The 90,274-nt window shown below is 44.3% G+C and carries 83 protein-coding genes, 1 pseudogene, 1 riboswitch and 2 other annotated features; of the genes and pseudogenes, 48 read left to right on the forward strand and 36 right to left on the reverse strand.

Annotated elements, in window-relative coordinates; translation table 11 throughout:
• The 4 genes from MED222_RS01600 to serS all read left to right on the forward strand — a co-directional run.
• A partial coding sequence (locus MED222_RS01600; RefSeq protein WP_009848827.1) for a DNA translocase FtsK occupies window positions 1-1,146 on the forward strand: 1,146 nt, incomplete at its 5' end.
• 75 nt (window positions 1,147-1,221) lie between these two features.
• Window positions 1,222-1,818: an outer membrane lipoprotein chaperone LolA gene (gene lolA / locus MED222_RS01595; protein ID WP_009848826.1), complete on the forward strand. Its 597-nt coding sequence runs from the start codon at window positions 1,222-1,224 to the stop codon at window positions 1,816-1,818.
• Between the two features lie 64 nt (window positions 1,819-1,882).
• Complete coding sequence (locus tag MED222_RS01590; protein ID WP_032555347.1) at window positions 1,883-3,238, forward strand: replication-associated recombination protein A; 1,356 nt, start codon at window positions 1,883-1,885, stop codon at window positions 3,236-3,238.
• Between the two features lie 142 nt (window positions 3,239-3,380).
• Window positions 3,381-4,688 carry a serine--tRNA ligase gene (gene serS, locus MED222_RS01585; protein WP_009848824.1) on the forward strand — a complete coding sequence of 436 codons (1,308 nt, stop codon included), beginning with the start codon at window positions 3,381-3,383 and terminating at the stop codon, window positions 4,686-4,688.
• A 110-nt stretch (window positions 4,689-4,798) separates the two neighbouring features.
• Here serS and MED222_RS01580 read toward each other — a convergent pair whose 3' ends face one another.
• On the reverse strand, window positions 4,799-6,466 hold the full coding sequence (locus MED222_RS01580) for a response regulator (protein ID WP_009848823.1): 1,668 nt from the start codon (window positions 6,464-6,466) through the stop codon (window positions 4,799-4,801).
• Between the two features lie 457 nt (window positions 6,467-6,923).
• Entirely contained in the window at window positions 6,924-8,207 is a 1,284-nt protein-coding gene (gene bioA / locus MED222_RS01575; RefSeq protein ID WP_009848821.1) for an adenosylmethionine--8-amino-7-oxononanoate transaminase, read from the reverse strand.
• Window positions 8,208-8,366: 159 nt separating this feature from the next.
• Between bioA and bioB the strand changes: the two genes are divergently transcribed.
• Genes bioB through bioD form a run of 4 tightly spaced genes read left to right on the forward strand, consistent with a single transcriptional unit; the run spans window position 8,367 to window position 12,101 of the window.
• Window positions 8,367-9,419 carry a biotin synthase BioB gene (bioB, locus tag MED222_RS01570; RefSeq protein ID WP_009848820.1) on the forward strand — a complete coding sequence of 351 codons (1,053 nt, stop codon included), beginning with the start codon at window positions 8,367-8,369 and terminating at the stop codon, window positions 9,417-9,419.
• On the forward strand, window positions 9,406-10,617 hold the full coding sequence (gene bioF, locus MED222_RS01565; RefSeq protein WP_009848819.1) for an 8-amino-7-oxononanoate synthase: 1,212 nt from the start codon (window positions 9,406-9,408) through the stop codon (window positions 10,615-10,617). The genes bioB and bioF overlap by 14 nt, the downstream gene beginning before the upstream one ends.
• On the forward strand, window positions 10,618-11,421 hold the full coding sequence (gene bioC / locus MED222_RS01560; protein WP_009848818.1) for a malonyl-ACP O-methyltransferase BioC: 804 nt from the start codon (window positions 10,618-10,620) through the stop codon (window positions 11,419-11,421). It begins immediately after the preceding gene.
• Complete coding sequence (gene bioD, locus MED222_RS01555; protein ID WP_009848817.1) at window positions 11,418-12,101, forward strand: dethiobiotin synthase; 684 nt, start codon at window positions 11,418-11,420, stop codon at window positions 12,099-12,101. The genes bioC and bioD overlap by 4 nt, the downstream gene beginning before the upstream one ends.
• A 113-nt stretch (window positions 12,102-12,214) precedes the next feature.
• Here bioD and MED222_RS22560 read toward each other — a convergent pair whose 3' ends face one another.
• Window positions 12,215-12,382 carry a hypothetical protein gene (locus tag MED222_RS22560; protein ID WP_009848816.1) on the reverse strand — a complete coding sequence of 56 codons (168 nt, stop codon included), beginning with the start codon at window positions 12,380-12,382 and terminating at the stop codon, window positions 12,215-12,217.
• A gap of 277 nt (window positions 12,383-12,659) precedes the next feature.
• Between MED222_RS22560 and htpX the strand changes: the two genes are divergently transcribed.
• Window positions 12,660-13,523: a protease HtpX gene (gene htpX / locus MED222_RS01550; RefSeq protein WP_017098153.1), complete on the forward strand. Its 864-nt coding sequence runs from the start codon at window positions 12,660-12,662 to the stop codon at window positions 13,521-13,523.
• A gap of 308 nt (window positions 13,524-13,831) precedes the next feature.
• Here htpX and purB read toward each other — a convergent pair whose 3' ends face one another.
• The 3 genes from purB to mnmA form a co-directional block, all read right to left on the reverse strand.
• On the reverse strand, window positions 13,832-15,202 hold the full coding sequence (gene purB, locus MED222_RS01545) for an adenylosuccinate lyase (RefSeq protein ID WP_009848814.1): 1,371 nt from the start codon (window positions 15,200-15,202) through the stop codon (window positions 13,832-13,834).
• A gap of 143 nt (window positions 15,203-15,345) precedes the next feature.
• The gene (gene hflD / locus MED222_RS01540; protein ID WP_009848813.1) at window positions 15,346-15,963 is read right to left on the reverse strand and encodes a high frequency lysogenization protein HflD; all 618 of its coding nucleotides are present in this window, start codon (window positions 15,961-15,963) and stop codon (window positions 15,346-15,348) included.
• Between the two features lie 46 nt (window positions 15,964-16,009).
• Entirely contained in the window at window positions 16,010-17,146 is a 1,137-nt protein-coding gene (mnmA, locus tag MED222_RS01535; protein ID WP_009848812.1) for a tRNA 2-thiouridine(34) synthase MnmA, read from the reverse strand.
• A 203-nt stretch (window positions 17,147-17,349) separates the two neighbouring features.
• Here mnmA and MED222_RS01530 point away from each other — a divergent pair, with 203 nt between their 5' ends.
• A complete protein-coding gene (locus MED222_RS01530) occupies window positions 17,350-17,619 on the forward strand; it encodes a hypothetical protein (RefSeq protein ID WP_009848811.1) in 270 nt (89 codons plus the stop codon).
• A gap of 102 nt (window positions 17,620-17,721) precedes the next feature.
• Window positions 17,722-19,026, forward strand: coding sequence for an inosine/guanosine kinase (locus MED222_RS01525; protein WP_009848810.1), 1,305 nt, complete (start codon window positions 17,722-17,724; stop codon window positions 19,024-19,026).
• 167 nt (window positions 19,027-19,193) lie between these two features.
• Here the strand turns inward: MED222_RS01525 and MED222_RS01520 are convergent, their stop codons facing one another.
• Window positions 19,194-19,604, reverse strand: coding sequence for an H-NS family histone-like protein (locus MED222_RS01520; protein WP_012604381.1), 411 nt, complete (start codon window positions 19,602-19,604; stop codon window positions 19,194-19,196).
• A 378-nt stretch (window positions 19,605-19,982) separates the two neighbouring features.
• Window positions 19,983-20,160: riboswitch (Lysine riboswitch) on the forward strand.
• A gap of 112 nt (window positions 20,161-20,272) precedes the next feature.
• Here MED222_RS01520 and MED222_RS01515 point away from each other — a divergent pair.
• From MED222_RS01515 to hisIE, 9 genes are all read left to right on the forward strand, one after another.
• Window positions 20,273-21,865 (forward strand): Na+/H+ antiporter NhaC family protein, encoded by a 1,593-nt coding sequence (locus tag MED222_RS01515; RefSeq protein ID WP_029223134.1) that lies wholly within the window; start codon window positions 20,273-20,275, stop codon window positions 21,863-21,865.
• A gap of 189 nt (window positions 21,866-22,054) precedes the next feature.
• Window positions 22,055-22,190, forward strand: a sequence feature (His leader region).
• A gap of 53 nt (window positions 22,191-22,243) precedes the next feature.
• Window positions 22,244-23,140 carry an ATP phosphoribosyltransferase gene (gene hisG, locus MED222_RS01510; protein ID WP_009848806.1) on the forward strand — a complete coding sequence of 299 codons (897 nt, stop codon included), beginning with the start codon at window positions 22,244-22,246 and terminating at the stop codon, window positions 23,138-23,140.
• Window positions 23,140-24,459 carry a histidinol dehydrogenase gene (hisD, locus tag MED222_RS01505; RefSeq protein WP_017098157.1) on the forward strand — a complete coding sequence of 440 codons (1,320 nt, stop codon included), beginning with the start codon at window positions 23,140-23,142 and terminating at the stop codon, window positions 24,457-24,459. The genes hisG and hisD overlap by 1 nt, the downstream gene beginning before the upstream one ends.
• Window positions 24,460-24,468: 9 nt before the next feature.
• Complete coding sequence (gene hisC / locus MED222_RS01500) at window positions 24,469-25,509, forward strand: histidinol-phosphate transaminase (protein ID WP_009848804.1); 1,041 nt, start codon at window positions 24,469-24,471, stop codon at window positions 25,507-25,509.
• A 130-nt stretch (window positions 25,510-25,639) separates the two neighbouring features.
• Window positions 25,640-26,728, forward strand: coding sequence for a bifunctional histidinol-phosphatase/imidazoleglycerol-phosphate dehydratase HisB (gene hisB / locus MED222_RS01495; protein WP_009848803.1), 1,089 nt, complete (start codon window positions 25,640-25,642; stop codon window positions 26,726-26,728).
• 24 nt (window positions 26,729-26,752) lie between these two features.
• Entirely contained in the window at window positions 26,753-27,367 is a 615-nt protein-coding gene (gene hisH / locus MED222_RS01490) for an imidazole glycerol phosphate synthase subunit HisH (protein WP_009848802.1), read from the forward strand.
• A gap of 43 nt (window positions 27,368-27,410) precedes the next feature.
• Window positions 27,411-28,148 carry a 1-(5-phosphoribosyl)-5-[(5-phosphoribosylamino)methylideneamino]imidazole-4-carboxamide isomerase gene (gene hisA, locus MED222_RS01485; RefSeq protein WP_009848801.1) on the forward strand — a complete coding sequence of 246 codons (738 nt, stop codon included), beginning with the start codon at window positions 27,411-27,413 and terminating at the stop codon, window positions 28,146-28,148.
• Window positions 28,130-28,903, forward strand: a complete 774-nt coding sequence (hisF, locus tag MED222_RS01480; protein ID WP_004734577.1) for an imidazole glycerol phosphate synthase subunit HisF — start codon at window positions 28,130-28,132, stop codon at window positions 28,901-28,903. The genes hisA and hisF overlap by 19 nt, the downstream gene beginning before the upstream one ends.
• On the forward strand, window positions 28,900-29,550 hold the full coding sequence (gene hisIE / locus MED222_RS01475; protein WP_009848800.1) for a bifunctional phosphoribosyl-AMP cyclohydrolase/phosphoribosyl-ATP diphosphatase HisIE: 651 nt from the start codon (window positions 28,900-28,902) through the stop codon (window positions 29,548-29,550). Before hisF ends, hisIE begins: the two co-directional genes overlap by 4 nt.
• A 225-nt stretch (window positions 29,551-29,775) precedes the next feature.
• Here hisIE and MED222_RS01470 read toward each other — a convergent pair whose 3' ends face one another.
• From MED222_RS01470 to MED222_RS01455, 4 genes are all read right to left on the reverse strand, one after another.
• The gene (locus tag MED222_RS01470) at window positions 29,776-30,291 is read right to left on the reverse strand and encodes a YchJ family protein (protein ID WP_009848799.1); all 516 of its coding nucleotides are present in this window, start codon (window positions 30,289-30,291) and stop codon (window positions 29,776-29,778) included.
• Window positions 30,292-30,409: 118 nt separating this feature from the next.
• Window positions 30,410-31,627 carry an EAL and HDOD domain-containing protein gene (locus tag MED222_RS01465; protein WP_009848798.1) on the reverse strand — a complete coding sequence of 406 codons (1,218 nt, stop codon included), beginning with the start codon at window positions 31,625-31,627 and terminating at the stop codon, window positions 30,410-30,412.
• Between the two features lie 123 nt (window positions 31,628-31,750).
• Entirely contained in the window at window positions 31,751-32,485 is a 735-nt protein-coding gene (gene lpxH, locus MED222_RS01460; protein WP_009848797.1) for a UDP-2,3-diacylglucosamine diphosphatase, read from the reverse strand.
• 84 nt (window positions 32,486-32,569) lie between these two features.
• Window positions 32,570-33,064: a peptidylprolyl isomerase gene (locus MED222_RS01455; protein WP_004734582.1), complete on the reverse strand. Its 495-nt coding sequence runs from the start codon at window positions 33,062-33,064 to the stop codon at window positions 32,570-32,572.
• Between the two features lie 190 nt (window positions 33,065-33,254).
• Between MED222_RS01455 and cysS the strand changes: the two genes are divergently transcribed.
• Both cysS and MED222_RS01445 read left to right on the forward strand, forming a co-directional pair.
• Window positions 33,255-34,640, forward strand: coding sequence for a cysteine--tRNA ligase (gene cysS / locus MED222_RS01450; protein ID WP_009848796.1), 1,386 nt, complete (start codon window positions 33,255-33,257; stop codon window positions 34,638-34,640).
• Between the two features lie 97 nt (window positions 34,641-34,737).
• Window positions 34,738-35,316, forward strand: a complete 579-nt coding sequence (locus MED222_RS01445; protein WP_009848795.1) for a thymidine kinase — start codon at window positions 34,738-34,740, stop codon at window positions 35,314-35,316.
• Between the two features lie 143 nt (window positions 35,317-35,459).
• On the opposite strand, the gene MED222_RS01440 is transcribed toward MED222_RS01445, so the two are convergent.
• The 3 genes from MED222_RS01440 to MED222_RS01430 all read right to left on the reverse strand — a co-directional run bounded on the left by MED222_RS01440 (window position 35,460) and on the right by MED222_RS01430 (window position 37,329).
• Entirely contained in the window at window positions 35,460-36,137 is a 678-nt protein-coding gene (locus tag MED222_RS01440) for a YdcF family protein (RefSeq protein WP_009848794.1), read from the reverse strand.
• Complete coding sequence (locus MED222_RS01435; protein ID WP_009848793.1) at window positions 36,130-36,984, reverse strand: NAD(P)H-binding protein; 855 nt, start codon at window positions 36,982-36,984, stop codon at window positions 36,130-36,132. The genes MED222_RS01440 and MED222_RS01435 overlap by 8 nt, the downstream gene beginning before the upstream one ends.
• A gap of 114 nt (window positions 36,985-37,098) precedes the next feature.
• A complete protein-coding gene (locus MED222_RS01430) occupies window positions 37,099-37,329 on the reverse strand; it encodes a TIGR02647 family protein (protein ID WP_009848792.1) in 231 nt (76 codons plus the stop codon).
• A gap of 259 nt (window positions 37,330-37,588) precedes the next feature.
• On the opposite strand from MED222_RS01430, the gene MED222_RS01425 reads away from it, so the two are divergent.
• Window positions 37,589-38,893 (forward strand): hypothetical protein, encoded by a 1,305-nt coding sequence (locus MED222_RS01425; RefSeq protein WP_009848791.1) that lies wholly within the window; start codon window positions 37,589-37,591, stop codon window positions 38,891-38,893.
• A gap of 362 nt (window positions 38,894-39,255) precedes the next feature.
• Window positions 39,256-40,098, forward strand: coding sequence for a formate transporter FocA (focA, locus tag MED222_RS01420; RefSeq protein WP_009848790.1), 843 nt, complete (start codon window positions 39,256-39,258; stop codon window positions 40,096-40,098).
• A gap of 313 nt (window positions 40,099-40,411) precedes the next feature.
• On the opposite strand, the gene MED222_RS01415 is transcribed toward focA, so the two are convergent.
• A complete protein-coding gene (locus tag MED222_RS01415) occupies window positions 40,412-41,275 on the reverse strand; it encodes an ABC transporter permease (RefSeq protein WP_009848789.1) in 864 nt (287 codons plus the stop codon).
• A 436-nt stretch (window positions 41,276-41,711) separates the two neighbouring features.
• Here MED222_RS01415 and torE point away from each other — a divergent pair, with 436 nt between their 5' ends.
• The 3 genes from torE to torA are packed head-to-tail and all read left to right on the forward strand — an operon-like array spanning window position 41,712 to window position 45,613.
• Window positions 41,712-41,894: a trimethylamine N-oxide reductase system protein TorE gene (gene torE, locus MED222_RS01410; protein WP_008222628.1), complete on the forward strand. Its 183-nt coding sequence runs from the start codon at window positions 41,712-41,714 to the stop codon at window positions 41,892-41,894.
• Between the two features lie 50 nt (window positions 41,895-41,944).
• Window positions 41,945-43,126, forward strand: a complete 1,182-nt coding sequence (torC, locus tag MED222_RS01405) for a pentaheme c-type cytochrome TorC (protein ID WP_009848788.1) — start codon at window positions 41,945-41,947, stop codon at window positions 43,124-43,126.
• A 24-nt stretch (window positions 43,127-43,150) separates the two neighbouring features.
• Window positions 43,151-45,613: a trimethylamine-N-oxide reductase TorA gene (torA, locus tag MED222_RS01400; protein ID WP_009848787.1), complete on the forward strand. Its 2,463-nt coding sequence runs from the start codon at window positions 43,151-43,153 to the stop codon at window positions 45,611-45,613.
• A gap of 339 nt (window positions 45,614-45,952) precedes the next feature.
• Here the strand turns inward: torA and MED222_RS01395 are convergent, their stop codons facing one another.
• Window positions 45,953-47,167 (reverse strand): putative manganese transporter, encoded by a 1,215-nt coding sequence (locus MED222_RS01395; protein ID WP_009848786.1) that lies wholly within the window; start codon window positions 47,165-47,167, stop codon window positions 45,953-45,955.
• Window positions 47,168-47,368: 201 nt separating this feature from the next.
• Between MED222_RS01395 and MED222_RS01390 the strand changes: the two genes are divergently transcribed.
• Together MED222_RS01390 and MED222_RS01385 are read left to right on the forward strand one after the other, a co-directional pair.
• Window positions 47,369-48,274, forward strand: coding sequence for a manganese-dependent inorganic pyrophosphatase (locus MED222_RS01390; protein ID WP_009848785.1), 906 nt, complete (start codon window positions 47,369-47,371; stop codon window positions 48,272-48,274).
• A gap of 149 nt (window positions 48,275-48,423) precedes the next feature.
• Window positions 48,424-48,813, forward strand: coding sequence for a DUF2750 domain-containing protein (locus MED222_RS01385; RefSeq protein WP_009848784.1), 390 nt, complete (start codon window positions 48,424-48,426; stop codon window positions 48,811-48,813).
• Window positions 48,814-48,906: 93 nt separating this feature from the next.
• On the opposite strand, the gene MED222_RS01380 is transcribed toward MED222_RS01385, so the two are convergent.
• From MED222_RS01380 to pspF, 7 genes are all read right to left on the reverse strand, one after another.
• A complete protein-coding gene (locus tag MED222_RS01380; RefSeq protein ID WP_009848783.1) occupies window positions 48,907-49,686 on the reverse strand; it encodes a DUF2927 domain-containing protein in 780 nt (259 codons plus the stop codon).
• 36 nt (window positions 49,687-49,722) lie between these two features.
• Entirely contained in the window at window positions 49,723-50,505 is a 783-nt protein-coding gene (locus tag MED222_RS01375; protein WP_009848782.1) for a peptide ABC transporter ATP-binding protein, read from the reverse strand.
• The gene (locus MED222_RS01370; RefSeq protein WP_009848781.1) at window positions 50,502-51,503 is read right to left on the reverse strand and encodes a peptide ABC transporter ATP-binding protein; all 1,002 of its coding nucleotides are present in this window, start codon (window positions 51,501-51,503) and stop codon (window positions 50,502-50,504) included. The genes MED222_RS01375 and MED222_RS01370 overlap by 4 nt, the downstream gene beginning before the upstream one ends.
• Window positions 51,503-52,390 (reverse strand): putrescine export ABC transporter permease SapC, encoded by an 888-nt coding sequence (gene sapC / locus MED222_RS01365; RefSeq protein ID WP_009848780.1) that lies wholly within the window; start codon window positions 52,388-52,390, stop codon window positions 51,503-51,505. Before sapC ends, MED222_RS01370 begins: the two co-directional genes overlap by 1 nt.
• The gene (locus MED222_RS01360) at window positions 52,377-53,339 is read right to left on the reverse strand and encodes an ABC transporter permease (protein WP_009848779.1); all 963 of its coding nucleotides are present in this window, start codon (window positions 53,337-53,339) and stop codon (window positions 52,377-52,379) included. Before MED222_RS01360 ends, sapC begins: the two co-directional genes overlap by 14 nt.
• Entirely contained in the window at window positions 53,339-54,961 is a 1,623-nt protein-coding gene (sapA, locus tag MED222_RS01355) for an ABC transporter substrate-binding protein SapA (RefSeq protein ID WP_009848778.1), read from the reverse strand. Before sapA ends, MED222_RS01360 begins: the two co-directional genes overlap by 1 nt.
• A gap of 102 nt (window positions 54,962-55,063) precedes the next feature.
• The gene (gene pspF / locus MED222_RS01350) at window positions 55,064-56,086 is read right to left on the reverse strand and encodes a phage shock protein operon transcriptional activator (RefSeq protein WP_009848777.1); all 1,023 of its coding nucleotides are present in this window, start codon (window positions 56,084-56,086) and stop codon (window positions 55,064-55,066) included.
• 316 nt (window positions 56,087-56,402) lie between these two features.
• Between pspF and pspA the strand changes: the two genes are divergently transcribed.
• The 9 genes from pspA to MED222_RS01305 all read left to right on the forward strand — a co-directional run bounded on the left by pspA (window position 56,403) and on the right by MED222_RS01305 (window position 65,325).
• A complete protein-coding gene (pspA, locus tag MED222_RS01345; RefSeq protein WP_009848776.1) occupies window positions 56,403-57,074 on the forward strand; it encodes a phage shock protein PspA in 672 nt (223 codons plus the stop codon).
• 15 nt (window positions 57,075-57,089) lie between these two features.
• Entirely contained in the window at window positions 57,090-57,323 is a 234-nt protein-coding gene (pspB, locus tag MED222_RS01340; RefSeq protein ID WP_009848775.1) for an envelope stress response membrane protein PspB, read from the forward strand.
• On the forward strand, window positions 57,316-57,702 hold the full coding sequence (gene pspC / locus MED222_RS01335; RefSeq protein ID WP_009848774.1) for an envelope stress response membrane protein PspC: 387 nt from the start codon (window positions 57,316-57,318) through the stop codon (window positions 57,700-57,702). The genes pspB and pspC overlap by 8 nt, the downstream gene beginning before the upstream one ends.
• A 157-nt stretch (window positions 57,703-57,859) precedes the next feature.
• Complete coding sequence (locus MED222_RS01330; RefSeq protein WP_009848773.1) at window positions 57,860-58,894, forward strand: efflux RND transporter periplasmic adaptor subunit; 1,035 nt, start codon at window positions 57,860-57,862, stop codon at window positions 58,892-58,894.
• A 1-nt stretch (window position 58,895) separates the two neighbouring features.
• Complete coding sequence (locus tag MED222_RS01325; protein ID WP_009848772.1) at window positions 58,896-59,981, forward strand: efflux RND transporter periplasmic adaptor subunit; 1,086 nt, start codon at window positions 58,896-58,898, stop codon at window positions 59,979-59,981.
• Entirely contained in the window at window positions 59,974-63,084 is a 3,111-nt protein-coding gene (locus MED222_RS01320; protein WP_009848771.1) for an efflux RND transporter permease subunit, read from the forward strand. Before MED222_RS01325 ends, MED222_RS01320 begins: the two co-directional genes overlap by 8 nt.
• 78 nt (window positions 63,085-63,162) lie before the next feature.
• Window positions 63,163-63,729 carry a DNA-3-methyladenine glycosylase I gene (locus tag MED222_RS01315; protein ID WP_009848770.1) on the forward strand — a complete coding sequence of 189 codons (567 nt, stop codon included), beginning with the start codon at window positions 63,163-63,165 and terminating at the stop codon, window positions 63,727-63,729.
• A 109-nt stretch (window positions 63,730-63,838) separates the two neighbouring features.
• Window positions 63,839-64,861, forward strand: coding sequence for a winged helix-turn-helix domain-containing protein (locus tag MED222_RS01310; RefSeq protein ID WP_032555348.1), 1,023 nt, complete (start codon window positions 63,839-63,841; stop codon window positions 64,859-64,861).
• Window positions 64,852-65,325, forward strand: a complete 474-nt coding sequence (locus MED222_RS01305; protein WP_009848768.1) for a hypothetical protein — start codon at window positions 64,852-64,854, stop codon at window positions 65,323-65,325. The genes MED222_RS01310 and MED222_RS01305 overlap by 10 nt, the downstream gene beginning before the upstream one ends.
• Before the next feature lie 86 nt (window positions 65,326-65,411).
• On the opposite strand, the gene MED222_RS01300 is transcribed toward MED222_RS01305, so the two are convergent.
• Window positions 65,412-66,596: a cystathionine beta-lyase gene (locus MED222_RS01300; RefSeq protein ID WP_009848767.1), complete on the reverse strand. Its 1,185-nt coding sequence runs from the start codon at window positions 66,594-66,596 to the stop codon at window positions 65,412-65,414.
• Window positions 66,597-66,779: 183 nt separating this feature from the next.
• A complete protein-coding gene (gene cls, locus MED222_RS01295) occupies window positions 66,780-68,234 on the reverse strand; it encodes a cardiolipin synthase (protein ID WP_032555350.1) in 1,455 nt (484 codons plus the stop codon).
• 367 nt (window positions 68,235-68,601) lie between these two features.
• Here cls and MED222_RS01290 point away from each other — a divergent pair, with 367 nt between their 5' ends.
• The 4 genes from MED222_RS01290 (at window position 68,602) to MED222_RS01275 (ending at window position 73,727) form a co-directional block, all read left to right on the forward strand.
• Window positions 68,602-70,035 (forward strand): sodium-dependent transporter, encoded by a 1,434-nt coding sequence (locus MED222_RS01290; protein WP_012604350.1) that lies wholly within the window; start codon window positions 68,602-68,604, stop codon window positions 70,033-70,035.
• A 188-nt stretch (window positions 70,036-70,223) separates the two neighbouring features.
• Window positions 70,224-71,840, forward strand: a complete 1,617-nt coding sequence (locus tag MED222_RS01285; protein ID WP_009848765.1) for a methyl-accepting chemotaxis protein — start codon at window positions 70,224-70,226, stop codon at window positions 71,838-71,840.
• A gap of 226 nt (window positions 71,841-72,066) precedes the next feature.
• A complete protein-coding gene (locus tag MED222_RS01280) occupies window positions 72,067-72,765 on the forward strand; it encodes a TIGR01621 family pseudouridine synthase (protein WP_009848764.1) in 699 nt (232 codons plus the stop codon).
• Between the two features lie 8 nt (window positions 72,766-72,773).
• Entirely contained in the window at window positions 72,774-73,727 is a 954-nt protein-coding gene (locus MED222_RS01275; protein ID WP_009848763.1) for a class I SAM-dependent methyltransferase, read from the forward strand.
• 83 nt (window positions 73,728-73,810) lie between these two features.
• On the opposite strand, the gene MED222_RS01270 is transcribed toward MED222_RS01275, so the two are convergent.
• Window positions 73,811-75,130: a dicarboxylate/amino acid:cation symporter gene (locus MED222_RS01270; protein WP_012604345.1), complete on the reverse strand. Its 1,320-nt coding sequence runs from the start codon at window positions 75,128-75,130 to the stop codon at window positions 73,811-73,813.
• A gap of 410 nt (window positions 75,131-75,540) precedes the next feature.
• Here MED222_RS01270 and MED222_RS01265 point away from each other — a divergent pair, with 410 nt between their 5' ends.
• Together MED222_RS01265 and MED222_RS01260 are read left to right on the forward strand one after the other, a co-directional pair.
• Entirely contained in the window at window positions 75,541-76,947 is a 1,407-nt protein-coding gene (locus MED222_RS01265) for an NfeD family protein (protein ID WP_009848761.1), read from the forward strand.
• A gap of 69 nt (window positions 76,948-77,016) precedes the next feature.
• Window positions 77,017-77,814: a slipin family protein gene (locus MED222_RS01260; RefSeq protein ID WP_009848760.1), complete on the forward strand. Its 798-nt coding sequence runs from the start codon at window positions 77,017-77,019 to the stop codon at window positions 77,812-77,814.
• A 116-nt stretch (window positions 77,815-77,930) separates the two neighbouring features.
• On the opposite strand, the gene trpA is transcribed toward MED222_RS01260, so the two are convergent.
• The 7 genes from trpA to MED222_RS01225 form a co-directional block, all read right to left on the reverse strand.
• Complete coding sequence (trpA, locus tag MED222_RS01255) at window positions 77,931-78,737, reverse strand: tryptophan synthase subunit alpha (protein ID WP_009848759.1); 807 nt, start codon at window positions 78,735-78,737, stop codon at window positions 77,931-77,933.
• On the reverse strand, window positions 78,737-79,927 hold the full coding sequence (gene trpB, locus MED222_RS01250; RefSeq protein WP_009848758.1) for a tryptophan synthase subunit beta: 1,191 nt from the start codon (window positions 79,925-79,927) through the stop codon (window positions 78,737-78,739). Before trpB ends, trpA begins: the two co-directional genes overlap by 1 nt.
• A 130-nt stretch (window positions 79,928-80,057) precedes the next feature.
• Window positions 80,058-81,509, reverse strand: coding sequence for a bifunctional indole-3-glycerol-phosphate synthase TrpC/phosphoribosylanthranilate isomerase TrpF (trpCF, locus tag MED222_RS01245; protein WP_009848757.1), 1,452 nt, complete (start codon window positions 81,507-81,509; stop codon window positions 80,058-80,060).
• A gap of 20 nt (window positions 81,510-81,529) precedes the next feature.
• The gene (gene trpD / locus MED222_RS01240) at window positions 81,530-82,525 is read right to left on the reverse strand and encodes an anthranilate phosphoribosyltransferase (protein ID WP_009848756.1); all 996 of its coding nucleotides are present in this window, start codon (window positions 82,523-82,525) and stop codon (window positions 81,530-81,532) included.
• Window positions 82,526-82,534: 9 nt separating this feature from the next.
• Window positions 82,535-83,179 (reverse strand): aminodeoxychorismate/anthranilate synthase component II, encoded by a 645-nt coding sequence (locus MED222_RS01235; protein ID WP_009848755.1) that lies wholly within the window; start codon window positions 83,177-83,179, stop codon window positions 82,535-82,537.
• 2 nt (window positions 83,180-83,181) lie between these two features.
• Window positions 83,182-84,771 carry an anthranilate synthase component 1 gene (locus MED222_RS01230; protein WP_009848754.1) on the reverse strand — a complete coding sequence of 530 codons (1,590 nt, stop codon included), beginning with the start codon at window positions 84,769-84,771 and terminating at the stop codon, window positions 83,182-83,184.
• 125 nt (window positions 84,772-84,896) lie between these two features.
• Window positions 84,897-85,011, reverse strand: a sequence feature (Trp leader region).
• On the reverse strand, window positions 84,958-85,083 hold the full coding sequence (locus MED222_RS01225) for a trp operon leader peptide (RefSeq protein WP_009848753.1): 126 nt from the start codon (window positions 85,081-85,083) through the stop codon (window positions 84,958-84,960). (Overlaps the previous feature by 54 nt.)
• A 120-nt stretch (window positions 85,084-85,203) precedes the next feature.
• Here MED222_RS01225 and rnm point away from each other — a divergent pair, with 120 nt between their 5' ends.
• From rnm to rluB, 3 genes and pseudogenes are all read left to right on the forward strand, one after another.
• Window positions 85,204-86,058, forward strand: a complete 855-nt coding sequence (gene rnm / locus MED222_RS01220) for an RNase RNM (RefSeq protein ID WP_009848752.1) — start codon at window positions 85,204-85,206, stop codon at window positions 86,056-86,058.
• Window positions 86,059-86,120: 62 nt separating this feature from the next.
• Entirely contained in the window at window positions 86,121-86,741 is a 621-nt protein-coding gene (locus MED222_RS01215; protein WP_009848751.1) for an L-threonylcarbamoyladenylate synthase, read from the forward strand.
• Between the two features lie 159 nt (window positions 86,742-86,900).
• A pseudogene (rluB, locus tag MED222_RS01210) lies at window positions 86,901-87,928 on the forward strand (23S rRNA pseudouridine(2605) synthase RluB).
• A gap of 149 nt (window positions 87,929-88,077) precedes the next feature.
• Here rluB and MED222_RS01205 read toward each other — a convergent pair.
• The 3 genes from MED222_RS01205 to efpL all read right to left on the reverse strand — a co-directional run bounded on the left by MED222_RS01205 (window position 88,078) and on the right by efpL (window position 89,568).
• Window positions 88,078-88,569, reverse strand: a complete 492-nt coding sequence (locus tag MED222_RS01205) for an RNA methyltransferase (RefSeq protein WP_004729783.1) — start codon at window positions 88,567-88,569, stop codon at window positions 88,078-88,080.
• 89 nt (window positions 88,570-88,658) lie between these two features.
• On the reverse strand, window positions 88,659-88,988 hold the full coding sequence (locus MED222_RS01200) for an HI1450 family dsDNA-mimic protein (RefSeq protein WP_009848749.1): 330 nt from the start codon (window positions 88,986-88,988) through the stop codon (window positions 88,659-88,661).
• Window positions 88,989-88,998: 10 nt separating this feature from the next.
• The gene (efpL, locus tag MED222_RS01195; RefSeq protein WP_009848748.1) at window positions 88,999-89,568 is read right to left on the reverse strand and encodes an elongation factor P-like protein EfpL; all 570 of its coding nucleotides are present in this window, start codon (window positions 89,566-89,568) and stop codon (window positions 88,999-89,001) included.
• A 137-nt stretch (window positions 89,569-89,705) separates the two neighbouring features.
• On the opposite strand from efpL, the gene MED222_RS01190 reads away from it, so the two are divergent.
• On the forward strand, window positions 89,706-90,274 hold a 569-nt coding region (locus MED222_RS01190; RefSeq protein WP_009848747.1), incomplete at its 3' end, for a hypothetical protein.

Genomic DNA, 90,274 nt, shown 5'->3' on the forward strand with positions numbered 1-90,274 from the left:
GGTAGCCCTCAGTTCCAAGAAGCGACGTCACCAACGACCGTTGTTCTAGGACAAGATATTGCAGGTGAAGCGGTTATTGCTGATTTATCGAAGATGCCACACGTACTGGTTGCAGGTACCACCGGTTCTGGTAAGTCGGTGGGTGTGAACGTGATGATCTTGAGTATGCTTTACAAGGCATCGCCTGAAGACGTTCGTTTCATCATGATTGACCCGAAAATGTTGGAATTGTCTATCTATGAAGGTATTCCACATCTATTGTCTGAAGTCGTTACCGACATGAAAGATGCGTCTAACGCCCTTCGTTGGTGTGTTGGCGAAATGGAACGTCGTTATAAACTGATGTCGGCACTTGGTGTTCGTAACATTAAAGGCTACAACGACAAATTGAAGATGGCTGCGGAAGCGGGTCACCCAATTCATGATCCTCTGTGGAAACCGGGCGACAGCATGGACCCTGAAGCACCATTATTGGAAAAACTGCCTTACATCGTAGTTGTCGTCGATGAATTCGCCGATTTAATCATGGTAGTGGGTAAGAAAGTTGAAGAATTGATTGCTCGTTTGGCACAAAAAGCACGTGCGGCGGGTGTTCACTTGATCCTAGCGACTCAGCGCCCGTCAGTGGATGTTATTACGGGTCTTATTAAAGCCAATATCCCGACACGTGTAGCCTTTACTGTATCAACCAAAACGGACTCTCGAACGATTCTTGACCAAGGTGGTGCAGAATCATTATTGGGTATGGGTGATATGTTGTACTTGCCACCGGGTTCAAGCCACACAACTCGTGTACACGGCGCATTTGCATCTGATGATGATGTACATGCGGTCGTGAATAACTGGAAAGCACGCGGTAAGCCAAACTATATTGAAGAGATTACTAACGGCGACCAAACCCCAGAAACACTGTTACCAGGTGAGAAAATGGAAGGCGATGAAGAAGTCGATCCTCTGTTTGATCAAGTTGTCGAACACGTTGTCCATTCACGTCGTGGTTCAGTTTCTGGTGTGCAACGTCGATTTAAGATCGGCTACAACCGTGCCGCACGAATTGTTGAGCAATTAGAAGCTCAAGGTATTGTCAGTGCTCCAGGACATAACGGTAACCGAGAAGTCTTGGCGCCCGCGCCACCAAAAGATTAGTTCCAATAGGAACTCATAACTATTCAGTCGGTCAAAACCAAAACATGACCGACTTATGTTCTAACAGGATTATTGATGAAAAAAGTATTCGCACTTTTATTTATGAGCTTCTCAGTATTTGCTTCTCCGAAAGAAGAGTTGAGTAGCCGCTTGTCGCTGAATGCAGGTTTTAGCGCTGACTTTAAACAAGTTGTCACCAGCCCTGACGGTGATGTTGTGATGGAAGGCGAGGGCACAGTAGAGATTGCACGCCCTAGCTTGTTCCGTTGGGAAACGACTTTCCCTGATGAAAACCTATTGGTCTCTGATGGTCAAAGCTTGTGGTACTACAGTCCGTTCATTGAACAAGTGAGCATTTACTGGCAAGAACAAGCCACATCGCAAACGCCATTTGTATTGCTGACTCGTAACCAAGCAAGTGATTGGGATAACTACAATGTTGCGCAAACGGGTAACCAATTTACGCTAACGCCAACGGCTGTGGACTCTAATCAGGGCGATTTCCAGATTAACATCACTGAGAAAGGCATTGTTCAGGGCTTTAATGTGATTGAACAAGACGGCCAAAAAGGTGAGTTTACCTTTAACAATGTTGACTTAGGTAAACCTGCTGCAGACCGCTTTACTTTTGTGGCGCCGGAAGGTGTCGAGGTCGACGACCAAAGAAACTGATCCAAACTGGCAGATCGTTTGGTAGTAAGTCGATAGGTATTGATGCCATCAACGAATCAAGAGATTGCAATTGAGTAATTACAGCTTAGATTTTGCGGGGGACGAAGATTTTCGTCCCCTTGCTGCTCGTATGAGACCTGAAACTGTTGAACAGTATATTGGTCAGCAGCATATATTAGGTCCAGGTAAACCCCTTCGCAGAGCGTTGGAGGCGGGCCATATCCACTCCATGATTTTATGGGGGCCTCCGGGCACCGGTAAAACCACGCTGGCAGAAGTGGCAGCTAATTACGCCAATGCAGAAGTCGAGCGCGTATCTGCGGTGACTTCGGGTGTAAAAGACATTCGTATCGCCATTGAAAAAGCGCGTGAGAACAAGCAAGCAGGGCGTAGAACGATTTTATTTGTGGACGAAGTCCATCGCTTTAACAAAAGTCAGCAAGATGCTTTTCTACCTCATATCGAAGATGGCACGGTTACGTTTATTGGCGCGACGACAGAAAACCCTTCTTTTGAATTGAACAACGCTTTGTTGTCGCGTGCGCGTGTTTACAAATTGACTTCGCTCAATACAGAGGATATTTCTCTCGTCATTCGCCAAGCCATTGAAGATAAACAGCGTGGCCTAGGTGATGTGTCGGCTGATTTTGCTGATAACGTACTAGATCGCCTCGCTGAACTGGTCAACGGTGATGCACGTATGTCGCTCAACTATCTTGAGCTGCTGTATGACATGGCAGAAGACAACGACAAAGGCGAGAAAGCGATAACGTTGCAGTTGTTAGCGGAAGTGGCTGGTGAGAAGGTTGCTCGTTTCGATAATAAGGGGGATATTTGGTACGACCTAATCTCTGCCGTTCACAAATCGATTCGCGGTTCAAACCCTGATGGGGCGTTGTATTGGTCGGCGCGAATGATTGCGGCGGGTTGTGACCCTTTGTATATCGTAAGGCGTTTATTAGCGATTGCTTCTGAAGATATTGGTAATGCTGACCCAAGAGCAATGCAGGTTGCGATGTCGGCTTGGGATTGCTTCACGCGTATTGGCCCTGCAGAAGGGGAGCGTGCGATTGCTCAGGCAGTTGTCTATTTAGCGTGTGCACCAAAGAGTAACGCCGTTTACACCGCTTGGAAGCAAGCCTTAACGGATGCGCATAATCTTCCTGAATATGAAGTGCCTCATCATTTAAGAAATGCACCCACAACTTTGATGAAGGACATGGGCTACGGGCAGGAATACCGTTATGCTCATGATGAACCAGGTGCCTACGCGGCTGGCGAAAAGTATTTACCGCCTGAAATGGGCGAAACACAATACTATTTCCCAACAAAACGAGGCTTAGAGACCAAAATTGGCGAGAAGCTAGATTATCTGGCGGATTTGGACGCAAAAAGCCCACAAAAACGCTATGAAAAGTAGTCTTTTTTGGATATCGTTACCTAGTCATAAAAATTCAATTAAATCGTTACAAATTGGTCGAAATAGCACCAGTTTTAGGGGTTTAGCAGTGATTCAGTAGCAATCTACTGAATATTCAAATAACTAAAGCATAGGATTAGCAATGCTGGATTCTAAATTACTTCGAGCTGAGCTGGATGAAACAGCGGCAAAATTAGCACGTCGAGGCTTCACCCTTGATGTAGAGACAATTCGTGAACTTGAAGAAAAACGTAAGTCCCTTCAGATGAAAACTGAAGAGCTACAAGCGTTACGTAACTCTCGATCGAAGTCCATTGGTCAAGCGAAAGCAAAAGGCGACCATGAAGAAGCTGAGCGTATCCTTGCAGAAGTAGGCAACTTAGGCGCAGAACTAGACCAAGCTAAAGTAACATTGGCTGAGCTTCAATCTGAGCTAGAAGCGATCACAATGTCAATTCCTAACCTACCTGACGCAGAAGTGCCAGATGGTAAAGATGAAGACGACAACGTAGAAGTTTCTCGTTGGGGTCAACCTAAGACTTACGACTTCGAAGTGAAAGATCACGTGGATCTTGGCGAAATGTCTGGCGGTCTTGATTTTGCTAGCGCAGTTAAAATCTCTGGTTCTCGTTTTATCGTGATGAAAGGCAAATTCGCACGTCTACACCGTGCTATTGCTCAGTTCATGCTGGACCTTCACACTGATGAGCACGGCTACACAGAAATGTACGTACCGTACCTAGTGAACCACGATAGCCTATACGGTACTGGTCAACTTCCTAAGTTCGGCGAAGACTTGTTCCACACAAGCCCGCTAACTGAGCAAGTAAGTGATGTACCGCTTAAGACGTTATCGCTTATCCCTACTGCGGAAGTACCGGTAACGAACATGGTTCGTGACACGATTACTGATGAAGCTGAACTGCCACTTAAGATGACAGCTCACACTCCATGTTTCCGTTCTGAAGCGGGTTCTTACGGTCGTGACACTCGTGGTCTTATCCGTATGCACCAATTCGACAAAGTTGAATTAGTACAAATTACTAAGCCAGAAGACTCAATGGCAGCGCTTGAAGAGCTAACAGGTCATGCTGAGAAAGTACTTCAACTTCTAGAGCTTCCTTACCGTAAAGTGATTCTATGTACGGGTGACATGGGCTTCGGTTCTGCGAAAACTTACGACTTAGAAGTCTGGGTTCCAGCACAAGAGACATACCGTGAAATTTCTTCTTGTTCAAACATGTGGGATTTCCAAGCGCGTCGTATGCAAGCTCGTTTCCGTCGTAAAGGCGAGAAGAAACCTGAACTTGTACACACACTTAACGGTTCTGGTCTTGCTGTTGGTCGTACTATGGTTGCTATTCTTGAGAACAACCAAGAAGCAGATGGCCGTATTGCTATCCCAACAGTACTTCAACCATACATGGGCGGCGTAACGCACATCGGCTAATGCCAATTTTGGTTAATCAAATTTAGATTAATCTGACTTGTTAGAATATTTAAAAGGCTTTGCTGTAATGGCAAAGCCTTTTTTGTATGCGGACGTTGTTTAAATAGAAGCTACATATATGAGAAGGCAGCCTCGGAAGTATTGTTTGCTTGTTTCCAGGCCAAGTCTGCTTGCTTACATGCCAGAAGCGCCTTTCGGTAATAGTTTTGATAGTTGTTTTGTGTCAGCTCATCAATCGTATAAAGCTGTGTGATCACTTCGTCACATTGCTTGATGATGGTTAGCACTTGTTTTGCACCCATTGAATCAGGCCAAATAACAGAGAGCAATTTTATCGTATTCATACATACGTTCTTGATCATCGGACATCGTTTATGAATATCTAAGTAAGCCACAAGCACCTGTTTGTAGTCTGACTTTGCTAGTTTGATGCCGATATTCTTCTCTTTGAGCCAGTTCATTTTTGCGGTGTTGCGATGTTTCATCTCAGTGCACATCGTTATCTGACTTGAAACCACTGTCTCGCTCGCTGTTTTCACTATCAACATGCTGCAACGGTTTTCCGCAATTTTAAACTCGTTTTCACAGCTCATCCTATCCAATAACCATGCATGGTGATAAATCACAGGGAAGGCATCAAAGTCATTCTTATCGTGCAATGCGGTTAGTATAGTGACTGCTTTTTGATATTGGTTAGCTTCCATCGCGATGTGAGCTGCGATAAGTGCTAAGTCAGTTTGAAGCCCTGATCTTGCCTCGGTAGGGATCTTCGAAATTAAGTAATTGACGTGACCCAAATTCGCTTGCTTATCGATGCCATCTGAGGCGCAATAGAGCAAGAATCGTATATGACTTAGCTTCATATATAGGTTGTCTCGAAAGGTGTCCTTATTGATTTGCACATGGTTTTGGTAGTGGAATAGCGCTGTTTTAGTATCATTAACCGATAAGCATAGATTTGCGATTGCAAGCTCTCTCTCAGAGTTACCTGGTGTTAGTTTACTCGCTAACTTGAAGTGAGCAATGGCTGCCGGAACCTTATTGCTGATCAGGTTTACTTGAGCTGCTTGGTCTCGATACAAAATGCAGGTTGGCGCAGAATTGATCAAACTTTCAATCATCGACTGTGCTTCGCTAAGCTGCCCCAAATTCGCAAGGCTGTTTGCTAATCCTGCTTGAGCCCAATCAAAACTGCCTTCATCTATCGCTTTCTGATAGACATTCTTGGCTTCCTCGTAGAGCTCTAGTTTTGATAGAAAGCTCCCTCGAAATTGCTGGATTGTTGCGAAGTATTCGGGATGAAACGCGGCAAGCCCTTCGCAATGCTCTAGGCCCGCTTCATAGTTATTTTCTCTCTCAGCCTTATAAATGTCTTGTAAAATCAGCTTCTTCCTTAAGGAACTGGTGATGCGCTGTTTTAGAGTTTCGCGGTTAAACGGTTTTAACAAATAGTTGTCAGGTCGTAGTTCAAGGATAGGGCGTATCGATAGAGCTGAATTTTCACCTGTAACAAGAATAAATATTCCGTCATCTTTTAATCTGTTGGCTTGCTTCAATTCTTCAAATAGCTGTTTGCCGTTGATCGTGTTACCAAAGTTGTAATCACAAATGATGACATCAAAAGTTGTGTCATTCGTGATGGTCATTGCAACACGAGGTGATTTCGCAATGGCAATCAAACGTTCTGAAAAACCAATATGAACCAGCATGTTACGAATAGTTGATAACACTATCGTTGAGTCATCAATGATAAGTGCATTTAGTTGGGTTAATTTCATGCTTACTTTAAATTATTTACTGACGTGAATTACGTAGCTATTGCGGATTGTCTTGATGTCTTGCACGACCGACAAAACAAGAAGCGTTAGGTTTCTACGAAGTTGATATAAGCCTTCGCTAGAATTGGATTCTTTTTTTGCGAATATTTTTATCTAATAGGAGTTAAAAATATTGGCTAATTTGATTCTGAGATGAACTCGAATAAGGAAGGTCATTCATTATATTCAGTACCAAAATGGCGCGTATTTTATGACGGCTTTTTACCCGATAGGTAACACTCTTTTGCTAATTGTTTTTATGGAGAGGATTAAATTTATTTGTGAGGTTTTTCGAGTTCAAATCAAAGATAAAACAATGGCTTGGGGTGTGTTTGTTGGCTGGTTTTTCACGTGAAGGATAAGCCGCCGTTAGTATTTTATGGGCGGCTTATAGGTTTTCTAAATGATGTTTGTTAAATCAACTTGGTTTGAAGCAAGCAGATTGTTGGAGGGCTTTATCAATAGATGAAACAAGTTGTTCGATGTGCTCAGCCTTGCTAATGAAAGGAGGCATCATATAAATCAACTTCCCGAACGGACGTATCCAAACGCCTTGTTCAACAAAGTGAGCTTGGATGGTTTCCATATCGACAGGTGTGTGGGTTTCAACGACGCCAATAGCGCCCAACCAGCGAACATCTTTGACAAGAGCATGCTTGAGTAGAGGCGGTAGTAACTCAGAAAAGAGTTGTTCAATCTGATGAGTCTGATTTTGCCAATGACCTTGCTCTATGATGGACAAACTTGCCGCACCTACTGCACAAGCTAAAGGGTTGCCCATGAAGGTTGGCCCGTGCATAAAGCAGCCTGCTTCACCGCCACATACCGTGTCAGCAACTTCTTTACTCGCAAGCGTCGCTGACAATGTCATATAGCCACCAGTTAAAGCCTTGCCTACGCATAAGATGTCCGGTTTGACATCGGCATGCTCACAAGCGAACAGTTTCCCTGTGCGGCCAAATCCGGTTGCAATCTCATCCAAAATAAGTAATACGTTGAATTCATCACACAGTAGGCGAACTTGTTTTAGGAACTCAGGGTGGTAGATGCGCATGCCGCCAGCGCCTTGAACGATAGGCTCTAAGATTACGGCGGCAACCTCTTCATGATGGGCTGTGAGTTTCTCTCGAAAGCTATTGATGTCACTTGAATTCCAATCATCCCAAAAGCCGCTTTTTGGCGAATCAGCGAAAATGTGCTCAGGCAAAAAGCCTTTGTAGAGACTATGCATTGAGTTATCAGGATCGGTCACTGACATTGCCGCAAAGGTATCACCGTGATAGCCATCTCTCAGTGTGAGGAATTTTGAACGAGGTTGCCCTTTAGCGTGCCAGTATTGGAGAGCCATCTTGAGGCTAACCTCTACGGCAACGGAACCTGAGTCGGCCAAGAATACGTGCTCGAGATTATTTGGTGTTAGGTTCAAAAGTTTCTTACATAAATCGATAGCAGGCTGGTGGGTGATACCTCCAAACATAACGTGCGAAACCTTATCGATTTGGCTGTGAGCTGCAGCATTGAGCTCTGGATGATTGTAGCCGTGGATGGTTGACCACCAAGAGGACATACCATCAATAATTCGTTTTCCGCCCTCTAATTCTAGGTAAACGCCGTCTGCGTTAGTGACTGGGTAGCAGGTCAGAGGTGTCAACGTTGATGTATAAGGATGCCAGATATGCTGGCGGTCAAAGGCGAGATCCATAGTAACTTCCATTCTTGGTGTGGCTAATAAATAACCAGATGTAAACTTTTGATATTATCAATGTGTTGACAGTCTAAAGCTTGTCGGTAGACTATCCAAGCATAAATACAATCTCTATTGATAGAGATGTAACATCAAATAATAAAAAAGGATCTACACGTGGAAGTTCGTCATGACTGGACAGTTGCTGAAGTAAGAGCACTGCTTGAAAAACCGTTTATGGATTTAATGTTTGAAGCTCAAGTGGTTCATAGACAGTACCAAGAGCACAACCACGTGCAGGTGAGTACACTGTTATCGATTAAGACAGGTGCTTGTCCTGAAGATTGTAAGTACTGCCCTCAGAGTGCTCACTACCGAACGGATGTCGACAAAGAACGCTTAATGGAAGTCGAGCGTGTTTTGGATGCGGCGCAAAAAGCCAAGAATGCGGGTTCGACTCGTTTCTGTATGGGCGCGGCGTGGAAAAACCCGAAAGAACGCGATATGCCTCACCTAACTGACATGATCAAAGGTGTGAAAGGCATGGGCCTAGAAACATGTATGACACTAGGCATGTTAACGCCTGACCAAGCAGGTGAGCTAGCGGACGCAGGTTTGGATTACTACAACCATAACCTTGATACGTCTCCGGAGTTCTACGGCAGTATTATCACCACTCGTACTTACCAAGACCGTTTAGATACGCTATCTCATGTGCGTGATGCCGGTATGAAGATCTGTTCTGGTGGTATTATTGGTATGGGCGAAAGTACGAATGACCGTGCAGGCCTGCTTGTAGAGCTTGCGAACCTTCCTGTTCACCCAGAAAGTGTACCAATCAACATGCTCGTAAAAGTCAAAGGCACACCGATGGAAAACGTCGATGATGTTGAGTCTTTCGACTTCGTCAAACTGATAGCGATTGCTCGCATCATGATGCCTATGTCTGCGGTTCGTTTATCAGCAGGCCGTGAGAACATGAACGAACAGATGCAGGCGATGTGTTTCATGGCGGGTGCGAATTCTATCTTCTACGGCTGTAAGCTACTGACTACGCCAAACCCAGATGAAGACACGGACATGCAGTTGTTTAAGAAGTTAGGTATCAACAGCCAACAGGTGGCTCAGAAGCCTGACGAAATTCAAGAAAATGAACTGTTAGATCAAGTGGTGGAGCGGGTTGCTGCTCGTCCAACGAAAGATGACATGTTCTACGATGCCACTGTTTAAATCGCGCATCAAAAGTGCCCTTGCTCATCGCCGTGAGCAAGGGTTAACTCGTCAACTTAAGGTACTCGAAAACAGTAATAGCCCTTTGCTTACTAGTGAAGGTTCTAACTTCATTAATTTTTCGAGTAATGACTATTTAGGTTTGGCAAACGATCCTGAACTGGTCGATGCATGGCAAACCGGACTTTCCCAATATGGTGCCGGCAGTGCGGCATCGCCATTGGTCACGGGTTTTAGTCCTGCTCATCAAAATTTAGAGGCTCAGCTGTGTGAATGGCTTGGCTTTGAACGCGCCATTCTCTTTAACTCTGGTTTCAGCGCTAACCAAGCCTTATTGTTTTCTCTGCTCGAAAAAGACGATTTTCTACTGCAAGATAAGCTCAACCACGCCTCTTTGATGGAAGCGGGGATGCTTTCACCTGCAACCATGAAACGCTTTAAGCACAACGACACGCAACATTTAGAGTCGCTATTGAGTCAAACTCCACAATCCTTGGTCGTGACTGAAGGTGTGTTCAGCATGGATGGCGACAAAGCGCCTCTTAGCCAGATATTTAACCTGACTAATCGATACGACAGTTGGTTGGCGGTTGATGATGCCCACGGTATCGGCGTATTAGGTGATAAAGGGGCTGGGAGCTGCAGTGCGGCACAAATCTCCCCCGATATTTTGGTGGTGACCTTTGGTAAAGCATTTGGCCTTTCTGGTGCTGCGATTCTTTGTTCGTCAGAAGTGGGTGATTACTTAACTCAGTTTGCTCGGCATCATGTGTATTCGACGGCGATGCCACCTTCACAAGCGGTGGCTTTATCTCATGCGTGTCAGATGATTCAGACGCAAGAGTGGCGTCGTGAGAAGTTGACAGAACTTGGCGCCCTTTATGCTGAGCAGATGAGTGGCGTGAAAGGCTTTATTGATACTCAGACGCCGATCAAGCCATTTTTAATCGGCGAAGCCCAAGCTGCACTATCTATTGCTGAAGAGTTAAAGCGCAATCAAGTTTGGGTAACGGCAATAAGGCCACCAACGGTGCCTATTGGGACTGCTCGTTTGCGTATTACCTTAACGGCGAACCATAGTCAGGAACAGATTCTTCAGTTAACTGACTCGTTGCTTCAAGCAATAGAGCGAAGCAACGACTCTGGAAGCAAACCAAGCATAGAATCAAGCTTTGAATTAAAGAAAGAGGCTCAGTAAATGTCACAAGAAGCAGTAGTGCATAATTACGTAAGCCAAGATAAGAGTGCGATTGCTGAAGCCTTCGGCAAAGCTGCTGCAACCTATGACAAACACGCTGAGTTTCAGCGCGATGTAGGCCACCGACTATTGGATAAGCTACCGAGTGACCTCTCTGGGTTAAAGGTGCTCGATCTAGGTTGTGGTACAGGGTATTTCTCTGAACAGTTAGTTAAGCGAGGTGCTGCAGTGGTATGTGCTGACCTTTCCAATGGAATGTTGGACGAAGCAAAACAGCGCTGTGGTGTATCAGTCTCTTCATATCAACAAGCCGATGCCGAGCAATTACCGTTTGAAGACGGGCACTTTGACATCGTTTTCTCTAGCCTTGCGTTGCAATGGTGTGACGACTTGTCGTCGCCTTTGAGAGAGATGAAGCGTGTTACAGCCGTTGGTGGACGTGTTATTTTCTCAACTTTGCTTGATGGATCACTGTTTGAACTGAAAAAGTCGTGGTCCAAAATTGACGCACATCAACACGTTAACCATTTTATTACAATCAATCAGGTAAAAATTGCGTTAGCGCAATCTAGCTGTACGGCTCATCAACTAGACTTGCCCACCATCACCGTTTGGTACGACACTGCGTTTGAACTGATGCGCGACCTTAAAGGTATCGGCGCTAATCACGTAAGTGGTCGCTCACAAGGTTTAACAAGTCGCCGAATGTTGCAGCTTGTTGAGCGGGAATATAGAGAGTTTAAAAACCATCAAGGTTTCTTACCAGCAACATATCAAGTTTGTTTAGGGGTTATTCAATTATGATTGATGCATTATTCATTGCAGGTACGGATACCGAAGTGGGAAAAACTGTGGTTTCAAAAGCGATTCTTCAAGCTTTAGCCGCACAAGAGTTATCAACAATAGGCTACAAGCCAGTTGCCGCAGGGTGTGAACAATCCCCTGAGGGATTACGTAATAGTGATGCACTGCATCTTCAAGAAGCTGCGACGCAAGATATCGCCTACGAAGACGTTAACCCGTATGCGCTGTTGCTACCATCATCACCACACATTGCAGCAAAGCATGATGGTGTGGTGATTGATGAAACCGTATTATCAGCTAAGTTGGCAGAGCATAAGCAAAACTCTGACATCGTGTTAGTTGAAGGTGCTGGTGGTTGGCGTGTACCGGTTTCTGATGAAGAATATTTGTCTAGCTGGGTCAAAAAAGAGCAGCTGCCAGTGGTATTGACGGTCGGCATTAAGCTTGGCTGTTTGAGTCATGCACTGCTAACTGCAGAAGTGATTCGTGCTGATGGACTGAACCTAGTAGGTTGGGTTGCAAACCGCATTAACCCAGGTACTGAACATTACGCCGAAATTATAGCGATGCTTGAAGATAAGCTAGGTGCACCGAAGTTAGGTGAAATTCCGTATGTGCCAAGAGCAAAGTCTAAGAACATTGGTAAGTACATTGATGTGCAGCCTTTGCTCGACCTTTAAACTTCGAGTTATACGTTAAACAAGAAAAGGGCTGCGATTGCAGCCCTTTTGCTATGTTAAGCCTTTTGGCCATGAGTTTATAAACAACTGGCCTTTGAACAAGTCGCTATGGGTTAGTGTTCTTTTGTAAGTCCCATTAGTGCTTGTTGTGTCTCTGTGATTTTTGTCTGTGCCGCTTGCGGTGTTAGGATCCCAATCTGCTTTTTTGCTTCTTCTTCAGTAATCCCTAGGTGACAGCACAGTAAATCGATAGCCATTTGAGTGTTAGTACCTTCAACCATGATTCTTCCCTTTTTGTACATGGACTAGCCAATAAATCATCTGAAGCCACTGTAAACGGATTGTTATACCGACACCATACGACTTAGGTCTAATAGACTGGAGGTGATTCGAATATGGTCTCGTAATCAAATGTTGCAATTTAATGCTTAACCTTGTTTTCTTAATCTAAGACTATATGTATAAGTAAGTATAAGTCTTCAAGGTTGGAATAAATTGCTGTCTGCCTTGTCTATAATAATAAGTTTTATAAAAACAGCTTTCATGCGGAGATAAGTAATGAAGCGAGTAATGTTGTTCCTTGCAACCAACCTAGCGGTTGTATTGGTACTAAGTGTTGTTCTTAATATTGTATACGCAGTTACAGGTATGCAACCTGGTAGCCTATCAGGCTTATTGGTGATGGCTGCAGTATTTGGCTTTGGTGGCTCATTCATTTCATTGATGATGTCAAAGAAAATGGCGCTACGATCGGTAGGCGGTATGGTCATTGAAAGCCCACGTAACGAAACAGAACATTGGTTGATGGAGACGGTAAGCCGTCAATCTCAACAAGTTGGTATTGGTATGCCAACAGTGGCGATCTACGACTCGCCAGACATCAACGCATTCGCGACGGGCGCTAAGCGTAATGATTCATTAGTAGCAGTCTCTACGGGTCTGCTACACAACATGACGCGTGATGAAGCTGAAGCAGTGTTAGCGCATGAAGTGAGTCACATCGCGAACGGTGATATGGTGACCATGACGCTAATGCAGGGCGTGGTGAACACGTTCGTTATCTTCCTATCTCGTTTCATCGCCAACATTGTTGCGTCGAATGACAACGAAGAAGAGGGTGGCAGCAACATGATGGTGTACTTTGGTGTGTCTATGGTGCTGGAATTAGTATTTGGTTTCTTAGCAAGCTTCATTACGATGTGGTACAGCCGTCATCGTGAATTCCATGCCGATGCAGGTGCTGCGCACTTAGTAGGTAAAGAGAAGATGATAGCAGCGCTAGAGCGTCTTAAGGTGAGCCATGAGCCACAACTAGAAGGTTCTATGATGGCATTTGGTATCAACGGCAAGAAATCGCTTACTGAGCTTCTGATGAGCCACCCACCACTAGACAAGCGTATTGCGTCTCTACGTAACATGTAATCGCTACGTAATTCTCGTCGCTAGACGACAAGAGACCTTTGAAAGGCTTCCTTCGGGAGGCCTTTTTTGATCTTGGTATTCAAGACAGTAAGTATCCGAGGGATATGTGTCTGGTGATAGAGGGTTACTAGTGATGAAGCGTTGCAATATTTATTGGTTGATATCGCACGGACTGACATGTGTAGGGTAATTAGGAGGGGGGCTATGTTCTTTTGATAACAGCGCGTACTAAGCACACTTTCTTCCGCCCAACAAAAAGGCTTCCACATGGGAAGCCTTAGTCTATTCTGTGATTCGAAATTCGAATCTTACAGCTTGTCAGTTAGCTCGATAGCTTGACCGATGTAGTTCGCTGGAGTCATCTCTTTCAGACGAACTTTCTCGTCTGCAGGGATTTCAAGGCCGTCGATGAATGCACGCATGCCTTCGCCATCTACACGTTTACCACGAGTTAGCTCTTTTAGCTTCTCGTATGGCTTCTCGATGCCGTAACGGCGCATTACTGTTTGTACTGGTTCTGCTAGTACTTCCCAGTTCTTGTCTAGTTCAGCAAGTAGCGCTTCACGGTTAACTTCTAGCTTGCTAATACCTTTCAGAGTCGAAGTGTATGCAATGATAGCGTAGCCAACACCAACACCTAGGTTACGAAGAACCGTAGAGTCAGTAAGGTCACGCTGCCAGCGAGAAACTGGAAGCTTTTGTGCAAGGTGGCTGAATACTGCGTTTGCTAGACCAAGGTTGCCTTCAGAGTTTTCGAAGTCAATTGGGTTAACTTTATGCGGCATTGTAGAAGAACCGATTTCGCCAGCAATAGTCTTCTGCTTGAAGTGACCAAGAGCGATGTAGCCCCAAACGTCACGGTCGAAGTCCAGAAGGATTGTGTTGAAACGTGCAACTGCATCAAAAAGCTCAGCGATGTAATCGTGAGGTTCGATTTGAGTTGTGTACGGGTTCCAAGTTACGCCAAGAGATTCAGTGATGAACTCTTCGCTGAACTGGTGCCATTCAACTTCTGGGTATGCAGAAAGGTGTGCGTTGTAGTTACCTACAGCACCGTTGATTTTCGCTAGGATCTCAACGTTTTCGATTTGCTTGTATTGACGTTCCATACGGTACGCAACGTTAGCCATCTCTTTACCCATAGTAGAAGGAGAAGCCGGCTGACCGTGTGTACGAGACAGTAATGGAATGTCACGGTACTCGTTCGCAAGTGCTTTGATAGCATCAATTACGTTACGGATTTCTGGAAGAATCACTGTGTCACGAGCTTCTTTAAGCATAAGCGCGTGAGATGTGTTGTTGATGTCTTCAGAAGTACATGCAAAGTGAATAAATTCGTTTACAGCGTGAAGTTCAGGAACGCCAGCAACTTTCTCTTTCAAGAAGTACTCAACCGCTTTAACGTCGTGGTTAGTCGTGCGCTCGATCTCTTTGATACGTAGAGCATCTTCTTCACTGAAGTTAGCTGCTAGTTCATCAAGAAACTGGTTAGCTTCTGCACTGAACGCTGGTACTTCTTTGATTGCATCTGTAGCTGCAAGCTTTTGTAACCAACGAACTTCAACGATAGAGCGGTACTTTAGTAGGCCAAACTCACTAAAGATGCTGCGTAATGCAACAGTCTTGCTTCCGTAACGGCCGTCTACTGGTGAAACAGCAGTCAATGCTGACAGTTCCATGGTGTTCTCCTGAATTGAGTTTTCTAAATTTTGAGAGGTTTATACCAGTAACAATCTCAATTGTCACGCATATTGCGCAATCGTTTGCGTGAGAGTTGTGTTGGTACAAAAAACAAGCTCGCGACGAGGCGCGAGCTAATAAATTACATGCGAGCTAGCAGGATTTGAGCCTGCTCGATCATCTTCTTGCGACCGAAGATAAGGTGGCGACGTTTACCGCCAACTTGACGCCATAACACAGCGCTTCGAATTCCTGATAGCAGCAGGGCACGAACCTTATGCTGGCTCGACGTCTGTTGAAGTACAGCTGGCGTCCCAGAAACCTGAATACGCGGGCCGATAGGGCTCACAACATCAAGGTAGATACTGGCTAGGTTGCTGATCATTTGCTCGTCAAACAGATCAAAGTGTTCAGTTTGACGTTCTGCAGTTTGAATACGATCGCCAAGCTGAGACATAGAGTCGTTACGAGAAGATAGCTTACGCTCAAGTGCCATCAAGCTGATGATGTAGCGAGTAATATCGCTACCAGCGGGAGTACTATCGATACCTTTTACTAAGCACTCAAGGCCAAGCTTTAGGTTCGCTTCACGTCCAAAGACACCCACGGTGTTCGCTGGATTGGTATTTAAAATGGCACTGAGTGAAGCTTCGAAGGCATCTTTATCACAATGGCCGTCTTTCGCTACTTGTTGAACCAAAGCCACAGCTTGGCAAATTCCAGCGAAAGCAATAGTACGGTCATAAAGTGTATTAGCCACGTAGTAACTCCTAGTTGTCTTCTATTGTTTGTCGTTCGATTATTGGTTAGATGCGCTTTTCAATGATACCACCACCAAGACATACGTTGTCTAGGTAGAACACTGCTGATTGACCTGGGGTCACCGCAATTTGTGGTTCGTCAAAAATAACCTTAATGTTCTCGTCATCAATTGGGATGATTGTACAAGGAATATCGGTCTGACGGTAACGTGTTTTTACCGTGCACGTCATAACTTCAGTAATTGGTGTGCGATTAACCCAATGAAGCTGAGAAGCGATCAAACCTTCTGATTTTAAAAGAGGGTGGTCTTTACCTTGTACCGCGATCAGAACATTACGTTTAAGATCTTTTTCACCAACAAACCATGGTTCTTCATTACCGCCGCCACCTTTGGTACCACCGATATGCAGGCCTTTACGTTGGCCTAGCGTATGGTACATCAAGCCTTGGTGTTGCCCAATAACTTGGCCTTCTGGTGTCTCGATGTTTCCCGGTTGAGCGGGTAGGTATTTGCCTAAGAACTCAGTGAACTTTCGCTCACCAATAAAGCAGATGCCTGTTGAATCTTTCTTTTTCGCAGTGATCAAGTCTTGCTCTTCAGCAATACGTCGTACTTCTGGCTTCTCTAATTCACCCACAGGGAATAGGCTGCGTGCCACTTGATCTGAGCTTAGCGTATAAAGGAAATAACTTTGGTCTTTATTGCCGTCTAGGCCGCGTAGCATTTCTGGCTTCGCACCAGCGTCTAGCTCTTCTTGTGTTGGGAAAGTACGACGAACATAGTGACCCATCGCGATGTAGTCTGCGTCTAATACTTCATCCGCAAACTCTAAGAATGCTTTGAATTTGATTTCTTTGTTACAAAGGATATCTGGGTTCGGTGTACGACCCGCTTTGTATTCTTCCAGAAAGTACTCGAATACATTATCCCAGTACTCTGCTGCAAAGTTGATAGTGTGAAGGTGGATACCTAACTTGTCACATACCGCTTGAGCATCAGCAAGGTCTTCAGCTGCCGTGCAGTATTCTTCGTTATCGTCTTCTTCCCAGTTTTTCATGAAAAGGCCTTCTACCTGATAGCCTTGTTGCTGAAGAAGATACGCCGATACTGACGAATCTACACCGCCGGACATACCGACAATTACTTTCTTTTCGCTGTTTCCAGAGCTGATATCTGACATGTCTAAACACCGTTACTATTACTTGGTCGCAGATTCTAACAGAAAGAGAAACACCGTGACAGATCCGAGACCGGAATCACAGTTTCATTTGCACAAATAATGCGCTGACTTCGTTAGAGAATCGCATGAACGCGAGGAGACTCGCTAGGATGTCAGATCTATATGTGGCATAGTCGCTCAAAATCCAAGAGCTGAGATAAAAAATGTCTGAACAAAATGAGTTTATGCAAGAAGAACAGTTGATCGAGATTATCGAGAACCAACTTGAAGATGGGCAACCAGTAAAAGTTAAAGAGACGCTAATGCGTTTAATGATGACAGGTACACCTCGTGAAGAGGCAATTGTAGCGATGGCATGTGCACTGGCAATTGAAGTATTTGATGTAATGAAAAACGGCGCAGAGTTTAATCAAAAACGTTACGCCGAGCATTTGGGCATGCTGCCTGATCTTAGCTTTATGGAAGGCGAATAAAAAAATAGCCTAGCAAACGTTTGCTATAGTTTGAAAGATTGCCGCGTTAAATATAGCGCGGTAGAATCCGCCACCTATTTCCCCTTGACTTAGACTAGCCCTATGAAATTCCCTGGACAACGTAAATCAAAGCACTATTTTCCGGTTCACGCTCGTGACCCTTTAGTAAGCCAAGCTCAAACGAGCAAAAGAATGTCACGTACCCATATTATCGGTATTGACCAAACTTTGGTGGATATTGAAGCAAAGGTGAGTTCTGAGCTAATCGAAAAATATGGCTTAAGTAAGGGACACTCTTTGGTTATTGGTGATGAAGCTGCTGAATCTTTGTATCAAGAATTAAAAGAACAGTGCCTGATCACTAATGAATACGCAGGTGGCACAATTGGTAATACATTACACAACTACTCAGTATTGGCGGATGACCGTTCAACACTATTGGGTGTAATGAGCCAAGATATTAAAATTGGTAGCTACGGTTACCGCTATTTATGTAATACATCAAGCAGAATGGATCTGAACCATTTACAAGGGGTAGATGGCGCAATTGGTCGCTGCTTTGCATTAATTACAGAAGATGGTGAACGTACTTTCGCAATTAGCGAAGGACAAATGAACCAATTAAAACCAGAAAGCATTCCTGAGAAAATTTTCAAAAGTGCTTCTGCTTTAGTATTAACGGCGTATTTAGTTCGTTGTAAACCAGGTGACCCTATGCCTGAAGCAACAATGAAAGCTATTGAGTACGCGAAGAAATACGATGTACCTGTTGTTTTAACGCTTGGTACTAAATTCGTTATTCAAGATGATCCAGAGTTTTGGAAAGATTTCCTTGAACAACATGTAACCGTTGTTGCAATGAATGAAGACGAAGCTGAAGCATTAACGGGTGAAAGCGATCCTCTAGCTGCTTCAGACAAAGCACTAGATTGGGTAGACTTAGTTCTATGTACAGCAGGCCCTGTGGGCTTGTTTATGGCGGGTTACACAGAAGATGCAGTGAAGCGTGAAACATCATTACCGTTGTTACCAGGCTCGATTGCTGAATTTAACCGTTATGAGTTTAGTCGTCCCGCACATAAAGATTTATGTGAAAATCCAACGAAAATCTATTCGCATATCGCACCTTACATGGGCGGCCCAGAAAAGATTAAGAATACGAATGGTGCCGGTGATGCTGCGTTGTCTGCTCTATTACATGATATGGCCGCTAATAAGTACCATAAAGAAAATGTGCCTAACTCAAGTAAGCATCAGCATTCATTCTTGACGTATTCTTCTTTCTCACAAGTTTGTAAATATTCAAACCGCGCAAGTTATGAAGTATTAGTTCAGCACTCGCCACGATTATCTCGAGGCCTTCCTGAAAGAGAAGATAGTCTAGAAGAAGCGTACTGGGAAAGATAAGGCATTTTTTTGATTTATATTTCACTATTAGAAATATAAAAAAGGCTCCGAAAGGAGCCTTTTTTGTTTCTGAATATATTGAAGCCGTAAATAATACTTTAGTCGACTTAAATATTAATTCTATTGCTTAGTGGGTTATTGATGATTCACTTAGCAAACTCGATGCCTTAAAGAGCAAACTCTTCTAGAGATTTACCAGCATCTAGTTGTTCTTGGATAGCTGAAGGCGTACGGCCTTGACCTGTCCAAGTTTTTTCGTCGCCATTCGCGTCTACGTATTTGTATTTCGCAGGGCGAGGAGCACGTTTAGATTTTGTTGTTTTAGATTTTGCTTCACCAGAAAGTGCAGCAATAAGATCGGCAACATCGATTCCGTCTTTTGCAATTTGTTCTGCGATAGCAGAAAGCTTAGCTTCTTGCTCTGCTTTTGCTGCGCGTTCTTCAGCTTCAGACTCTTGACGTTCTTGTACAACAATAGTCAGCTTGTCTAGCGCTTCTTCAAGTTGCTCAAGAGTTAATTCACGTGAGAACGCACGAAGGCTACGGATATTTAATAGAGTTTTTGTTAATTCAGACATGATATTTCCCATCAAGGTAAACTAAATAATCCTCCTAATAATAAACAGAGCCTAAGAATAAAACAAATAGTATTTCTTCTATTAGTTATTTAAATAAGAAAATGAGACGAGTGTTTTAAGATGAAAAGATAGACTTCTAATGAACTTATAATAACTATTAAGAATATCTTAAAAAAAACAGGTGATATCTGATATGTGTTAAGTGGAGTAATCCGTAAAAGTTGACTATTCTTCTATTGATTACTTCATTAACAAAAAGCTTATTTTTCTCGGAATGATATGTTGCATTGTTGCTCTTGATGGGTACAATTGCGGCTACCTGATGCGGTGCTTTGGTTAATCTGTTGTTAAACTCTGGTTTACACGGTTAATAATGTTACCGCACGTAGAGGTGCAATTATAAAGAGTAGTTTTCGTTGGGGTGATGCCAATGAACGGGAATGAAAGGTGTAATTGCCGAAGTAAATTGTATATCTAAGCAATTTGCTGGGGTTGTGCTCAATAGGTACAACACTGCCATAGTCTTAATTTTAAACTATGGAGCGCTACTGTAGGGTTGGGTGAAGTGTTCACTTCCCTTTCGCTTAGTTCAACATGAGCTTGATAAGCCGTATCAAGTTTATCTGCAGTAGATCTCTAGCCAAATAAAAAACTGGTTTTTGAAGATCATGAATTTAATAGATTTTGCAACATCGCCTTTATCGCTGCTTCCTCCCTTGGTTGCCTTGACTCTTGCTATTGTTACCCGCCGTGTATTAGTTTCCTTGGGTGTCGGTATCGTCATGGGTGCGATTCTACTTGCTGACTACTCAGTAGGTAACGCAGCTAGCTACGTCTTTACTAAAGTATCTGGTGTTTTCATCGAAGATGGTGGTATTAACACTTGGAACATGAGCATCGTTGCTTTCCTAATTATCCTTGGAATGACAACGGCATTATTAACACTATCTGGCGGTACTCGCGCATTCGCTGAGTGGGCACAGTCTCGTGTTAAGAGCAAACGTGGTTCAAAACTACTTGCTGCATTTTTAGGTGTATTCATCTTTGTTGATGATTACTTCAACAGCTTAGCGGTAGGTGCCATCTCTCGCCCTGTAACTGACCGCTTCTACGTATCTCGCGCTAAGCTAGCTTATATCCTAGATTCAACTGCTGCTCCTATGTGTGTGATCATGCCGGCTTCTAGCTGGGGAGCTTACATCATCACTATCATTGGTGGCATCTTAGTGACACACGGTGTGACAGAGTATTCTGCACTGGGTGCTTACGTTCGCCTTATCCCAATGAACTTCTACGCTGTGTTCGCGCTATTAATGGTGTTTGCTGTTGCGTGGTTTGGTTTAGATGTTGGCAAAATGCGCGAGCATGAGATCGAAGCCTCTCAAGGCCGTGGTTTTGAAGGTGATAATGATCAAAAGCAAGCGCACGATCTAAACGAAGAGCTAGATATTCAAGAGAGCGAAAACGGTTCTGTTTCTGATCTCGTTATGCCAATCGTAGCGTTAATCGTCGCGACGGTTGCAGCAATGCTTTACACCGGTGGCCAAGCGCTTACTGCTGATGGTCAAGCATTCAACTTGCTTGGTGCATTTGAAAATACAGATGTAGGTAAGTCTCTGGTTTACGGTGGTGTTATTGGTTTACTCGTTGCGCTAGCAACGGTATTCAAACAGAAACTGCCTATGGCTGATATCACAAGAACAATGTGGATTGGTGCAAGCTCAATGTTTGGCGCTATCCTTATCCTTGTATTTGCATGGACGATTGGTTCTGTTATTGGCGACATGAAAACAGGTTCGTACCTATCCTCTCTAGCAACAGGTAACATCGATTACCACTGGCTACCGGTTATCTTGTTCCTTCTTGCTGGCCTAATGGCATTCTCGACAGGTACATCTTGGGGTACGTTCGGTATCATGTTACCGATTGCGGGTGACATGGCTGCTGCCTCTGACATCGCGCTAATTCTTCCTATGCTAAGTGCGGTTCTTGCGGGTTCTGTATTTGGTGATCACTGTTCTCCAATCTCGGATACAACGATTCTGTCTTCTACAGGTGCGCGTTGTAACCACATTGACCACGTATCGACTCAGCTCCCTTATGCGCTGTCTGTGGCGTTCGTATCGTGTATTGGTTTTATCACCCTAGGAATGACATCATCAACTGGCATTGCATTTGGCGCAGCGTCTCTAACGTTTGTTGCGGTATGTTTTGCATTGGCTTATTTCTCTCGTTGCAAGATAGCAACGTGTAAAAGCTAATCATCATTTGATTGAATAATGAGAAGGGAGGCGTTTGCCTCCCTTTTTTTGTGTTCGTTAATTTAATTTTAAATTTCGTGAAAAAAGTTCGAATAAATGGTTGAAAAAGGGTGTCAGCTTAGTTAGTGTGGAGACAAGACAGCAAACAACCTAAGAGCTGATAAGTATGCGTAAATTAGTAATGAACATTCATCACCATCATCACCCTATCTAGTCTTTCGGGGAGATTTACGTATACCCGGGAGCAAGAATTCTCCCGGAGGTTAAGTCAAAGAATTTAGATTTAAACCCTCGGGACGACAAAGTCTTCCGAGGGTTTTTTAGTTTTAGCACTTTTAAATAATCAATAAATTCAAATATTTGCACAGGGATACAGCAATGCAGACACAACGCCTAAGAATCGCAATTCAAAAGAAAGGTCGCTTAAGTAAAGAGTGCCAAGATCTACTTAAAAAATGTGGTGTGAAATTTAACATCATGGGTGAGCGCTTAGTTGTTCATTCACTAAATATGCCAATCGACTTGTTACTCGTTCGTGATGATGACATCCCAGGTCTTATCATGGATGGTGTGGTTGACCTTGGTTTCATCGGTGAAAATGAACTAGAAGAAGTTCGACTAGACCGTGTTGCTCTAAAAGAACCATCAGAGTTTCGCACACTACGTCGTTTAGACTTCGGTGGTTGCCGCCTTTCTATCGCAATCAACAAAGATGAAGTCTACAACGGCCCACAAGATCTTGCGGGCAAACGTATTGCAACAACCTACCCACAACTACTAAAAGCCTACATGGATGAGCAGGGTGTTGAATTCAGCACTTGTATGCTAACAGGTTCGGTTGAAGTTGCTCCTCGCGCAGGTCTAGCAGACGCTATTGCAGACTTAGTTTCTACAGGCGCAACGCTAGAAGCAAACGGCCTAAAAGAAGCAGAAGCTATCTTCCAATCTAAAGCAACACTGATTCAACGTGTTGGTGATTTCGATGCAGACAAAACGGCATTGATTGAAAAACTACTGACTCGTATGCAGGGTGTTCAACAAGCGAAAGAGTCGAAGTACATCATGCTTCACGCACCAACGTCTCAGCTAGAGCAAATCAAAGCTCTACTACCTGGGGCTGAAGATCCTACGGTTCTTCCTCTATCTACAGACAAAGACAAAGTTGCCGTTCACCTCGTAAGTACAGAGAACTTGTTCTGGGAAACTATGGAACAGCTGAAAGAGTTGGGTGCAAGCTCGATTCTAGTATTACCAATCGAAAAAATGATGGGGTAGTGACGATGAGAACCGTTGTTTGGCAATCTTTAAGTGAATCACAGCAAGACTCGGTATTAGAGCGTCCAGCTATTACTGAAGGTGCAAACATCACAGCGACTGTTTCTGATGTTATTGCAAAAGTACGAAATGAAGGCGATGCCGCACTTAAGGAACTGACTGAAAAGTTTGATGGTGTGACTCCAGAATCTATCCGAGTTAGTTCGGGTGAGATCGAAGAGGCATGTGCTCGTCTAACACCAGAGATGAAGCAAGCGTTGGAGCAAGCTTACAGCAACATTGCTAAGTTTCATGAAGCTCAAAAGCCACAGCCAATTAAGGTTGAAACACAGCCTGGTGTTGTGTGTGAGCAGGTGACGCGCGCGATTAATACTGTTGGACTTTATATTCCTGGGGGCAGTGCGCCACTTCCGTCAACGGTTCTTATGTTAGGTGTACCTGCTCAAATTGCGGGTTGTCGTAAGGTTGTGCTTTGCTCACCTCCGCCCATCGCGGATGAAATCTTGTATGTCGCTAATCTTTGTAAAATCGATGAGGTTTACAATGTTGGTGGTGGTCAAGCCGTTGCTGCCATGGCTTACGGGACCGAGAGCGTTGCTAAGGTTGATAAGATCTTCGGCCCAGGTAACGCTTACGTAACGGAAGCTAAACGCCAAGTAAGTAACGACTTCCGTGGCGCTGCGATTGATATGCCTGCTGGCCCGTCTGAAGTGTTAGTGATTGCAGACGAAACTGCGGATGCTGACTTCATTGCTGCTGATCTACTGAGCCAAGCTGAACACGGGCCAGATTCACAGGTTGTATTAGTAACACCATCACCAGTTATTGCCGACCAAGTAACCGATGCAGTTCAGAAGCAACTGAAAGAGCTGTCTCGTGCGAACATCGCTCAGCAAGCATTGGCTTCAAGTCTAATCATCATTGCTGAATCGATCACTCAAGCGATTGCGATTTCGAATTTCTATGGCCCGGAACACTTGATTGTTCAGACCAAGAGTCCACGTGAACTGCTGCCATTACTAGATAATGCAGGTTCAATCTTCTTGGGTGACTGGTCTCCAGAATCTGCAGGTGACTACGCATCAGGCACAAACCACGTTCTTCCGACTTACGGCTATACCAAGACTTATTCAAGCCTAGGTTTGGCGGATTTCTCTAAGCGTATGACGGTACAAGAGTTAACAGCTGATGGCTTACAAGGCCTAGCGCCAACGGTAGTCACAATGGCGGAAGCCGAAGGTTTGGACGCACACAAACGTGCGGTGACCATCCGAGTTGAAAAATTAAATCGATTTGAACAGCTAAATAAAGCGAAATAAGGGTAGGGCATGGAAAAGTTAGCAAGAAAACAAGTTCAGGCTCTAACACCTTACTTGTCTGCAAGACGCATTGGTGGCAGCGGAGATGTATGGTTGAACGCCAACGAATCTCCGTTTGATAACGAGTACACCTTAAATCTGACTCGACTTAATCGCTACAGCGAGTGTCAGCCTAAAGAGCTAATCGATGCTTACGCTCAATATGCGGGTGTTGCACCAGAGCAAACGTTGACTACTCGTGGTGCTGACGAAGGCATTGAACTACTGATTCGTGCTTTCTGTGAGCCGAACGAAGACGCTATTCTTTACTGCCCACCCACTTACGGTATGTACGCAATCAGTGCAGAGACGATTGGTGTTGAGCGTAAAGTGGTGCCTCTGACTTCTGAATGGCAATTGGATCTTCCTGCTATTGAAGCTCAACTTGACAACGTAAAAGTGGTCTTTGTTTGTAGTCCAAATAACCCAACCGGTAATTTGGTTGATCGCAAAGACATCATCAAGCTGCTTGAAATGACACAAGACAAAGCGATTGTTGTGATGGATGAAGCGTATATCGATTTCTGCCCTGAAGCATCAACGGTGGATTTGCTTGCTCAGTATCCGAATCTAGCGATTCTTCGAACTCTCTCGAAAGCATTTGCTTTAGCGGGTTTACGTTGTGGCTTTACGCTAGCGAACAAAGAGCTTATCGATGTATTGTTAAAAGTGATTGCTCCTTATCCAGTGCCAATCCCTGTTGCTGACATTGCCGTTCAAGCACTTTCAGAGCAAGGACTAGCGCGTGCTAAGTTCCAAGTTCTGGATTTAAGTGCTAACCGAGCGTATTTACAAGCCGGTTTACTAGGTATGCCTCAAGTGACGGTGTTTGATGGTTGGGGTAACTACCTACTGGTTAAATTCCCGAACGGCGATGAGTTATTTAAAGCGGCTTGGGATACGGGCATCATTTTGCGTAATTCACCAATTGAAGACTGTGTTCGTATTAGTATTGGTAATCGCGAAGAGTGCGAAAAGACACTTGGATTCATTCGTAACTTTTATCAGTAACGAAAGGCTTACCAGTAATAACATTTGCCAGTTTTAGTGGATTAATAATCGGCTGGCAAATGAAACCAATATTTTGGGTTAGCGTTGATTTTAGCTAGGCCAGCAGATTTAAAATTAAAAGGAAGTTCAAGTGAGTAAACAACAGAAAATACTTTTTATAGACCGTGACGGCACCTTAATTGTTGAGCCGCCAGTTGACTTTCAAGTAGACCGTTTAGACAAACTAAAATTCGAACCGTTAGTGATTCCTAGCCTACTTGCACTGCAAGATGCGGGTTATCGCTTAGTGATGGTGACTAACCAAGATGGTCTAGGTACAGATAGCTACCCGCAAGAAGAGTTCGATGCTCCACACAATATGATGATGGAGTTCTTTGAGTCTCAGGGCGTTAAGTTTGATGATGTTCTAATCTGCCCTCACTTTGATGAAGACAATTGCTCTTGCCGCAAGCCTAAGCTGGGTATGGTTAAAGAATACCTACAGGGCGGTAAAGTTGACTTCCAAAAGTCAGTCGTGATTGGTGATCGAATGACGGATCTTCAACTTGCTGAGAACATGGCAATTCGTGGTATCCAATACGGACCAGATGCGCAAGCTGAAGGCACGCTTAACTGGCCACAAATCGTTAAAGATCTGACGGTTAATGCGCGCATTGCTGAAGTGGTTCGTACCACTAAAGAAACGGACATCAAGGTGGCAGTAAACCTTGATGAAACCGGTGGCAACAAGATCGATACTGGCATGGGGTTCTTCGATCACATGCTTGATCAAATCGCGACACACGGCGGTTTCCAAATGAACCTGACTGTGAAGGGCGATCTACACATTGATGATCACCACACAGTAGAAGATACCGCTCTTGCTTTAGGCCAAGCATTGAAAGATGCATTAGGCGATAAACGTGGTATTGGCCGCTTTGGTTTCAGCCTACCAATGGATGAGTGTTTGGCTCAGTGTGCGCTAGACCTTTCTGGCCGTCCATACCTGAAGTTCGATGCTAAATTCAGCCGCGAGCAAGTGGGTGACCTTTCAACAGAGATGGTGGTTCACTTCTTCCGTTCTCTAACCGATACATTGGCTTGTACGCTACACCTTTCTTCTGACGGTAATAATGATCACCACATCATTGAGAGCCTATTCAAAGCGTTTGGCCGTACTCTTCGCCAAGCAATCAAAGTTGAAGGTAACGAGTTACCAAGCAGCAAAGGCGTTCTGTAAGGCTAACGTTAGCAAGGAAAAACAATGAAAGATCAAAAAGTCGTTATTATTGATACTGGTTGTGCCAATGTTTCCTCGGTGAAGTTTGCGATTGAACGTCTAGGCTACGCAGTTGAAATTTCAAAAGAACCAGAAGTTGTTCTTGCTGCGGACAAGCTGTTCCTACCGGGTGTAGGCACAGCAAGTGAGGCAATGAAGAACTTGCAAGAGCGCGACCTTGTTTCTCTTGTGAAGCAAGTAGAGAAGCCTTTGCTAGGTATTTGTTTAGGTATGCAGCTGTTAGGCAAATTGTCTCAAGAGAAAGGCCAAAAGGCTGACGAGTTAGTTGAATGCCTAGGTTTGTGTGACGGTGAAGTTCGTTTACTTCAAACGGGCGACTTGCCTTTACCACACATGGGCTGGAACACAGTAACCGCGACACCTAATCACCCTCTATTTAAAGACATTGAAGAAGGTGAATACTTCTATTTTGTTCACAGCTTCGCAATGCCGGTGGGTGACTACACAATCGCACAATGTGATTACGGTAATCCGTTCACAGCCGCAGTGCAAAGTGGCAACTATTATGGTGTTCAGTTCCACCCAGAGCGATCTTCGAAAGCTGGCTCTAAGCTGATTCAGAATTTCTTGGAATTGTAATAAGGATTAGGCAGCGGCTAACGTTGCCCTATAAGGAATGTAAATGATTATTCCCGCGTTAGATTTAATTGAAGGTCAAGTAGTTCGCTTATTCCAAGGAGACTACGGGCAAGTAACAGAATACAAAGTAGACCCAGCTGAGCAGTTTAACTTGTACCACCAAGCTGGCGCAGGTTGGCTTCACCTTGTTGACTTAACGGGTGCAAAAGACACAACGGCTCGTCAGTTAGACTTGATTGCTAAGCTCCTTGCTAGCACGCCTGCGAACATCCAGATTGGTGGTGGCGTGCGTAACGAACAAGATGTCGTTGATCTACTAGAAGCTGGCGCACAGCGCGTTGTGGTTGGTTCTACGGCAGTTAAGCAACCTGAGTTGGTTAAAGGTTGGATGGAGAAGTACGGTGCGGAAAAAATCGTGCTGGCTCTGGACATCAATATTGACGAAAGCGGCACACGTAAAGTCGCGATTTCAGGTTGGCAAGAAGATTCAGGTGTGACCATTGAAGCGCTGGTTGAAGACTACCTCACGGTTGGCCTTAAACACGTTCTGTGTACCGATATTTCACGTGATGGCACGCTAGAAGGATCAAACGTAGAGCTCTATGTTGATCTTTGTAAGCAGTACCCACAAGTACAATTCCAATCATCGGGTGGCATTGGCAGCCTAGCTGATATCGAAGCACTTAAAGGCAGCGGCGTTGCGGGTGTGATTGTTGGTCGTGCACTGCTTGATGGCAAGTTCACCACAGAGGAGGCATTTGCATGTTGGCAAAGCGAATAATCCCTTGTTTGGATGTCCGTGATGGACAAGTGGTTAAGGGCGTTCAATTCCGTAATCACGAAATTATTGGTGACATCGTTCCGCTAGCACAACGCTACGCAGAAGAGGGCGCTGATGAATTAGTATTTTATGACATCACCGCATCAAGTGATGGCCGTGTGGTCGATAAAAGCTGGGTGAAACGTGTAGCAGAAGTGATTGATATTCCTTTCTGTGTGGCTGGTGGTATTAAGTCTGCGGAAGATGCAGCACGCATTCTTGAGTTTGGTGCAGATAAAGTATCCATCAACTCGCCTGCATTGGCTAACCCACAGCTAATCACTGACCTAGCTGATAAGTTCGGCGTACAGTGTATCGTTGTCGGTATCGATTCATACTTCGATAAAGAGACGGGTAAATATCAGGTTTACCAATTCACAGGCGATGAAGCGCGTACCAAAGCAACCAAGTGGGAAACCAAAGATTGGGTGCAGGAAGTACAGAAGCGTGGCGCCGGTGAGATCGTGTTAAACATGATGAACCAAGATGGCGTTCGCAACGGCTATGATATCGACCAGTTAAATATGGTACGTTCAGTGTGTAATGTACCCCTGATTGCATCAGGTGGCGCAGGTGCGATGGAGCACTTTGCTGAAGCCTATAAAAAAACCAACGTGGACGGAGCACTTGCGGCTTCGGTATTCCACAAGCAAGTCATCAATATTGGTGAACTTAAACAGTATTTGAAACAACAAGATGTAGAGGTGCGACTATGAGTTTTGAAACCGCAAGCTTATCAAAAACAGAAGTAGGCGCATTGTCAGAGCGTATTAACTGGGAAAAAGTCGATGGCTTAGTGCCAGCTATTGTTCAAGATTACCAATCGAGCCAAGTGCTAATGATGGGATACATGAACCCTGCAGCACTTGAGAAAACGGGTGAAACTGGCAATGTGACGTTTTTCTCTCGCACCAAAGAGCGTCTTTGGACGAAAGGTGAAACGTCAGGCAACGTATTACAACTGCAAAACATCGCCTTGGACTGTGACAGCGACACCTTACTGGTTAAAGTTAATCCCATTGGCCCAACGTGCCACACAGGTACAACAACGTGTTGGGATGGAGACAAACAAGAAGAGTCTCAGATGGTGTGGCTTCATCAGCTTGAGCAGCTACTGGCTGCCCGCAAGGACGCAGACCCTGAGTCTTCTTATACTGCCAGTCTATATGCCCGTGGCACCAAGCGTATTTCGCAAAAAGTGGGCGAAGAAGGCGTTGAAGTCGCGCTTGCGGCGACGTCGGGCGATAAGGCGGAATTAGTGTGTGAATCAGCAGATTTGATTTACCACTTGATGGTTCTTCTTCAAGACCAAGGCTTGTCGATGAACGATGTGGTCAACAAGCTAAAAGAACGTCACAAGTAAGCTCTGTTTAGATTAATCGAACCACGTAGCAGATAGATAAAAGCCCCGTAAACAATTATATTTACGGGGCTTTTTAGCTTTTTAATTTTCAAGATTTCAAGATTTCAAGATTTCAAGATCTCTAAGCCCTGCGTCACTTTTTTAAACTCTGACTTTACGTCATTCCAAGGAGCCTAAGCGACATCAGGAATTTCTTTACTTAATCAAACATTTTAATTTTCTGACTTACCCGCAGCACTTTTTATATTTCTTCCCACTACCACAAATGCACGGGTCATTACGGCCGATCTTGAAGCTTTCAACCGTTTGGTTTAAGCGTGGGTCAATTTCAGGTTCTTCTTGCTCATTTCCTTGCTCGGGGAAAGTGCCATCAATGTAGTACCACAAGTCGTCTTTACGTATAAAGCGCGAGCGCTCTTGCATGCAGTATTGTGCGCCTTCTTCATTGAAGTAAGCTTTAAACTCAACAAAGCCTTCGTCTTGGTGTGAGCCTGCCTCAGTATCGATGACTTCTAGGCCTGCCCAATCACTGTCGATAGATTCGGCAATACCTTCTCTTTGCGCTTCTGCGTTGCAGCTAGGGTGGTAAGTCGCAACAACATAGTCAACCAAACCCAACACGTGCGCTGAATAACGTGAGCGCATCAACTGTTCAGGCGTTTCAACAGCACTGTGGTGAAGGTGCGCTGATTCACAGCACTGTTGGTAAGTATTTTTGCTACCGCATGGGCATAAAGACATAGTCAAATCCTGTAAAAATGGCCTCTGTTAAGAGGCCATAAATGAATGTGTTGGAGTTTATCAAGAAACGACTGCTCACCAAAGCTGAGTTTCGATTGAAGTTGCTGTGTGACGTGAACTATTTCAAAGTAGGAGACAGCAGGTCTTGGGCCCAAGAGGTTGCTTCGTCATAAGCTTGACCTAGCTCTGCTTCGTTGAGTTTGAGCAGTTTACGAATGCGCGTTGCTTCATCCCAGCGAGCTTGTTCATAAGCTATGACCATCGCCAAAATGGCACCTAATATACCCTTGCGCTCAATCAAGGCTTGTTTAATCTCATCATCGATCGGCACCGAGTCCAGTACTTTTACTAACGGCAGATCGAATAGGGAGTCGAGCAGCGAGAACATGCCAGTTAAAAAGGCTTGCCCGGGCTCAACCTTAACGTTCATTTTCTCGACCAACAGTTCACATTGGCGCGCGCGTATCACGGCTAAACCATAAAGTGAGTCTGGTTTATCTTCTTTCGCGGATGCGATAGCAACCAGTGACACTAGCTTACGTAGTTTTTGTTCACCAAGATAAACAAGCGCTTGGTGGAATGAACGAATCGGTGTTGATGAGCCACCAGCGGAGTTTACGTAAGAGAGCAGCTTATACGACATAGTCATATCAAGGGTAATCAAACGCTCTACTTCGGCAAAGTTGATAGGATCGTTGGCAATCTCTTTCAACAGTTGAACAATGGTTAAAAAAGCAGGGTTTAATGCGCGAGTTTGGATCATCTCCGGCTTACTGAAAAAGTAGCCTTGAAAGTAGTTAAACCCGGCTTGGATTGCTTCTTGGTATTCTTCGTGAGTTTCTACTTTCTCCGCTAGAAACTCGATATTCAAGTCTTTCAGAGTGTTCATGAACATCGCAGCTTTAGCGATTGAGATCAAACGTATGTCGAATTTGATAATTGATACGTAAGGTAAGAAGCGTTTCCATGCTTTGCTAGGCACAAAGTCATCTAACGCGATCGTGTAACCCGCATCATAAATTGTGATGATGGCTTCTAGCAGTTCGTCTGTTGGCTCACAGTCTTCCAGTACCTCGACAACTAAGCTCTCTTTCGGAAATAGAGTCGGGACTAGGTTAACCAAGCTTGCATATGGAAAATTAACGAATCCAAGCTTATCGCCCAATGTATTATAGTGGGTAGATAAGAAGTGGTCGGAAAGCAAACGGCTAGTAGCGAGCTCCGGCTCTACTTCAGGGAAAGTGTTCTTAGGACCATCCCTAAATAGCAACTCGTAACCTATGGTCTTCTTGTCTGCATCGAGTATTGGTTGACGCGCTACGTATGAATATTTCAACTTGGTACTGTGTTCGGTTTATTTTTGATAGACAAATAATAGCTAATTCAGGAGAAATTACCATATACAAGTGAAGAAAATCTGACCGATGATAATAATAAAAGTGAAAGTTTAAGCGTGATGCTAAAAGCGATTGCTAAACTCGCGATTCTGTAGTTCAAAACTTTGCGGAGTGAACACCAGAACTGATCCTTGGGTATACCAATCACCCAATACGATACGGGTTTTAGTGCAATTACTAGCACTATAGGAGTGTATGTTTGGACGGTGAGTATGACCGTGGATCATCAAATCGACGTTGTGTTGTTTCATCACATTTTCGACTTCTTGCTGTGTTACATCCATGATGTCGAGTGACTTTGTCTGCTTATCATCTTTGATATCAGACTGAACCTTGGAGACAATTTTCTTTTTGATAAAAAATGGAATTCTATTAAAGACCCATTGTAACCAGGGCTGATGCACTTTTTCACGAAAGGCGAGGTACTTTATATCTTCGGTACACAGAGTATCACCATGCAATACCACTGCTTTTTGTCCGTAGATATCGATAGTAGAAACTTCATCTAGAAGCTTTACGCCTGTTTGTTTCGCAAATTTTTTGCCAACTAAAAAGTCCCGATTGCCTTGTGTGAAATAGCAAGGTACGCCAGTGTTAACTAAGTCTATAAACGTTTGGCGAATTGAATTCGCGAACTCGCTTGTATCGTCGTCACCAATCCAGAATTCGAAAAGATCACCCAACACGTAGAGTGCATCCGCTTCTACGGCCTCGTTCTTCATGAAGGTTAAGAAGCAGTCTGTGATGTCTTGTCGTGACGGAGCAAGGTGTAGATCTGATATAAAATATGTTTTCATAGGTCTAAAAAAAGGGAGCGATTCGCTCCCTATATCCTGATTTTATCGGCTCATCAATTATTAATACTAACCGAAAGCAAGTGATTAAGCTTCGATTGTAGTACCAGTGATGATCACTTCTTCTAGAGGTACGTCTTGGTGCATACCCATAGAACCAGTGCTAACACCTTTGATCTTGTTTACGATGTCCATGCCTTCAACAACTTCTGCGAATACACAGTAGCCCCAACCGTCTAGGCTTTCGCTACGGAAGTTTAGGAAAGAGTTGTCGTTAACGTTGATGAAGAACTGAGAGCTCGCTGAATGCGGTTCCATAGTACGAGCCATTGCTAGCGTACCCACTTTGTTCGCTAGGCCGTTGTTTGCTTCGTTCTTGATAGTCGCGCGAGTTGTTTTTTCTTTAAGGCCAGAAGTCATGCCGCCGCCTTGAACCATGAAACCATCGATAACACGGTGGAATAGCGTGTTGTCGTAAAAACCGTCACGGCAATACTGTAGGAAGTTTGCGCTTGTTTCTGGTGCTTTTTCTTCGTTAAGTTGAACTTTGATGTCACCAAAATTTGTGTGAAGGATGATCATGATTGTTACCTTACTGTCTTTTTAATATGAAGTTCGAATTCTAGCGCATGTTGGCGGACTTTCAAATCACCAAATCATTAACTTAACTCGGATGTTTGAGGTAATTCCTGCTTTGGGGGATTACCTATTAAGGTATGACTTGTTATACTGCGATCTTATTTTTGATTAATCCATAAAATAGATAGAGATCATGCTGAAGATATATAACACGCTCACAAGACAGAAAGAGGAATTCAAACCAATTACAGCTGGCAAAGTCGGTATGTATGTCTGTGGGGTAACCATATACGATCTCTGTCATATTGGTCATGGCCGTACGTTCGTTTCATTTGACGTGGTAACTCGTTACCTGCGTTACCTTGGTTACGATTTGAATTTCGTTCGTAATATCACTGATATCGATGACAAAATCATCAAGCGCGCTAATGAAAACGGCGAGTCTTGTGACTCTCTGACTGAGCGTCTGATCGGTGAAATGCACGCGGACTTCGATGCATTGAACATGAAACGCCCAGATGTCGAGCCTCGTGCGACTGAATTCATCACAGAGATCATTGAGTTAGTAGAAAAGCTAATTCAACGTGGCTTTGCTTACGTTGCAAGCAACGGTGACGTGATGTTCGAAGTTAAGAAGTTTGACGAATACGGTAAGCTTTCTAAGCAAGATCTTGAGCAGCTTCAAGCTGGTGCCCGTGTTGACATCGATTCTGCAAAACGTAGCCCGTTAGACTTTGTTCTTTGGAAGATGTCTAAGCCTGGTGAGCCGACGTGGGAATCGCCATGGGGGCCAGGTCGTCCAGGTTGGCACATCGAATGTTCAGCAATGAACTCGTCTATTCTTGGCAATCACTTCGATATTCATGGTGGTGGTTCGGATCTACAGTTCCCGCACCACGAGAACGAAATCGCACAATCTTGCTGTGCACATGGAACCCAGTATGTGAATACTTGGATGCACAGTGGCATGGTGATGGTAGACAGAGAAAAAATGTCTAAGTCACTGGGTAACTTTTTCACTATCCGTGACGTACTTCAGCATTACGATGCAGAGACAGTTCGTTACTTCCTAATGTCTGGTCACTACCGTAGCCAACTAAACTACAGCGAAGATAACCTAAATCAGGCTCGTGCATCACTTGAACGTCTCTATACATCACTTCGTGGTCTAGACGTTACCGCAGCCCCTGCTGGTGGTGAAGAGTATGTGACTCGTTTCTCTACAGCGATGAACGATGATTTCAACACACCTGAAGCTTATTCAGTGCTGTTTGAAATGGCTCGTGAAATCAACCGTATCAAGACTGAAAGCATAGAAAAAGCAAGTGCACTAGGTGCGTTGATGCGTGAACTGGCAGACATCATCGGTATTCTTCACCAAGATCCAGAAGCTTTCTTGCAAGGCGATGCAGCAGGTAACGATGACGAAGTCGCTGAAATCGAAGGCCTAATTAAGCTACGTAATGACTCTCGCGCTTCGAAGGATTGGGCAAATGCCGATCTTGCACGTGATAAGCTGAACGAGCTAGGTATTGTTCTGGAAGATGGTCCAGAAGGTACGACTTGGCGTCGTAAGTAAATCTTATAAAAAGGGCTGATTTTCAGCCCTTTTTTCTAGCAAAAATTCTCTAATTTCACCTTTTTATCTTCAACTTTTAATTAACAGGAATATTTCTGTGGCTCAGATGTATTTTTATTACTCGGCAATGAACGCGGGTAAATCAACAACGCTTCTTCAATCTTCATTCAACTACCAAGAACGTGGTATGACACCAGTGATCTTTACGGCTGCATTAGATGATCGCTATGGTATCGGTAAAGTGAGTTCACGAATTGGTCTTCAATCTGAAGCTCAATTGTTTAAAAACGACACCAATATGTTTGAGGCAATTCAAAAACTCAACGAAGAAGAAAAGCGTCATTGTGTATTGATCGATGAGTGTCAGTTTTTGTCGAAAGAGCAGGTTTACCAACTAACAGAAGTGGTTGATAAGCTGCACATCCCTGTACTTTGTTACGGTTTGCGCACTGACTTCTTGGGTGAACTGTTTGAAGGTAGCCGCTACTTGTTGTCTTGGGCTGACAAATTAGTAGAACTTAAAACAATTTGCCACTGTGGCCGTAAGGCCAATATGGTAATTCGTACAGATGAGCACGGTGTGGCAATTGCTGAAGGTGACCAAGTCGCTATTGGTGGCAATGACCAATATGTTTCGGCTTGCCGTTTACATTATAAAGAAGCGTTAGGTAAATAAGCAGCCTACAAGTCGGCATTGCTAAAACCAATAGCGTTCAAATTAGAAAACGGTGACCTAGTGTCACCGTTTTTGTTTATTGAGCCGAGCTTTTGTTTTATTCCAAGCCGAGCTTCTATTTTATTCTTAGTCGATCTTTTGCTTTATTCGAAACCGAGCCTCTTTAATGCTTGATAGGCATGGTCAACGTCGTCGGGGATCGGCATCTCAATTTGAAAGCCCTGAGCGGGGTAGGATTTGATTCGCTCATAATCAGCAATCAATGCACCTAACACCATGTCTAACGGCAACTCTTCGTTAAAGTAATCATCCCAATTCTGCCATCGTGATGTCACTGTTATCTCGGAAGTTTCGTCAGGCCATTGCTTACAGAACGTTGCGTAAGTGCGTTTCTCCATAAAGGGCTTCTGAACTAGGGTCAGCCGTTTCGGTGATAATCCTCGCTGAGCCAGTAGCTCGTAGGTAAACCGTACATTTTCCCCAGTGTTTGTCGCGTGCTTCTCAATGATAATGTCTAAGTCAGGCACACCACTGTCTCGTGCGATAGAAGCGAATGTTTCTGCTTCTGAACGTTCAAAGCTTCCTTCTGTAAAACGTCCCATACCACCAGAAAAAACGATGTATGGCGCTATCTTTTGGTGATAAAGCTCGGCTGCATATTCAGCAACGCGAGTATCGTTACTGCACAACACAAATATACAATCTGAAGGCGTGATGTCATGACCCATCGACATGAAGTTCCAAAGGGTGTCGATCGAGTGATATAGCTTACCCTTTGAGTTCTTTGTTACAGGTTGCTTAGCTATGGATTGCTTAGTCATAAAGAGCGTCCAATGTGGAATCGAATTTAAACGAGTAACCTAAACCGAGGATCTTTTTAGAAGAGATCAGCTTGTCTGGGGTATCGACAATAGGAGGGAGTGGCTCGCTGCTATTGGCACTTTTTAATGCTGCTGCGTAGAACTCTGCCTTGCTCACTGTATTTGGTGTGGTGACATTTACGATTTCATTGTGCAGTTGATTGATGGCGAAATCGACTGCGCCAATCGCGTCGTTAAGGTGAAGCATGTTGGCAGGAGCTTGAGTGCTCACTTGCTTCAATTTACTTGCAAACCTCGATGGGTGACGGTTCGGACCAATCAATCCACTAAAGCGAAGAATGGTGTAGTCGATGCCAGAATCAATCACTGACTGTTCAGCTTTCAGCATCACGCGTGCATTGTCCGAAAATGCGGATGCTTGCTCGTTTTCTGAGGTAGAAAGAGTGAGTGAGGCGTCTTGCTCGTACAGAACTCCGGGCTTGGTTGGGTATACCGTCGTCGAACTGACCATAATGAGCTTTTTCACGTTAGCCTTCTGGCAAGCCCTGGTCAGTTGTTGCCAGTAGTCGGCGTACTCTTGTCCTGCTCCCTTTCTAAAGCCTGGAGGAAAGCTACCAATCACTATCTCAGTGTTGTTTTCGAGTAACAACGAATAGAGTTCGCCGATAGTCTCATCTGGCTTTGATGAGTCAAAACTAAACACTTCACATGGAACTCGTTTGTTCCCAACAGCGTCTGCACCTGCTTGGGTCGTTTTCGTGACCACAACTTGGTTACCATGTTTTTCTAAATGTTCAGATAAAGGTGCACCGACCCATCCTGCACCAACAATAAATATAGAAGCCATGTGTTCCTCACAACTGCAAATGACGAATTTACAATAAGCCTAACAAACCTTTGGTCAAAAATGAAAAAACTCCACGGCCGAAGCGAGTGGAGTTTTTACTAGAACCGTGGAGTTTTAGTTCAGTACGCGAAGTAACTTGTCTGCGCGCTCTGCCATCTGGATACCTTCGTCTGTTAGGTAACCACCGTCTGGCTGAGTGCAAAGATTCTTTTCGAATAGGCGCTTAACAGCGTCTTGAGTTTCTTGAGCAGCCTCTTGATGAACTTTAATTCCAGTAGCGGCGCTACTTACATCAAATTGAAGAAGGAGGTTTAAATCAGCAATATGTTCAGCGTTGTACTTCATAATTAACCTATATATTCATAACGTTCTCTACCTTCACCTTAGTGCGCATTAACGGCTCAAGCAATAGCAAATAAATAGAATTGATAAGTGATACCAAATTGAATGATTAATCGTCGTATGGTGGGTTTATTTTAGTTAGATTGCGTGATTTGCAGCCACTTAAATTCTGAACGATGTTTATTGGGAAGTGGTTGTAATATATTGTGTCACTAGAAATATATTGCATCCAGCTAATATTGTATAAAAAGGAAACGCATCAGTGAGAGTGAACAAAGTAGCATTAACGATCAGTATGCTATTTGCTATCTCAGGTTGTCAAAGTACACCCTCAGAGCAGACAGGCGCGAACCAAACCACAAATGACAATGAATCAACAGTAGAGGTCCGTTCATTTCAGTCTGTCCAAAGTGTTTACTCCGAGTGGGAGGCTAAGCTTGAAGAACACGCTCAATTGTCTCTCTATGCTCCAGAGAATTACAATGAACTATTAGACGCTTGGGATGATGCTGAAAGCATTTATGCGGATTTACTGAAAGATCAAACACGGTTAACCAAGAGTTACTCGATTTTTTCGACATTAACTTACGCCGAAGCCTTTGATGAAAAAATCGCGTTGATTCGATCAAATTATGACTCGATCTTAGTGCTAAAGGAAAAGGCTGACAGAGTATTAGCCGACTCGATAGTGCAAATGGATTACTTAAAGTTTCTTGGTGCCGACACTATGTTTGCATCGAGCTACAAGCGCTTGTATTTAGAATACAGCGAGCTGTTTGAGTATGTGCTGGTCGACGAACTTGAAGATGCTCAGGAAGCACAGGTAGAGTTTCTTAATAACGCGAGTTTGTTAGAAGTTAAAGTGGCCCACAAGAAGTACATCGAACCTTTGAAGGATGAGTTGGAGTTCTTGGAAGATGAAGATTTCGATGACGTTGTTCCACTGACGTTTGCTAAAGCGGCATCTCAAATTGCTTTAGCAGAAAGCCAAGTGAAAGCCAGTCCCCGTGAAAAGTCGATCATTGAAGACGCAGTTCACGCTGCAGAGTTCGAATTAAACCACGTGCGCAGTGTTGCTCATGAAGTCAAAGTACTAGCGAGCGTAAAAGGCGACCAGTTCGAACAGTCGGTTTTGAATGCAGAGAACCAGTTATTGAGCATTTCACGAGTGGTTAATGGTGAAGATCACCGTGATGTTGTATTGCGTCTTCAGTCTCAAAAAATTGTAGCGAGTGTTAAAGCGCTGAAAGGCTCAGACATGACGGCGTCATTAAAGTCAGAGATTAAAACTTTGACTGAGCGACTCGCTAAGTTAGAAAGTGATAATCAGAAACAAACACAGAAATTGGTTGAAGCGACCAAGCACAACCAATTGTTAGATGATCAGGTTACCAAGAGTGATGCTCATATAAAGAGCCTAGAAGAGTTAGTGGATAGTTTGAAAAGCTTAGGTGGTAAAGTTGCCAGCGAAAGTGACTCTGATGTGATTCTTCCTAGTATTGAATCTAGCATAGAGGATGCATCTAACGAACAATCATTAGAAGAAATGGTTGAACCTTCGGTTTAGTAAGACTAATTTCTTTATTTGTGATTGAGTTAAAAGCGCCTAAGGGCGCTTTTTTACGTTCTGTTGATCTATGTCAAAATCTGAAAACAAAAGTGTCCATTGAGTCATTATAGTGTACGTTATTCCTTTGGTTTTAACGTAACTTGTTGATATTTATAGATGTGTTGTTTTCTATGCTGATAACTAATCATTCAGCAGAGTTTTATTTTTACTACTAAAGTCGTATGAATTTGGAATAACTTGGACTAATTTCTTTCAACAGGATTGTGAGAGGCATTTCGAGCTTAAAATAGCTCTTGAATTCAGAAATGAAAGAGAGGATTATCGCGCTCCCGACGACATGTTTCAAAATGTAAATCATCATGAATCTAAACCAATTCGACTCATTATTACCGCCACAAATGGCTGAGCGCGCTGCAGATATTGGCGTAGGTAAAGCAACCAAAGATCCAATCAAATCTTTTCTCCTAGCGATCTCTGCTGGCATACATATTGGTATCGCGTTTGTGTTCTACACTATCGTGACTACCGGTGCTGGTGATTTACCGTGGGGTATTACTCGCTTATTGGGTGGTCTAGCTTTTAGCTTAGGATTAATCCTTGTTGTTGTTACTGGTGGTGAATTGTTTACCAGCTCGGTGTTGACGCTTGTTGCTCGCGCAAGTGGCAAGATTACCTGGCGTACATTAGTTAAGAACTGGACCACGGTTTATGTAGGTAACTTAATTGGTGCATTGCTGCTGGTGGCCTGTATGCTTCTGACTAAACAGTACATGTTCGATCATGGACAAGTGGGTTTGAATGCCATGGCGATTTCCCAACACAAAATGCACCATGATTTTATCCAAGCTATCGCGCTTGGCATCATGTGTAATGTGTTGGTTTGTATCGCGGTATGGATGACGTTTAGTGGACGTACACTGACTGACAAAATCGCAGTTATGATTTTACCTGTTGCGATGTTCGTATCAGCCGGTTTTGAGCACTGTATTGCCAACATGTTCCAAGTCCCTTTAGCTATCGGTATCAAAACATTTGCTCCCGCAGAATTTTGGACAATGACAGGCGCTAACCCTGCGGACTATGTTGATCTGAACATGATGGACTTTTTGATGAACAACTTGCTGCCCGTTACCATTGGTAACATCATTGGCGGTGGTATCTTTGTTGGTATGTGGTACTGGTTGATCTACCTACGTGACTAATAAGGGTGGCGTGATCCACCAAGCAAAGGTTTCGTGATTAATTCCGATTACGCGGTTAATCCAGTTTACGAGTTTACTGGGTAACTTGGACTCAGTGAAAACACTGAACTGACTTATGACATTTACAAGACGGCCTGCATTGCAGGCCGTTTTTATTTGTGGAAAACCTACTTATTCATTTCTTAAATTATCATGTGAACGCTCAATAGCGATGATCACCGTGTGTGTATATGTCTTTGAAAACACCCAAAGATCAAAGGTAATGATCTTTCCCTAGGTGGGAATGGACAAAAAAGGATCTATATTGATTTGGTTATCCACAATTTCTGTGGATAACCTGTCTCAAATTCAGTGAGTAACCAGATCTAAGTGGAGTAGGGAGGCTATTTCGATGCTGTATTTGCGCGAGAACTCGGCCTTCTTTAGTAAGAGATGTCTTCAATGAGAGCTGAAGTGCAAGTGCTAAAGAGCAGCTCATCATCACGAAGATAGCTAACATGATCATCAACTGATACTTAATCGCGATCATTGGTGATGCACCACCTAAGATCTGTCCTGTCATCATTCCCGGTAGCGTGACTAAGCCTGTAGTTGCCATAGAGGCCATAATTGGTGACATCGCTTTCTGTATCGCATTACGAACAAAAGGCGCGGCTGCATAGGAAGGAGACGCGCCCAAAGCGATAGCCGCTTCGTACTCTGATTTCTGCGTTTCAAAAGCCCCAAACAAATTCTGCAATGCCACGATATTACTGCTTAAGCTATTACCTAACAGCATCCCTGCAATAGGGATAAGGTACTGTGCGTTAAAAACCGGTGTCGGTTTAATGATGAAAAAGCAGATAAACAAGACAATAGGTACACAAGTTACAGCAAGGCTAACGGCTATAGGAGCTAAAAGTAGGTTTTTGGGGAGCCTAGATTTTTCAACAATTGAGCTTGCCCCAACGATGATCATTGCAAATAGCCACAGTAAATTGACCCATAAGCTATTTAAGGTGAACAAGTATTCTAGGTAAAGTCCCACTAGAAATAGCTGAATAACCATACGGATTATGCTGACAGAAGCCTCTTTACCAAGGCCGAGTTTTAACTTGTGGTTGATGGTAATGGGTAGCAAGAGAAGTGAGCTGAAGAACAATAACTGCCACCAAGATATATCAATAACGTCTTGCATAATGATTCCTTTTAAGTGGTCTCCATCATATCTGAAAGTGCCAAATGATGCATTTCAACTGTAAAGTCACCAATTCTAAAAATGATCAATCATTTAACAAACAAAACACAAAATAGTGGTTGTTTGAGGCTTTTTTAGCTACTACTTAGTAGGTAAAAAGTTAAAATTGGTTGTCAGATGGTTGCGTGCATGTTGGTTTTTAACATTTGTGAAATATACTTAATTCTTCACATTTGTTAATACTTTTTAATAACTTTGTTTAACTGAAAACAAGTTTGGATGACCTCAAAAAAGTATTGATTAGCAAGGGTTATAACGGGGGATTTGATTGAACCCTACTTTGTGTATGGTCTAAAATTTGTTGTTAGATACTCAAGAACTTTAGCCCCGTAGAATGGGTTACTCGAAATTACTAAATACAAAATAGGCAAAATGTATGAGTGATGTTAATAAAATTGAAACTGGCGAAAAACGCTCGTTGGAGTGGAAGTCTTTCCTCTTCATCGCGGTGGTTCTCTTTCCAATATTAAGTGTGGCTTTTGTAGGCGGTTACGGCTTCCTAGTTTGGGCACTGCAAGTGTTTGTATTCGGACCTCCTGGTGCTCACGGCGGCATGTAATGCCCTCTAGTAACAACATTTTTTAAAATCAATATTTAAGAGAGCTAAACATGAAATCATTTTTAGTTAAATTATGGCGCACAATGACTCGCCCTGCAGTACACATCAGTCTTGGTGTACTAACTATGGGTGGCTTTATCGCCGGTGTTATTTTCTGGGGCGGTTTTAACACAGCTCTAGAGCACACAAATACAGAAGAGTTCTGTGTAAGTTGTCACACCATGCGTGACAACGTGTACGTAGAACTACAAGAAACGGTTCACTGGAAAAACACTTCTGGTGTACGTGCTACTTGTCCTGACTGTCACGTTCCACATGAATGGACAGCAAAAATCGCTCGTAAGATGCAAGCATCTAAAGAAGTATTCGCTCAAGTATTTGGTGACCTAGATACACCTGAGAAATTCGAAGCTCGTCGTATCGAACTGGCTAAACACGAATGGGATCGTTTCTCTTCGAACAAATCTCTAGAGTGTAAAAACTGTCACAACTACGATTCAATGGACTTCGAGAACATGCGCCCAACAGCGCGTATCCAGATGAAGAATGCAGCAGAACGTGATCAAAGCTGTGTTGACTGTCATAAAGGTATTGCTCACAACCTTCCAATGGATATGGCATCAGCAAGCGGTATTGTTGGCGAGCTAGAAAATGTAGCAAGCAGCACATCTTACGCAAATGGTTCTGACGTGATCTCTATTCGTCACCTACCAATGTACACAGATGAAACAGCAACGGTTGAAGCGGGTCTACTAAGTCCTGCAAGTAAAGTTGCGGTTATCGACGAAAAAGGCGACATGATCAAGATTCAAATCGATGGTTGGCGTAAAGCGAAAGGCTTCGGACGTGTAATCCAAGAAGACTTCGGTATGAACATCTCAACTGCAATCTTGACCAAAGAAGTATCTCAAAGTGACGTTATCACTGTTGGTGAGAAGAAAGAAGATGAGCTTACTGGCCTTCCATGGGAAGAAGTTAACCTAGCACTTTGGATGAAGAAAGAGTCTATGGTTGATAACTTCGATCCAATTTGGAACGCAGCGGGTCAAGCGTACCAATCTAACTGTTCAACGTGTCACTCACAGCCAGATGAAGCTCACTTCAGCGCTAACGGTTGGGTAGGCATGTTAGATGGTATGATTGCATTCGTTAACTTCGATACAGATACAGAAGCACTTGTTCTTAAGTATCTACAGAAGCACTCATCAGATTTTTCTGAAGGCCATCACTAATAAGACGTCAATTGGAGTAACACAATGGCAATTACAAGAAGAAGTTTTCTGAAAGGTGTCGCTACTACAAGTGCGGCATCGGTTATCGGTCCAAGCTTATTGGCGTCGGCATCAGCGTCTGCAGCAGAAACAGACGGCGCGTGGAAAGTCTCTGGTTCTCACTGGGGTGCATTCCGAGCTCGCGTTTATGCGGGTAAAGTACAAGAGATTAAACCTCTAGAAATCGATCAACACCCAACTGAGATGTTGAAAGGTATTAAAGGTATTATCTACAGCCCATCACGTGTGCGTTACCCAATGGTTCGCCTAGATTGGTTGAAGAAGCATAAATACAGCGCAGACACGCGTGGTAACAACCGTTTTATTCGTGTGACTTGGGATGAGGCACTAGACCTTGTTTACCGCGAACTAGAGCGCGTACAGAAAGATTACGGTCCATGGGCGCTTCACACAGGTCAAACTGGTTGGAGACAAACGGGTCAGTTCCACAGCTGTACTAACCATATGCAACGTGCAATGGCACTTCACGGTTACTCTGTGAAGAAAATCGGTGACTACTCAACAGGTGCTGGTCAAACGATCATGCCTTACGTGCTAGGTTCTACTGAAGTTTACGCACAAGGTACATCTTGGGAACTTATCCTAGAAAACAGTGACAACATTGTTCTTTGGGGTAACGATCCAGTTAAAAACCTGCAAGTAGGTTGGACATGTGAGACTCACGAGTCATTCGCATACTTAGAACAGCTGAAAGAAAAAGTTGCTAAGAAAGAGATCAACGTTGTTTCTGTTGACCCTGTTAAAAACAAAACAGGCCGTTACCTAGAAAACGAGCAAATGTACATCAACCCACAAACTGATGTGGCGTTCATGCTTGGTGTTGCTCACGTTCTTTACAACGAAGATCTATACGACAAGAAGTTCATCGAAACTTACTGTCTAGGTTTTGAAGACTTTATCAAGTACGTTCAAGGTGAAACGAAAGATAAAGTTGAGAAGACACCTGAGTGGGCTTCGGCTATCTGTGGTGCAAGCGCGGACTCTATCCGTGAATTCGCTAAGATGCTGGTTAACGGTCGTACGCAGATTCTTGTCGGTTGGAGTATCCAACGTCAACAACACGGTGAGCAGCCTTACTGGATGTGTGCCGTTATCGCAGCAATGGTTGGCCAAATCGGTCTACCTGGCGGTGGTATCTCTTACGGTCACCATTACTCTGGTATCGGTGTTTCTTCAACTGGCTTCGCTGCTCCGGGTTCATTCCCGTTGAACATCGACCAAGGTCAATCGCCTAAGCACACTAACACTGATTACAACGGTTACAGCCGTGTAATCCCTGTTGCTCGTTGGGTAGATAGCTTGCTAGAGCCAGGTAAGAAGATCAAAGCGAACGGTTCAACGGTTACACTACCGGATATCAAGATGATGGTATTCAGTGGTAATAACCCGTGGCACCACCACCAAGATCGCAACAAGATGCGTAAAGCATTCAAGAGCCTACAAACTGTAGTGGCTGTTGATTTCGCTTGGACTGCAACTTGTCGTCACTCTGATATCGTGCTTCCTGCATGTACTCAGTGGGAACGTAACGATATTGATGGTTACGGCGCGTACTCTGGTCGTGGTTTGATCGCGATGCACAAACTAGTCGATCCTCTGTTCCAGTCTAAAACTGACTTCGAGATTATGTCTAGCCTAACTAAGCGTTGGGGTCGTTACGACGATTACACGCGTGGTATGGACGAAATGCAGTGGGTTAAATCTCTGTATGACGAATGTCGTGCATCAAACGAAGGCAGCTTCGAAATGCCTGAGTTTGCTGAGTTCTGGGAGAAAGGTTTCCTAGACTTCGGTAAAGGTAAGCCATGGACTCGCCACGCATCATTCCGTGAAGATCCAGAGATCAACGCACTAGGTACGCCTTCTGGTTTCATCGAAATCACAAGCCGTACTGTTGGCAACATGGGTTACGAGCACTGTCAAGAACACCCTATGTGGTTTGAGAAATCTGAACGTTCACACGGTGGTCCAGGCTCTGACAAACATCCGTACTGGCTACAATCTTGTCACCCAGACAAGCGTCTTCACTCTCAGATGTGTGAATCTGAAGAGTGGCGTGCGACTTACGCGGTACAAGGCCGTGAGCCAATCTACATCAACCCAATCGATGCTAAGAAGAAAGGCATCAAAGATGGCGACGTAGTACGTGTGTTCAATGACCGTGGTCAACTACTAGCAGGTGCTGTTCTAATGGATAGCTACGCACCTGGTGTTGTTCGTATCGAAGAAGGCGCTTGGTATGGCCCGATCAACGAGAAAGTGGGGGCGCTAGATACATACGGCGATCCAAACACACTAACTCAAGACATCGGTACGTCTGAACTTGCTCAAGCAACGTCAGCAAACACATGTTTGGTTAACTTCGAGAAGTTCCAAGGCAAACTGCCTCCAGTAACTTCATTCGGTGGTCCAATCGAAGTTTCTTAAGTCTTGTACTTAAGAACCAAGATTAAAGCTTGAATTAAAGCCCCTGTAAGCACTCTTACAGGGGCTTTTTGTTTTTCTAGCCTGTGTGCGGGATTTGTAATTAAGCATTGTCATAGCGCCAAGAGGGGGCGTTTTTGAGACCGGCTATAACGACGTGCCGTTTGGATAGGCTGTAGAACTATGAACTATGAACAATGAACAATGAACAATGAACAATGAACAATGAAGCAGGAAGGGAGTGTAAAAAGAATCTGTTGTAAGGACTTAGGCAGACGGAAACAAAAAGGCCGATACAAAGTATCGACCTAATAGAGACCTATGGAATTGAATCAGCTTGAGTTAAATCTCGAACATAAACCAATAACCGTATGCACAGATTAATGCGGGTATGCCTGAATATAATGTGGCCACAAGAGCCGCTTTCGGTGCCATTGCGATAGCAGGGAATAAAGCATCACCATCATTTGAAATTGCGTTACCGACCTGAGCTGAAAGTGGCAGTGCACCTGAAAGGTAAAGGCTAGTGACCAACAATTGTGGACCACACCCCGGCAGTAAGCCCATCAACACACCCGCCAGGGGGAGCATCATCCCCCAGCTTGAGAATAGCGTCGCAAAATCGACATTTGCAAGCACAGAGCCAAACTCGAAGAAAAGAAAAGCCACCACCACCCATGCAGTGACAAAGTTTGTATCTTGAGCTGTTTTTTGTAGTGGGTGAGAACCTATACATTTTTCATCTTCACTTACGGCCGATTTGTAATCCTCAATTTCACGAGTAAGCCCCCACAAAAACATCGAGCTGATCAGTAAAATCGTTCCCGTCCATTCCATAGACATCTCAGGCAGTGTCAGCAACTGGTTTACATCGATTTGAAAAGAGCCAAGCAGGGCAACAGCGGCTCCCGGAATAATAAGCACAGACCATAGGTAACCCTGAAGGTTTATCGCTTTTTTAGAGACAGGGCTTTGATCTTGAGGTTGTGAGGTACAGCTGTTTTCCGCTTCATTTCTCTCTGCCTGTTTCGGGCGTAAAAAGTCGTCTGCGTGAAACAAGTTTATGATTCGTCCTGAGGCGGTACCCACGATTACACCCATCGCCATCATGGCTAAACCTGTTTTGGGTTCGCTAGCAATTAACAGGAAGGCCGCGTCACCCATGGTTGAGACGAGTACAGCCACAACCGCACCAAATCCGAGTTTGCCTGAAATAAATTGTGTGGTGACCACAATCGCTCCCCCACAGCCTGGCAATGCGCCCATTAGCGCGGCGAATACAACTTGGTTTGAACGAGATTGATGGACGAGCTTATTGAAGACGTTATCTTTATTGATGTATAGACTTAACCAGTGGTAAATCGCTAGGGTTAGCGCAACGTAACATGACACTGCCCAGAAGGCGTCAGACAAGGTAGTGACCGTCAATTCTCGCGTAGCAGGAGCTGCAACTAACGCCGCAAGTGAAATAGGTAAAAGCAGGCGCTTAAAAGACAGTGAAAACTGAGTTGTTTTCGCAGCGCTGCTGCTTGGCAAAAAAGAGATTAGTCGATCCATAAGTGTCACTCAAAATTTGTGTATTAAGATAATCATATACGAATGATAATAATTATCAATTGCATTCGCTGTTTTTTTATCTTTTGTTACCATTGGCCAAACCCACGAAACATGACCAATCTAAAAAAATGAGGTAAAGTATGCCTAATAAAGAGAGACTCTAAAGGTAGAGTCATAATTGTTAGTGTAATAGGAAGAAACATGATTTTAGTTGTTGGTCACAAAAACCCTGATAGTGACAGTATTTGTAGTGCGTTAGTTGCAACTGAGCTTCTTAAAGCTCGTGGCGAGGAAGCGACACCAATTCGCCAAGGCGAGATCAACCGCGAAACTCAACACATTCTAGAAGTCGCTGGTGCTGAAAAGCCAGAACTTCGTACTTCTGTTGCTGGTGAGAAAATCTGGCTAGTAGACTACTCAGATCTTGCACAAGCACCAGACGATGTAGCTGATGCTGAGATCGTAGGTATTGTCGATCACCACCGTCTAGGTGACGTGATGACAGTTAACCCTATGGAAGCTTGGATCTGGCCTGTTGGCTGTACAAATACAGTACTTTTCAACATGTTTAAGATTGAAGGTCACGCTATCTCTCAACAAATCGCTAAACTGATGATGTCTGCAATTCTTTCAGACACAGTTGGTTTTGCTTCTCCAACATGTACTCAAAAAGACAAAGACGCGGTTGCTGAGCTTGCTGAAATCGCTGGCGTAACAGACGTTGATGCATTTATCAAAGCGCTTCTAATTGCTAAGACAAACATCGAAGGCCTATCTGCTGCACAGTTAGTAGAAAAAGACCTTAAAGGCTACCCATTCAACGGTCGTGATGTTGTCGTTGGTCAAGTTGAGCTTGCGACTCTTGAGCAAGTAGACGGCATGATCGAAGCGCTAGAAGCTGATCTTGAAGCGCGTTGTGAGAAAGATGGTCTAGCATTCGCTGCAGTAATGCTGACAGATATCACTACAGCTCAAACTCGTCTTCTATACAAAGGTGAGTGGGCTGATAAGCTGGTTAAATTCGAGAAAGACGGTGTATTGATGATGGAAAATACATTGAGCCGTAAGAAGCAAGGTTGGCCTTGGCTTCAAGGCGAGCTTGTTTAACCAAGTCGCTTAATTATAAACGCCTGCTAATTTAGCAGGCGTTTTTCTTTGAAGTAGGCTTTCTTCTTCATCGATAGTGTTTGAAGTTAAAAACACTCGGCATAAAATAGCTTTAAGAACATAGTTACTGACTAAAGTAGGAAATTGAGATGACTACACAGCTAGACGATAAAAAAATCGCTGAAATCAATAAGTATACGGGTGAGCAACGCCTGAAGTACTGTGTGAAAGAAATCGTAGCGAACCGTGAAGTATGGATCTTAACCGATGAACACGGTTGTGTAATGCTGAACACAGAAGATGAAGACTGTGTTCCTGTATGGCCAAATCAAGAGTTTGCGGAGTCTTGGGCGACGGGTGATTGGTCTGAGTGTAAAGCTGAGTCTATTTCACTAAACAAATGGCATAGCCGTTGGACTAACGGTCTAGAAGACGACGAGCTTGCAGTTGTTGTGTTCCCGAACGAACAGGAAGAAGGTGTTATCTTGTTCTCGGATGAGTTCGACTTCGAGCTGAAGAAGCAGGCTGCTAAGCGCTAATTCTCTCGTCAAATTGTAAGCCAGCGTTGTCTTACCTCGGGCAACGCTGTTGTTCTATTCTTCCCTTCTAAGCTGCTTTCCAACGTATTTTCGTCAGTACCCAATTAATTGATACAAGGGTGCTTGTTGAGCGGCTTCTGAAGCTTGCTGAAGTACACCTGTTTTGCTGTATCTTTTCAGTATTTTTCGCACAACTGGTTTTGCCTGTTCTTTTGTCATTCCCACTTTCAATTGAGGTTCATACAGTAGCTTTAGCAGCACTACATCTAAGGGGGATAACAAGTCTTCTGGCGTGTGATCATTGAAAATAGAAGGGTAGGCTTTATCTGAATCATTCGGCAGGCCTAGAACCTGTGTGATCTCTTCAACAATACATGCGACCAGCTTTCCTCTTGCTCTCGCTTGATCTACTGGGATCACAATTCCTGCATATACAATCTCCCCTTTGGAATTAGTTCGATAACCTGCAGTACAGATAGCGCTGTTTAGATGCTGTGTCGATTTCAGTTTGAGTACAGTTTTGGCTTCAGCTATCCACTGACTCTGCCTCGTGTATATCCATTTTACATTCGCTTCAGACTTATTTTTAACGATTGTTATGGGGTGCTGGGTCACTTCGGACAAGTGTTGGAGATGAAGTTCCGTGAGCTCCTGATGCAGGTCTTTATCACCCACTCGATGATCGATCCATATCTTAATAGGTTGTTTCCATTTAGCGAGGAGCTTGTCGCCTTGTGAATATTCGTGTTGAAGTGCGACGTGATAAAAGGCAGTTTCGACGAAGGTTCTATCTAGCCATGTGAGTGTTGTGCTTGCTGCATTAAAGGACAGCAGCGCCAACAAGAGGGAAAGCATTGAAGCTCTTGGTAACATATCTTTCCCCTTTGCGGAATATAGCGCTATCACCGATTAATGGCTTGGTGCTTTATAGAAGTGGCTCTCAACTAACCTTTGTGTGATTTGGTGAGTTGGGTTAGTCAGTACTTCATGTGTTTCGCCACTTTCAACCACATTGCCTTCGTGCATGACGATGATCTTATCTGTGATGTGTTTAACAATGCCGATGTGTTGGGAAACATAAACGAACGATACGCCCATCTCTTCTTGAAGTTCTAGGAACAGATTGATGATTTGCGAACGCATCGCCATATCCAAACCATTCAACGCTTCATCAGCCACAATGATGGAAGGCTGAAGTATCAATGCGCGAGCCAAACAAACCCTCTGCTTCTGGCCTGCAGCAAGCATCTGAGGATAGAAGTAAGCATGTTCTGGTAGAAGCCCAACACGTAATAATGTGTCCTTTACGCGGCGCATGCGGGCTTCTGGTGGCATGTTGGTATTTCGCTTCAACGGTCCTTCAAGGATTCGACCAATCTGGATGCGTGGATTTAGCGAGGTGTTCGGATCTTGGAAGATCATTCGAATCAGTTTACAGCGAGTTGAGTAGTCTTTGTGTTCTAGCTTTTCACCGTTCACTCGGATCTCACCTGCTGTTGGTTCCACCATACCCGCTAGCATTCTAGCTAATGTCGATTTCCCCGACCCATTCTGACCGATAAAACCAATAGTCTGTCCCGCTTCAAGGGAAAAGCTAACTGGCTTCACTGCCTGATGAATCTTTTTACGGAAAAGACCAGAGCGAGTCGTAAAGTCTTTAGATAAATCACTGACCTCTAATAATGCACTCATGATTTCTTTTTCTTCTCCATATTCAGAGGGAAATGACAGTTAAATTTGTGGGTCTTTATACGTTTAGTATGCGGGATCTCGACACACTGTCTTTGCGCGTATGGACAACGTGGTCCAAGTCGACAACCAATCGGAAGGTGCTGCAGCGGCGGAATTGACCCTGGTAAAGATTGCAGTTTTTCTTTATGGGGAATCCAGTCGTTAAAATCGGGCATCGCTTTTAGCAGTGCAACGGTGTAAGGATGCTTTGGTACATCCAACAGTTTTGTCGTATCTGCAGACTCAACGGACTGACCGCAGTACATCACGGTTATTCGTGTCGCCCATTGAGTGATGGTCGTTAAATCGTGCCCAATGAGGAGAATTGTCGTGTTATGAAGTTGATTCATTCGGCTCAATAAGCGCAATATTTGAGACTGCGTAATCGGGTCTAAATCGTTGGTTGGCTCATCGGCAATTAGCACTTTTGGCTTGGCAGCGATCGCCATGGCGATCATGACTTTTTGACACTCACCATCGGTCAACTCATAAGAATAACTGTCCATTAGGTGAGAGTGATTTTTGATCCCCACTTTATGCAGTAATGCTATTGCTTGCTTTTTTCGCCACTTAAACCGTTGCCACCATCGACCTTCAAATGAACGCGAAGGAATCGCCTCTATTAGCTGGCGTCCTACTTTTTCGGAAGGGTCAAGACACGTCGATGGTTCTTGGAAGATCATCGCGATATCGCGAGCGATCACACGGCGTCGTTCTTTGGGCGTCAGTTGTAGCAGGTCGATATTGCCAAGGCGCATTCGGTCGGCAGACACTTTCCAGTTTTCTTTGCAAACACCAACGATCGCTTTTGCAACCAAGCTCTTACCAGAACCTGATTCACCTACTAAGCCACGAATTTCTCCCTCATTGAGGGTAATACTCATTCGATCTACTGCTTTAACCATCCCTTGAGGGGTCTCAATCTCGATAGTTAGATGTCGAATATCAAGTAACGGCATTATTCGATTCCTGCATTTAGCGCTTGGCGAACACCTTCACCGACAAGGTTAATCACGATCACTGTAAACATAATGGCTAAGCCGGGTAGAGTTACTGTCCATGGCGCAAGGTAAATCAGCTCTACAGAGTCACCCAAAATTGAGCCCCATTCGGTACTGGGTGCTTGAGCGCCAAGCCCTAAGAAACCCAAGGCCGTGATATCAAGAATGGCGACTGACAATGCCAGTGTAATTTCAAGTGCCACTACAGTAAGAATATTAGGAAGGATTGAATTCCATAACAGGTAGAAGTCATTCGCACCATCAAGGCGAGAAGCCAAAATATAGTCTTTTTCTACTTCTGCATGCACGGCAATGTATACCGAACGAATAAAGCGTGGAATCAATGCCAAACATAAGGCTAGCAAGATATTAAACTCGCCAAAGCCAAGAAATGCCACGAAGATAATCGCGAGTAGCAGCGACGGAATAGACATTACTGTGTCAAGCAGGTGGTTTAGCGTACTTGATAACAACCCGCGAGTCATACCTGCAAGTACGCCAATCAGACAACCGATGACTGCTGCGATAAAGGTAATCACCACTGCGGCACCAAATGTCAGCTGAGAGCCAATAATCAGACGGGATAGAATATCTCGGCCTAAATCATCAGTACCTAGAAAATACTCAACTGTTCCAGCAGGATCCCAAGAAGGAGGTGTTAGTAGGTGTCCCGTCTGCTCTTGAGCATCATGCGGTGCTAGCCATGGTGAAGTGATGGTGATCAAAATGATCAAGACCAAACACCATAGTCCAAACATTGCGAGATTATTGCCACGGAAGCTGCGCCAGAAACGCTCGAATTGGGTTGGAATCTGTTCTTCTTGGTAGACGTTATTTGTTAGCATACCATTCCTTCCTTACCAGAGGATTGACCATCGCGCCCAGTAGATCGGACAGTATATTCGCGGTCAAAACCAAGGTTGCTACCACAATTACACCAGCTTGAATTGAAACGTAATCTTGATTGGATAATGCATCCAGCAACCAGCGGCCAATACCCGGCCAGTTAAAGATAGACTCGGTGATGATAGCGAGCGTTAACATACTGGAGAGTTGAACGCCGACCTTAGGAATAATCGGTGGTATTGCATTTCTTAATACGTGTTGAGTGACGATCTCTCTTGTTGAAAGACCTTTGATTCGTGCGGCACGGATGTAGTTTTGAGCCATCACTTCAGCCACTGACGCTCTCATTAGTCGGATAACCTGGGTTGTTGGAGCGAGCGCCAAAACAAGACAAGGTAACGCCATATGGTCTATTACGCTCTGTAGGGCGTGTGCTCGATAGTTACCTTCGGCAAAGAAGGCATCAATCATTGCAAAGCCAGTCACGTGTTCAATTTCGTAAAGTAGATCGTATCGCCCCCCAACAGGGAACATCTCGAAGTGCAGTGAGAACACCATGATCATTAGCAATGCGACCCAAAAAATAGGTGCTGAGTAGCCTGCCATTGAAGTAAACGATATGGTGGTATCAACAAATTTTCCTTGTCTCATACCGGCAATTGTGCCGAAAGGGATGCCGATAAACAGTGCGAGTAAAAAAGCAAAGAAGCACAATTCTAACGTCGCAGGGAATACCACGACAAGCTCTTCGATGATAGGAACACCGTGTTTGCTCAGGCCGAAATTCAGCGTCGATAATTCGGTGACGTAGCTAAGCCAGCCGGGCCAAAAATCTTGAATTGCCCAAGGTGAGGTTTGGTCTAATCGAAGTAGAGCAAAGCCCACTAAAGTCAGAATTCCAAGTGTAATAATGAATAAGTTTACACGTCTTAATGTATACCAAAACATCAGTTCACCTCCCTTCTGACTTGATCAAAAGGTTGAGCATTAAAAGGACTGCGTTTAAAACCTGCTAGCGAACGATCGTGCACACGGAATTGCACGCCGTGAGCGAGAGGTATCACAGGAACTTCTTCATTAAGAATGTTTTGGGCTTGTCGATACAAGTTCACGCGATGCCTTTGTTGATTAATCTCTAATGCCAAGTCGAGAAGGAAATCAAAGTCTGAGTTGCACCACATAGAGACGTTTAATCCCGCGCGTTCCGAACTACATGATAGAAGTGGACGCAAGAAGTTGTCTGGGTCGCCCGTACTGCCAATCCAACCTGTGAGCAACAAATCTGTTGAGGAAATTGAAGACAGCTGTGTTCGGTCAAATCGGTCGTCGGTATAGAGTTTGAGTTCAATACCAATATCAGCCAAGTTTGCTTGGATCAGTTCTGCCGTTTTTCTTGGACTTGGATTGTATGCGCGTGGCTCTAAAGGCACCCACATTGACAACTCTAGCCCAGGTTCTACGCCAGCTTCTTTAAGAAGCGCAACAGCATAGTTGCGGTCATAGCGAACTTGAACACTGTCTTTTTGGTAAGCCCAAGAAGTTGGAGGCAACAGCGTGTAGGCTTTCGTGCCCGTACCGTAATAAACCGAGTCGAGAATGTTTTGGCGGTTGATGGCCAAATTCAACGCCTTTCTTACACGAGAGTCACGCAGTGCAGGGTGCTCAGTGTTGAGCGCGATGAAAGAGACATTCACCGCAGGCGTGGCGGAAATCTTTAACTCTTTATGAGCTTGAATAATTGGGATTTGGCTAGAGATCGGAGAATTCAACACGTCACACTCATTGCGAAGCAGCTTGGCCAGTGTTCCGGTACCACGTTGGGAAGTATCAAATACGACTTGGTCCATTTGTACTTCACCCTTCCAGTAATGCTTGTTCTTTTTCAAGCGTACAAGATCATTAATTTGATATTCATCCAAGTAGAAAGGGCCTGTGCCTACGGGCTTGGAGTCTATTTCATTTTTTTCATCTGTGGTAATCAGCTTGTTGGCATACTCTTTGGAGTGGATAACCGCATAACTGGTGGCGATATTGTTAAGAAATGAATTATCTGGGCGACTTAACTGGAACTTCACCGTTAGGTCATCCACCGCTGTGATTTCAACAATCAGGTTTTGAAAGTCGATGCCAGCGAACCATGGATATAAACCGCCACCCACATAATGGAATGGGTTTGAACTATCAATAATTCGTTCAAAACTAAAGACTACATCCTGTGCATTCATGGTGCGGGTTGGGGTAAACCAATCTGTGGTTTGAAACGCAACATTAGGGCGCAGCTTGAAAGTGTACTCTGTACCTGATTTATCGACAGACCAGCTTGTTGCCAAGTTCTGTTTTGGTCGGTAAGTCATAGGATCAAGAGTGAGCAGGGTATCGAAAATTTGAGGGCTCAGCGATTCTGAGGTAATGCCACTATCAACCAATTGTGGATTGAAGGTACTAGGATTACCTTGGCCGCAATAAATGAAGCCTTTTTCACGGATTTGCTCGTGAGTGACACTTTCACCACATCCAGCTAAAAAGCCAAGCGTGCAGATGCTAAGTGATAGTCTTATTAGTGCTTTCATAAAAAGAAATACTTTTCGAAACGAGGCGTTAGAGGAGCCTCAAGATCCCGACAATTTAACATTTTATTTATTCGGCTCCAAATAATAATCAAGTGTGGACAGCTATTTATCGTTAGCTTGCCCTACAATCGCGTACTTCCTCACCATTCCTCGTAATTGGTTATAGGTTAACCCAAGTAATTCTGCTGCTTGCTTCTGGTTATACTTGCTCTGTTTTAGTGCTTGATTGAGTAATTTAATGTCTTGCTGTTCTTGCCATGCTTTATAATCAAGCGGCAAAGAAAATGAGTGCTCTAATGGAGTATGGCTGTTGGACAGATCATTGCCAGTTTCGTGCGTGGAATCTTGATCTATTTGCCATGTTGGTTTAAAGGGGTTAAACACCAAAGATTCAATAGGATATGGATCTTTACCGTGCTGGTAGATAGCTCGTTCAACGACGTTTTTGAGTTCTCTCACATTTCCCGGCCAACAATAATCCAATAGTGCCTCAACAGCAGATGGAGCAAAACCGACAAACAGCTCCAATTCTAACTCTCGACACATCTTAATGGCGTAGTATTCTGCTAGCAGCGTGATGTCTTCTTTTCGTTCGCGAAGAGGTGGGATAGTAATGACATCAAACGCCAGTCTATCTAATAAATCGGGTCTGAATTCGCCTTTTAACGCCATGTCTGGTAAGTCAGCATTGGTCGCACACACCAGTCTTACATTGGCACTTAGCGCCTTTTGTCCGCCAACACGCTCATATTGCCCGTATTCAATAACACGCAATAGCTTCTCTTGAACGGCAAGGGGGGTGGTCGCTAGTTCATCTAAGAACAGAGTTCCACCTTCAGCCCTTTCAAAACGACCTTGATGACGACCTTTTGAACCGGTAAAAGAACCTGATTCATGACCAAATAACTCTGAATCAATCAACCCTTCGCTAAGGGTTGAGCAGTTCAGTGAGATCAATGGCTGGTCCCAGCGCCTTGAAAGGTAATGCAGCCTTTGAGCGATTAACTCTTTACCTGTACCACGCTCCCCGATGATCAGAATCGGTCTTTCGATTGGTGCGAGTTGAGACACTTTATCCAAAACAGAGAGAAAACTAGGGGATTCACCAATGAGATTCTGCTGCATAATGGGTCCTTGTATGGTCTGATTTCCAATGGGCATGATATAGAGAGCTTTATTTACATCACTTGATGTAAATAGCATTAGTCACAAAGCTGTGGTGGTGAAAAATACCAATACTTGGCTAAATTCATCATAGCATGGTTCGGGTTAATCACCATTTTATTGTAAGTGTTTGATAAACAATGGCTTAAAAGTTGGCACGCTACTTGGATTACTTATGGTAGGTTTAACAACAAACGTAGATTTTTGAGCAAGTGGATTGAGAAATCGAAAAACGATTTAAAACCTATTTGCCATTATTGCAATTAAGGAGTTTCTTATGGGTATTTTTTCTCGCTTTGCAGACATTGTAAATTCAAACATCAGTGCACTATTAGATAAGGCTGAAGATCCTGAAAAGATGATTCGCCTCATTATTCAAGAAATGGAAGACACGCTGGTTGAGGTTCGTACTAACTCAGCAAAAGCTATTGCAGACAAGAAAGAGCTAGCACGTAAAGTTGAAGCTATCGAAACTCAGATTCTAGATTGGCAGAATAAAGCGACACTAGCCCTGACTAAACAACGTGAAGATCTGGCTAGAGCGGCACTAATCGAAAAGCAAAAACTTGAAGATATCATCAAGGGCCTTCATACCGAGCAAACTTTGGTTCATGAAACCATCGAAAAACTAACCAGTGAGATCGGTAAGCTTGAAACCAAAATCGCCGAGACTCGTGCAAAACAGCAAGCACTAATGATTCGCAATAATGCAGCAAGCAATCGTCGCGATGTTCAAAAACATCTGCATTCAAGCAAAACCAACGAAGCAATGGCGAAGTTTGAGCAATTCTCACGTAAAGTGGATGAATTAGAAGCTGAAGCTGACGTTTACGCAAAAACCGGTAACGCAAAATCTTTAGACCAAGAGTTTGCAGAGCTACAAGCTCAAGACGAGATTGAAAAAGAGCTGGCGAAACTGAAGCAACAAGTTGAAAACCGCGATAAATAATTTTAGGAGTTGTCTATGTCAACATTTCTAATTGCAGGTCCACTGATTGTCTTTTTGATCTTCGTGGCACCGCTATGGTTATTTTTACACTACCGCAGCAAGAAGAAATCCAGCAATGGTCTTTCAGAAACGGATCTTCAGCGTCTGCATAAGCTTTCTGAGCAAGCTGAGTCGATGCAAGACCGAGTGAAAACGTTAGAAAAAATACTGGATGCGGAGTCACCTAACTGGAGACGAAACTATGAGTAGAGAACTGTATCGCGATCCGATTAACGGTAAATTGTCTGGCGTGTGTGCCGGATTAGCGAACTATTTTGGTATTGAAGTTTGGTTGGTTCGTATCTTAGTGATCTCAGCCGCACTGCTAGGTGGTAGCTTTTTGGTGTTATTAGCGTATTTAGCTTTGACATTTATGCTTGAAAAACAACCACCTCAATATGTCGATCAGATGAAAGCCAAACAAGAGCACACACTCAAGCAAAAACCCTGGGAAAAAGGGCAAACAGCAGAGTCTTTGTTGGGCACTTTAGAGGGTGATTTCCAGACGTTAGAGACCAGTGTACGCAATATGGAAGCTTATGTGACTTCGGACACTTTTAAAGTCGACCGTGCATTTAAGAACATGTAGTGGTTAAGCCTTAAAAAGATTAGATAACGGTTTAGGAAAATTTATCCCAAGCCGTTATTTTTTTTAATAATTTTGTCTAAATAAATCTTACGATAACTGGTAAGTTACATGTGATTAATCTATGTTAATAAAATATTTATAGATATGGATGATCGCAATGTACAAAGCCTCCCTAGTCCTATTGGTGACCTTATCCGGGTTATCTGGGTGTGGTAAGGAGCTCCCTCCGGTTCCAGAACCCGAATCACGACCAGCCAAACTCTTCACCGTCTCGGTCGGTAACAATGCCTTCGAACGAAATTTTCCTGCGACTACTGAAGCGGGCGATAAAGCCGTATTGGCATTTCGAGTCCCCGGTTTACTAAAAACGATCGATGTCACTGCGGGGCAACAGGTCTCCAAAGGTGATGCATTGGCAACGCTTAATCCTGATGAGTATCAGTTGCTAGAAAAGCAGGCAAGAGCTAACTTCAAACTTGCCGATGTGCAATACCAACGTTCCATTAAGCTACGTAAGGATAGAGTGGTTTCTGAGCAAGATTTTGACCAAGCGAAAGCAAATCATAACTCTGCGAGAGCGGTTTTAAATCAAGCAAAAGCTAATCTTCGCTACACCACACTTGTTGCGCCTTATGAGGGTACTATTTCTATTATTCCTGCTGAAAACCACGAATACATCGCGGCTAAGCAAGGTGTAATGAATATCCAAACGAATCAGATCCTCAAAGTTGTCTTCTTATTGCCTGATCAATTAATTGCACGCTTTTCTGCAGGGTTTGAGACAGACGCAACTATGGTATTCGATGCCTTCCCTGAACATTCTTATGTCCTCACCTTTCAAGAAGTCGATACCGAAGCCGATCCTAAAACCGGTTCATACAAGGTCACTATGGTAATGGAGAGACCGACTGATATAGGCATCCTGCCGGGTATGTCTGGCACGGTTAACCTTGTTTCTTCACAAGCAGCGGCGACAAAAATTCCAACCTCAGCAATGATGACCAATGGAGATGATGTCTCAGTATGGCGCGTTAACAACGATGGTATCGTCGAAGAAGTCGCGATAGTCATTGATGAAAAACGGCATATTATTTCGGGTCTTAACGACGGAGATCGCGTTGTGACCTCGGGCGTTAATGGATTAGAAACTGGTGTCAAAGTTCGTGAGTGGATCAAGGAAAGGGGGCTCTAACATGAAGACAGTATCAAAAGCCATCGGCCTATCATGTTTGGCGTTGTTGACAGCCTGTAAAGACAAAGGTGTCACTGAAGTCGAAAAGCTTCCTCTTGTTAAAGCCATTGAAATCTCCGTCTTAGACTTTAACGATAAACTCTATTTTCCAGCAGTGGCTAATGCTGCTGAGAAAGCGCACCTAAGTTTCCGTGTCGCTGGTGAGATTTTTAAACTTGATGTCAAAGAAGGTGAACAAGTTAAAAAGGGTGATGTTCTTGCCGAGTTAGATCCAACAGATTATCAGTTGGACGTTGATAACGCTCAAGCTAGATACACAGTGATTAACAGCCAATACAGACGTTCAAGTCCGTTGGTCAAAAAGGGGTTATTGGCTAAGTCTCAATTCGATGAGATTGCCGCTCAGCGTCAAATCGCTTATGCCGAGTTAGAATTGGCAAAACTGCGTTTGTCATTTACCAAGCTTCGCGCACCGGTTGATGGAATTATCTCTCGTGTCAGTGTTGACCAATACGAAAATATTCAGGTTGGCCAACAGATTGTGAATATTCACAGTGTTGAGGATGTTGAAGTTGTTATCCAATTGCCTGACCAAATCTATGTAAATCAACCAAATGAAGCGACTATCTCGAATATTGAGGCAGTAGTTAGAGTTCCAAGTGGGAATGAATACAGTGCGGGGATAAAAGAGTTTACGACTGAACCCGATCCAAACACAGGTACATTTACCGTCACGCTTGCTTTACCTATGCCAGAAGATGATTTGATTCTTGACGGTATGGCCGTTGAGGTCACGTCAAATGGGCGTGATATCGGGTTGAAATTAAAAGCCGGCGTACTTATTCCTATTGAGGCTGTGTTCAATGCCGATGGGGATGAGTTAACTCGTCAAAACTCTTACGTGTGGATTCTTAATGACGACAATACAGTATCTAAACAGCAAGTCGTATTAGGCAAAGCGAATCAGAAAACATTGCAGATAATCAAAGGATTAGAAATGGGGCAGCATGTCGTTGTTGCAGGCGTATCGCGATTGCGAGATGGGATGACAGTGGAAGTATTGTCTCAGGAGACGAACAATGAGTGAAGTCAATAACAAGCCCCAAAGTGACGATCAACAGGGTGATGACCAAATCACTGGAGTGGCGGCTTATTTTATACGAAATAAGGTCATTAGCTGGATGCTATCACTGATCTTTCTTATTGGTGGTGTGTCTGCATTCTTTGGTTTGGGCCGTTTAGAAGATCCTGCCTTTACCATCAAAGATGCCATGGTAGTGACCTCTTATCCGGGAGCGACGCCTCAGCAAGTGGAAGAGGAAGTGACTTACCCATTAGAGAAAGCGATTCAACAGCTTACCTATGTTGATGAAGTTAACTCTATCTCTAGTCGTGGCCTGTCTCAGGTTACGGTAACGATGAAGAATAATTACGGCCCTGATGATCTTCCACAAATTTGGGATGAACTTCGACGTAAAGTGAATGATTTGAAAGGTCAACTGCCACCCGGGGTAAATGACCCTCAAGTCATAGACGATTTTGGTGATGTTTACGGCATTTTGCTTGCCGTAACGGGGGACGGTTACAGTTACAAAGAGTTACTTGATTACATTGATTACCTAAGGCGAGAGCTAGAACTTGTTGATGGGGTCAGTAAAGTCTCGGTATCCGGCCAACAGCAAGAGCAAGTGTTCATTGAGATATCGATGAAACGGATCAGCTCTCTGGGTTTGTCTCCAAATACTGTATTTAACCTTTTATCCACTCAAAATATTGTTTCAAGTGCAGGTGCTGTAAGGATTGGTGACGAGTACATTCGAATCCATCCAACAGGAGAGTTCCAGAATGTTGAACAGCTCGGTGATTTGATTCTTACGGAAGGTGGCGCTCAAGGGCTTATCTATCTAAAAGATGTGGCGAATGTAACTCGTGGTTATGTTGAAGTGCCTACTAACATCATTGGCTATAACGGGAAGCTCGCACTTAACCTTGGTGTTTCTTTTGCACAAGGCGTGAACGTGGTCGCAGTGGGTGAAGCCTTTGATCGAAGGCTCGCCGAGCTGAAATACCAACAGCCCGTAGGTATTGACATATCTGAGGTTTATAACCAACCCAAAGAAGTCGATAAGTCAGTTAGTGGATTTGTAGTGAGTTTAGGACAAGCGGTTGCGATCGTAATCGTAGTGTTGCTGTTCTTCATGGGATTACGATCGGGTTTGTTGATTGGTTTGATACTGCTATTGACCGTTTTCGGTACCTTTATTTTCATGCAGTACTTCAAAATCGATCTTCAACGTATTTCATTGGGCGCGTTGGTTATCGCGCTGGGGATGCTGGTGGATAATGCCATTGTGGTGGTGGAAGGGATATTGATCGGCACGCAGAAGGGGCGAACCCGAATGCAGGCCGCCACAGATATTGTGACCCAAACCAAATGGCCACTGCTTGGTGCAACGGTTATTGCGGTCACCGCTTTTGCCCCAATCGGTTTGTCTGAAGACTCAACGGGCGAATATTGTGGCACCTTGTTCACGGTTCTACTTATCTCCTTGATGCTGAGTTGGTTTACGGCCATCTCACTCACGCCATTCTTTGCCGATATGTTCTTCAAAGGCCAGAAAGTCGATCCAGATAGTGAAGGTAAAGACCCATACAACGGGATGGTTTTTGTTATCTATAAAAACTTCCTTGAGTTCTGTATGAAGCGTGCGTGGCTCACGATGTTCGTTCTGATTATTGGTTTGGGTGCGAGTGTTTACGGCTTTGGTTTTGTAAAACAAGCCTTCTTCCCATCTTCGACTACGCCAATGTTCCAAGTGGATGTTTGGATGCCGGAAGGTACCGATATTCGTGCGACCAACACTAAGCTTAAAGTGCTTGAAGGTTGGTTAGCAGAGCAGGACGAAGTTGAGCACATCACGACAACGGCAGGTAAAGGCCTACAACGTTTCATGCTGACTTATGCGCCAGAGAAAAGTTATAGCGCATACGGTGAGATAACGGTTCGTGTGAAGAGTTATGAAGTACTTGAAGGTTTGATGTTGCGCTTTCGTGAGCATGTAAACGGCCAGTTCCCTGAAATTAATTACAAACTTAAGCAGATCGAATTAGGTCCTGGTGGCGGTGCTAAAATTGAAGCGCGAATTGTGGGTTCTGATCCAACGGTTTTACGTTCAATCGCAGCTCAAGTTATGGACATCATGCGTGCTGACAATGGGTCGTTTAACGTTCGTCACGATTGGCGTGAAAGAACTAAGGTACTCGAGCCTCAGTTCAACGAAAGCCAAGCGCGTCGTTATGGTATTACCAAATCTGACGTTGATGATTTCCTAGCGATGTCTTTCTCTGGTAAGTCGATTGGTGTGTATCGTGATGGTACTACGCTGATGCCTATTGTGGCTCGTTTACCTGAAGATGAGCGAATTGATATTCGCAACATCGAAGGTATGAAGATTTGGAGCCCGGCATTAAGTGAATACATCCCACTACAACAAGTAACACTAGGCTACGAATTGGAATGGGAAGATCCACTGATCATCCGTAAGAACCGTAAGCGTATGCTGACGGTAATGGCGGATCCTGACCTACTGGGTGAAGAGACAGCATCAACTTTACAGAAACGCTTACAGCCACAAATAGAAGCGATTGAGATGCCACCGGGTTATTCATTGGAATGGGGTGGTGAATACGAGTCGTCAGCTGACGCTCAAGCGTCACTGTTCACAACTATGCCGTTAGGCTACTTGTTCATGTTCTTAATCACGGTGTTCTTGTTTAATTCGGTGAAAGAGCCTCTGATTGTTTGGTTAACGGTACCACTCGCCTTGATAGGGGTAACGACAGGCTTGCTAGCCTTGAATACACCGTTCGGTTTTATGGCGCTTCTGGGCTTCTTGAGTTTGTCTGGAATGCTTCTGAAGAACGGTATCGTACTGCTTGATCAAATTGAGATTGAGATGAAGTCAGGTAAAGACCCATATATAGCGGTTGTTGATGCGGCATTGAGTCGTGTACGTCCTGTATGTATGGCGGCTATCACAACGATTCTCGGTATGATTCCATTGTTACCGGATATCTTCTTCAAGCCAATGGCGGTAACCATCATGTTTGGTTTGGGCTTCGCCACCGTACTGACGCTAATCGTGGTACCTGTGCTGTATCGTCTATTCCATAAAATTGAAGTCTCGTAAGATGAGTGAGTCTTTGAATTAATGCCCCTGTTTAGGGGCATTATCATTTCTGAGTGATTTAAAATAGGTAGCAATAACATGGAAACAAACACTGAAGGTAGAACGTGTGCATGGGCACTGAAGCACGAACTGGAAAGGGAGTACCACGACGCAGAGTGGGGCGTACCGGTTTATGATGACCAAGTTTTGTTTGAGTTCATTACCTTAGAAGGGGCACAAGCAGGCCTTAGCTGGATTACGATCCTTAAAAAGCGCGAAGGCTATCGTGCTGCCTTTGATAATTACGATCTAAACAAGTTAGCCGAATTGAATGAAGACAATGTGCCACACGTCATAGAGAACTTTGATGTGGTTAAGCATAAAGGCAAGATTGCCTCTGTGTATAACAACGCTCGAGCAACGCTTGAACTGCAGAAAGAGTTTGGTTCTCTTTCAAACGCCTTATGGCAATTTGTCGATAACAAGGTGATCGAAAACCACTGGATTGAGATGACTCAAGTTCCCGCTTCTACCGAGCAATCCAAAGCGATGAGTAAGTTTTTGAAGAAGAGAGGCTTTAAGTTTGTTGGGGAAACAATCTGTTACGCGTTAATGCAAGCGACAGGTATGGTTAATGATCATTTAGAAGGTTGCCCACATAAATAAAGGTGTTATTTCTCGACGCGAAATAATTGTGTGGAAATTGAAAAATTCACTGGTCATTTATAAACTTTTCAATATTATATGCGACCAAATTCAAATGTAGGCAACGATAGTGAATCAACAAAACTACCAAATATGTGATGCTAATTATGATCCCTTGCTTAGGCAGTTTATGCGTGAGGATGGCCACGTAGAAACTATCGCGCCGCTAGAAGGTAAAGTGTTCCTATTCTTGCTTGAAAATACAGGCGAATGCATTGAGCGAGGCCTGATCTTTGATAGATGTTGGGGGGATGTGATTGTCTCTGAGCAAGCGTTGACCAACGTGATATCTAAGCTTAGAAAAACACTGAACAGAGTGACTTGTGGTTGCGCCACGATTCGTACCGTCAGTAAAATGGGGTATTCTCTGGAGATAGAGGAATCATCTCAACCTCAAAATACAGAGCCTAAAGCGACAGTCCCTGAGGCGGATTTAGTATCAGAGTCTCCTCAAACGATAGGATTATCGCAAGCCGAACTTAACCCATCGTCAATAACGACAAATCAAACACAAACCTCAGGCGAGTCACCTGAGAAAAAGCCGCAAGATGAGCAGGCTCATGTTATGCCTGCATCAGTAACACAAAGCGTTGAAGGCGACATGGAAATGCCATTGTCCACAGTTAGCCCGAGAGGTTCAGTCAACGCGGTACCACCTAGCTTTAAGCTTTTTGTTCATCGTCATTTAGCCTGCGTGGGCTACTTTTTAGCCTTTACCTGTGTGTTGATCTCTTTGTTTAATATATTTCAGGCTTACTATCAGCCATTGCCATACTTTGTTGATAAAAATGAGTATCACGACAGCTTCGTAGATGAAACTAATCACTACTTTTTCCATATTGTTCGCAATGAAGCCTACTCGTTGCTTGCGATCACTGAGAGACTGATACAAGTTATACCTAGCCACTGTAATGTTGATGTTTTTGTTCGCATTTATCCATCTGTCAACCAACCTGAAAATGATGCTTTGTATATGCTGATTGAGAGAAAGGATGGCGAAGCTCTTAATTACTTGTCATCTATTTTTGAAGTTGAGTCATCTTTTGATTCGTTTGTGAATTACATGGCTCAAAGGAGTTACTTTTGCGAATAATTGGTTTGCTATTGGTATTAGCACTCACAGCTGCAAGTTTCATGATTGATAGAAACGTATTAGCGGGCACTCGTTGGCACTGTAAAACCATCAAAACGGGCTTTATGACGCAGGCATTTCAACCTTATCAATCGTTGTATGAACGTATGACTTTTACCTTCCAATCAGACAATACGTTTATGATTGCAGAGGCGGTGAAGATTGAAGAGAAGAATGGTCAGGTGAGTAAATTGGAGCACCACTCCTCAGGTCGTTATTCGTTAGAAGATGGCGAGTTGTCTATCTCTATCATTGATTATTCGCCGACAACTGAAACTGATGATCCTGTTATTAATCGAGAGTATAGCTCGTATAAGGGGCTGAATATTGATTACTCAGTTGTTGTCACCGATGACTCACTCTATTTATTTAATAAAAATCGTTTCGAAATTTTTAATTGGGTATGTTTTAAGGTTCAGAAGTAGTCATATAACTTCTACACCAAGAGCTTACCGAACTAAAAAAGGCAGGTTGTCCCTGCCTTTTTGTGGAAACTTGTTTATTGTTTTACTTAAACCAGAGCGTTGTAACGATCTAGTCCAGCTTCTAGATCCGCAATCAGGTCATCGACGTCTTCTAAGCCGATATGAACGCGTATCAAGGTTCCTTCGAAGTTAGGGTTCGCTACCGTTCTCAAGCTATTAAAGCTGCTCGGTTCGTTCGCTAGAATCAAACTTTCAAATCCACCCCATGAGTAACCCATACTAAAGTGCGTCATACCATCAAGCAGAGCAGTCGTTGCTTTTGTGTTTGAGTTCTTAAGAACGAAAGAGAACAAACCATTACCGCCAGTGAAGTCTCGTTTGAAGAATTCATGACCGGGACAAGACTCAAGGGCAGGGTGACGAACATGGTCAACCTCAGGGCGTGTTTCTAACCACTTTGCTACTTTTAGGCTGCTTTCAGCATGTTGGCGAAGTCGAACGTCAAGAGTACGAATACCGCGAAGACCAAGATAAGCGTCATCTGGAGATACGCACTGTCCCATCAAGTAACTCTGCTCTCTCAGTTGATCCCAACATTTTTCGTTGGCTACTGCCGTTCCTAGCATCACATCAGAGTGACCAACAATGTATTTAGTCGCCGCTTGAATTGAGATGTCGACGCCAAAATCGAACGGTGAGAAGTTAACACCAGCCGCCCACGTGTTATCAAGCATTACAATGATGTCATGTTCATGAGCAATACGTGCGAGTGTTGGGATGTCTTGAACTTCCATGGTGACTGAACCCGGAGACTCAGTAAATAGAACCTTAGTATTTGGCTTAATAAGGTCTTGGATATTTTCACCGATCGTTGGCTCGTAGTAAGTGGTCTCTACACCCATCTTTTTCATTATGGTGTCACAGAAATCACGAGTGGGTTCGTAACAGGTATCGACCATCAGAATATGGTCACCTGTTTCAACAAAAGAGAGGATGGCATTAGAGATGGCTGCCGTACCACAAGGGTAAAGTGCGCAACCTGCACCACCTTCAACTTCAACCATTGCATCTTGAAATGCGAAATGAGTCGTGGTGCCACGGCGTCCGTAGAAAAGTGTCTTGTTAGCGCGGTTAATGGTCGCTTTGCGTTTCTCTTCTACTGTGTTGAACACGACAGTTGAAGCGCGTTGTACTGGTGGGTTAACGACACCATTAGTCCACTTCTTATCACGACCTGCAGTGATCAGTTTAGTGGTTTTGTTCTCGGACATGCTGTGAATTCCTTATCAATCGGTTATGTCCTATTTAAAACATGCCAATAGCCTTCAAAGCAAGAGCAGAGCGGGAGTTTTTGCGCTTTTCTTTCGCTTTTTAACCTTCCACGTCGTTTATCGTGAAAGGTTTAAAATCCGATAGTCGGCGAGTGATGAGCCGGGGTGGACGCATTGATGGAATTAAAGCAGCGGGTTGAATAAGTAAAACAACCTTTCGAAGAAGCGGTTGCGTAGGTTTCTCTGCTCCCATTGCTCCAATTCCACTGGATGAGATGATTCAATATAGGATTGCTGCAAATCAAACAGTTGCTTGGTGAAGTGCACATCATCAACGGCTAGCGTTACTTCGAAGTTAAGCCATAGGCTGCGCATGTCGATATTGACCGTTCCGATTAAGCAAAACTCTTCATCAATCACTACCGATTTGGTGTGAAGAAGCCCGCCGTAAAACTCATATATCTTCACTCCGGCTTCAAGCAGTTCGGTATAGAAGGCGCGAGAAGCCCATTTAACCATTAATGAATCGTTGTTATGTGGAATGATTAATTCTACGCTGACACCACGTTGTGCCGTCATTTTGAGTGTTTCTAATAAGTCGGCACTCGGTACAAAGTAGGGTGTTGTAATACGAACTGAATGGTTTGCTTGATTAATCGCAATAGTAAGAACTTGCAGAATCAAATACTCCGGCATGCCCGGCCCAGATGGCACTACTTGAACTGAATGATGCGTCATTATTTCTTCAACCGGGCACTCTGGTAAATCAGGAAGAATGCGTTCACCGGTTTCCACTTCCCAATCCCAACCATGAATTGCTGACAACACGTTAACGGTTGGCCCAGTGACGCGAACCATGACATCAATCCATTGGCCGACACCTGAGCTCTGTTTGAAATGAGCTGGATCTACCATATTCATTGACCCGGTATAGGCGATGGACTCATCAATCACGATGATCTTCCGGTGCTGCCTTAGATCTAAACGGCGTAAGAAAATACGCCAAGGACTAACCTCTAATGCTTGGACAACGTGAACGCCAGCGTCTTTCATCATTGAACGCCAGTGACTTTTGAAAAAACGCGGGCTACCTGCAGAATCGAGTAAAACTTTAACATCGACACCACGTTTTGCTGCTCGAATAAGTGCGGAAGCAACGGAGTCAGTTAAGCCACCGGGGTGCCAAATATAGAAAACCATTTTGATACTAGTCTGGGCGTTTTCTATATCTTCGATAATTGCGTGTAGGATCTCATTAGGAGAAGCTTGCAGTGAAAGTGTGTTTCCGCTGAGAGCTGGAATGCCCATCCGATTGTTACAAAGCTCATCAATTTTGTGGATAGGAGAGCCGACTTTACCTGGAAGGTGGACTTGGCAATCATTTAATTGGCGGAACCAATCACCAAAAGGCGTAAACATGCGATGTGCCCGCTCAGCCCTCTTTCTACCGAGATTTAGCTCTCCGAAAAGGAAGTAACAAGCGACGCCAACAATAGGGATAATGTAGATAACCATCAACCATGCGAGAGAAACGCTGACAGAGCGTCGTTTTAGTACGACACGAAAAGTCACACCGGCGACAAGGACCCAGTATAAAGCGACAGAAGCTAAAGTTAAAAAATGGTAGAGCTTTTCCACATTGAATACTCGAAAAAAGAGACACTTAGATAGTAATGCTATTTTACGGATATGGGAATTTAAGGAATCAACTATTTACAAAATAGAGCAAAAGCTGTAAACAGGTTAAAGTTGTTAAGTTTTAGTTAACTTAAGACGAATGCAATTGTTTTGTATGAAAAACCGGCATTTAACCATAAAGATTTACATTGATAACGAAATATATACGGTTCGGGCTTCCAATTGTACTCTTAAACTGGTTTACTTGCTAGATAACGAGCGTCAATCAAATCTTTTAATGGTGTAAATTATTATATACACCTTATCTTTTAATGACGCCACACAAAGCAAAATACAACATCACATAACACAAAAGTTTGGAGTAAACGTGGCTACTAGTAATACAACCACTACACCCCGCGATACCTGGGGTTCGAAATTAGGATTCGTAATGGCTGCAGCAGGTTCTGCTGTTGGCTTAGGTAACATCTGGAAATTCCCATACACAGCAGGTGAAAGTGGCGGCGGTGCATTCGTTGCAATTTATCTGTTTTTTGTAATCTTCATCGGTTTTAGTGTGATGCTGACTGAATTTGCGATTGGCCGTCATACGCAAAAATCAGCAGTAGGTGCATTTAAATCAACTGACCGTCGCTGGACGTTCGCTGGTGTTATTGGCGTAGTCAGTGGTTTACTTATCATGGGTTTCTACCCTGTAGTAGGTGGCTGGTCTATCGCATACATCGGTAAAATTGCTGGTGGTCTACTAGACGCACCTGAAGCAATTGGCGACAGCTTCGGTGGCTTTATCTCAAACCCAGTTCAGCCACTAATGTGGATGGGCCTATACCTACTACTTAACGTTGTCATCGTTATGAAGGGTATTTCTGGCGGTATTGAGAAAGCGGGTAAGATTCTGATGCCACTTCTTTTCATCATCCTTATCGTGGTATCAATCAAAGGCCTAATGCTTCCGGGCGCGATGGCTGGTCTTGAATTCCTATTCAGCCCTGACTTCTCTAAAGTAGACAGCGGTGTAATCCTAGCCGCACTAGGTCAAGCATTCTTCTCACTATCTCTTGGTATGGGTTGTATGTTGACTTACGGTTCTTACCTTAAGAAGAAAGAGAACCTAGTTCAAACTACAGCTATGGTTACGGCGATGGATACAGGCGTTGCTATCCTAGCTGGTGTTGCAATGTTCCCTGCAATGTTCGCATTCGGTATGGAACCTGCAGCAGGTCCTGGTCTAGTATTCGTTGTTGTTCCTCAGCTATTCGCTGAAATGGGCGGCGTAGTTGGTCTTCTATTTGCTCTTATGTTCTTCGTTGGTCTAAGTGTTGCGGCACTGACTTCTTCAGTATCTCTACTTGAAGTTGTTGTTTCGTACCTAATCGATGAGAAAGGCATGAAGCGTGTAACAGCTGTACTGTCTGCAAGTGTCGTAATGGCGATTCTATGTATCTTCGCTTCTCTATCACTTGGCGGTTTCGGTCCAACACTGTTTGGTACTGGTGCATTTGATATCTTCGACTTACTAACGGATAAAATCTTCCTAGCAGTTGGCGGTATGTTGGTATGTATCTTCGCTGGTTGGAGACTAAACCGTGCTGACCTAGAGAAAGAAATCACTAACGACGGTGAAGTATCTTTCCCACTATTCGGTCTATGGTACACACTCGTTAAGTACATCATCCCAGTAGCTATCGCTATCGTAGCGTTCATGGGTATCTCTTCTGGCTTCGACAGCGGTAAAGGTGCAATCATGCTACTAGGTATTGGTATCATTGCCGGCTCTGCGCTTATTTCTAAGAAGCTATAATTCTTAGAAACTCTAATCGCAAACTAAAGTTAATTGATAAGCGGGAGCCATTGGCTCCCGTTTTTTATGCGACGTACTTATTGTTTTTCGAGAAATAAAAACATCGTCCCCTAAAGTTATCCGTGTGGTGGCCGATATATCTTTCGGTTAGGCTATATCGGCCTGTATTTATTTTAGGTAGGTGTTCTGTGAAATTGTCAGTGAGAAAAAAACTATATTTGGGTTTTGGATCTATATTGGCGGTGCTTGTCACGTTAGTAGGGATTGTATCGATAGAAGTGATTGGGGCTCACGAGAGCTCTGATGAAATTAGACTGGATGATGTTCCAGGAACTGTTACCTACCTTATATTGATCGATGAAGCTGGTGATGTTTACCGTGATGCTTTGGGCGCGGTTGTTCAGGGCGGTAATGCGCTCAATGATTATCGAGCTAATAAGACTCAATTTTCTCAAGCAATTGAAGAAGCAAAGCGTTTAGAGAGTAAAGGCTCAGAGGACCATCGTCGTGTTCAGCGAATTGAAGAGCTAATGGGGCGCTTTACTCAAGAGTTTGAATCGAAGCTCGTACCTATGCTTAATGATGAAACTGCATTGTTATCAAATATCCAGCAGCTTCGCTCTTTGTATGAGAGTAATCTTATCCCGATTGAAAATTTGCTTGATCAAGCATCTGAAAGTGAGATTGCTGATACAGAGCGAGCTCTGCTAACACTAACGGATTCGTTTATTACAATCGAACGCACGATTATGGTGTTGACTGCGGTTGCGATTGTGTTTGGCTGTGTAATTGCGTTTGTATTGTCTAGCTCTATTACTAATCGCTTAACTCGTGTAGAGCAAGTTGCACGACGCGTAGCAAATGGTGATCTAACGGCAGGTGACATTGTTGATGATTCTGGTGATGAGTTGGCTGACCTTGCTCAATCGATCAACCAGATGCAAAAGTCATTGGTCGATCTCCTCGGTTCTATCTCATCAGTGACTACCCAAGTTCAATCCGTTACTGGTGAGCTATCATCAATCAGCCACGACATCGTATCTGGCGCCTCTGCTCAAGCAGATAAAGCGACATTGATTGCGACTGCGGCAGAAGAACTAAGCTTAACCATTTCTGAAGTAGCGCAACAAGGTACTTCTACTTATGAAGAAGCGCGCCGCTCAGAAACGTCTGCAGAAGACGGTCGTAAAGTGATCGTGGAGATGGTTGCGAGCATCCAACAAGTGTCTACTCAAATGAGCGACATGTCGTTACAAATGAACACGCTGGGTTCACATGGCGAGCAGATTGGCAGTGTTATCAAGGTAATCGAAGATATCGCAGAACAAACCAACCTCTTGGCTCTGAACGCGGCTATTGAAGCTGCGCGTGCTGGTGAGTTCGGTCGTGGTTTTGCCGTGGTAGCTGATGAAGTACGAGCGCTAGCGGAGAGAACGACTAAAGCAACACAAGAAGTGTCTGGTATCATCCAATCTATTCAATCAGGTACTCAAGAAGCGGTGACTTACACTCAAGACAACTGTCGTTTAGTTGAAATTGGTGTAGAGCAAAGTACAGGGGCGGTATCGGCTCTAGAAGCAATTGTTAGCGGTGCGGGCAACGTACAAAGCATGGTTAACTCAATTGCGACTGCGGCAGAAGAACAGACAGCGGTGACAAAAGAAATCGCAGCGGATATTACGGCAATCAGTGATATCTCTGAACAGTCATTACAGTTAGCGACTCGCAGCTCTGAGAACACATCAGGTTTGAATGCTAAAGTTGCCGAGCTTGAAGGCTTAGTAGGTAAGTTCAAACTTGCTTAGAGCATAGAGCATAGAGCATAGAGCATAGAGCATAGAGCTTAGAGCAGGATCATAAGTCTAGAACATAAGCTTAGAGCGAATTGATTAAAGACTTCCCAGTGAAAGTTACCTATTGAAACATAAGCCCAACGATTCAATGTTTATTGAACTCGTTGGGCTTTTTCGTAGCTGGAATCTGGATTCAGACACGGTATACTCCACGTTCTACAATGGAGCTAGCCTTTATATGTTCGACATTCTTCTGAATCACTCTGATTTTTTACTTATAAACAAACATCCAGGCGTCAGCGTCCATAAAGACGATGGTGATACGATGTTATTGCAAGAAGTTGCTAAGGCAATCAATGAACCGAAGCTATATTTAGTCCATCGTCTCGATAAAATGACGTCAGGAGTTCTACTGCTGGCAAAAAATGCCCCAGCAGCGAGTGAGCTTTCACAGTTGTTTGCAAAGCGTGAAGTAGAGAAGTACTACCTTGCGATAGGCTCCAAGAAGCCGAAGAAAAAGCAAGGGCTGATCTCAGGAGATATGGAGCGTTCACGACGCTCAAGCTGGAAGCTACTGACAACCAAAGAAAACCCAGCGATTACCCAATTTTTATCTGCAACGGCTGAACCCGGTGAGCGTCTACTTTTATGTAAACCCTATACGGGACGAACTCACCAGATCCGTGTCGCGATGAAGTCCATCGGCTCGGCTATTGTTGGTGATCCTATTTACAATCCATCGAACGAGGCTGACAGAGGCTATCTGCATGCCTTCGCGATTCGATTTACCTATCAATCACAAGCCTACGAATGTGTCTGCGATCCAAGAAACCTCGACTCTTTGGGTGAGAAATGGCATCAAGAGATCGTGTCTAATGGTTTAGACAGTTGGCTTGAACCTTGGTCATTAACGTGGCCAAAGCTAAACACTAAGTGAGTGAAATAATGGAAGCATCAGCTTTACCTCTGTTTTTTAGTCATATTGAACAGCAATTGAATGAAGTGCCGAATGAACTACGTCGTATTTTTCACGGGCGTGGCAAGTTTTGGCCCGGCCTAGATCAACTCACTTGTGATTGGGTTGATGGACAGTTATTGGTTAACGTGTTTAAAGAAGTGGACCAAGCGTTCTTATCATCTCTAAAGACTGGGTTGGTCGACCTCACTAACAAAGATATCTGGCAAGTAAAACAGGGCACAAGCATTGTGCTGCAACACCGTTATGCTGATGGCGCGCCCTCTGAAGTCTTGTGGGGTCAATTGAACGACTCACCAGTCGTGGTTGAACATGGGCTTAAGTACCAACTAGACATTGGCCGCAATCAGAACTTCGGTCTGTTCCTAGACATGCGTAATGGTCGTCAGTGGGTACAAGATAATGCTAAGGATAAGAACGTTCTTAACCTGTTCGCATACACTTGTGGCTTCTCTGTCGCGGCGATTGCGGGTGGCGCTCGACAATGTATGAACGTAGACATGTCTCGCGGATCACTGAATAAAGGCCGTGATAACCACCGCTTGAATGAGCATGACATGCGATCGGTGAACTTCCTTGGCTACGACATCTTTAAGTCGTGGGGAAAAATCAAGAAGGGTGGCCCATACGAGCTGGTTATTATCGATCCGCCTTCGTTCCAAAAAGGCAGCTTTGCACTGACTAAAGACTACAAAAAGATCTTACGTCGTTTGCCTGAGCTTCTAACCGAAGGTGGTGAAGTGATTGCTTGTGTTAACTCACCAGCAGTGTCACCAAACTTCTTGATTGAGACGATGGCAGAAGAAGCGCCAAGTGTTGAGTTTATCGAGCGTTTAGATAATCCACCTGAATTTGTCGATGTCGACCTCGATTCAAGTTTGAAAGTCCTGAGATTTAAAATTAACGTTTCTGAAGACGCTTAATTTAGAGTAAACAAATATCAACGTTTGAAAGTAAAAAAGCCACTCAAATGAGTGGCTTTTTGGTCTTTAGGTTTCTAAGAAGTTTAAGCTTGTTGTTTCTCTAGCTCAGCTTCTTTCACTTCGTCTTTGATTAGAGAATCAACGATTACCGCACATGCTGCATCACCAGTGATGTTAAGGGCAGTACGGATCATGTCGAAGATACGGTCTAGAGCGAACAACAGAGGTAGACCTTCGATAGGGATACCAGCTGCTAGAAGAACCGCAACCACTAGGAAAGAAGGACCTGGAACACCAGCTTGACCAACTGCGCCTAGCGTAGACGTTACGATGATAGCAACGTAAGCGCCCATAGAAAGGTCGATGTTGAACAGCTGTGCGAAGAAGATAGCAACTAGGCCGTAGTAAATTGCATTACCAGACATGTTGATCGTCGCACCAAGTGGCAGAACGAATGAAGCCGTAGAGTTGCGAACGCCAAGTTCTTTCTCTACCGTTTCCATTGTTACTGGTAGTGTCGCCATTGAAGATGCTGTTGATAGTGCAACCGCTTGAGGCTTCTTCATTGCCACTAGGAACTTCTTAGCTGAAGTCTTAGTGAAGATTTGAATCATCAGTGGGTAAGCAACAAAGCCGAAGATAAGAATCGCAGCGATGTAAACAATGAACAGCTTGAACACGACCATAAGCGCGCCAAAACCAAACGTACCTACTGCTTCAGCCATTAGGCCGAATACGCCAAGTGGTGCAATGATCATAACTTTGTTGATCATCCATACCATAGCGTCAACGATAGCATTTACACCGTTGATGATAGGGTCACGTTTCTCTTTTGCTTGTTTAGAAATCGCAATACCAAAGAATAAGCAGAAAACGAGAATTTGCAGAATGTTTGCTTCATTCAGTGATTGGAAAACGTTGGTAGGGATCATGCCAGTGATGGTTGCCCAGAACGTTGGAAGTTCGCCTTTCGCAGCGTATTCTGAAGAGAACATACCTTCAACGCCAGAAACATCGATACCACGACCGGGTTCGAACACTTCACCCATTACAAGCGCTAGTGCCACAGCAAGTGCAGACGTTAGTGCAAAGTAACCCAGTGTTGTTACACCGACTTTACCAGCCGATGAGCTATTACCTAGACCTGCAGCACCTGAAATTAGGGCAACTGCGACTAGAGGAATCACCAGCATCTTGATCAAATTGATGAAGATAGCACCCAGTGGAGCGAACATTGTTGCGCTGTCACCCATCATCGCGCCGACTGCTGTACCGATGATCATTGCAATAACGACTTGAATGCCAATATTGCTTAGTAAACTCTTTTCTTTTAACACTTCCATAACCTCTGTGCTACTAAATATAAAAATCCCAGAATTACTCACCAATGAACGATGTGCCATTGGATAAATATTTCGCGAAGAGTTTTACACGTATCCTTTACATTTATCAATATGAGCAGAGGTGAAAGTCTCTTAAAAACAGCAGGTGAATCGCTATTAGATGTTTTTTCACACCAAAGCAAACGTTTGCTTTGGTTTTTCGTTGTTCGGTTATTTGTAAGATTTATAAAAGTGTTTTTATTGATCGCTTTGTGAATGGATTGTGCTTCGCGTCGCTTGCTTACTTTTGTTAACATTTAATCCATATCTTTGCGTTTTTTCTATACAGATTAATCTGGCTGAAAATAATAAAGCTTGTTGTGGGAAATTTAGCCTGAACTATGCTTAAGGTATCTATTTATTACCAAGATGTTACCTCTGCGCTTTAAATAAAACGTCTATCTAGCATCTCAGTTGTAAGGAGAGGGGCTATGACTTTTATATTAAAGTACTTGTTTGCGTTTCTTCTGTTGTTCAGCTCTGTGTTCGCTCAGGCCGATGATGTCTGGGTGATTGAGGTGAACGGAGGGATAGGTCCGGCGACCAGTGATTACCTCACTAGAGAAATAGAACAAGCTCACGATGAGCAAGCAAAACTCATCATTTTGAAAATGAATACGCCTGGCGGGTTAGATTCGTCGATGCGTGACATTATTCGATCCATCACCACGTCACCGATTCCGATAGCAACTTGGGTTGGGCCTGCGGGTTCACGTGCTGCGAGCGCGGGGACGTATATCTTGCTAGCCAGCCACATTGCTTCGATGGCGCCCGGAACTAATCTAGGTGCAGCAACACCTGTGTCGCTTGGTGGTGGCAAGGCGCCTGCTAGTCCGTTATCTCCTCAAGACGACGCCAATAAAGATGACAACACGTCAGCGGGTGAGCAAGACGAAACAAAACAAGAGAACTCAGACCAAGTAAAAGCCACCACTGCGATGGAAAAGAAAGTCATCAATGATGCTGCGGCTTACATTGTCAGTTTGGCTAAGCTACACAATCGCAATGAAGAATGGGCAGAAAAAGCGGTAAGAGAAGCGGCGAGTTTAGACTCAGAGAACGCACTCACACTTAACGTGATTGATTCTATTGCCAGCGACCTTCAGCAATTGGTTGAACTGAGTAACGGACGCACCGTCATAATCAACAGGGTCAGTCAGGAAATCCAACTTAGTGATGTTGCTTTTGTCGAGCGGGAACAAGACTGGCGCTTTAGTTTGCTGTCAGTGATCACGAACCCGAACGTTGCATATATTTTGATGCTGATTGGTATCTACGGCTTGTTACTCGAATTCTATAACCCCGGCGTCGGGCTACCGGGTGTTTTGGGCGGTATCTGTCTGTTATTGGCGATGTACTCCTTACAAATGCTGCCTGTGAGTTACGCGGGCCTTGCTTTAATCCTATTGGGAATTGCTTTGATGGTCGCAGAGGCCTTTAGCCCCAGTTTTGGCATCTTCGGTTTGGGCGGCGTCGCTGCGTTTACGCTCGGCTCGATCATGTTGATGGATACCGAAGTGCCGGGTTATCAAATCGCATTGCCGTTAATTATCGGTATTAGCCTATTCTCCGTCGCTTTTATCGTTGTAACTATCTCTATGCTAGTCCGAGTGAGAAACAAGCCGGTGACTACGGGAATGGAAGCGGTTGTCGGCGACACTGGCAAAGTGGTAAGCGGCTTCCCCGGTGCGGGTCGAGTATTGGTAGAAGGTGAGATCTGGCAAGCCAAATGCGCGAGTGAATTGCAAGCGGGGCAGCTTATTAGAGTGACCAAACTGACTGGGTTGTTGTTGGATGTTGAGGCGTTGCCCGATGAGACATCATCGAAATCTAGCTAGCGCGACATGCTAGAACAAACTTGATTGAATTATTTATTGCTTAACCATCGTTACCATTTGGGGGCGGTTATGTTTATACACACTATAGGTATTGTCATTGTGCTCGTTATCTTGCTGATAGCCAGCATGTTCAGAGTGCTGCGCGAGTACGAGCGTGCAGTGGTGTTCTTCCTCGGGCGCTTTTACGGCGTCAAAGGGCCGGGGTTGGTTATCATCATTCCTTTCATTCAACAAATCGTAAGAGTGGATCTACGAACTATCGTGTTGGACGTGCCGACGCAAGATTTGATCACACGCGATAACGTGTCAGTGAAGGTGAATGCCGTGGTCTATTTTCGAGTGCTGGATCCGAAGATGGCGATCAATAACGTAGAGAACTACCTCGAAGCGACCAGTCAACTGTCACAAACAACGTTGCGTTCAGTATTAGGACAGCATGAGTTGGATGAATTGCTGTCTGAGCGAGAAGAGCTCAATAGAGACTTGCAAGCGATACTGGATCAACACACCGATAACTGGGGGATCAAGATTGCCAATGTCGAGATCAAGCATGTGGATCTTGATGACAGTATGGTGCGAGCTCTAGCTAAGCAAGCCGAGGCGGAACGTTCACGTCGAGCTAAGGTGATCCATGCAACAGGGGAACTAGAAGCATCAACCAAGCTGAAAGAGGCTGCAGAGGTTCTTAATCAAGCGCCAAATGCGATTCAGCTGCGTTACATGCAAACACTAACAGAAGTAGCGAATGAGCGAACTTCCACAATCATATTCCCAATGCCCATCGATCTGGTCGAGAAGATAACCGACCCGATCAAAGCGACGCTCAATGAGGCTGCGATTAAGAAAGCGATGAAAGCTGATGAGTAGTTAGCGTGAATGACGAGTTATAAAAAAGGCTCCACAGTTGTGGAGCCTTTTAGTATTTGAATCGCTGGTTTTATTTAACGACCATTGATTACGAACGTCTATTTAATGACCGTCGATTATTTCTGCGTTGCCGCTTTCATTGGCGTAACAAACTCCGCAAGTGCTTTAAGCATTGCTTCTGGTTGTTCAACGTTGTTTTCAATGATTTTCACAACCGCTGAGCCAGAGATAGCACCTGCAGCGCCCGCTACAATCGCTTCTTTCACTTGTTCAGGAGCAGAGATACCGAAACCAAGCAGTGCTGGTGGCGCATCAAACTTGTTCAAACGATCAAGTAGGGCAGTTACAGGCATGTTTGCTTTTGTTTCTGCACCCGTTACGCCTGAGCGAGAAAGTAGGTATGTGTAACCGCCACCTAGCTCAGAAACTGATTGAAGTGTTTCATCGCTTGCTGTTGGCGGAGCAATAAAGATTGGGTGAACTCCAAACTTCTTCGCAGCAGCAACAAATTCGCCGCTTTCATTGGTTGGTACATCAGCAATCAATACTGAATCGATACCTGCTTTTGCGCAGCGTTCGTAGAAGTTCTCAATACCACGTGCGTAAACCAAGTTCGCGTACATCAGTAGGCCGATTGGCAGCTCTGGGTATTTAGCGCGAATTTGACCAATAAGATCAAAACACACATCTGGCGTTACTTTAGAACCTAAAGCACGAATGTTTGCGCCTTGGATTGTTGGGCCATCTGCAAGCGGATCAGAGAATGGAATACCAAGCTCAAGTGCATCTGCACCCGCTTCAACCAAGGTTTCCATGATCTTAAGTGATTGCTCAGGGTTAGGATCGCCAACCGTTACGAATGGTACAAATGCGCCCTGATTCTTTTCAGCTAAGCGAGTGAAGAGTGATTGATAGCGATCCATTATAATGCTCCTTTCTCTTTAAGAATGTCGTGTACAGAGAAAATGTCTTTGTCACCGCGACCAGATAAGTTAACGACTAATAGCTGTTCTTTCTCTGGGTCGTCGTGAGCCATTTTAACAGCATGAGCCAAAGCATGAGATGACTCTAGCGCTGCAATTATACCTTCTTTACGTGCAATCAATTGGAACGCTTCTAGCGCTTCGTCATCGGTCACGTTGTCGTATTCAGCACGGCCAATCGCATTTAGGTGCGCGTGTTGAGGACCAACTGATGGGAAATCTAGACCCGCAGATACAGAGTAAGACTCTTCTACTTGGCCGTTCTCATCTTGCATCAGTGGGGCTTTCATACCGAAGAAAATACCGGTTTTACCGTGTTTAAGCGGCGCGCCGTGTTGGTCAGTATCAATACCTTTACCAGCAGGCTCTACACCGATTAGGCGAACAGACTCTTCTTCAATGAAATCAGCGAACATGCCGATAGCGTTTGAACCACCGCCAACACAAGCGATAACGGCATCAGGAAGGCGACCTTCACGAGCTAGAATTTGGTTTTTCGTTTCTTCACCAATCATGCGTTGGAAATCACGAACAATCGTTGGGAATGGGTGAGGACCCGCTGCAGTACCCAATAGGTAGTGCGCGTCTTCATAAGTTGCAGACCAGTCACGTAGCGCTTCGTTACATGCATCTTTTAGCGTTGAAGAGCCAGAATGAACAGGGATAACCTCTGCGCCCATCAACTTCATGCGGAACACGTTCGGGCTTTGACGTTCAACGTCTTTTGCACCCATGTAAACACGACACTTAAGGCCCAATAGAGCACAAGCTAGAGCCGTTGCAACACCATGTTGGCCTGCGCCAGTTTCAGCGATGATTTCCTGTTTACCCATACGTTTTGCTAGCAATGCTTGACCAAGAACTTGGTTTGTCTTGTGAGCACCGCCGTGAAGTAGATCTTCACGCTTTAGGTACAGTTTGGTTTTTGTGCCTTTAGTCAGGTTACGCGTTAGCGTTAGTGCCGTTGGACGGCCTGCGTACTCTTGCAGAAGCGTCATGAATTCACTGCGGAACTCAGGATCGGCTTGTGCATCGATAAATGCTTGTTCTAGTTGGTCTAGTGCTGGCACTAGGATCTGCGGTACGTATTGACCACCGTATTCACCGAAGTAGGCATCGAGTTTAGCCATTGTGTTATTCCTTCAATTCTATCGATGTGTATTCACACCAAGTCATTTAATCTTGTTTAAGCTTCGCAAAGGCAAAGCTTACTAATTAGTTTTGAGATTCTGCTTTCAAATTTCTAGCGCCGAGTTTGGACTAGTAATTGCGAATCGCTGCAAAAGCACGCTGCAGCTTGTCTGCGTCTTTTTTACCTGGAGCGGATTCAACGCCAGAGTTTAGGTCTAATCCTAAGCAGCCCAACTTAGCCGCTTGGTTAGCATTTTCTGGGTTTAGGCCACCCGCTAACATAATTGCGCTTTGGTTGTTGATTAGGCTCCAATCGAACGCTTGGCCAGTACCACCCGTTTGAGAACCCACTTTAGTATCTAGCAGGTGACGAGTCACGTTGCTTTTCAGTAATTCTGGTAGCGCGCTTTTAGCACCGTTTTCACCACCAGAAGCCACACCGTAAGCTTTCCAAATCTCAACGCTTTCAGGTATTGATTGTTTTAACTCATCAACAAATGCTTGAGACTCATAACCGTGCAGTTGCACAGCGAATAGGCCTAGCTCAGATACCGTTTTCGTAACGTCTGCTACGCTGTGGTTTTGGAACACACCCACGTAGTTCAGCGGTGCGCCACTCATGGTTAAACGAGCCGCTTCGATATCCACATGACGCTTAGACGCTTCAACGAAAATCAAACCACCGAACACCGCACCAGCTTGATAAGCCTTCGCGGCATCGTCAGAGTGAGTTAAACCACACACCTTGTTTTCACCGAGTGTTACTTTACGCACTGCAAGCTCTAGGTTCTTTTCAGCCATCAGAGAGCTACCGATTAGGAAGCCGTCTGCAAATGTTGAAAGGTCACGAACTTGTTGATGTGTGTATATGCCAGACTCTGAAATCACGACTGCGTTTGGAGCCAGTTCGCGAATCAGCGGAGCCAACTCTTTAGTACGGTTCAAATCAGTCGAAAGGTCACGTAGGTTACGGTTATTAATACCGATCACTTTTGCTTTTAAAGCGACAGCGCGATGCAGTTCTTCTTCGTTGCTGACTTCGGTTAGTACACCCATATTTAGCGAGTGAGCGACGTCAGCAAGTGCTTGGTACTCTTCGTCATCTAATACCGATAGCATCAACAAGATAGCATCTGCAGAGTAGTGACGAGCTAAGTAAACTTGGTAGATATCAACCATGAAGTCTTTACACAGGATAGGCTGCTTAGCAATGCTGCGAACCTTAGGTAAAAACTCAAAGTCACCTTGGAAGTATTTCTCGTCTGTCAGCACTGAAATCGCGTTTGCGTGGTTGTTGTAAACCGATGCAATGTAGTCCAAATCAAACTCGTCACGGATTAAACCTTTAGACGGAGATGCCTTCTTACATTCAGTGATGAAAACGGTTTGTTCACCGCTCAGTGCTTCATAAAAACTGCGGTCTGTTGCGGTTAACGATGCTTTAAACTCGTCCAGTGGTTGAGTCTGCTTACGTGCTTCAACCCACTGGTATTTATCACGAACGATTTTTGCTAATACTTCCGCCATTTCAGCTTCTTTGACTGAAACGTGGGTCGACAATTTATCGGTAGTCTGTGTCATGTTCTTTGTCTCGTCGTTCGTTAGGCGTGTGCAGCAAGCTTTTGTACAAGCTCGTACGCTTTGCCAGAGTTCATCGCGTCAATCGCTTGCTGTGCGTTGGCTTTTAGATCTTCGTGACCAAATAGACGCATCAATAGAGCAACGTTCACGGCTACTGCGCCAACTTGGGCTTCAGTGCCTTTACCCGTTAGGATATCTGTTGTGATGGCTTTGTTTTCTTCTGGCTCGCCACCCTTGATTGCTTCAAGAGGGTGAGTGTTCAAACCAAAGTCAGCCGGTGTCACTGTGTACTCGTGAATTTTGCCATCTTTAATTTCAGCAACGATGGTTTCGCCATGAATCGCCACTTCATCAAGGCCACTACCATGCACAACGGCAGCACGCTTCATACCCATTTGCAGCATGGTTTCCGCGATAGGGCGTACTAGCTCTTTGCTGTAAACACCCATTAACTCGATGTTAGGGCGAGCAGGGTTAATCAGTGGACCAAGGATGTTGAAGATAGTGCGTGTTTTCATTGTTTGACGCACCGGCATCGCGTGACGTACACCAACGTGATACTGCGGAGCAAATAGGAATGCTACGCCAAGCTCGTCAACAGCAGTACGAGTGTCTTCCGCGGTCATCGCTAGGTTAATGCCGAACGAGTCCAGTAAGTCAGAAGAGCCTGATTTGCTCGATACACTGCGATTACCGTGCTTCGCGACTTTTAAGCCACACGCTGCTGCTACAAATGCAGAAGTTGTAGAAATGTTGATGGTGTTGTGACCATCGCCACCTGTACCTACGATGTCAGCGAAATCGTAATCAGGGCGTGGGAACGGGTTTGCATTGGCAAGCAGTGCTTTTGCCGCGCCAGCGATTTCGTCTGGCGTCTCGCCTTTGATCTTAAGTGCAGTCAGTGCAGAAGCCATCAGGATTGGGTCTAGTTCGCCCTTGATGATGACATCAAACAGTTGTTGGCTTTCTTCTTGAGTAAGAGACTGTTGTTCGTAAAGTTTATTAATCTGTTCCATGATCGTTTCCTAGTTAGTCTTTTGGTCAAGAGTGGCTGTCTTCTCAAGGGGAGAGCTTTTCTCTAAATGAATAGGTTTCTCAAGAGCCCATTCGATAGCGTTTGCTAGAAGCGTTGCACCGTAGGTCGTCATAATTGATTCAGGGTGGAATTGGAATCCACAAACCTTGTCTTGTTCTTGAACTACAGACATCACCAAATCATCGACTTCAGCTGTCACTGTTAAGCTATCTGATACATGCGTTGCTACTAAAGAGTGGTAGCGAGCGATAGCCAGCGGCGAAGGTAAGCCTTGGTAAGTCGCATGATTTTGGTGTTCCATCATCGACACCTTACCATGAATGATTTCGCCAGCGCCTGCAACGGTGCCACCGTAGGCTTCAACAATCGCTTGGTGGCCTAAGCAAATACCAATCATTGGCACTTTGCCTTTTAGTAGCTGAATCAGCTCAGGCATGCAGCCCGCATCAGCCGGAGCGCCTGGGCCTGGCGAAAGCAGTGCAACAGGGTTGTCTAGTTCATTGAGCGCCGCTTCAACGACCTTTGCAGGAATGTTGTTACGGTAAATTTTCACGCTGTGACCTAATGAACGGAACTGGTCTACAAGGTTGTAAGTGAACGAGTCGAAGTTATCGATGAATACAATATCAGCCATGATTACGACTCCTTCTTAGTTGTTAGGTTTTTAGTATGAGCTGCTTGAATCGCAGAGATGACCGCTTGAGCTTTGCCGCGAGTTTCATCTGCTTCTGCTTGTGGGTCTGAGTCGAATACCACACCTGCGCCCGCTTGTACTTGTGCCACGCCATCTTCAACGTAAGCAGAGCGAATCACGATACAAGTATCTAGAGTCCCTTCACCGGTTAGGTAACCGACTGCACCACCGTAGCTACCACGACGCGTTTTTTCTACGTCACGAATAAGCTGCATTGCGCGGATTTTTGGTGCGCCCGTTAGCGTGCCCATGTTCATACAAGCTTGGTAAGCGTGCAGAGCATCTAAGTCTTCACGTAGCTGACCAACAACACGAGAAACCAAGTGCATTACATGGCTGTAGCGATCCACTTTCAGCAAGTCTGCCACGTGGCGAGTGCCTGCTTCGGCAATACGAGCCACATCGTTACGTGCTAGGTCAACAAGCATCATGTGTTCCGCGTTTTCTTTCTTGTCGGTACGCAGTTCAAGTTCGATACGGCTGTCTAGGTCGAAATCAATTTGGCCATTCGGGCGCTTACCACGACGACGAGTACCAGCAATTGGGTAAATCTCGATTTGGTTGGTTTCAGTTTCGTACTTCAGCGCGCTTTCTGGAGAAGCACCAAATAGAGTAAACAGCTCATCTTGCATGTAGAACATGTAAGGGCTTGGGTTACTTTGCTTGAGTTCTTTGTAAGCCGCCAATGGAGCAGGGCAAGGTAGCGTAAAGCGACGTGAAGGTACCACTTGGAATACATCGCCTTTAACGACGTATTCTTTTAAATCACGAACCGTTTGGCAGAAGTCTTCATCTGAAACACTCGGTACAGCGTCAACGTTGTCGAGTGGTGTAACTTCTGTGATGGCTTTCAATGACTGACACTGTGTTTGAATGTCGGCTAGGCGCTCTGTTAATTGCGCTTTGATGCTTTCATCTTGAGCAAACAAGCTGGCGTGGAGCAGACCTTCGTTTTCTTGGTGGTCGAAACGTAATAGAGTCTCGGCAACGTAGAAAACAAAGTCAGGGCAGTTGTTGGTTGCTTCAGCATCGCCTAGCGGTTCAAAGTTCGCCACGATGTCGTAAGCGAATAGGCCAGCCATGAATAACGCGTGTTTGTTATCCGCGTCTTGCTCAAAGCTGTGTTGAACCAAACGCAGTGCATCGAATGAAGACGCTTCTCTTAAACGTGAATCTTCGTCTAATTCGTTGCTTGGCTCAACAAAAGTCAGCGTCAAAACGTTATCCGTAAGGTCAGATTTTATCTCTGTTTTAACGTTTTGAGATAGGTGTTCGATAAGCGCTTGACCATTTTGAGTCAACGCTTGAAAGGTTACTTCATGTCCGCGACATACGATGCGAACAGCAGAGTCGATAAGGAGTAGGCTTGTCAGGTTCTGTTTAGATTCAATCTCAGCAGATTCCAACAGCAAACTGTCTGTTTTGTTTTCACACAGAGTATGAAAAACACTGGTTGGATCTTGCGAGTAAGGAACGGAAGAATTGATGACCTCAATGGTTCCCAGCTTTTTGATTTCAATGGCCTTGTTCACAAGACCTCCTTTATGATTCTTTAAATTTCCTGCCGTACATAGTCGCATAAAGATACCTTTCACCCAATCTAGAATATGGTCAATTCGTTGATTTGTTAGTCAGTTGAATGTGAGATGTTCGACAAATTAAAAAGCCCGCTATGAAAGCGGGCTTGGTGATAACTTTTTTATAAACAAACTGTTTAATTAGAAGTACACGTTGGCCCACCAAGAACTTGTCCAAGTGCGCCACCAATTAAGCTCTGAACTTGCTTCTACTGAAGAAAGTTCTAAAACTTTATCTTTATGGTTTTGGTTAAATTCTTGTAACATAGTGAACCTATCAAATGTGATACTTCGTATTTGCGTACTAGTTAACTAGTTTTGCGCTTGCAGGTCAAGTGCGTTGACACAAATATAACGATAAAAATTGAAAACAATGAAAAAGAATATATGAGAATTGATCTACATAGTCATACAACAGCCTCAGATGGCCGACTTACTCCACCTGAACTGATTGACCGAGCGCTAGGCTTTAACATCGAAGCGTTAGCGATTACAGATCATGATACGACTGATGGGCTTGCAGAAGCACGCAGCTATATTGCTGATAACAATCTTCCTATTCAGTTGATTAACGGCATCGAGATCTCAACCGTTTGGCAAAACAAAGATATCCATATTGTTGGGTTAAACGTCGATCCTGAATCACCAGAATTGAAAGCGTTAATTGAACAACAGAAGCAACACCGTGTCGGACGTGCAGAGATGATTGCGCAACGTCTTGAAAAAGCGACTCGTGAAGGTGTGTTAGAAGAGGTTAAGTTGATTGCAGGTGATGCACCAATTACTCGAGCACACTTTGCGAAATGGTTAGTCGACAATGGCTACGCGAAAACCATGCAGCAGGTGTTTAAAAAGTTTCTTACGCGCAATAACCCAGGTTATGTGCCGCCAACATGGTGCTCAATGAGTGATGCTGTCACGGCTATTCATGCGGCTGGTGGTCAAGCGGTATTAGCTCACCCTGCGCGATATGGCCTTACCGCCAAGTGGGTTAAACGTCTATTAGCTGCATTTGTTGAAGCAAATGGTGACGCTATGGAAGTGGCTCAACCTCAGCAAGCGCAACAAGAAAGACGCACACTTGCGGATTATGCTATACAATACAAACTATTAGCCTCCCAAGGCAGCGACTTCCATTACCCATCCCCATGGATGGAACTTGGACGTAATCTCTGGCTACCTTCTGGGGTCGAAGAAGTATGGAAAGATTGGGAGTTTCAAACGGTTTCACCATCTGAATAGTCTTTAGGTGAACCAGCTCCTTCTGATGATAGAGTCGAGAGATTCGATAACGAGGATCAACAATGAGCCAGTTTTTTTATGTACACCCAGATAACCCACAAGCGCGCTTAATTACTCAAGCGGTTGCGATTATTCGCAATGGCGGCGTTGTGGTTTATCCAACAGATTCAGGTTATGCACTGGGTTGTCAGCTTGAAAATAAACAAGCACTCGAACGCATCTGTAAAATTCGTAGAATCGATGATAAGCACAATTTCACTTTGTTATGCCGTGATCTTTCTGAGTTGTCACTGTATGCACGAGTAGATAACGTGGCTTTCCGTCTGCTTAAGGCGCACACGCCAGGTGCTTACACGTTTATTTTCAAAGCAACAAAAGAAGTGCCAAAGCGTTTGATGAACGCTAAGCGTAAAACGATCGGTATTCGTGTACCGGACAACAAAATTGCCCTAGACCTTCTAGAAGCAATGGGTGAGCCATTGATGTCGACGTCTCTGATTCTTCCGGGTAACGAGACCACTGAATCGGATCCTGAAGAAATTCGTGACAGCCTAGAGCATGCGGTTGATGTCATTTTGAATGGCGGCTACTTAGGTGAGCAACCGACTACGGTTATTGACTTCAGTGACGATGACGCTGTTGTTTTACGTCGTGGTGCCGGTGATCCAGCGCCGTTTGAATAATAGCGTTACTGATTAACAGTCTGTAACGAAACAGCAAACCTGCCAGAGTAAATAACAAGTGCTTTTTGGCAGGTTATTTGCGATAATACGCGACCGCGATTTGGTCGCGAAAAATTCATTCGACGTCTGTGAAGACGACAATTAGGTAGAAAAGAGTAAATGAGCGAAAAATTACAGAAGGTTTTAGCGCGAGCTGGTCACGGTTCTCGTCGTGAACTAGAAGGTTAATCAAATCTGGTCGTGTAAGTGTTAACGGTCAAGTTGCGAAATTGGGTGAGCGTCTTGAAGACGAGAACTCAGTGATCCGTATCGATGGCCACACTATTACAGGCAAAGCCTCTGAAGAAGTGGTTTGTCGTGTACTTGCTTACTACAAACCTGAAGGTGAGCTTTGTACTCGTCACGATCCTGAAGGTCGCCGTACTGTTTTCGATCGTCTACCTAAGATCCGTGGTTCTCGTTGGATTTCAGTTGGTCGTCTTGATGCAAACACATCAGGCCTACTGTTGTTCACAACCGATGGTGAACTAGCTAACCGCCTAATGCACCCAAGCCGTCAGGTTGAGCGTGAGTACCTAGTACGTGTATTTGGTGAAGTAACTGAGCAAAAAGTTAAGAACGTGACTCGTGGCGTTCAACTTGAAGATGGTATGGCTCGTTTCGAAGATGTGGTTTACGCTGGCGGTGAAGGTATGAACCATACTTTCTACGTAGCAATTAACGAAGGTCGTAACCGTGAGGTTCGTCGTCTTTGGGAATCACAAGAAACAACAGTAAGCCGTCTGAAACGTGTACGTTACGGTGATATCTACCTTGATAAGAAACTGCCTCGTGGCGGTTGGAAAGAGCTAGATCTTCAAGAAGTAAACTACTTGCGAGAGCTTGTTGAACTTCAGCCAGAAAAAGAGACACTGTTGGATCTTGATCCTGCAAACACTTCTCGTAAGCGTGAGCGTTCTCGTAGCCAAAAAATTCGTCGCGCTGTTAAGCGTCACGAAGAGCGTGCAAATGCTCCTAAAGGCCGTAGCAACCAGACTAAGCGTAAGAAGCCTGCAACTCGCGGTACTACAACACCTGATTCAGGCCGTAGTGCTCCAGCGACCAATGGCAAACCTCAGGCTACCAAAAAGCCTAAACTGAACAACGGACGCCCGGCTAAACCGGCTAAGCCAAGATCACGTAAGTAATTACGTGGATTCTGAAGCTTAATCCAACGTTTCGAATACAAAAAAACCTGCTAACTTAGCAGGTTTTTTTATGTCTTGAATATGGCGCAGTTCAAATCATGTGGGAGTGCTTAACCAGCTAAGCTGAATAGTTCTTACTACGGTTGGTATTAGGTCACTTTCAAATGATTAGAGAAATTGTCACCCTTCGCCATGCGGTCATACAGAATAACATTAACCGCAGCAGCAAGGTTCATGCAGCCATTAGTCGGAACGTAGATGGTTTCACGACAGAAGTCTGTGATCTCTTTTTTCAGAGTCCCATCTTCAGGGCCGAAGATATAAAAAGCACGAGGTGGGTGCTTATAATCAGGCAGAGGCTTAGCGCCTTCTATCAAATCAACCGCGATGGGCACGCAGCCAACTGGAATAATGTCTTTCAGGTCTTCAACACCAATTAATGGTAGCTCAAGGTGCTTTTCCTTGGTGTCGGTATGAAACTGTCGAGCGTGGTCATAACGGGTGCCAGTATAAAATACAGAGTTTGCTCCGTAGCAACCAGCTGCTCGCATTACTGAGCCAACATTTTCAGGGGTTTTGGGATTTACTAATCCAACACAGGCATAGCCTTTGGATAGGGTATCTGTCTTTGCTTTGGTCATAATTTTGTAGAGTTGCAGTTTGGTAAAGTGATGAGGCTATGAAGTCGTAAGAAAACCAGCTCAGTACTCTGAGCTGGTTTAAGAAGAGCCTAGTCGCGTTTCCACAACATGTGACAGAACTTGTGTTCAGGGTCACGGCTGATCAGTAGACGAGCGAATACGTCATCTAAGACATCATCAGTTTCATTTACAAGACCAATGCGTACTTCAGCGTAGATCTCTTTGTCGACTTCAAAGCCAACATGTTCAACCCAATCGTCACCAGTTTCAACAAGTTCTGCAGCGCCACGATCTTCAAACTGAGCCGTGAATAAGATCACGTCTGCAGGTTCAAGATTATCAGCAGCCATCTCTAGAAAGATGTCGTATGCAGTGTCAATTGCGTCGTCGTAAGACATTAGGTCGTTAGCTTCGGTCATAATCAGTATCTTAGCTTGCGCGGTTCATGTATTTGCGTTCAGCTGTGTTCACAACAACTTTGTCGCCAGTTGCAATGTACTCAGGAACTTGAACAGTAAGGCCTGTAGACAGACGAGCTGGCTTAGTACGAGCTGAAGCAGAAGCACCTTTGATTGAAGGGTCTGTCTCTTCGATTACTAGCTCAACTGAAGTTGGTAGCTCAAGAGTCGCCGCAGTACCGTCGATAAGAATCGCGTACATACCTTGCGTATCTTCGTTGATGAACAGCAGTTCGTCTTCGATCATTTCACCGTTGAAGATGAATTGTGTGTAATCTTCGTTATCCATGAAGATGTACTCGTTGCCATCAACGTAAGAGAACATCACCGCACGCTTAGTTACGTCGATCGTTTCAACGATTTCGTCAGCCTTGTGACGAACTTCTGTTTTAACGCCAGTTGCTACATCGTGACCACGGAAGCGGTAAATCTTTTGACCGCCACGGCCACCTGGTGTTGTTACTTCGATATCTTTAACTAGTACTGTTTTGCCATCAACATTGATCGCAAAACCTTTTTTAATCTCACTTGCTCTAGGCATTTTGTGTTTGTCCTTATTGGGTCTATCCGTTGATTATATCTCGTAGACGCTATAAATAGGAATAGCTTGAATCATAAAGTCACCTAAGCGATCATAGAGAGACAGTTAAATCATTATTTTATTTACCGAAACGACCTATGCAGCTACCTGTTATTGACCCAACACAGCCATTTCAACCTGAATTTCAACCTGTGGTTAACGATCTGATTACCTTTCTAAAAGGTGGGTTAGGTTCTAATCTACACAGTGTCTATGTTTATGGCAGTGTGGCACGCAAGCAAGCCGTTGTCGGTCGCTCGAATCTAGATGTGGTTGTGGTTACTCATCGTTCTTTCCCAGACCAACGAACCACGCTGCTGAATACCATTAAATGGCGCTTCCAAAAGAGCTTCCCTCAGGTCACACAAGTGGCGATCAAAACTACCTTGGTGAGCGAGATAGTTGATTTCGACAACATCTTTACGTGGGGCTTTATGCTCAAGCATTTAGCTGTGTGCGTGCATGGTGAAGACTTATCTGATTGTTATGGTGATTTTGAAACAAGTTGGGAAATCGCTAAGCACTGGAATATGGACGCGGAAAATTGGTTAGCGGTTTATCGTAATAAGATAGCCCGAGCAACAACACCAGAGCAGCAAGTCGCCGCGCACGTGATTATTGCCAAGAAGCTTCTGCGAGCCAGTTATTCTTTGGTTATGTACCGAGA

Origin of the sequence: Vibrio sp. MED222 (genome assembly GCF_000153005.1) — a bacterium.
Taxonomy (GTDB): domain Bacteria; phylum Pseudomonadota; class Gammaproteobacteria; order Enterobacterales; family Vibrionaceae; genus Vibrio; species Vibrio tasmaniensis_A.

Bases quoted from the DNA above. Each gene is read 5' to 3' on its own strand.
- lolA (WP_009848826.1), top strand. From the start codon at position 1,222: ATGAAAAAAGTATTCGCACTTTTATTTATGAGCTTCTCAGTATTTGCT.
- serS (WP_009848824.1), top strand. From the start codon at position 3,381: ATGCTGGATTCTAAATTACTTCGAGCTGAGCTGGATGAAACAGCGGCA.
- MED222_RS01580 (WP_009848823.1), bottom strand. From the start codon at position 6,466: ATGAAATTAACCCAACTAAATGCACTTATCATTGATGACTCAACGATA.
- bioA (WP_009848821.1), bottom strand. From the start codon at position 8,207: ATGGATCTCGCCTTTGACCGCCAGCATATCTGGCATCCTTATACATCA.
- bioF (WP_009848819.1), top strand. From the start codon at position 9,406: ATGCCACTGTTTAAATCGCGCATCAAAAGTGCCCTTGCTCATCGCCGT.
- bioC (WP_009848818.1), top strand. From the start codon at position 10,618: ATGTCACAAGAAGCAGTAGTGCATAATTACGTAAGCCAAGATAAGAGT.
- bioD (WP_009848817.1), top strand. From the start codon at position 11,418: ATGATTGATGCATTATTCATTGCAGGTACGGATACCGAAGTGGGAAAA.
- MED222_RS22560 (WP_009848816.1), bottom strand. From the start codon at position 12,382: ATGGTTGAAGGTACTAACACTCAAATGGCTATCGATTTACTGTGCTGT.
- htpX (WP_017098153.1), top strand. From the start codon at position 12,660: ATGAAGCGAGTAATGTTGTTCCTTGCAACCAACCTAGCGGTTGTATTG.
- purB (WP_009848814.1), bottom strand. From the start codon at position 15,202: ATGGAACTGTCAGCATTGACTGCTGTTTCACCAGTAGACGGCCGTTAC.
- mnmA (WP_009848812.1), bottom strand. From the start codon at position 17,146: ATGTCAGATATCAGCTCTGGAAACAGCGAAAAGAAAGTAATTGTCGGT.
- MED222_RS01530 (WP_009848811.1), top strand. From the start codon at position 17,350: ATGTCTGAACAAAATGAGTTTATGCAAGAAGAACAGTTGATCGAGATT.
- MED222_RS01525 (WP_009848810.1), top strand. From the start codon at position 17,722: ATGAAATTCCCTGGACAACGTAAATCAAAGCACTATTTTCCGGTTCAC.
- MED222_RS01520 (WP_012604381.1), bottom strand. From the start codon at position 19,604: ATGTCTGAATTAACAAAAACTCTATTAAATATCCGTAGCCTTCGTGCG.
- MED222_RS01515 (WP_029223134.1), top strand. From the start codon at position 20,273: ATGAATTTAATAGATTTTGCAACATCGCCTTTATCGCTGCTTCCTCCC.
- hisG (WP_009848806.1), top strand. From the start codon at position 22,244: ATGCAGACACAACGCCTAAGAATCGCAATTCAAAAGAAAGGTCGCTTA.
- hisC (WP_009848804.1), top strand. From the start codon at position 24,469: ATGGAAAAGTTAGCAAGAAAACAAGTTCAGGCTCTAACACCTTACTTG.
- hisH (WP_009848802.1), top strand. From the start codon at position 26,753: ATGAAAGATCAAAAAGTCGTTATTATTGATACTGGTTGTGCCAATGTT.
- hisA (WP_009848801.1), top strand. From the start codon at position 27,411: ATGATTATTCCCGCGTTAGATTTAATTGAAGGTCAAGTAGTTCGCTTA.
- hisF (WP_004734577.1), top strand. From the start codon at position 28,130: ATGTTGGCAAAGCGAATAATCCCTTGTTTGGATGTCCGTGATGGACAA.
- hisIE (WP_009848800.1), top strand. From the start codon at position 28,900: ATGAGTTTTGAAACCGCAAGCTTATCAAAAACAGAAGTAGGCGCATTG.
- MED222_RS01470 (WP_009848799.1), bottom strand. From the start codon at position 30,291: ATGTCTTTATGCCCATGCGGTAGCAAAAATACTTACCAACAGTGCTGT.
- lpxH (WP_009848797.1), bottom strand. From the start codon at position 32,485: ATGAAAACATATTTTATATCAGATCTACACCTTGCTCCGTCACGACAA.
- MED222_RS01455 (WP_004734582.1), bottom strand. From the start codon at position 33,064: ATGATCATCCTTCACACAAATTTTGGTGACATCAAAGTTCAACTTAAC.
- cysS (WP_009848796.1), top strand. From the start codon at position 33,255: ATGCTGAAGATATATAACACGCTCACAAGACAGAAAGAGGAATTCAAA.
- MED222_RS01440 (WP_009848794.1), bottom strand. From the start codon at position 36,137: ATGACTAAGCAATCCATAGCTAAGCAACCTGTAACAAAGAACTCAAAG.
- MED222_RS01435 (WP_009848793.1), bottom strand. From the start codon at position 36,984: ATGGCTTCTATATTTATTGTTGGTGCAGGATGGGTCGGTGCACCTTTA.
- MED222_RS01430 (WP_009848792.1), bottom strand. From the start codon at position 37,329: ATGAAGTACAACGCTGAACATATTGCTGATTTAAACCTCCTTCTTCAA.
- focA (WP_009848790.1), top strand. From the start codon at position 39,256: ATGAATCTAAACCAATTCGACTCATTATTACCGCCACAAATGGCTGAG.
- MED222_RS01415 (WP_009848789.1), bottom strand. From the start codon at position 41,275: ATGCAAGACGTTATTGATATATCTTGGTGGCAGTTATTGTTCTTCAGC.
- torE (WP_008222628.1), top strand. From the start codon at position 41,712: ATGAGTGATGTTAATAAAATTGAAACTGGCGAAAAACGCTCGTTGGAG.
- torC (WP_009848788.1), top strand. From the start codon at position 41,945: ATGAAATCATTTTTAGTTAAATTATGGCGCACAATGACTCGCCCTGCA.
- torA (WP_009848787.1), top strand. From the start codon at position 43,151: ATGGCAATTACAAGAAGAAGTTTTCTGAAAGGTGTCGCTACTACAAGT.
- MED222_RS01395 (WP_009848786.1), bottom strand. From the start codon at position 47,167: ATGGATCGACTAATCTCTTTTTTGCCAAGCAGCAGCGCTGCGAAAACA.
- MED222_RS01390 (WP_009848785.1), top strand. From the start codon at position 47,369: ATGATTTTAGTTGTTGGTCACAAAAACCCTGATAGTGACAGTATTTGT.
- MED222_RS01385 (WP_009848784.1), top strand. From the start codon at position 48,424: ATGACTACACAGCTAGACGATAAAAAAATCGCTGAAATCAATAAGTAT.
- MED222_RS01380 (WP_009848783.1), bottom strand. From the start codon at position 49,686: ATGTTACCAAGAGCTTCAATGCTTTCCCTCTTGTTGGCGCTGCTGTCC.
- MED222_RS01375 (WP_009848782.1), bottom strand. From the start codon at position 50,505: ATGAGTGCATTATTAGAGGTCAGTGATTTATCTAAAGACTTTACGACT.
- MED222_RS01370 (WP_009848781.1), bottom strand. From the start codon at position 51,503: ATGCCGTTACTTGATATTCGACATCTAACTATCGAGATTGAGACCCCT.
- sapC (WP_009848780.1), bottom strand. From the start codon at position 52,390: ATGCTAACAAATAACGTCTACCAAGAAGAACAGATTCCAACCCAATTC.
- MED222_RS01360 (WP_009848779.1), bottom strand. From the start codon at position 53,339: ATGTTTTGGTATACATTAAGACGTGTAAACTTATTCATTATTACACTT.
- sapA (WP_009848778.1), bottom strand. From the start codon at position 54,961: ATGAAAGCACTAATAAGACTATCACTTAGCATCTGCACGCTTGGCTTT.
- pspF (WP_009848777.1), bottom strand. From the start codon at position 56,086: ATGCAGCAGAATCTCATTGGTGAATCCCCTAGTTTTCTCTCTGTTTTG.
- pspA (WP_009848776.1), top strand. From the start codon at position 56,403: ATGGGTATTTTTTCTCGCTTTGCAGACATTGTAAATTCAAACATCAGT.
- pspB (WP_009848775.1), top strand. From the start codon at position 57,090: ATGTCAACATTTCTAATTGCAGGTCCACTGATTGTCTTTTTGATCTTC.
- pspC (WP_009848774.1), top strand. From the start codon at position 57,316: ATGAGTAGAGAACTGTATCGCGATCCGATTAACGGTAAATTGTCTGGC.
- MED222_RS01330 (WP_009848773.1), top strand. From the start codon at position 57,860: ATGTACAAAGCCTCCCTAGTCCTATTGGTGACCTTATCCGGGTTATCT.
- MED222_RS01325 (WP_009848772.1), top strand. From the start codon at position 58,896: ATGAAGACAGTATCAAAAGCCATCGGCCTATCATGTTTGGCGTTGTTG.
- MED222_RS01320 (WP_009848771.1), top strand. From the start codon at position 59,974: ATGAGTGAAGTCAATAACAAGCCCCAAAGTGACGATCAACAGGGTGAT.
- MED222_RS01315 (WP_009848770.1), top strand. From the start codon at position 63,163: ATGGAAACAAACACTGAAGGTAGAACGTGTGCATGGGCACTGAAGCAC.
- MED222_RS01300 (WP_009848767.1), bottom strand. From the start codon at position 66,596: ATGTCCGAGAACAAAACCACTAAACTGATCACTGCAGGTCGTGATAAG.
- MED222_RS01280 (WP_009848764.1), top strand. From the start codon at position 72,067: ATGTTCGACATTCTTCTGAATCACTCTGATTTTTTACTTATAAACAAA.
- MED222_RS01275 (WP_009848763.1), top strand. From the start codon at position 72,774: ATGGAAGCATCAGCTTTACCTCTGTTTTTTAGTCATATTGAACAGCAA.
- MED222_RS01270 (WP_012604345.1), bottom strand. From the start codon at position 75,130: ATGGCACATCGTTCATTGGTGAGTAATTCTGGGATTTTTATATTTAGT.
- MED222_RS01265 (WP_009848761.1), top strand. From the start codon at position 75,541: ATGACTTTTATATTAAAGTACTTGTTTGCGTTTCTTCTGTTGTTCAGC.
- MED222_RS01260 (WP_009848760.1), top strand. From the start codon at position 77,017: ATGTTTATACACACTATAGGTATTGTCATTGTGCTCGTTATCTTGCTG.
- trpA (WP_009848759.1), bottom strand. From the start codon at position 78,737: ATGGATCGCTATCAATCACTCTTCACTCGCTTAGCTGAAAAGAATCAG.
- trpB (WP_009848758.1), bottom strand. From the start codon at position 79,927: ATGGCTAAACTCGATGCCTACTTCGGTGAATACGGTGGTCAATACGTA.
- trpCF (WP_009848757.1), bottom strand. From the start codon at position 81,509: ATGACACAGACTACCGATAAATTGTCGACCCACGTTTCAGTCAAAGAA.
- trpD (WP_009848756.1), bottom strand. From the start codon at position 82,525: ATGGAACAGATTAATAAACTTTACGAACAACAGTCTCTTACTCAAGAA.
- MED222_RS01235 (WP_009848755.1), bottom strand. From the start codon at position 83,179: ATGGCTGATATTGTATTCATCGATAACTTCGACTCGTTCACTTACAAC.
- MED222_RS01225 (WP_009848753.1), bottom strand. From the start codon at position 85,083: ATGTTACAAGAATTTAACCAAAACCATAAAGATAAAGTTTTAGAACTT.
- rnm (WP_009848752.1), top strand. From the start codon at position 85,204: ATGAGAATTGATCTACATAGTCATACAACAGCCTCAGATGGCCGACTT.
- MED222_RS01215 (WP_009848751.1), top strand. From the start codon at position 86,121: ATGAGCCAGTTTTTTTATGTACACCCAGATAACCCACAAGCGCGCTTA.
- MED222_RS01205 (WP_004729783.1), bottom strand. From the start codon at position 88,569: ATGACCAAAGCAAAGACAGATACCCTATCCAAAGGCTATGCCTGTGTT.
- MED222_RS01200 (WP_009848749.1), bottom strand. From the start codon at position 88,988: ATGACCGAAGCTAACGACCTAATGTCTTACGACGACGCAATTGACACT.
- efpL (WP_009848748.1), bottom strand. From the start codon at position 89,568: ATGCCTAGAGCAAGTGAGATTAAAAAAGGTTTTGCGATCAATGTTGAT.